Consider the following 111,514-nt stretch of genomic DNA (forward strand, 5'->3'; position numbering starts at 1 on the left):
GAAATAAATCCCCATTTGGGGTGATATGAATTCGGACTAATCGCCTATCTTTCTCTAAAGCCCGCTTCCGTCAGGATGATGGCGTCGACCACCACGGACGCCACCGGCACCAGCCGTCCGACCGTCCGACCGTCCGACCGGAATCATGATCTTCTTGTGCGACCCGAGCCGGGAGGCCGGGGCACGCCACCCGCCCGGATCGCCAGGGGAGAGCACCGCCACTATGACGATGTCGTCCATACCGGTCCCGGCGGAGACGGTGACAGCCGTACCGATCGATTCACCCCGGGCGCGCCACGGTGCCCGCCGTAAGGCCTGGTGAACGTTCGCGCCCCGGCACCTGTGCCGCCCCGGTGGCCCCTGTGAACGTTCCGGGCGGGGCGCTCGGCATGGCCAGCCGTGATCAGTGAGCGTTACCATCACGTCTGTCCGCTCTCGACAGCCCCCTGGAGGCCTCGCGTGGGCTATCCGCCGCAGTACGGCCGACCGCCGCGAGGCGAGACGGGCCGGGGGCTGGCGGTAATCGTGATCATGATTATCGGCGTGCTCATCGGAGCGGCGGTCGCCGTGGCGGCGGCGCTCACCCCGGTCGTCACATCCGGAAGCCCATCCGCGACCCGGGGCCCCGAGCGCTCGGAGGCCACGCTGCGGCAGACCGCCCAGGCGGGGCTCGACTCCTATTCCGGCGGCTCCTACGGCGACTTCTGGGATCTGTGGAGCACGCAGGCACAGACGGCGGTCGCGCGTGAGGAGTACGTCAGGCTGTTCCAGCTGTGTCCCCAGCCGGTGCCGGACGTCCGGTTCACCATCACCGCCGTCACGGTCGGCGGCGACACCGCGAAGGTCCAGGCGGGCCGGCTCAACGACACGACCGACTTCGACTTCCTCTTCGAGGGCGACGCGTGGCGGTACGTACCGCCGGCCGAGGAGCTGCAGGAATACCGGGCCAAGAGTGTCGACCAGCTGGCACAACAGCGCCAGACCGCGGGGACCTGTGGCGCCGCCTCCCCACCGTCCCCGTCCACTCCCGCCACACCGCCGGGGTGATCCATCCGCATGCCGTGAACCTCGGACACGGAAAGTGAAAAACATTCGACGATTCTCATACGATCTCTCGTTATCTTCCGCCGACATACTGATTGATCACCAAAGTCCCGGAAGGGTACTGCCGGCACCGTAATTCACAGCTACTGTCAGACGTATGGCCCATCCCCCGCCGGCCTGGCGAGACGGCGCAGGTTCGGACGCACCGAAGTCGACCGACCACGATGCCTCCACGCGAGAGAGGACCGATGTCCCCCTGTGGCTCGCGCATCTCCAGCCCCGAGGAGAAAAGGAGATGAACGACACGTCACCCCCCGACATCTCTGTAACCGTAGAGCTGGATAAGGCAGACTTCGAGGCGCTTTCTCGTAAGGCGCGATCAACGGGGAGTAAGATCGCGGATGTGATCCACGCCGCCGTCCAGCGAGAGATCGGCACCAAGCCGCACGTCATCACGTTGATCCACCGCTGGAACCTGCACCGCGAAGACCTCGACGTGGCGGCCGACGCTCTCGGGGTCGACCAGCTGTCCGAGGTGGAATGGGGCCAGATCGGCACCCGCCGGACCCGGAGGTCCTGACAGATGCTTCCCGGCCGAGTGCTCGACGTCAGCGCGCTGATCGACATCGCGGTGGCGAAGACCGATTACTCACGGAGCATCGCCGCCATGTGCCTCTACCGCGGCGGTGGAATATGCGTCCCGGCGACCTGCCTGGCAGCCGTCCTGTCCATCTCCCCGATATCCACACAGGTAGAGCTGTTCGAGCTCGTCACGACACCTGGCGTGACGATCGACGACTTCACCCACGGCAAGGTGGGAGACATCGCGGAGATTCTCGACGGGTCGCGCGACGTCACCGCGGGGCACGTCGTCTGGTGCGCGAGAAACACCAAATGGCCCATCTTGACGGATCGCGGTGGAGAGCTCTCCCAATACGACCAGCACATCGTGATCGACCCATTGCCCTGAGCCATTGTTTTCCACTGAAGGCGCAATAACAGAATGGTGACCGACAATATGCGTATTCGATGCGCCCGCCGGAGCTGAGCCGTTCAGACTGTGGACATGGCAGATCAGGCGAAACGCATCCGACTCGACATTCCCAGCGGGCCGGAGTACGACCAGGTGCGCGATATGCACGGGCATACGGTCACGGTGTTCGAGTCCACCGAGGTCAACGGCCGCCGCTCGCTGAAGATCGGCAGCCGGACGCTGGTGCTGCAGCGGGTGGGGGTCGACGAGAGCGGCAACGAGACGACGGAGATCTTCCGCGCCCAGTCGATCTCGGAACCGTCGTACTGAGAGGCCGCGACCGGCCGATGAAGGAGGTCGTGTCCCTCCCGGCTGGTCCAGTCGGTTTCCTCCGTGGCCAGGCTGCGTACCGCAGAATCCGAACGGATCGTCCGGCGTCAGAGGAAGGCAGCACAAGATCACAGGAGCGCCCGGCGGGACGGCGGCCGGGCCTGGTGACCCCGTCCTCCGTGGTCACACCCGGGGCGAGTGGAACCACGGAGGGCGGGATCGCTCGCGTGGCTTCTCCGCGGACACCCGAGGGGCATCCGCGGAGAGGTGCGCCAGGCCACCTCGGACATCAGGTGGTGTCCCCGGCTTTCCAGAGCCTGCTGCGCAGGTCGGCGCCCCGGATGACCTGGACACGCCAGGGCTCCAGGCGGAGCATGTGCAGCTCGGGATCGGCGGGACCCCCGTGCCAGAAGCTGCCCAGGTCGTATCCGGCCCCTGCCGGGCTGGTCGTGCGGTAGAGATCCCACACATGCTGCTTGATCTCCAGGTCGTCGATCCATTCGGCGACGGTGTCGATGCTGACGGCGTTCTGCCGTGGCGTCCAGTAGGAGAAGGTGGTGTGGGGATTACCAGCCAGGTGCGCCGCCTTGACAGGCGTCTTGTAGGTGGCCAGCCAGCCGACGGGGCGGCCTCCGGCGATCTCCCAGACCGGGATCAGCACCCGTGCCCGGGGGCGGCCTTTCCTGTCGACGGTGGTCATGGTGGCGTAGACGATGTCGCCGATGTAGGCGTTGAACTCGTCCTGGATCGCGGCGAACGACATCACTTCGGTGGCCATCGGTTCTCTCCGGTCGCAGTCAGGCCGAGGTATCGACGGGGACGGGTTCAGCGATCCCGGACGCCTTACGGGCGCGCAGGCCGAACGCGGTGATGACCGCGCCGAGGACTCCGGCGGCGACCGGGACGACGAGAGCGGTCCTGAGCGCGTCCAGCCCCGCTTCCGGTGAGACGCCGTCGCCGAGCGCCGCGACGTTGACGGCGGTCACCGCCGACAGGCCGAGGGCGGTGCCGAACTGCATCGCGGTGTACAACAGGCCGCCGGCCAGGCCGTGCTCGTGTTCGTCGACGCCATCGGTGGCGGCCATGGTCAGCGGGCCGTAGGCCAGGGAGAAGGCCAGCCCCAGCAGGAGCATGGTCGGCAGCATGGCGGTATAGGCCCAGTCCATCCCGACGGGCAGGAACAGAAGGTAGGACAGGGCCGCCAGGAGCATTCCGCCGAACAGCACCGGGACATTTCCGAACCGGTTCACCAGCCGCGGTGTCAGCGTCGGGGCGAGGACCGTGTCGATGCCGATCACCAGCATGGCCAGACCCGTCTGCAACGTGCTCCAGCCGCGTAGCTCCTGTAGGTACAAGGTGACCAGGAACTGAAAGCCGGCGAAGGAGGCGAGGAACAACAGCGCTCCCAGGTTGGCGCGCACAAGGGGTCCTGAGCGCAGGATGCCCAGCCGCACCAGTGGGTTGGCCGACCGCCGCTCGATCACGATGAAGGCGGCCAGCAGTGCCAGGCCCGCAGCGAACACACCGACCGTGCCGGCCCAGTCGTTGCCGGGGTGCTCCAGGCGGACCACTCCGTATACCAGCAGCAGCATCGCACCGGTGATGCTGAAGGCGCCGGCCAGGTCGAAGCCGCCCGCCGGGCGCTCCTGAGCGTCCGGATCCTTGAGGAGGGGGATGGCGGCCAGCAGGATCATCGCCGACAGGATGACCGGGGCGAAGAACACCCACCTCCAGCCGAACGAGGCCAGCAGGCCACCGGCGACCAGGCCGAGCGAGAAGCCGCCCGCCGCCGTTCCGGCGTAGACCCCCAGGACCTTGGTGCGCTGCGGGCCTTCGGGAAAGTTGCCGGTGACGAGCGCCAACCCGGCGGGGGCCATGAACGCGGCTGCGACTCCGGTGACGAACCGGGCGGCCAGCAGCATCCAGCCCTCGGTGGCGAACCCGCCCAGGCCGGAGAAGACCAGGAAGACGGTCAGCCAGAACAGGAACATCCGGCGGCGGCCCAGCAGGTCGGCGGTACGGCCGCCCAGCAACATGAACCCGCCGTAGCCGAGCACGTAGGCGCTGACCACACCACTGAGCATCCCGGTGGACAGGCCCAGGTCGGCCCGGATCGACGGCAATGCCACGTTCAGCATCGCCACGTCGATCCCCTCCAGGAAGATCGCTCCGCACAGTACGAACAACACCCCCCAAGCGCGTCCGTCCATGCGGCCGCTCGATGTGGACATGGGTCAACTCCCCTCTGGATAGGCGGGGCCGGCCATGGTTCCCCAAATGATGGCCGGTTCCCTCTTGTAACCAGCAGCATCTTCGGACACCATCAGTGACCATGGAAGACGGCACTTCAAAGTCCCCCGGTTACTGCGGGGATACCGGCGGCGACTACGACGTTCTCCAGTGGGACACACGGGAGGACTGCGAGGTCCGGCAGATCCTCGACCGGGTCGCCGACAAGTGGTCGCTGCTGGTCATCGCCCTGCTCGATCAGCGCAGCCTGCGCTTCACCGAGCTGCGCCGGACGATCGACGGGATCAGCCAGCGGATGCTCGCCCGGACCCTGCGCCATCTGGAGCGCGACGGCCTGGTGAGCCGCACCGTGCATCCGACCGTGCCACCGCGCGTGGACTACGAGCTCACGGCCCTGGGTGCGACCCTGCACCACACCATCCGTGCGCTGGTCACCTGGACCGAGGAGCACCAGAACGAGATCGCCGCCGCCCGTTCGGCGTACGACGTCCGCGTGGCGGTCGAGCAGGAGACCGTGGAGCGGGAGGCCGCTGAGCGGGAGGCCATCGCCCGGGACGCCCTCACGGGCAGGCGCTGACCGCATCACGCGAACATCGGTGGTGTCGCCCGGGCCAGGTTTACTCGACGGCAATGGCAGGAGCCACGCGCGCGGAGCCGATGCCGCGGTCGGGACCGCTGTTCACCGTATGGTCCAGGGCCGGGCCCCGGCGTTCCCGGGTTCTGATGCGGTATGGCGACGTTGAGCGTTTGGCCAGGTGGAAGACGAAAGAGCGCGACTTCTGCTGATCTTTCAGGTCTCAAATCCGAAGATCACCGCAGGAGTCGCGCTCGTGTCCCCATCTTCCCTGACCAGCTCTCCTCCCGCCGCTACTCTTGACCAGCTCACCGACCTGGCATTGTGGGAATCCGAACTGACGGCTGATCCGGTCGTGGTGGAATCAGCGTTGATGCGCCGGTTGGCGGCCGTACCTGAGCGGCGCTCAGCCTGCGGGCTGCGGCATCCGCTGGTGGTCATCTTGACGTTGACGGCGTGCGCAACGCTCGTGGTCGGCGGCGACAGCGTCGCGGCGATCCGGCAGTGGGCCGCCAGGACCTCGCAAGCAGTGCTGGAGCGGCTGGGCGCCTACCACGATCCGTTCACCGGCCTGTTCATCGTGCCCAGCGAGCGGACCTTCCGTCGGGTCCTCGCCGACCTGGACGCCGACGCGCTGGACACGGCGATCAGCGGTTATGTGGCCGAGGTGGTCCGTCAAGTGGCGCCGGTGCCGCCGATTCCCGACACCCCGGGCCGGTCGAGCGCGAGCAGCGGCGCGCAGCCCAGCGACAGGACACCCATCCCGCCCCGGCCGGGCTACTGCCCGGCGCCGCCCTCGATGGCAAGGCCTGTCGCGGCGCCCGGACCGAGCAGGGCGGGCGGGTCTTCCTGATCGGGGCGATCAGCCACGAGCACGGCGTAATCCTGGGCCAATGCCAGGTCGCCGACAAACGTGGGGAGGGACCCGCCGCCCGTGCCCTGCTGGCCCGGCTGGACGCGGCCGGGATGGTGCTGACCCTGGACGCGCTGCACACCACCAAGGCCACCGCCCGCCTGATCACCCAGCATCTGGACGCCCACTACATCCTCATTTTGAAGGGCAATCAGCCGCTGGCCCGCGCCGCCGCCCAAGCCCTGTTGACCGGCCCGGACACCGACTGGACCGCGACCACCGCCACTGACGACGACCACGGGCACAACCGCACCGAACGCCGCACCATCCGCACCGCCGAAGCAGACGACGCCCTGTTCCCCGGTGCCCGCCAAGCCTTCCGGCTCCGCCGCGACGTCGGCGATCTGGACGGCGTCTGGACCAGCAAGGAGATCGTGTACGGCATCACCAGCCTGCCCGCCGAAGCGGCCGGGCCCGCTCATCTCAACCACTATGAACGGGCGCACTGGGGTGTGGAAAACCGTCTCCATTGGGTCCGTGACGTGACCTTCCGGGAGGATCACTCGCAGGTCAGGTCGGGAACCGCGCCCAGAGCGCTCGCCAGCTTCAGAAACCTGGCGATCAGCACCGCCCGGCTGGCCGGCCGCGCCAACATCGCCCATGCCCGCCGTGACCTCCTCGACCACGGTGACGCCTTCGCCGTCTACACCATCTGATCAATCCGACGAACGGGATATAGCGAATTAACGCCGGGGCCCTGTGGTCCAGGGTGGCAACAGGGCTCCAAAGCCGAAGTGCCTCAGCTTGAGGGAAAGTTCCCAGGTCCAGCACCATCAGCCGAACGAGGCACCCGGAGTCCCCCTACGGTGCAGACAATTCTGGCTATCCCTCATACTCAAGGTCAGCGCGCCGGGATGATCTTCGAGAAGGGGCACCGTGAGACAGCCAGGTTGTGCGGAACCGATCGTCATACGACGCTTCATCAAAGATGACTCGGTGGAAGAGCTGACCATGCTTCTGCACCGCGCTTATGCGGATCATGCAGCCGCAGGGCTCGTCTTCTTCGCCTCCTACCAAACCCCTGAGGACACGCTGCGACGCCTGGGCAAAGGAGAATGCTGGGTTGCTCTGGAGCAGGGAACGATCGTTGGCAGTGTCACGGTGACGGGGACATACGACACCCCGCCTGGATATCCAGCGCCGGTCGATGCGGGATCGTTCTGGCAACTCGCGGTGGATCCGGCCCAGCGAGGAACCGGCCTGGGACATCGCCTCCTGACCTTGGCTGAAACTCGCATCACCGCCCTGGGCGCGTCGAAGGTAGTGATCGACACCTCCTCACAGGCCGCCGATCTCATCGCCTGGTACGGCCGTCACGGCTACGCATCGATCGGGACATGGAAGTGGGGAGTCACCAACTACGACAGCATCGTCTTGGCCAAGGACCTCTCCGCCTGAACGAGCCTTCGTGGCCGCTCCGCGTCTCAGGTCCAACAGCAAGATCCGTCAGGTCCCCGGTTCGATGGCAGTGCCCCAAGCCGCCTGACAGCGACAGCGACCCGGGGAAACGCGGCCAACATCATTCCGCGTATATTCCGCGAACAGCGGCTCAGGGCCGCTCACGGTGGCCTGTGGCTGCGCACTCTGGAAACGGTCAACGGCGCCTGGTCCAAGGGAGAACCCTGGTCAGACGCCGTTCTACGTGCTCAGCGGAGAGCGTGGGATTCGAACCCACGAGGAGCCGCAAAGCCCCTAGCGGTTTTCAAGAAAACTACGGTTACTCCACCCATGCCGACCGTGACCTGCGGATCAGCCTCAGGCAGGGGTCTGGCCAAGGAAGATCATCCCGCACATATCCCGCGCTCGGCTTCTATGGTCAACGGCTGGCAAGGGCGGACCGCAACTCCTTGTGCAGGCACGGCCCCGGCATGTTGAGGATTTGATCGGGTTTGATTCTTTGCGTGTGACCGGTGCCGACCTTCGCGGCCGGTAATCTCTGCCCCAATCCGGGCATGAGAGGGGGCACGACTCCCCAAGATCGGGGTTCTCACACCAACCGATCTCCAGGGGGAATCGTGCCCGCTGCCGCCCTATCATCGCCGACCAGCCCCGCCCGAGGTGCCGGCTTGGGTCATGACGTGCCATCCGGTCGTGGTGGTGAGGGCGGGCTGAGGGCGCGATTCCGGGTTATCTGTGACAAACGGGCCGTCTACAACACGCTGCATTCCCTGGAGTCGATTTTGGCGGTGGCCGCGTTCGGTACGGCGACGGTGGGAGGGGACACAGTGACCGCGATCAGCCACTGGGCCGATGATGCCCCGCAGGAGATCTTGGCCGGGCTGGGGTGCAGGCGCGATCCGTTCACCGGTCGGCACTATCCGCCCAGCGAACGCACCCTGCGCCGGGTCCTGGCCCAGACCGACGGGGACGAGCTGGACCGGCAGACCTGCTCCTACCTGGCCGGCGGCCACGACGTCCGCGATCTGTCGGCACCGGGCCACGGGGAACGGGCCGGAGAGCGGGACGGGGGCGATGGCCGGGAAATTCCCGCCGAGCTCCGCGTCGGTCAGGGCTGTGAGCGTGAGGGGCGCCGGGCCGCTCAGCGGACGCGGGAGCGTCCTCGGCCTGCGGGGATGCTGGAGGCAGGCGCGGCTGACGGCAAGACCGTGCGCGGCGCGGGCCATGGGCAGGCGAGCGCACCACAACTGCTGTCGTTGCTGCATCACCGCCGTGGCGTGGTGCTGGGTCAGCGGCAGATCGCCGACAAAACCAACGAGGTGCCCGAGCTCGCGCCCCTGCTGGCCGACGCCTTGTGCGGCAGCGACGTGGCCGTTATCACCGCGGATGCGTTGCACACCGCCCGCGAAAGCGCCCGGCAGATCAGCGAGGACTTCGGCTGCTACTACGTGCTTGTCCTCAAGGAGAACCAGCCCAGTCTCCTGGCCGCGGCCCAGGCCCGGCTCGCCCCTGGAACGGATGCAGACCACGAGCGGGCCGGCACCGGGCACACCGAGGCCGACCGAGGCCACGGCCGCATCGAAAGCCGCACCATCCGCACCGCGCTCGCCATCGGTCTGGACTTCCCGCACGCCGCACAGCTCTTCCGGATCGTGCGACACGTCGCCGACCTGGACGGCCACGGCACCAGCAAAGAGGTGGCCTACGGGATCACCAACGCGCCCCCGGACGTGGCCGGTCCCGCGCATCTGAGCACCTACGTTCGCCAGCACTGGAGCGTGGAAAATTCCGAGCACTACGTCCGAGATCGCACCTTCCACGAGGACGACTGCCAGGCCAGAACCGGACAGCTGCCTCACGTCCTGGCCACCCTACGCAACCTGGTCATCAGTACGTTTCGTCAACGCGGTCATGTCAACATCGCGCACGCCCGCAGGCATTACACCCACGTCCCACAACGACTCCTCACGCTGTTCACCCTGTGAACGCGGTATCAATCGGACCAGCCACACTCAAATCCTCAACATGCCGGGGCCGTGCTTGTGCAGGCGCTCGGTGACGTCCATGTCCAGTCCTCTCCGGGCCCCCTGCAGTTCTCGTGCGTGCCGTTCGATGACGTCCATTTAGCTGGGCGTTGCGGATAGACGATGAATCCCCGGCACGTCGAGCAGTCGCGCCGATCCCGCACTACTGCAGAAAATTCAGCAGTTGGCGTGTGGTCTCCTCGGGTGCCTCTTCTGGAATGAAGTGACCGACTGGTACCGGGACGCCGCGAACGTCATCGGCCCACTCCTGCCATATCGCGAGCGGATCATCGTAAAGTTTCGCGACCGAACCGCGCTGGCTCCAGAGGAAGAGCACGGGGCAGGAGATCTTCCGGTTCCCGCGATCCGCCTCGTCCTGCTGGTAGTCCAAGGTTGGGGATGCGCGGAACTCCTCGCAGATGGCGTGCACCGTATCGGGGTGGCTAAATTTCTCGATGTACTCGCCGCGTACCTCGGTTGGGAAAGCGTCCTTCACCTCGGACCACGTGTTGAGCATGAAGCCGACCAGGTTGGCCGGTGCCGCGTTGATGAACTGTTCCGGTGTCGGTTCTGGCGCGGCGAGGAAGGACCATTGCCAGTAGAGGAGGCTGAAGTTTTTGTCGGCACGATTGTACGCGTCGCCGACGGGAACGACGTCCATGACGGCGAGCCGGAGGACAGCATCCGGGTGATCCAGTGCGAGACGGTAGGCGCAGCGCGCCCCGCGATCGTGTCCCACGATGCTGAACTGGTCGTAGCCCAGATGTCGCATGACCCCGAGCTGGTCACGACCGATCGCGCGCATGCTGTAGGGCTCGTGATCGGCGGTACTGGGCGGCTTGCCGCTGTCGCCGTACCCACGCAAATCGGTGGCGACGACGGTGTAGCGCTCGGCGAGGTGGGGTGCTACCCGATGCCACATCAGATGCGTTTCCGGAATACCGTGCAGGAGCAGCAGGGGCGGTCCGTTGCCGCCTCGGCGTCCGTGGATCGACGCACCCGCGGTAGAGATGTCGAACTCTTCGAATCGATCGAACATAGCCACGAACCCCCTCGAGACTCGAGGACCGTCCTGTCCTGTCGCAACTGGCGGTCAGAGTTAACGATGAATCTCTCTTGCCGTTGACCAGCCAAGTAGCCGGCGGCGTCGGCCTGTCGGCGGCATGATCACGCCTTGGTCCTCGCCCCTCCGGTCGACGCCGGCGTTCCCGGTCCTCAGCTCCGGTCCGCAACAGACCCTGGACCGACGTGGGCCTGGTCTTCACTGGTGGCCACAACCCCAAGTTACCCCGGCACGGGCAGTGTCACCACGGTGGTTCGGTGACCAAGTTGGCGACAAGGCAGACTGGTTCGCTCGTCACCGTGTGGACGCTCGTGGCACGCAGCGCGGAATGGAGCGGCCGATCGCGCCGGTCAACACGGCGATGCCGCTGATCAGCACCCCGCTGGCAGTGATGACCTGATCCCGTGCGGCCTCCAGGGCGACGGTGAAGCTGATCCGATCCGGATCAAGCCGCGGTCGGCTCAAGATGGCGTCGCCGGCGATCCGCACCAGTGCCTGGTAGACGGTCAACAGCGCGTAGACCTCCTGGTCAATGTCAGGCAGGCGACGCGAGCGCAGGACACGGCCGTGCAGCATCGTGACCTTGATCGAAAAATAGGTCGTCTCCGCCTGCCACCTCTCGTGGTAGTGCGCGACCAGTTCACGGGCGGGATAGCGGATATGGTCGGTCAGGCTGGTGGCCAGGCGCCACTGCTCACGCCGCACGGTGCCATCGGCGTAGGTCACGGTGATCCACGCAAGCTGCAGGCCTATCTGCGCTGGCGCAACGTCAACGCCCGCCATCCCGACGTGTTGGCCGCCCAGCGCGCCGAACGCGCGCGCGTCCGCAGCGAGAAACGACGTCGCTGGGGCCGCCCCGCCAGCCGGATTGCCTGATCAACCAACCCGGTAAACGTTCGTGGTCACCGCACTAGACACGGGGCGGTCACATGATCGCTCGGACACGCTCTAGGCGTCGAGCGTCATGAAGAGGCTGCCAAGGCCCTCCGCCAGCAACGGGTGCGTGAAGATGGCGTTCGCCATGGCGGTGTACGGGAGCTTGCCCAGCATGGCGACCTGGATGATCGTCATGATCTCGCCGCCTTCTGCGCCGAGCACGGCGGCGCCGAGGATCTGCTGGGTGTGCGCGTCGATGACGGCCTTCATGAAGCCGCGCGTCTCCCCGGTCTCAAGGGCCCGGATGACGGCGCTCATCGGCAGCTTCGCGACGCGGACCGCGCGGTTTTGCTCCCTGGCCTGCCGCTCGGTCAGGCCGACGCGGCCGAGCTGCGGGTCGATGAACACGGTATAGGGGACGATCCTGTCCCGCGTGCTCGCCTTCTCGCGGCCGAGCAAGTTGGCGTGCAGGATCCGGTAATCGTCGTAGGAAAGGTGGGTGAAGGCCGGGCCGCCCTTGACGTCCCCCATGGCGTAGACGCCGGGGACGGAGGTTTCCAGGTACTCATCGACCTCGATGAAGCCGTTGTCGCGCAGCCGGATGCCGGCCGCCGCCAGCGTGAGCCCCTCCGTGTTGGGGACGCGGCCGATGGCCGACAGCAGGTGGGAGCCCTCGACCTGCCGCTCGCCGTCCGGCGTGCGAACGGTCAGCCGCACCCGCCCGCCGCCTGCCTCCTCGACCCGGTCCGTCGTCGCCGAAGTCAGGACCGTGATCCCGTCATCGCGCAAGATGGCGGCGACCTCGTCGGAGACGTCATCGTCCTCGATCATCATCAGGCGCGGGCCGGTCTGGACGATCGTGACCTCGCTGCCGAACCTGCGGAACATCTGCCCGAACTCCAGCCCGATGTAGCCCCCGCCGAGGATGATCAGGTGCTCAGGGAGCGCGCCCAGCTCCATGATCGACGTTGAGTCGAGGACAGGGACGTTCTGCGCGCCGCTGATCGCCAGCGGCTTGGGCCTATTGCCCGTGTCGATGACGATCACCGGTGCGCTGATCCCCCGCGTCCCGCCGTCCCTCAGGGCGATCTCGACCGTCTTGGGCCCCGTGAAATGGGCCTCGCCTTCGATCAGGTCGACCCCGTCCTGCGCCAGGCGGCTCGCGTAGTTCTCCCGCGCGCCCGCGACCATCCCCCGCTTGCGCTCCCGCACGGCGGCGAGGTCGACCGACACCGGACCGGTCCGCACGCCGTACTCCGCCCCGCGCCGCGCCTGATAGGCGACGCGCGCGCTGGCGACCATCGTCTTGGTCGGGGTGCACCCGGTGTTCACGCAGACGCCGCCTAGGTGGTCGCGCTCGACGAGCGCCACCTTCTTGCCTGCCTTCGCCAGATCGGGGGGGAGGAACCGGCCGCCCTGGCTGGTCCCGATCACAATCACGTCATAGCTCTCGTCTGCCACAGAGAGATCGTAACCCTGTGCTTTCCTGTATGTACTGAGGGTGGCCGATGAGTGTGGGTGGGATATTGACCGGTGGGGTGGTCGGGCTGTAATCAGGGGCCGCGAATAGGTTCGAGTCGGCGGTGTGGGGTGGTGAGGGCCTTGCTGACGACGTCGTCCCCGGGCCGGTCGTAGCCAAGGCCGGGAAGTACCAGCAGATCCGACGGTGGGACAGCGCTGCCGCGAACTGCAGCAATCCGCAGTGGAGATCGGCGACGACGTTTGCAGCGACGGGGCGAACGTTGCCTGTCGGGGCACTAGTAGGGCTTGGTTACCTCGGGTAGGGGACGGTATGTCACCTGTTTGGGGGTGAGGGAAGATGACCCCTCAAGAACTCGAGGCCGTGCGGGCGCGGCTGGAGACGTTTGCCGCTGAGATGTTCTCCGGTTTTGCCCGTGCTGATCAGCGGCGGTGGGGTGAGCGGTATGTGCGCGGCCTGCTGACCGACGGGGCGCGGAAATCGATGGAGCCGATGGCGGCCCGGCTGGGCGTGGATCGCCAAGGGCTGCAGCAGTTCTGCACCGATGCCCCCTGGTCGCATCAGCTGGTTTTGGCCGAGCTGGCCTGGCGGATGGATGCGGCGATCGGCCCGGTGGCATGGGTGGTCGATGATGTGTCCTTTGTCAAGGACGGCGATGAGTCGCCGGGGGTGGCCGCGCAGTATTGCGGGGCGCTGGGGGCTTGTTCGTGAATAACTGTCAGAGTTGATCTGCGGGGCAGTCATCGGCGGACGTAATACGATCTTGCAGTTGCTCGAGCGTACGTGCGGGCGATCCGGGGATCGGCGTGACGGAGATTTTGTGCAGGTCGAGGATCCGGTGGCCATCTTGGAACTGGTTGGACAGGTTGGTGCGGGTGACGCCCAGCAGGCGGGCTAGGAGGGTGCTGGTCGCGGCCTTGCGGCGACGGAGTAAAGCGGTCAGGAGCCGGTGGAAGTGATCTAGGCTGCTGGTCTGCGGATGGAGGTAGCGGCGCGGGCGGTGGAAACGGCGTTGAAAGGCCGCCTCTGCCAGCGCGTCCCAGTAGGGCTCCGAGATCTGCACCAGGCGAGCGAAGTCCGAGCGCGGCATGCCGGTCAGGGCCGGATCGGTGAGCATCCAGGTCACGTCCGGATCGATCGGTTGGTTGGTCTCGGCTTCTTCGGAAAGTCTGGGAGGGGTGGGGGCCAGGGTGTAGTTCCAGTCGCCGTGGAATGCATCGGGTGTGATCGGCAGGGCATGGAACTCGGCGGGCGTGACGGCGGTGCCCAGTGGGTAGTTGCCGGTGTCCAGTTCGGCGCTGACTCTCAGTCCGGCCTCTGTTGTCGTCGCGGCGATCGTCTCGATGACGACCTGGTAGCTGGTCAGCGGGCGGCCACGCCAGTTGGCGGTGATGTGGCAGAACATCCGGTGCTCGATCTTGTTCCACTTCGAAGTGCCGGGAGGAAAGTGGCAGACCGTGATCTCAAGGCCGCTCTCGCGGGCGAAGTCGTGTAGTTGCTTCTTCCATGTCCAGTAGCGGGGGTTGTTGGAGCCACCGGCGTCCGCGGTGATCAACAGCCGGGTGGCGTGCGGGTGGTCGAGACAACCGCGGCGTCGCCACCAGCGGCGGACGGACTCCACCGCGAACTCGGCGGTGTCGTGATCGGTTCCGACGTTGACCCAGCCGCTGTTGGTGGCGAGGTCGTAGATTCCGTAGGGGATGGCCACTGGCTGGTCGCTGGTGACGAGGGTGTGGCTGTCCACCTTGATCGGGTTCTTTCCCGGTTGCCAGGTACGTCCAGGCCGGTCGCGGTTGCCGAGCCACTCTTTGGCTTTGGTGTCGATGCTGATCACCGGCTGGTCGTCGTCGAGGAAGGCGGCGGCGGTGGCGTTGAGATGGGCAAACTGGGCGTCGCGATCCGGATGCCGGGTGCCTTCGGTGGTCTTGGCCGTGCCCTGCAGGCTGTAGCCCAGGCCGTGCAGCAGGTGGCCGACGGTTGTGGCACCGATCGGATGCTTCTGCGCGGAAAGGGCATGGGCCAGGCTGCGCAGCGACAGCGTGGTCCAGCGCAGTGGGGAGACGGGGTCGCCGCGAGTGTGCGGCTCGATCAGTGACTCAAGGGCCGGTAGCAGGCCGGGGTCGGTGACTGTCAGCGGTTTGCGCCCGGCGCCCGAGGCCCGGATGCGGCGGGTCGGCGCGGGGTGCGTCTCCAGCTCGATGATGCCACGCGCGATGGTGGCGGTACTGATGCCGGAGGCTGCGGCCACCAGGGCAATCCCGCCATGGCCGAGCACGGCGGCCTCGCTGGCCAGGTAGAGGCGACGGCACCGCTCGTCAAGGTGCGGCAGGATCTGCTCGAACTTGGCCCGCAGCTCGGCTGCGGGTACATCTTCCTTCGAAGAGGCGGTCATGCTCCAGCGTCTCACCGTCGACCCGGTCCCGCAGATCAACTCTGACAGTTATTCACGAACAAGCCCTGGGCAAGACCGCGAACTGCCAGGTCGCGCCGAGTTTGCATCTGGTCACCGACGCCGCGTCGTGTCCGGTGAACTGGCGGTTGTTCGTGCCCGAGCAGTGGGATGCGGCCTCGCCGCGCACGGAGGATCCGGCCGCGGTGGCGGCACGCCGGCAGCGCTGCCGGATCCCCGCCGACGTCGGTCATGTGCCCAAGTGGCAGCTGGCTCTGGACATGATCGACGAGCTGGAGAGTTGGGGGCTGGATCCGCCGTTGGTGGTCGCCGATGAGGGCTACGGTCAAGACGGGGCCTTTCGCCTGGGCCTGACCGAGCGCGATATTCCCTACGTGGTGGGGGTGCGTTCCGATACCGCGCTGCTGGAGGCCGAGGCCTGCCGCAGCGTCGCGCCGTATGCGGGGACCGGGCGGCGGCCGGTGCCCCGCTACCGGCAGCGGCGCATCAGCGCCCGGCAGTTGGTGCTGGAGGGCGGGCGGCGCGCGCTGCACACAGTGCGGTGGCGGATGGGGTCCAAGGGTCCGTTGCGCTCGCGCTTTGCCGCGCTGCGGGTACGGCCGGCGGGGGTGCGGATCCGCCGCGCGTATGCGGGCGGGGAGTTGCCGGTGTGCTGGCTGCTGGCCGAATGGCCGCCCGGTGAGCCGGAGCCGGTCAAGTACTGGTTGTCCACGCTGGAGGCCGATGTTCCATTGCGGCGTCTGGTGGGTCTGGCGAAGATCCGCTGGCGCATCGAGCACGACTACCGTGAGCTGAAGACCGGCCTGGGCCTGGACCACTTCGAGGGTCGCACGTGGAGCGGTTGGCATCATCACGTCACCCTGGTCTCGGTCGCTCACGCGTTCTGCACCCTTGAAAGGCTCAACCCAAAAGCGCCGGCTGCGGCTTGAGCACCTACCGGGTCATCGCCGAGTTGCAGCTGCTTCTGGCCTGCTGGGCCGGATCCTGCCCCACCTGCCGCCGAGCGTTACCCCGACATGCCCAGCCCGTCCCCACCTAACCAAGCCCTACTAGTAGTACTTCGTTAAGTTACGAAGTGTTATGGGGCGCGTACATTTGATGGCATACGTGGCAAGCGCCGGTCCAGGTGGCGAGTAAAGCCTGGAGTTCGCCGAGAACCTCATACAAGGTCAGGCCGGCGCAGGGACTTTTGGGTCTAGCCGTAGTTCGGTACAGAATGCCTGCGCTAATGCGGCCAGGGTGACGTGGCGGTGCCAGCCGAAGAAGCTCCGCCCCTCAAAATGCTTGAGGCCAAGACCGGTATTGAGCTCCCGGTAGTCATGCTCGATCCGCCAGCGGATCTTGGCGAGCCGGACGAGTTCGCGCAGCGGAGTCTCGGCGGGGAGATTGGTGATCCAGTAATCGGTGGGTTCGGATTCGCCTGCCGGCCATTCCACCAGCAGCAAACGCGCAGGCAGGCTGCCGTCGGGGTTGCGGGGGATGTCTTTGTTGGCCAAGAGAACCGGTAGAGCCATGAAGCGTGATCGCATTTTCGCGCCTGGATTACCGCTGGTCTTCCTTGTGCCTTGCCGCCAGGTCACCCGCCGCAGATTCGCCCGCCCTGCCGCCAATGCGAGATTGCGCAGATTCGATGGCTTGCCTGGATAGCGTGGTCTCGGCGGGCGCCCCTTGCCGCTGTATTCCGGCAGTTCAGGCACCGCATCTCCGGGGTAGGCCGACAGATCATCGGAGACGGCCGCCACGTAAGACAGGCCGCGGTCCTCCAGTCCCAGCCGGAAAGCGGTGCAATCGCCATAACCGGAGTCAAAGACCACCGGAAGATCGGTGCCGACTCCCCACTCGTCGTACATCTGGTCGATCATGTTTAACGCCAGTCGCCACTTCTCCTGGTGACCGACGTCCTGAGGGATCTTGCACCGGTCGCGGCGCTTGTGGACCGTTTCCGCCTGAACCGGATCCTCGATCTTGGCCGGGTCCCACGACTCGGGGATGAACAGCCGCCAATTGACCGCGGACGAGGCATGATCGGTGACCAGATGTGCGCTGACGCCGATCTGGCAGTTTCCGGTCTTGCCCAGCGTCCCGGAATACATCCGGGCCACTCCCGGAGAATTCGGGCCGTCCTTGGGGAAGCCGACATCGTCGATGACGACCGCCTGCGGACCGATCCGTTCCAGCGCCCAATGTGTGAGGTTTTCCCGGACCGGTTCGTAGTCCCAGGTCGAGTCGGCCATGAATTGCTGTAACCGCTGGGTGTCAACTCCCAGACGCTCCGCCATCGGATCCATCGACTTGCGCCGCCCGTCCAGCATCAGCCCCCGCAGATACAACTCGCCGGTGGCGAGTTGATCACGGCGACGAAGCACCCTCCGCAGCATCTGATCTGCAAACTTCTCAAGCCGCGGGCGCACCGGCGCCATCTCGTCAGGTGTCACGACAACATGATCCCGAAGTGACTTCTCAAAATGATCACGCTAGGTGATCGACAATCTAACGAAGTACTACTAGTGCTGGGTTCCTCAAAGGGTGTTGAGCTGAGCGGTGGCCAGCCATCCTGATCAGGGGCATCGTGGATGACAGGGAGGTGGTGTCATCATGCCGAAACTGCTGCACGCCCGAGCGCCGCGAGACGGCGAGGAGGAACGCCAGATCCGTAAACTCGCCGGTGCCCGGCACGCCCCGGCCGACTGGATCCAGCGCGCCCAGATCGTCGTGTTGAGCTGGGAGGAGATGCGCGGCCCGGCCATCGCCGCGATGCTGGGCTGTCATCCGGAGACCGTGCGCCGCCGGTTGCGCCGCTTCAACGCCGAAGGCATCGACGGGCTCGGTGACCGGCCCGGGCCCGGTCGCAGACCGCGGATCACCCAAGCCGAACGATCGCAGCTCATCGCGCTGGTCAAGACGACACCGCCCGGGCGGCTGCGCTGGGAGCCCTGGGGTGAGCTGGAGGCCGACGACGAGGATGGGCCGGCGGTGTGGACCCTGGATGCCCTCACCGCCGCCGCCCGTGAGCAGGGCATCGACATTCACCGTTCCCAGGTGCGCCGGATCCTTCTGAAAGAGGGGGTGAGATGGCGCCGCACCCGGTCCTGGACCACCAGCAAGGACCCGGACTTCGCCGCAAAAGAACGCAGGTCGTCGGCCTGTACACCGACCCGCCGGACGGCGCGGTCGTCGTCTGCGCCGACGAGCTGGGGCCGGTGACCCCGCGTACCTTCGGCCCCGCGCCCGCCTGGTCCGCCGACGGCCACCGGATCAAAGCGCCGCTGGAATACTTCCGCGGCCCCGACAAGACCTGGGTGTACGGTGCGCTGCGCGTCGCCGACGGCGCCGCGGTCACCATGACCGCCGCCTCCCGCAACAGCGACTGCTACCAGCGGTTCCTGCAACGACTCGAGGACGCCGACCCCGGCCACGGTGACATCTGGGTGATCGCCGACAACCTGTCCGGTCACAACAGCCTCGCCACCCGCACATGGCCGGCCGACCATCCCCGCATCCAGCACGCGTTCATCCCCGTCGGCGCCTGCCGGCTCAATCTGCAGGAGGCGTGGTGGCGGATCTTCCGCCACCACGCCCTGGCCGGAGTGTCCTTCGCTGATAGCAAGGACATCGACCACGCCACCCGCATCGCCACCGCCCAGCTCAACCAGCGGGCCAAACCCTGGGTCTGGGGACGGCCACCACCGGCCCCCAGACACCTACGCCGCCAGTTCGTCTACAGCCTTTGAGGAACGGAGCACTAGCTCGCTCTCGTACCACCAGCCGCCGTGCTGGTCCTGCCATCGACGCTGCAGCCGGGCGGTGATGATCTGGCCGTCGGGCAGTTCGACGGTCACCGGACAGCTGGGCGCTCCACCCTGGTCAGGTTGCGGGCCCACGGCTACTCCCCCGTCGGCCCGGTGTCGTCCAGGTGCTTGAGCCGGCGCGCGCCTTGAGGCTTGATCCCAAGCGGTGAAGTCCCGCTGGACCAGATCATCGGCAGGGGTCGCTGCGGGGTCCCAGCGGGTCAGCCCACGCCGGCGGCGCCGGTGCACCCCTTCAAGCCGGGCGGCGCGCATCAGCCGGGCCACCCGCTTGCGCCCGATGCGCACCCCGTACTCCTCCCGCAACTCGGCATGCACGCGCGGAGAACCATAGGTTCCGCGCGATCCCGCATGGATCTTGATGATCGTTTCCGTCAGAGCCTCATCCTGACGGGCCCGCCGGGAGGGTCCGCGGTTCTTCCAGGCGTAGTAGCCCTGGCGCGACACACCCAGCACCCGGGCCAGAAGGGAGACGCCGTAGCGTGTCTTCTCCGCGTCGATCAGCCGGTACTTCATCTCGGCCGATCCGTCTCCCGAGCGAAGAAACCGCGGCCTTCTTCAGGATCTCCCGCTCCTCACGCAGCTGACGGACCTCCCGCCGCAGCCGGGCCGGCTCCTCCTTCTCGGTGCTGGTCAGGCCGTCCTCGCGGCGGCCCTCATCGAGGTCGGCCTGGACCACCCAGTTACGGATCGACTGCGCGGTCGGCTCGAACTCCTTGGCCAGTTCCTCCGGCGTCCGGCCGGCGCGGACCAGCTCCACCATCTGCCGCCGGAACTCCGGCGGGTACGGCGGACGTGACATCGGCACTTGTGAACTCCTGCCGGGACACATCGTCCAAAGCGATCAGGTGTCCACAAGACCGAGACAACATCAGTGGCTTGTTGCACCGATCCCCAACTGTCGATCTAGGGCAAGAGGCCCAGTTCCATTCCGCAAATATCCCGCGAAGAGCGGCCGAGGGCTGCTCAGGGGGCGCATGGCTGCACAACCCGGAAACGATCAACGGCGTCTGACCGCGACGAAACCGCTGGTCAGACGCCGTTTTCACTGGTGGAAGCGGAGAGCGTGGGATTCGAACCCACGAGGAGCCGCAAAGCCCCTAGCGGTTTTCAAGACCGCCGCCATCGTCCACTAGGCGAGCTCTCCTGGCGACACGCTCCGGAGAACGTGTCAGATTGCACTTTAGTCTCTCCCCATCCCCGGTGCGTACCGGATACGGCGGGTGTCCCGGCTCTGCCCGATAACTCGGAGCCGAGGCGCCCGCCGTACCGGATTCAAGGTTGCATGCCGGCGAAGCCGTCACCCACCGAGGCCGCCAGGCGGAGGTAGGACTCGCGGGTGCCGGGCTGCAGCCTTTCCAGGTCGATCTCTGCGCCCTCTTCGAGGTGGGGGTCGTAGGGGACCCGGATCACGGCACGGCAGCGGGCCGCGAAGTGGGCCTCCAGACGGTCGAGGTCCACGGTGGACTTCGACCGCGGACGGACGCTGCACAGCACCACCGTGGCGGAGCGGACCAGCTCCTCGTAGTGGTGGGCCTCCAGCCAGTCCAGCGTCGCCGAGGCGGCGCGGGCGCCGTCCACGGACGGGGAGCTGACCAGGACGAGCTGGTCGGCCAGGCCGAGGACGCCCGACATGGCCGAATGGAGCAGGCCGGTACCGCAGTCGGTGATGCAGATCGAGTAGAAGTTCTCCAGAACCTGGGCCACCGACTGGTAGTCGGACGCGCTGAACGCCTCGGACACCGACGGATCCCGGTCGGAGGCGAGGATCTCCAGGCGGGACGGGGCCTGCGAGGTGAAAGCCCGGATGTCGACGTAGCGCTTGATCTGCTGACGCTCGTTGAGCAGGTCGCGGACGGTCGCGGAGGTTTCGAGCTCGACCTTGTCCGACAGGGTGCCGCGGTCGGGGTTGGCGTCGACCGCGATGACCCTGTCGCCGCGGACCTGGGCCAGGGTGGCGCCGAGGCCGACCGTGGTGGTGGTCTTTCCTACGCCGCCCTTCAGGCTGAGCACGGCGACCCGGTGGTGGCCCGTGGCGACGGGAGTGCGCGCACGGCCGACGAGTTCGCGGCGGCGGCGGACCTCAGGGGACTCGCCAGGCTTGATCAGGCCTGCCGACGCCTTGTAGATCAGCTTGCGCCAGCCGCCGGCGGGCCCGTTACGGCGCCCCCTGAGCAGCGACTCGGGATCCAGGCTGTCAGCCGACGGTCTGGGCACGCCTGGCACCTGCTGCCGGGAGGGGGCGCTGAAGGCGGGCGGCGGGGCCGACTGGCGACGGCGCGCCTGGTACGGCTCACGGACCGGCTCAGCCGTCTCCCTGCCGGACGCGGGAGACGCGGCCTGTTCCGCGGCGAAAGCCTCGTCCCGGTTGGGAACAGAAGACGCATCCCGGCCCGACACGGGGACCGTGTCCCGGCCGGAAGCCGGAAGTGTGTCCCGACCTGACGCGAAAGCCGTGTCCTGGCCGGAAGCCGGAGCCTCGTGCCGGTCCTGCGCGAAGGGCTTGCTCGGCTCGGGAGCGAAAGTCGTCTCCCGCTCCGAGGTGAACGGCCTGTCCCGATCGGACCCGAACGCCGTGTCCCGATCGGACCCGAACGCCGTGTCCCGGCCGGACCCGAATGAGCCGGACCCGAATGGAGTGTCCCGCTCGGGAGCGAACGACTTGTCCCGGCCGAACTCGAATGGCTCGTCCCGACCGGACCCGAACGGAATGTCCGGGCCGGAGCCGAACGCCTTGTCCCGATCGGAGCCGGAAGCCGCCTCCTGCTCCGGAGCGAACAGCCTGTCCCTGTCTCGGGCGGAGCCTGCGGAATCGGAGGAGGCCACGGAACCGGAGAGATCGGCGCCGAACGGGCCGGGGACGTGATCTGCCGGCACGACCGGGGCCGGACGCTCGGCCCCGAAGGACACCGGGACCCGGAACGGCTCGGCGACCTCGGGTGTGGAAGGCCCGGGGGTCTCAGGAGCCGTCCGGAGCGACTCGCTGACGATGAACGGCTCGGCGGTCGTGAGAACCGGCAGGTCGTGATCCTGTCCGGCGTCAGGGGAATCGGACCGGTCGTCCTCGTGATCAGCGGCATCGGAGGTGGAGTCGTCGCGGTCGGAGCCGGTGCTCACGAGCGCGGACCGGTCACGATCGGAGTCCGTGCCGTCGAAGGCGGAACGGTCACGGTCATGCTCGGTGCCGGAGGGCGTGAATTGGTCGGAGCCGGTGCCGGAGAACGTGAATCGCTCCCGATCGGAGTCCGCACCGCCGGACGCGGATCCCCCGGGCTCCGGAGCCGAAGGTTTGAAAGGTTCGAGGGTCGGGCCGGAGGACTCGCCCGGCTTCTCCGGGCGCTGGGGTTGCTCGAACAGCCCGCGAGACGGCTCCTGCTCGGGCTCGGAGCGCGGAGATCGGAGCTCGGGTTGCGAGACACGGAGCTCGGGCTCGGAGTGCGAGACACGGAGCTCGGGCTCGGGGAACTCGCCCGTTGTGTGACCGCCGGTGTCACCCTGCTCCTGGCGGGGCAGCGGCTTGAGCGGGGCCAGGAAGCCATCGTCGTCCTGGGCAGGGGGCACCGGTAGGGCGGGAAGGGTGAAGGCGCTCACCGTGTCGGCCGCCTCCATCCAGTCGGCCGCGTCGGCGTCCTCGGCCGGAGCGTCCTTCAGGGCCGCCGATGCGCCCGCAGGGTCGTAGGCCGAATCGACCGCCGTGCGGAACAGCGGTGACGAGGCCGCGTCGGGGTCGGACGGCACGGAACCCCACGGGTCCTTCGGGTATGGCGAAATGGCGGCTCCGTCCATCGTGGTGCTCGTCACCACGCCGGGAGGTGCCTCCTCCTGCTCCTTGATCGCGTCGAGCCAGGCGAGCTGTTCCTCGAGAGATTCCTCACGATCGTGTCTCGCCACCGTGTTCCCCCTCGGGATGGGCATAAAAGGGCAGCAAACACATAGCAGGTTAACGCCCTGTGTTCTTGTCAATGCAGGCAACCACCAAGTTGAGCCCACCGGATAGCTTGGTCATATGCACGCCATCGTGATCGATAAACCTGGTGGACCCGGAGTGCTGGCATGGCAGGAGGTCCCCGACCCCGTGCCCGGACCGGGTGATGTTCTCATCGATGTGGCCGCCTCGGCGGTCAACCGGGCCGATGTGATGCAGAGACAGGGTCTGTACGACCCGCCTCCGGGCGCCCCGCCGTACCCGGGGCTGGAATGCTCCGGCGTGGTCGCCGAGGTCGGCTCGGACGTCGAGGATTTCAAACCGGGCGACCGGGTGTGCGCGCTGCTGGCCGGAGGCGGCTACGCGGAGAAGGTCGCGGTGCCCTGGCAGCAGGTCATGCCCGTGCCCGACGGTGTGGACCTGGTCGAGGCCGCGGCTCTGCCCGAGGTGGCGTGCACGGTCTGGTCCAACGTATTCATGATCGGGCGTCTGAGGAAGGGCGAGACGCTTCTCGTCCACGGTGGCGCCAGTGGGATCGGCACGATGGCCATACAGCTGGCCAAGGCGTTCGGCTCTCGCGTGGTCGTCACCGCCGGATCGGCCGAGAAGATCGCCCGCTGCCTCGATCTTGGCGCGGACGAGGGGATCGACTACCACAAGGAGGACTTCGCGGAGAAGGTCCAGGCCGATGTGATCCTTGACATCATCGGCGGCAAATACCTGCAGGGGAACGTGAAAGCGCTCAAGACCGGCGGGCGGCTCGTCGTGATCGGACTGCAGGGCGGCTCCAAGGGGGAGCTGAACCTGGGTGCTCTCCTCGCCAAACGGGCCTCCGTGCACGGCACCACGCTACGCGGGCGTCCGGTCGACGAGAAGGGGGTCATCGTACGCGGTGTCGTGGAAAACGTCTGGCCCCTTGTCGCCGCGGGAGCGATCCGTCCGGTCATCTATGCCCGAGTGCCGATGAGCGACGCCGCGGAGGCTCACAAGATCATGGAGTCCGGCGACCACATCGGGAAAATCCTGCTAGTAGGTTGAGGACTATGAACGCTGAGGAGAGCACTCCGCACATAGTGGTCATGGGCCCTCAGGGCGTCCAGGCCGAGGAGGACGGCGAAGGACGGTCGATCACCGATTTGGTCGAGCAGCCCGCCAAGGTGATGCGGATCGGCAGCATGATCCGTCAGCTCCTCGAGGAGGTCCGTGCGGCTCCGCTGGACGAGGCCAGCCGCAAGCGCCTCAAGGAGATCCACCAGAGCTCCATCAAGGAGCTCGAAGACGGTCTGGCGCCCGAGCTGGTGGAGGAGCTGGAGCGCCTGTCGCTTCCGTTCACCGAGAACGACAACGGCGCCCCGCCCAGCGACGCCGAGCTCCGGGTCGCGCACGCGCAGTTGGTCGGCTGGCTGGAGGGCCTGTTCCACGGGATACAGACCACTCTTTTCGCCCAGCAGATGGCGGCCCGCGCCCAGTTGGAGAACATGCGGAAGGCGTTGCCCAGCGGCGTCTCCCTCCCGCAGGAGGGTCATCAGGCCAGCTCGGGCCCGTATCTGTAAAGCTGCTCAAGCACTTTGGCGACCCCATCCTCGTTGTTGGTCGCGGTCACATGATCGACCGCGGCCAGCACCGCGGCATGGGCGTTGGCTACGGCGTAGGAGGTGCCGACCCACCGCAGCATCGGCAGGTCGTTGGGCATGTCACCGAACGCGATCGCCTCGGCGGGCCCGATCTCCTGCCCCTCGGCCAGCGCAGCCAGTGCGGAGGCCTTCGTCACGCCGTGGGCGCTCATCTCGATCAGGGCGCGGCCGCTGGAGTGAGTGGGGGTGACAAGGTCACCGACCAGCTCGCGGACCTCTTCCTGGAGGACGTCCGGGTCCATCCGGGGATGCAGGGCCAGAAGCTTGGCACACGGCCGTGAGGTGAGAGCGGCCGTTCCGACGCGGAACCCGGCGGCCCCTTTGCCGTCCTCTCGACCGAGACGAAAGCCCGATTCGTGAGCGAATCCACCCTCGTATTCAACTGAGAACGCCAGCTCGGGAACCTTTTCACGGAGACGCGTCACCACCTCTTCGAGCACATCTGGAGCGATGAGGTGTGATTTGACGATCCGTTCGGTGTGCAGGTCGTAGACAAGGGCGCCGTTGGCGCATATGGCCAGCCCCCTGTGGCGCACCGCCGCCGCGACCGGGCGCATCCACCGGGGCGGCCGGCCGGTCACGAAGACCAGCGTGGCACCGGCGCTCTCCACACGGGCGAAAGCGGCCGTGGTACGGGGCGAGACGGTACCGTCCGAGCGCAGAGCGGTGCCGTCGAGGTCGGTGGCGACGAGCCGGGGGTTTCCCATAACAGGTTCCAGTCTGCACTGTGATCCGCGGAGGGCGAACCACGGATCCGTCTCGAGGAATCTTCCTCATGGCGGGAACACGGGTGCGCCGGATAGTGTTAGATGTGATGGCGTTGTATTAGCTGAATCCCGTTGTGAAAACCAGTTTGACTGAACCACCCCGGGGCTTGCTGTACGACACATGGGGTTCACGAGGTGTGAATCCCAAAGTTTCAAATCCTGAGGGAGAGCTTTAATGGCTCAGGGAACCGTCAAGTGGTTCAACGCTGAAAAGGGCTTCGGCTTCATCGCACCGGACGGCGGTGCACCGGATGTGTTCGTGCACTTCTCCGAGATCCAGGGCAACGGCTACCGTAGTCTCGAAGACGGCCAGCGGGTCGAGTTCGAGATCACGCAGGGCCAGAAGGGCCCGCAGGCCTCGCAGGTCCGCGCCGTCTGACGCATAGACCTCTGGTAGCGAGGGAGGCGGGGTCCGCTTGACGCGGGCCCCGCCTTCTCCGTTTCCCGGGCGGCTCCGGCACCCGGCCCGTTCCCGCCGCAGGCCGCCCCCCGAAAGCCCGCCTCACCACCCGGTCCGTTCCCGCCGCAGGCCGCCCCCCGGAGACCCCGTCTCACCACCCGGCCCGTTCCCGCCGTGCATCCGCGGTCCGGCTCACCGGTAGACCAGGCCCGAGAGCCGCCTGGCCAGCCCGTTGCGGAAGGCGGGGCTGTGCGCCAGGGTCCGCAGGACCAGGTTCCTGATCGGACGCAGGCGCCTGTTCATGGTGGCCGGCCGGGGCGGTAGGCGTCGGCCACCCGGTGGTGGCCCCGGAACCTCGATCCCCAGATGATTTCGTGCACCACGGCCCGATCCTTTTCGGGTCCCCGGCTGTCCGGCAGTGCCTGGACGAAAGCCACGTCGGGCTCGGCCGGCGCCTCGTCGACGGTGGCCACGATCCGGTGGGTGCCGTCGGGCAGCGGGGCGACCACGACCAGCCCGGCGGGTGAGAAGAAGAGGATGACCTCGTCGCCGGGCACGCCGCCGGTGAGCCGTACGTCGGCCAGGCTGAACGACTCGGCGTACTGTCCGCCGGTGAACGCGATGCCCGCCTGCTCGCGGACCGTGCTGTGCATGCCGTCCGCGCCGACCACGTACTTCGCCCTGACGGTGGCGCCGCCGGCGAAGACCGCGCTCACGCCTTCGCCGGCGGCGCCACCATCCGGGCCATCGCCTCGGACTCGGGCATCGACCCGTCCATGGTCATGCGCTATTTCGGCGACAAGGAGGGGTTGTTCGCCGCCGCGGCCGACTTCGATCTGAGATTTCCCGACCTGGCGGCGGTCCCGCCCGAAACCATCGGGACGACGCTCATCGCCCACTTCCTCGACCGCTGGGAACACGACGAGGGCATGCTGATCCTGCTGCGCACCGGCGTCACCGACGAGGCCGTCGCCGAGCGCATGCGCGACATCTTCGCCCTGCAGTTCGGCCCGTTGGCCGCACGTCTCTGCGACGACCCCTCCCAGGCTCCCGTCCGGGCGGGACTCGTCGCCACCCAGGTCCTCGGCATGGCCCTGTGCCGCTACGTGCTCCGTCTGCCGCCCGTCGCCGCCATGTCCCGGGACGAGATCGTCGGCTGGCTCGGGCCCACCCTCCAGCGCTACCTCGAGGAGTGAGCACCCGCGACACAGCCTGATCACAGAAGTCGCGCCGGCCGACCCGGGCCTGCCTGCCCGACGAGCCCGCGCACTGCTACCGCGTCGTCCCGCCGCGGCTGGCCGTGGACGAGTCCCGGGACGGCGGGACCAGCTGGAACACGGTGTGGGCGGTCTCCGCGGGACGCCAGGACGCACTCCGGCGGCACACGGAGGACCGCTCGATGAGGCCGTGGCAGGGCTCCACGGCCATCGCGGTACAGCGCGTACCGGACGGTCACGTGGTGGTGGCGGCCAACGGCGACGACGGCATCGCCGTATCGTCTATTTCGGCGCCCTGTTGTCCCTGTTCGGCGACGCCTGTGCCCTCACCGCGGCGGCCCTCGCGGCGGCGGCGATCCAGGCGCGCGTGCCCGCGCGGACCTGGCTCGCGCTGGTCACCATCGCCTCCTGCACGCCGTTCTCGATCTGGATGATCTTCTCCGGCTGGGAGTCGGGCACCGTCGACGCCTATTCGACGGCGGGGCTCCTCGCCTGGCTCGCCGGCGGTGTCGGGGTCGGGGCGTCCGTCCTGGTCGGCTGGGCGGGCGCGGGGGAAACGATGGAACGTCCGGCCTGAACGCGAGAAGGCCCCGCCTGGGTGGCGAGGCCTCCGCTGCGAGCGGGCTTACTTGACGGGTTCGAGGACGTCGAGTCCCACGTAGGGGCGCAGAGCCTTGGGGACCACGACGGAGCCGTCGGCCTGCTGGTGGTTCTCCAGGATGGCGACGATCCAGCGAGTGGTCGCCAGGGTGCCGTTCAGCGTGGCCGCCTGCTGGGGCCTGCCCCCGGAGTCGCGGTAGCGGACGCCGAGACGGCGGGCCTGGAAGTCGGTGCAGTTGGAGGTCGAGGTGAGCTCGCGGTAGCGGCCCTGGGTGGGGATCCACGCCTCGCAGTCGAACTTCCGCGCCGCGCTCGCGCCGAGGTCGCCCGCCGCGGTGTCGATGACCCGGTAGGGCACCTCGATCTTGGCGAGCATCTCCTTCTCCCAGGCGAGCAGGCGCTGGTGCTCCTCGTGCGCGTCCTCGGGACGGCAGTAGGAGAACATCTCGATCTTGTCGAACTGGTGGACGCGGATGATGCCCCGGGTGTCCTTGCCGTACGAGCCGGCCTCGCGGCGGAAGCACGTCGACCATCCGGCGTAGCGGTACGGGAGCGAGCCGCCGTCGAGGATCTCATCGGCGTGGTAGGCGGCCATGGGCACCTCGCTGGTGCCGACCAGGAACAGATCGTCTTCGGGCAGGTGGTAGACCTCGCTGGCGTGGGCGCCGAGGAAGCCGGTGCCCCGCATCGTCTCCGGTTTGACCAGCACCGGCGGGATCATCGGGACGAAGCCCGCCTCGATCGCCTGCTGCATGGCCATGTTGAGCAGGCCGAGCTGCAGCCGCGCGCCGACGCCCTTGAGGAAGAAGAACCGCGATCCGGAGACCTTCGCGCCGCGCTCCATGTCGATCGCGCCGAGCAGCTCGCCGAGCTCCAGGTGGTCTCTGGGTTCGAAGTCGAAGGACCGCTTCTCGCCGACCTCCTCCAGCACCACGTAGTCGTCCTCGCCGCCCTCCGGCACGCCCTCCTCCACGAGGTTGGGCACCGTGTAGAGCAGGTCGTCGAGCTCCTTGGCCAGCTTCTCAGCCTCGGTCTCGGCCGACTTGACCTGTGCCGCGAGGTCCTTGGCCCGGGCGAGGAGGGCGGTCTTCTCCTCCCCGGAGGCACGGGACACCGACTTGCCGATGCTCTTCTGCTCGGCGCGCAGCGTCTCGAAGCGGCTCAGCGCGCCGCGCCGGCGCTCATCGAGGTCGAGCAGCGTTTCGACGACGGAGTCGTCCTCGCCGCGGGCACGCTGCGACGCCCGTAGCCGGTCGGGATCCTCACGAAGGGTACGCAGGTCAATCACAGATCAAGGCTACCGACGCGGAGGGCGGGCTCGCACCCGTATAGGACCTCGGCGGGCGAGTTCGCCCGGATAACTCCGGCCGTGGAGGAATGCCGGGGTCGATGGTGAGGATCCACGCCGGGAGCCTGCCGGCGCCGCCGGCAGGCCTCGCGCGCGATCAGACCGGGCCGGTGCGGATTCTGGACAGCCAATCGGCGGCCTCGGTGAAGTCGCCGTCGGCCGTACCGCGCTTGATCTGCGGTGACAGGCCGTCGGCGCGCGGGTAGCTGCCGAGGAAGCGCACATCGGCGCAGATCCGGTGGAGTCCGGAGATCGCCTCACCGACCCTGGCGTCGGCCACGTGGCCCTCCAGGTCGAAGTGGAAGAAGTAGCGGCCGATGCCGTCGCCGGTGGGCCGCGACTCGATGCGGGTCAGGTTGACGCCGCGCACGGCGAACTCGGTGAGCATCTCCAGCAGCGCGCCCGGATGGTCGTCGGCGAGGAAGGCGACCAGAGAGGTGCGGTCGGAACCGGTTGGCTCGGTCGGCGGACCGGGGCGGGACACGCGGACGAACCGTGTCACGGTGTCGGAACGGTCGCCGACGTTGGCGGCGAGCTCGGCCAGGCCGTAGTTGTCCCCCGCGATGCGCGCGGCGATGGCCGCGTCGTACGGAGAGCCGGGCAGGGCGACCTCCTGGGCCGCCGCCGCGGTCGACGGGGCCGCGACCACCACGGCGCCGGGCAGTTCGCGGGCGGTGAAGTTGCGGCACTGGGTGATGGCGGCCGGGTGGGTGAAGATCCGCTTGATGTCGCCCAGGCGGGTGCCCGGCCGGACCAGGAGCGAGAACTCGACAGGGAGCAGCAGCTCGGCGGTGATGGACAGCGGCTCGCCCCAGGCGAGCTCGTCCAGGGTCGTGGTGATGGCGCCTTCGAGCGAATTCTCCAGCGGGACGACCGCGCCGTCGGCCTCACCGCGCCGCGCCGCGTCCAGCGCCGCACCGACGTTCGCACTCGGCAGACGCTCGGCCTCAGGTGCCAGGATCCGCAGGGCCTCCTCGGTGAAGGTGCCCTTCGGTCCCAGGTAGGCGAGTTTCGGCATGGCTTCAGGCTATCCGTTGTCTATCCGAAAGCATGCGGAAAACCTCGCGGCGCCTCGGCAGCCACGAGGCGAGCAGCCAGACCAGGACCAGCGCGCCCAGGCCGAACCCGTTCTGGACGATCTTTCCCAGCACCGGGCTGATCACCGGGATCTCCGCCGCCTTGATCGACACCCCCCACCAGGGGACCGGCACCACATAGAAGAGCCAGACCCCGACGGCCACCCGGACCCGCACCGGGTCGCTCCCGTCGCCGGCCAGCGCGCCGAGCACCACGACCACCCAGGCCAGGTGGTGGATCCAGGCCACCGGCGACAGCAGTACGGCCATCAGGCCGACCAGCGCGACCCCGGTCACCACGTGCCCGTCGAGCAGCGCCCGGCGCGCGTGCCGGAAGCCGTACCAGGCGACTGCCGCGACCAGTGCCAGCCAGAGCAGGCTGGTCAGCGAGTCGGGCAGGTAGAGCCGGATGAGCATGCCGCGCATCGACTGGTTGGTGGTCGCCGCGTTGGCGCCGAGCCGCTCGGGGTCGAGCAGCGCGTGGAACCAGAAGTCGGCGGCGTCGGCCGGGATCACCAGGAAGGGCAGCAGGGTGAGGAGCGCCGCGGTGAAGACCGCCATGAAGAAGGTCCTGCGCTGCTCGGGCCGCGCACCCGGACCGAAGCCGGTGACGAGCAGATAGATCAGGAAGACGCCGGGGGTGAGCTTGACCGCGGTGGCCAGGCCGATCAGCATGCCGCGCGGCCAGGCGGGGCGGCGGGCCACGCAGTCGGCCAGGCAGAGCGCGACGAGCAGGATGTCCACCTGGCCGAAGCGGACCTGGTCCCTGATCGGCATCAGGTAGGTGCAGGCGACCATCAGGAGGGCGAAGGCCATCGGGAGGCCGAGACCGCCCGTCCTGACCGGTGTCTCCGGGTCCGCCGGCCTCCGGCCCAGCACCGTGCGGCCCAGTATGTCCCGGTACGGCACACTGGGACCCAGCAGGGCGCGGAAGCCGTGTCCCACGCTGACCGCCAGGGTCACGAAGACGAGGGCCGTCCACACCCACTGTGCGGCGGGCCAGGACATCATCGCGAGGGGCGTGGCCAGCAGCGCCGCGATCGGCGGATAGGTGAAGGGCAGGAGCTGCGGGGCGGGTGTCACGAAGTCGTAGACCGGCCGCCCCGAAAGGATCGCCTCGCCACCGGTACGGTACACATCCAGGTCGACCAGGCGCTGGTCGTCGACGTTGCTCAGCCACTGGAGCACCAGCGGGGCCACCGCCACCGCGATGAGCAGCAGCGCGAGCGGCCACATCCAGGGGGGCCGCTTGGTCGTGGTCGCCTTGCCAGTCGTCACGACCAGGCAGGTTACCGTGGGCCTGGGGGGAAACGGCCGCCAACGGGTACGGATACGGGGGAAACCGGATGGGCTCAGCACGCGAGGACAGGCGACGGCGCGCCAGGCCGGGCACGTGCCGCCGCGCGGCCGGTGTGCTCCTGGCCGTCGTGCTCCTGGTCCTCTCCGGAGCCGGTACGGCCGGCGCCTCGGCCCGGTCCTTCCCGGCGAGAGTCGTGGTGGTCGGGGTGCCGGGGCTGCAGTGGAGCGACCTGGACCGGGCGCGGACGCCGAACCTGTGGAAGCTGGTGGACCAGGGCGGGGCCGCGTCGATGTCCACCCGGACGGCGAAATCGGGCATCGCCTGCCCGGCCGCGGGCTGGCTGACCGTCTCGGCGGGACAGCGGGCGGGCGCCCCCGGGACGGACTGCGTGGCGCCGGCGGCGCCGCGTCCGGCGGGGGACGGTGGGGCGAGTGTGCCCGGCTGGTCCGAACTGGTGAGGTACAACGCCGTCGAGACCTCCTTCAACCCGGTGCTCGGGCTGCTCGGGCAGCTCGTGGCGGATGCCGGGGGGAAGGTCGCAGCGGTCGGGCCGGGAGCCGCCCTCGGCGCTGCCGACAAGTCCGGAAAAGTCGGTAAATACGCGGCCACTGTCGACGAACTGGGCGACCTGGCACCGTACCGGCTGGTCATGGTGGAGGCCGACGGCCTCACCCGGGCCCAGGCCGGGGCGGGAGGCGATCCGGCCTCGCTGACCGAGCGGGCCAGGCAGGCGGCGGTGGCCGAGGCCGACCGCCAGGTGGGCGCGGTCCTCGACCGGCTCCCACCGGGGAGCACGGTGCTGCTCGGCGGCCTGTCCGACGTCTCGGCGGACGCCCACCTGCACGTGGCGATCGCCCGGGGGACGTCCCCCGGCGGTGAGCCGTACCCGCACGGCCGCCTGACCACCACCTCCACCCGCCAGGACGGCCTGGTCACCAACACCGACCTGACCTCCACCGCGATCGCCCTGCTCGGCCTGAAGGCTCCGAACGGCGTCGTGGGCCACGCCTGGCAGAGCGCCGGACCGGACGAGGCGCCGACGTCCGACCTGGTGCGGGATCTGGCGGGTGAGGATCTGGCCAGCCACGTGCTGAGCGAGGTGCGGGGGCCGTTCTTCGCGGTGTTCGTGGGCGTGCAGATCCTGTTCTACCTGCTGGCGGCGGTCGCGATCCGGCGGGGCCGGGGTGGCTCGAAGGCGCTGACGGCCACCAGGGTCGTCGCGGTGGTCAGCGGCTCGATCGCGGTCGCGACCTTCCTGGCCCAGCTCGTGCCCTGGTGGAGCCTGCCGGCCCCGATGGCCGCGGTGATCCTCACCATCACCGGCATCGCGTGCGCCATCGCCGCCCTCGCCTTCGCCGGGCCGTGGCGGGCGCACGTGCTCGGCCCGCTGACCGTGGTCGCCGGGATCACCTCGATGGCCCTGCTGATCGACGTGATGACCGGCTCCCGGCTCCAGGTGAACGCGGTCACCGGCTACGAGCCCGTCACCGGCGGCCGTTTCTACGGCTTCAGCAACATCGCCTTCGCCGTCTACTCCGCCGGGACGATCCTGGCCCTGGCCGGGATCGCCCAGTGGCTGATCTCCCGGGGACACCGCACGCTCGCGCTGGCGTTCTGCGCGGCCTACGGCCTGTTCGCGGTGTTCGCCGACGGCTGGCCTGCCTGGGGCGCCGACTTCGGCGGGGTCCCGGCGTTCCTGGTCGGGGTGGCCGTCTTCCTGATCCTGCTGGCCGGCAGCCGGGTCTCGCCGATCAGGCTCGGCGTGATCGGCCTGGCCGGTGTCCTGCTCATCGGGACGATCGCGGTGGCCGACTGGCTCAAGCCGCCCGACCGCCGCACCCACCTGGGCGCCTTCGTCCAGCAGGTGCTGGACGGCGAGGCGTGGACCGTGATCGGGCGCAAGTTCGGCGCGATGATCGGGATCACCGTCGGGAACTGGTCGCTGACCCTGCTCTCGCTGGTCGCGCTGGCGTTCCTCTTCCTGGTGCTGGACCGCCCCTCCAGGTGGGGCGCCTCCGCGCTGGGCCGGGCCTACCTGCTCGCGCCGACGCTGCGTGCCGGGCTGATCGGCGCGCTGACCTGTGCGCTGATCGGATTCCTGATGAACGACTCGGGCATCGCGATCCCGGCGATGGCCCTCACGGTCGCGGTGCCGCTGACGCTGACCGCCTGCGTGCGCGCGCTCCAGCTCTCGCCGCCCACCACAGCAGAGCGATCGTCAGCGCCAGCAGGGACCACGGCACCACCCGCTCCCTGACGACGGTCTTCAGCCAGAACAGGTCCGCCGGCTGCAGAGCCTCCCTGGCCGGGAGGTAGCCAAGGGAGAGGATGGTCACCCGGGCCACCACGAACCCCTCCAGCGCCGGCCAGGAGGCCATGGCCAGCAGCGCGAAGGCCAGCCCGTCGTACCAGGGCAGCGCGTACGGCGCGGCGAACAGCCAGGCGGCCACCATCACCGCGGCGACCGCCGGGGCCGTGTCCCGGGGCGCCGCGCGCAGCATCAGCCAGGCCAGGGCGGCCAGCAGGAGCAGGGAACCGATCTGGATCCAGGACGCGTAGGCGCCGGGTCCGAACAGCGTCTGGAGCCCGATCTTGACGAGCTGCCACGGCGTGCCGAGCGAGACCTTCTTGCTGGCCGCGCCGACCTGGTCGAGGACGTGCGGGCCGGCGACACCGTAGATCAACAGTACGGTGGCCGTCGCGGTGCCCGCCACGACGGCGAGCCTGCCGGGCGAGCGGCGCAGCTCCCAGGCCGGGCCGAGCGCGACCAGTCCGGCGTTGAGCTTGACCCCGATCCCCACCCCGAGCAGCAGACCGGACCCCGCCCCGCGGGCCATGAGCGCCGCGACCATGCAGGTGACGGCCAGGGTGTCCACATGCATCCCGGCGGCCAGGTGGTAGATCATCAACGGGTTGAGCACCCACAGGAGCGCCGCCCGCCGCTGCAGGTCCGCGTCGCCCCGGGTGAAGCGGTGCAGCAACAACGCCGTCGCGACGAACGCGGCCGCGTTGAACGCCGCCATCGCGAAGACCGTCAGCCGCACCGAGTCACCCCCGGCGAAGCTCGCCAGCGCCTGTACGGCGGTCGCCACCGGGCCGTAGACGCTCGTCACGCCGGCCCATTCCTCCACCGCACCGGCGACGGGGTCGCCGGGCAGCTCGGCGGGCGTGACGGCATAGGGGTCGTGGCCGAGCGTGACCAGGCGGCCGTAGGCGGCATAGTTCAGGTGGTCGGCCGAGCCCGACGGCGGCAGGAAGGCCGACAACGCCGCCGCCACGCACCCGGCCGCGAGCAGCCACCGCGGATCCGGCCTCCACCGGGACCGGAGGGCGGCGGCGAGCCCGAGCCCGCCCAGCACGATCGCCGCCGCGGCCATGGCGATCACCAGATGGCCGTCGGGGCGCAGGTCCAGCGAGTAAGGGGGCTGCCAGGACGGGCCGGGAAGACCGGGCACCATGGCAGAGGGGCCCAGCAGCCCGATCATGATCGTCAGTGCGACCGACAGTCCGACGGCCGCGAACGCGACGGCGTCGAGCCCCCGCGGCGGACCGGACGCGGGAACCCGCCTCTCATCGACAACCGACGGAACCCGAGTCACCCGCAAATTCCAGCACATCCGGGACAGTGCCCGGCGCGCGGCATCGCACGGACCGCCCGGCCCGGCCACTTCGGCCCGGTCCGGGTCCCTGGCCGATCTCTCCTCGGTCCGATCCCGGGACAGGGCGGCACGGCCGTGCGGGACTATCTGCGAGCCAGCAGTGCGCGGGCGACGTCACGGAACTGCCGGGCCCGGTGGAGCTGGGCCTTCCAGTCGGTGCCGGTGGCCCGGTGACTCATCTCCACCTCGACCTCTCGCACCCGGAACCCCCTGCGGAGCAGGTCGATGGTGAGAGCGGTCTCCACGCCGAAGCCGTGCGCCAGTGGCCGGGCGGCCTCGAACGCGGCCCTGGTCAGGCAGCGCTGGCCGTTGAGCGGCTGGGTAGGCGTCCATCCGGTGGCGCGGGCGATGCCCTCGCGTGCGAGCTTCACCACGAACCCGTGTCCTCCCAGCTTCACGCGGGTGACGAACACGGCGATGGTCATGTCCGCCTCACCCGCCAGGACCGGCTTGACCAGGGGCCCGGCCGTATGTGCGCTCTCTCCCAGATCGGCGTCGAGAAACAGCAGGTGCCGAGGCTCCTCCCCGTCGAGCAGGCGCACGGCCTCCGCACCGCTCTCCATGGCGGCGGCCTTGCCCCGGTTACGGCTGTGTCGTATGACACGGGCACCGGCGGCCTTGGCCGCCCGGCCCGTCTGATCCGTCGATCCGTCGTCCACGACCACGACGAGGTCGACATCGGAGAGCGCCAGGGCCGCGGTCACGGTGGCGCCGATCCGGTCGGCCTCGTCCTTGGCCGGGATGATCACTGCTGTTCCGGTCATCCTTTGGGGTCGGCCGTCAGTAGCTTCCCAGGCATCGCCTCGTGCACGGTGAACACCGAGTCGAGGCCGGTGACCTGGAGAATTTTACGGACGGCGGGTCGCGGTGCCACCAACTCCAGGGTGCCACCGCGTTCTTTCAGCCGCTTGAGCGCCGAGAGCAGGACGTTCATGCCGGTGGAGTCGCAGAACTCCACCTTGGACATGTCGATGACCACGTAGGTGGCCGGAGTCTCCAGGAGCAGCCGAGCGAACTCAGACTGCAGACCAGGCGCGGTATATAGGTCGATTTCGCCGACAATGGTCATGACGGTGTGCCCGGCATGAGATCGAGTTGAGACTTTTAGCTCCACAGCGGGCACACTAGCGGCGCGAAGGCCGCGGGTCACGTTCTCTCGGCCAACCCGAGTCGTCAGCCCTTTGTCCCCCGTTTCGACCTCACGGAAACCCTGAGTGCGCGAAGCTTGACACTGTGCAACACCGGCTTGGCCGGAAAGGGGGGAGACCCGGAATCTCCCGACCGCCGCTGCGCCACGTCCGTAGCGGCCGTTGATTAGAAACGGGCTCGAAGACATTGAACACCGACCTTCCTGAGGATCCCCAACGGCAGCTGCTCCGGGAGCACCTGGAGTCCATAATCATCCGCACCGAGAAGGCCACCTCGTGGCACGATGCGGCCAACTCCCTACGTGACCTGGTGAATCCCGGCGGATACGTGCCGATCAGGACCCGCCTGGCCAGTGAGGATCTCGACTTCCTCGAAGGCGCGCGCGAGGAGCTGATCGACTTCGCCGAGCTGGGGATCAGGCTCTTGGACCTGCACCAGCCCCGCGATGCGGGTGGCATCACCAGCGATGCGGCGCACCCGATCCTGCGCTGCCGTAGCTGCATGTGGCGGTGGCCGTGCCCGACCTTCCGGGCCATGGCCGAGTCTTTCGGCAGTCCCAGGACGCCGACCTCATGCCAGCATGTCGAGCCCGACGACGGCGAGGCCGGCGAGGACACCCAGGTGACCCTTGTCCTCCCTGCCCGGCCCGGAGACGAGACCTCGGTCCTGCCTGCTCCCCGCATGGTCGTGGGAGACACGCCCCTCTGACCCCGACTCCACCTTGTCCCGGCCCTCGTCTGGCCTCGACGATGCCCCGGGCGATCGCCAGGCCGAGTCCGGCGCCGGCGCCGTCCGCGTTGGGGGTCCGGGCCGCCTCGCCGCGGAAGGCGACGTCGAACACACGCGACAGATCGTCCGCCGGGATGCCGCCGCAGCAGTCGGCGACCTGCAGGCAGGCGATCCCGTCCTCCACCAGCGCGCGCACCCAGACCGTGCCGTCCCCCGGGGTGTTCCTGATCGCGTTGACCACCAGGTTGCGCAGGGCCCGGGACAGCTCACCGGCGTCGGCCTGGACCGGGACCACCTCGTCGACCTCGCCCGCCAGCCGTACCCCCTTGGCCCGGGCCAGCGGCTCCACTCCGGCCAGGGCGTCGGCGATCAGGTCGCCGAGACCGATCCTGCTGCGGGACAGGCGCAGCGTGCCCGCGTGGATCCTGGACAGCTCGAACAGGTCGCCCACCATGCCCGACAGCCGTTCCACCTCCAGGCGGATCTGCGTGTGATAGCGGCTGACGGTCTCGGGGTCGGCGGCCACGCCGTCCTCCAGGGCCTCGGCCATGGCCCGCATGCCTGCCAGCGGGGTACGCAGGTCGTGGCTGACCCAGGCGACGAGCTCACGGCGGGCGCTCTCCAGGGCGCGTTCGCGCTCATGCCCCAGACGGAGGCGCTCGTAGGCCTCCTCCAAGGTCCTGGCGATGGTGTCGAGCTCGGCGGGCAGGCCGCGGGGCGGGTCGAACGCGCCGGAGGGTGGGACCGCGTGCACGGCGGCGACGAGCTTACGGCTGGCCGCCACGACCCGGCGGGCGAGCACCGTCGCCACCCCCAGTCCGACCAGACCGCCGACCGCGACCACGCTGAGCACGATGTCCCTGGGCGTGCCCTCAATGATCATTTTCAGGGTGATGGCGACCACGCCGCCCACCGTGGCCAGGACGGTCACCACGGCGACCACCGCGAGCATCACGCCGATCGACCGTTCCCGCAGCAGCCGCATCGCGCCCAGACCTGCCAACGCGACCAGCAGGCCCAGCCCCGCCGTGACCGCGACGATCAGCAGGATCTCGGGGGTCATGGCAGCGTCAGGGGTTCGTAGCGGTAGCCGACACCCCACACCGTGACGATGCGCCGGGGCGCGGTGGGGTCCGGCTCGATCTTCTCCCGGAGGCGGCGGACGTGGACGGTCACCGTCGAGGAGTCGCCGAAGGACCAGCCCCAGACCTGGTTGAGCAGCGTGGAACGGCTGAAGGCCTGACGGGGATTGCGCATGAGATGGGCCAGGAGTTCGAACTCGCGGGCGGTCAGCATGATCTCCTCGTCGCCGAGCCGTACCTCGTGGGCGCCGACGTCGACCACCAGGGCGCCGTCCCGCAGCACTCCGGTCCCGGCCGGCACGGAGGCGCCGCGTGCCCGGCGCAGCACGGACTGGACGCGCAGGGCCAGCTCCCGGGGGCTGAACGGCTTGGTGATGTAGTCGTCGGCGCCGGTCTCCAGGCCGACGACCCGGTCGATCTCCTCACCCAGCGCGGTCAGCATGATCACCGGTACCGGCCAGCGTTCCCTGAGCTTCCTGCAGACCTGGAGCCCGTCCATCTTCGGCAGCATGAGGTCCAGCACCAGCAGGTCCGGTGGGTTGGACAGCGCGCGTCTGAGCGCTTCGGCGCCGTCTCCGACGCACTCGACCCGGTGGCCGTCGCGTTCCAGGTAGCGGGCCACGACCTCGGCCACCGTCGGATCGTCGTCGACCACCAGAATCCGCGTGCTCATGGTCCCACGGTAGGCCCGCGGGTGGCCGATCCCTCAGCCGTGTCACCACTCCGTAAGCACTGGATCGTTATGGTTCCGGTTCGCGCCGGGACGATCTCCGGACGTACGGTGTGTTCATGAGTCGTACCGTCATGGCAGTCCTGGGCGCCATCCTCGCGCTCTACGTCGTGTTCGGGCTCGTGCTGCCCGCGCTGTTCGGGCTGGTGAAGTTCCTGGTCGTGCTGGCGCTGGTGGCCTTCGTGGTCGTCGCCGCGGTCACGGTCGTGGGCAAGTTCACCAAGTGAACGTGCTGCTCGCCCTCCAGACGCTGTCCGTCTGGATGTTCGACGGCGGCGGGCCGCTGACGGCGGCCGCCGTGGTCGGGCTGGGCGTGTTCCTCCTCGTCTGGGCACTGCGCCGGCCGCCTCTCGTCACGGAGGCGGGGAAGCGGGCGCCGCTGTCCCGGCGGGACCGGGCCAGACGGGCCATGTTCGTCCGCCAACGCGACCCCGACGCGGCCGGGCGGCCACGGCCGAGAGCACCTTCACCGGGCCCGGCGCCCGCGTAGAGCCACACCTGAGTGCACCCGGGCAGTCCGGGTCGCGGGCGCCTTCTGTGCTGATTCCACCCCAGTCAGAAGGGCCCCCATGTTCGATTCCGTCATCGAGTTCACCGCCGGCCTCATCACCGCGCTGGCCCAGCCGCTGGGCTCGACCGCCCTGGCGATCGTCCTGTTCACCCTCGGCGTCCGGCTTCTGCTGCTCCCGCTCAGCGTCATGCAGGCCCGGGCTGAGCGGGTCAAGGCCCGGCTGGCACCGCAGGTCAAGGAGCTGAGGAAGCGGTACGGCCGCGACCCCGGACGGTTCCAGCGCGAACTGGCCGCGCTCTACGCCAGGGAGAAGGCCTCACCGTTGGCCGGCTGCCTGCCGGGCGTCGCCCAGATGCCGTTCCTCATGGTGATGTACCGGGTCTTCGCCTCCTCGGTGATCGCCGGGCATGCCAACGCGCTGCTCACCCACGGGCTTTTCGGAGTGCCGCTGGGACAGCAGTTCGCGAGCACGGTGGCGGGGTTCGGGCTGCTCAGTGGCCCCACCTTGGTCTTCGCCGGGCTCTTCCTGCTTCTGCTCGCCGTGGCTCTGGTCACATCACGGCGGGTGCGCCGCACGATGGGCGAGGACGTCCAGCCGGAGATGCTCCGCAGGCTCATGCCGCTGCTGCCGTTCGGGACGTTGCCGGCCGCGGCTGTGCTTCCCCTCGCCGCTGGGATCTATCTGCTGGTCGGCGCGGCGTGGATGGCCGGCGAGAGGGCGGTGTTGCACCGGGCGGCGCCCGCCTGAGTCCGCCGGGGACCGCGTCTCGCTTCACACCGGTGTGAAGCGGGACGCGGCCTATCCGCACTCCCGCAGAGCGGGTTCGTGGAGGGATACCTGACCGTTGCCGGCGCCATTGCTGTTGCCGTTGCCGTTACTCACAGTGCTGACAGTGGTGACCATCGCCCAGACCGTGGTCATCTCGCCGTCGTGCCTGACGCCCCACCTGGCTGCCAGATACTCGACGATACCGAGGCCCCTGCCTCCCAATGAGGAGAGGGTGGGGCGTCCGGCGCGCGGCTCCGTGGCGGCCCCTCCGTCACTCACCGCAACCTCAACGTGTTCGTTGGTCCAGCGCCACGCCACCCTGATCTGACCGGACGGTAAAGGATGGGCATGCCGGAGCGCGTTGCTCAGCAGCTCACTCACCACGAGGACCGCATCATCGATCGCGGGCTCGTAGACCCCCCATTCCTGCAGGTCAGAGCAGAGGCGTTGGCGTGCGACAGCGACGCTGGACGGCGCGTACGGTAGCAACACGACGTTCGACGCACTCACCTCCCCGTATCCCTGTTCCCCCTGAGGAACGCACCCCCAGTACGACCGAAATGCCCCGTTAGATGGTCTTAGAAACCGGGCGTCAATTACAGCTTGTGCACATTCGACAATAGATCAGCTCATCTGTTACCGGCTTGTTACCGCATCGGCGTGTCACTTAGGTAAGAGCGCCTGGCGTGTCGGCAATACGCAGGGCCAGTCGCATGCGGGTGCCGCCATCGGGACGGGGATGCGCCGACACCTCGGCGCCCTGGGCGTGGGCCAGACTGCGCACGATGTAGAGACCGAGACCGACCCCGCCGAACCGGCGGCGGTCGCCGCTGTCTCCCTGGACGAAGCGCCCGAACACGCCCTCCCTGCTCGCCGGAGGGATGCCCACGCCCTCGTCGTCCACGACCACCACCACCCGGTCGCCTGCCACCCACGCCTCGACCCTGATGAGCCCCCCGTCCGGCGAATACTTGAAGGCGTTCTCCAGGAGCTGGCCGAGCATGATGTCGGTGGCGAGCGCGTCACCGGAGACCGGGGGCAGGTCGTCGGGAACGTTCACCTCGACCCGGTGCAGGTCCGACAGGGCAGGGAGGCCCAGCGTGGCGGCTCGGAGCAGCTCCGCGAGGTCGAACCCTTCGATCCTGAGCATGAGCTCGCCCGCACCGGCGCGGGAGCCCAGCAGCAGGTGGTCCATGAGCTGGCCGAGGGAGCACGCCCGCTCGGCGATGGTGTGGACGGCGGCGCGGCGCTCGGCGTCGGTCATGCTGTCCCAGCGCGAGTCGAGCGTGCCGGCGAAGCCCCGGACCACCGTGATCGGGGTGCGCAGCTCATGACTGGTGGTGGCCAGGAAGAGATCCTTGGCCTCCTCCAGCTCCTTGGCCCGGGTGACGTCACGGAAGTCGATCACGATCTCCCCCGTCTCCACGATCTCCGCGCAGAGCACGTCCAACCACACACCCGAGGGAAGCTGGAGGGTGAGCTTGTCACCCGGTTCGGGCAGGTGGAACGGCGGCGGGCCGCCCGTCACCTCGGCTGCGTGGAAACCCGTCAGCTCGGCGGCGGCCGGATTCCACTGGATGACCCTGCCCAGGCTGTCGAGAACCGCGATGCCGTCGGCGCTGGCGTCGAACACCGCCCGCTCGTGGGCGCGCTGCCGTACGGCCTCCTGGTAGGCCATCGCGTTGCCGACGGCGATCCCGGCGTGCCCGGCGAGCAGTTCGAGCAGCTCCAGCTCCACATGGCCCGCCTTGCGCTCGGCGAACAGGGCGTACAGCGCGCCGTACGGCCGGCCGCCCACCGCCGCGACGCCGAGGGCGATGGTGTGCAGACCGGGGAGCTGCGACCAGATCAGCTCATCCAGCCGGGCCTGCTCTCCCGTCTCCAGCATCACGGTCCGGCCGGCCCGCAGAAGCTTTCCGACCAGGCTCTTGCGCAGGTCGGCGGTGGAGTCGCGCAGGGACTCGGGAAGGCGGTGGCTGGCCACGAGACGGAGCCGGTCTTCCTCGATGAGCACGAACCCGCCCGCGTCGGCCCCGGTCAGCTCGGTGAGGCTGGCCGCGATCCGGTCGAGCACCGCGGGCAGCTCCCGCTCGGCGTTGATGTCGGCGACCACGTCGGTGAGCCTGCGGACGAGCTGTGCCCGGTGGAGGGCACGGTCGTGGGCGGTCTCGTCGTCCTGGGCCGGGTGGTAGACGCTGACGTAGCCGAGCAGGACCCCCGCCTCGGACCGCAGGGCACCCGTGTCCACCCGCACGTCGATCAGGCTGCCGTCCTGGCGGAACCGCTTGGTCCGCAGCGAGACCTGGCCCCCGGTGCGGACCCGCTCCAGGACCGCGTTGTGCTCGGCGGTGAGCTCGTCGGGGATCACCGGGGCGCGGCGGCCGAGCATCTCCGCGGCGGACCAGCCGAACAGGTGCTCGGCGGCGGGGTTCCACGACAGGACCGTCTGATCCCGGTCCAGGGCGACGATGGCGTTGGGTGCGGCGGCGACGACCGCACGGCCGATGTCGTCGTCACTGGCGGCCCTGTTGTCACCCACACACCCATAGTGCCGTGTTAACCGGCCTGATCTTGGCACTTTCGTCCGCATGTGCTGCCACCCGCCAGGGTGATCCGTCCGATACGCTGCGGTCACCACACACCTGGATACGAAAGGGTGGGGCCGTGTCATCCGGTGACATCGACGCATTGCTACGGGTGACCTCGCCCGACTACATAGGGAAAACCCATCCCGACATCGCGTTCGGCACCCTGGACGGCCCGGTGGGGCGCCTCATCCTGGCGGTGACCAACCGGGGTGTGGTGGCTTGCAGTTACGAGGACGAGAACGTCGTCTTCGAGCGCGTCAGCAGGGAGATCGGCTCCTTCATCGGGCCGGACCCGCGGCGGCTCGACCCGGTACGCCGGGAGCTGGACGCCTACTTCTCCGGCCGGCTGCGCGCCTTCACCACCACGGCCGACCTGCGGCTGGCGACCTCGTTCGCCAGGACGGTGCTGCAGATGATGATGGCGGTGCCGTACGGAACGGCGACCACCTACCGGGAGATCGCCGAGCGGATCGGCAGACCGAGGGCCCTGCGCGCGGTCGGCAACGCGCTGGGAAGCAACCCGGTCTGCGTGATCGTGCCCTGCCATCGGGTGGTCGAGAGTGAGGCCGTCCTCGGCGGTTACGCAGGGGGCGCGATCGCCAAGGAGCGGCTGCTCCGTGTCGAGCAGGCCAACAGGAGCCACCCGACCACCGGCCCGTGAACCACGGCCGCAGGGCCCCTGCCCGCTTGGGGCGGCGGCCTGCGAGCGGCCGTGTTCACCGGTGACGTCTCCCGGCGGCTGTCTGCGGGTTACGGCTCACCGGCGCCGGCGGAGCGCGCCGAGGCCGAGGGTGAGCAGGCCGGCGACGAGGAACGCGCCGATGGCCGCGCTCATCCACGGCTGCCGGGTGAGGCCGATGGCCTGCCTGGCACCGTCCCAGATCTCCGCCCACCACGGCACCTCCGAGGGAGCGGCGAGCAGCCACCAGGTGACGAACCCGAGGACCCACGGGATCACCATGAGCCAGCGGGAGGGCGCGTTCTCGGAGGTGTCCCAGTCCCTGCCGTGACCGAGCAGGAAGTAGTCGACCGCCAGCACGCCGAGCATCGGCACGAACACCGCGCCGATGATGCCGAGGAACGCCCCGTAGGAGTTGACGTCGACGACGAGGGCGATGCCCGTGGTCAGCACGCCGATGGCCGCGGAGAAGATCCGGCGGTCCACCCGCGGCATGAGGTTCTGCAGCGACATCGCCGTGGAGTAGACGTTCGCGAACGACTGGTCGGTCTCGCGGAGCACGAGGATCCCGAAGAACAGCGCGCCGAGCGGCGCCGCCACGAACGGCGCGAACACGGCGGTCGGCTGGTCCAGCACCGCGCCGTGCCCGGCGAGCGCCACCGCGTAGACGCCGACGGCCAGGCACGCCACCTGGGCGACGGTGTAGCCGCCGACGACACCGGTGAAGGCCGCGCGGCTGGATCGCGAATGCCTGGCGTAGTCCGCCGCGACCGGCACCCACGAAACGGAGAGGGCGATCACGAAGTCCACGGCAGGGGCGAAGGCGTCCCAGGAACCGCCGGTCTGGGCGGGGGTCTCGCGGAGGAAGGTCACCGCGAACCAGACCATCGAGATGATCACGCCGGCCGTGACGAAACGCCGGATCAGCCGGATGGCGCCCAGCGGGTAGATCGTCAACGCCGTCGTCAGGGCACCGGCCGCGATCGCCCAGACCGCGTAGGGGACGGACGTCCCGAAGATGGCCTGCGCGCCCATGGCGACGACCCACAGCTCGAACGCGCCCCAGCCGATCATCTGGATGATGTTGAGCACGGTCGGGACGGAGGAGAGCCGCGCGCCGAACAGCCCGCGCAGCAGCACCATCGCGGGCTGGCCGGTCTGCGCCCCGGGCACCGCGGCGAGGCCGACCATCGCGGTGCCGATGAGGCTGCCGGCCAGGGAGGCGACCAGCGCCGCGGTGAAGGTGAGCGGGTTGTCGTCGAGCAGCGGGTTGATCAGGAAGAGCGCGAAGGAGAACCCGAGCAGGCTGACGCCCAGATTGGCCCAGAAGGCGCCCTGGTCGAGCGCACCGAGGATCTTCGGCGGAGCCTGGTCGAGAGTGAGGGGGGCCTCGGCATGCTTGGAAACAATGACGTCGGACGCCATGAAACGCTCCCTACGCCGGCATTACCCGGACAGGTTCATGCGGTCGGCGGCGCGTCGGAGGGGCCGTGTGCCCCTCTGCCTGGTTCCGCCCTCTCAGCCCGGTCCCGCCCGAGCTCCCGCGATAGACAATTCGCCCCGAATTATGTCATTCCACCCTTTCGGCGCAAGGCCAGACCCTTGTACGGCCGGAACCCCGTGAGAGCCGATCAGGCGACGAACGGGTCCTGCCCGCTCTCGCTGACCATGGGACGGCCCGCGGACTCCCAGGCCTGCATACCCCCGCCGACGTTGACCGCGTCCCAGCCGACGTGGCCGAGCCAGGCGGCGGCGTTCGCGGAACGGCCGCCGACCCGGCAGACCACGTAGACGGGCGCGTCCTTGGGCACCTCGTCGACCCGGGCCTGCAGCTCCCCGAGCGGAATGTGGACGGCCGTGGGCGCGTGACCGGCCCGCCACTCGTCGTTCTCTCTCACATCAAGCAGGAACGCGCCGTCCGGCACGTCCCGCACCTCGACCTCGGAAAAACTCATGGAACCCATTCTTTCAATTCCGTAACCGGATGGGCGCGAAGCGGCTCAACCGCCCGCGACCTCGTTAAACATATGCGCGTATATCAACACATCGGCACCGTGAGGCGCTCCCACACCGCCTCGTCTTCCCCGCCCGGTGGGGAACCCATGACGGACGGGACCGTGCGGGGCCGATCCCACCCGAGAGGCGGGGCCCGCACCCTTCAGGTTCCGGTCAGGGCACGTCCCAGAAGGCGAGCTCGTGGGCCATTCCCTCGGTGAACAGCGCCCTGGCCCTGTCCGGGTCGGGCGCGGCCTCGTCGATCATCACGGCGATGCGACCGGTCAGCTCGGCGAAACCGGGATGCGCGTAGGTGTCGATCCAGGCGCGGTAGCGCGGTTCGGCCGGAGGGTTCCCGGCGAGGACGCGGCCGAGGGTGGAGTAGCCCCACATGCACGGGTAGAGCGCGGCCAGGCCGCCGGCGTAGCTCGCCGCGGAGTCGAGCAGGAAGAGGTAGTCCTGCTCCAGCCATGATCGGAACACCGGCTCGGGGAGGTTCCCCTTGGCGATCCCCACCACCGTCGGGTGGGCGAGCTGCGCGTCGGCAAGCGGGCGGCCGATGGCGTGGAGCTCGGCAGAGATGCTCATAAACCGAGCATTGTCTCAGGCCGGAGCGGCGACCTCCAAAGAGCCGCCGAGCGCCCGCCTGCGCCCACGACGTAGGGTCGGGTGATGACGACCATCGCTGAGGAAGTCCTCCTGCTCGCCTACAGCGAGGATGAGGGCAGACAACTGACCGGCTCATCGGAGCTCGACGCCGCACTCGGCGGCGCCCTCCTGGCGGAGCTGGCCGTCAACGGCCGGATCGACCTGGCCGAAAAGGAGGTCACCGTCCTGGATCCCACGCCTCTCGGGGACGAGGAGCTGGACGCGACGCTGGCCCGGATCTCCGCGGAGTCCAAGGACCGCAAGCCCGACTGGTGGGTCTACAAGCTCCACTCGGCCAAGCTCCGCAAGCGCCTGCTCACCCGCCTGGCCGAGCAGGGCGTGCTGCGCGAGGAACAGCGGAAGATCCTGGGGATCTTCCCCAGCACCCGCTACCCGGAGAACGACCCCCGCGTGGAGCGGGACATCCGCGAACGCGTCCAGAACGTGCTGGCCGGCGCCGTCCCCGACGAGCGGGTGGCCGTTCTCGTCGCCATCCTGCACGCGGCCAAGATCGACCGTAAGGCGTTCCCCGGCGCGAGCAGGGAACGCATCAAGGAGATCACCGAAGGCGACTGGGCCGGCAAGGCGGTCGCCAAGACCATCTCCTCCATCAACGCCGCCGTCATGACCGCGGTGATCGCCGGCTCCGTCGCCGCGAGCAGCTCCGCCGCGAGCGGCTGAGCTCCACCGGCGGATCCGTCACCATCGGCGCCACCGGCCCGGGGCGCCACCGGCAGTCCCCCCGCCGGGCCTAGTTGCCCAGGGCGTCCTTGGGGACCGGCTTGTCCTGGGCCAGCGCCCTGAACATGCGCAGGGCCTTGGCACTGTCCCACTTGACGACGTCCTGGCCGTTGATCTTCGGCAGGGAGCCGACCGGGACGACCGTGGTAACCGGGTTGTCGCCCATGGCCAGGCCGAGGGAGAGCAGGTTGAAGGCCCCGGTCTCCTGACCGACCGCGACGGAGTCGGCGGCGCTCAGGGCGAGCGGGACGGACCGGAAGGGGTTGATCAGGACCCCGGGGCTGGCCGCCTTGTTCACCACCGCGGAGAAGAACTGGCGCTGGCGCTGGGTCCGGTCGAAGTCGGGGATGGCGCCGGTGGCGCGGGTGCGGACGTAGCCGAGGGCCGTGCCGCCGTCCATCGTCTGCAGGCCCTTCTTCAGGTCGATGCCCGCCTTGGGGTCCTTGATGGCCTGCTTGACGTTGATCTCGACCCCGCCGATGGAGTCCACGATGCCGACGAAACCGCCGAAACCGATCTCCATGTAGTGGTCGATCCGGAGGCCGGTCACCTGTTCGACGGTCTTGGCCAGGAGCTTGGGGCCACCGTTGGCGTAGGCGTAGGCGGCATTGAGCTTGTCACTGCCGTGGCCGTCGATCGGCACGTAGGAGTCACGGGGGAGGCTGACCAGGGTCGGACGGTCACCGCTGTCGGGGACGTGCAGCAGCATCATCGTGTCGGTCCGGCGGCCGACCGCGCGGCCGGTGGCGAGCTTCTTACGCTGGGCCTTGGTGAGACCGGCCCGGCTGTCGGAGCCGACCAGCAGCCAGTTCGTTCCCGGGGTGTCGGCGGGACGGCCGTCGTAGTCGGTGAGCGCGTCGATCCTGGTGAGCCGCGAATTGATCACGAAGTATCCGCCGACGGCGAGCACCAGAAGCACGACGAGCAGGCCGATGAGGATCCGCACGATCAGCTTGCCCGGCCGTTTCGGGCGCCAGGTCATGCTGGGCATCCGCATGCCTCCCTTCCCTCCGGAGGAACCACCGGAGGATCCGTCCGGAGATCCGGCGTCAGGACCGTCATGCCCCGGAAGAGGCCTGACCGGGCCGGAGCCGGCCCTGGCCTTGCCGTAGACCCGTGAGGTCGACCGGGGCCGCGTGTCGTCCGGCCGCGGCTCCCCCACGGGCTCCGCGGGCGGCTCCCCCATAGGCTGTGCGGGAGGACGGCGCTGCCCCTGCACCGGGTAGGCGGGCTGCCCTGCCGCTCGCGGCGGCGCGGGCTGGGGCGACCGCAGCGCGCGTGTGCGATCGTCGTCTTCCGGCCTGTCACCCACGTCGTATCCCCGCCATTTCTTGAACTCACGATGAGAACGTCATTATCGACGCTACGTCGCGCCCCCCGCCGCGCGTTGGTACCCGCCAATGTTTCCCCACGTAAAAGTACGCGGCAGGGCAATGAGGTACCAACCATGCAATCGTCCGCCGATCTGGAAACATCGATCACCCCATGGATCGTTACGGTAGAGGACGACTTCTGCTCGAAAGGATGATCGTGTCCACTCCGGACTCGTGGAGTACCAGCCCGTGCGGATGCACGGGGACAGCTGACCAGACCGGGAGAGCCACCCGGTGAACACGGCTCTCGGCCTGCTGGCCGTACTTCTTCTCACTCTCGCCACCGGCTATTTCGTTGCCCAGGAGTTCGCCTTCGTCGCCGCCGACCGCGGTGTGCTGCGCGAACAGGCCGACGCCGGCGACGCGGCGGCCAAGCGCGCGCTGGAGGTGACGGGGCGTCTGTCGTTCATGTTGTCGGGCGCGCAGCTCGGCATCACCGTCACCGCCCTGCTGGTCGGCTTCATCTCCGAACCCGCCATCGCCACCGTGATCCGCCCCTGGCTGGAGTCCGCCGGTGTGCCCCGGGCGGCGGTGGGGGGCCTCGCGGTGGCGCTGGCCGTCGCGGTCGCCACCGTCGTCCAGATGGTCCTCGGCGAGCTCGCCCCCAAGAACCTGGGCATCGCCCGTCCCGAGCCGGTGGCCAAGTTCCTCGCCGGCTCGACCATCGTCTACCTCCGGATCGCCGGGCCCGTGATCCGGCTGTTCGACTCCGCCGCCACCGGCCTGCTGCGCCGGGTGGGCGTGGAGCCCGTGGAGGAGGTGGAGCACGGCGCCAGCCCCGAGGAGCTGTCCCGGATCATCTCCGAGTCGGCCACGGCCGGTGACCTTCCCCCGCGGCTGTCGGAGCTGCTGGAGCGGGCGCTGGAGTTCGGCGACCGCACCGCCGAGGACGTCATGGTTCCGCGCCCCCGCGTGGTGCTGCTCCGGGCCGAGCGCCCGATATCCGACCTGCTCGACGTCGTCCGCGAGCATGGTCACTCCCGTTATCCGGTGCTCAGCAAGGAGAACGGCGAGGACGTGGTCGGCGTCACCGGCGTGCGGGAGTTCCTCACGTCCGGCCTGACCGACGGCCAGCTGGAGTCGATCACCCGCCCGGCGCTGCTGGTCCCGGACTCGCTGCCGCTGCCGGTCGTGCTGGAACGCATGCGGGCCGCACACGACGACATGGCCTGCGTCATCGACGAGTACGGCGGGCTCGCCGGTGTGGTCACCATCGAGGATCTCGCCGAAGAACTCGTCGGCGAGCTGATCGACGAGAACGACCCCGAGCCCGCGGGTGTCGTCGCGGGCGACGACGGCACCTGGGACCTGCCCGGCACGCTCCGGCTCGACGAGGTCGAGCGGGCGACCAGGCTGACGCTCCCCGAGAGCGACGACTACGACACCATCGCCGGCCTGGTGCTCGCCGTCCTCGGCCGGATGGCCGAGCCCGGTGACCGGGTCACCGTCACGCTGACCAAGGAGACCGACCTCTTCGATGACGACAGCGCGGACGAGCCGGAGGCGGAGCTCACCGTGCTGTCGGTGCACCGCAGGGTCCCCGAGTGGGTACGGCTGGCGCCCGCGCCGGCGGAGAGCCCCGAGGACGACGAGCCCACGGCCGAGCGCCGGGGCGACACACCCAGGATCGAGCGGAGCGCGGTGAACGGACGATGAGCACCACCGGAGCCCTGCTACTCGGCGTGGTCCTGCTGATCGGCAACGCCTTCTTCGTCGCCGCCGAGTTCGCGGTCATCTCGGCCCGCAGACACCGCCTGGAGGAGCTCGCGGGCAAGGGGGGGCGACTGACCCGGTTCGCCGCCCGCGCCGCCGTACGCGGCGGCAGGGAGCTCTCCCTGATGCTGGCCGGAGCCCAGCTCGGCATCACGCTGTGCTCGCTCGGCCTGGGCATGGTGACCGAGCCCGCCATCGAGCACCTGCTGGAGCCGGCCTTCGCGGCGATCGGCGCGCCCGAGGCGCTCCGGGTCCCCGTCTCGCTGGTGATCGCGCTGGCACTGATCACCTTCCTGCACATGGTGGTCGGGGAGATGGCCCCCAAGTCGTGGGCGCTGACCCACCCGGAGATCGCGGCGATGGGCCTGGCCCTGCCGTTCCGCGGCTTCACCTGGGTGGTCCGGCCGATGCTCGCCTCGCTCAACGGGCTGACCAACGCGATCCTCCGGCTGGTCGGCGTGCACGCCAGGGACGAACTGGCCACCACCAGGACCCCGGTCCAGCTCGCCATGCTGGTCGGCGAGTCAGGCCGGATGGGACTGCTCGACCGGGACGAGCACGACCTGCTCACGCGTGCCCTGCGGGTCCACCAGCAGCCGGTCGAGCGCCTGATGCTGCCCATCGCGGAGGCCACCTGCGTGACCGGGGACGCCACGGACGCCCAGGTGCGCCGGACGGCCGCCGAGAGCGGGCATCTACGCCTCCTGGTCAACTCGGGCAGGCCGGGGGACGTTCTGGGCGTGCTGCACGTCAGGGACGTCCTGGTCCGGCCCGGGGTGAGTCCCGCGGAGCTCGCCCGCCCGGTGCCGCGCCTGGAGCGGAGCACGACGATCCCCGAGGCGGTCTCCGTCCTGCAGGACGCCCACGCCCATGTGGGCCTCGTCACGGACGACGGGGAGGTGGCCGGCATGGTGAGCCTCACCGACCTGCTCGGCGAACTACTGGACGTCCGGGTCCTCGCCCCGCGATAGCGCGAGAGCGCGGACGGGCCGGGGAAGGGATCTTCCCCGGCCCGATTCCTCTGTCAGCGTAATCACATCCTCGACCGCCGACCTCCGTGCAAGTAACTCGAAAGTGATCGGCAAGTGCGGCCGGTTAGAACAGACGGCATGCCGTATCGGCCCAAAACCCCGAAGAACCCTAGAGAACGGCTGGGTCTTCTCTGTAGCGGGGCGAACGGCTACTTTGATCGATGATCGCCCCGACCGGCACGAGATTCCACGGACGGCCCCGATGAACACGCGTATCCACCGGAAAACAAGAATGCCCCGGTGCGCTGATTGCGCTTCCGAGGCTCTGTGTGAGTGGGCGAGGAGGGATTTGAACCCTCACGTCCTTTCGGACACACGGACCTGAACCGTGCGCGTCTGCCGTTCCGCCACCCGCCCTTTTGGGTGCGGTGGAAACATTAGCACGGATCAGCCGGTACCCACGAACCCGGATACGATCCTCCTAGACACGGAGCGGAACAGCTGGGTGCGAGAGAGCGAGGAACAAGCCCCCAAGCGGCCGTGACCTAGCTAGACGGAGGAAGGGAGGTACCCGGTGGGAGTCCTTCAGCGCTTCGAGCGGAGGCTCGAAGGTTTGGTTGAGGGAGCCTTTGCGCGGGCGTTCAAATCTGACCTTCAGCCGGTCGAGGTTGCCAGCGCGGTTCAGCGTGAGATGGACGAGCGTGCGGCGATAGTCGCGCAAGGACGCACGCTCGTGCCCAACGACTTCGTGGTCGAGCTGTCCACGACGGACAGCGAACGACTGGAGGTCTATGCGGACAGCATCAGCCATGAACTGGCCAACCTCGCCCGGGAGTACGCCAAGGAACAGGGCTACTCCTTCGTGGGGCCCGTCCGAGTGCGTTTCGAGACGGCCGACGATCTGGCGGTCGGCCTGTTCCGGATCCGTTCCGGAGTGATCCGCGGGGCGACGGTCGAGCAGGACGAGATCCGCCATTCGGTGAGCGACGTGCCGGCGGCCAAGCCGCGTGCCTTCGGCGGCCGTCCCCGCCTGCTCGTCTCGACCCAGGACGACCCGCAGGGACAGCGCTCCTATGACCTGACCACCCCGGTGACCCTGCTCGGCAGGGGCACCGACTGTGATCTCCGGCTGGTCGATCCGGGTGTGTCCCGGCACCACGCCGAGCTGCGCGTGGAGGGTCCCCAGGTCGCGCTCGTCGACCTCGGCTCCACGAACGGCACCTTCGTCAACGGCCAGCCGGTCCGCCGGGTCGAGCTCCAGAACGGCACTCGTGTGACGCTGGGGCGGACGACTCTGGTCTTCCGGCGCGATTAAAGGTAAACAGACGGTCCATGTCCGAGCTCACGCTGCTGCTGATCCGGCTCGCGTTCCTCGCGGTGCTGTGGTTCTTCGTGATTGCCGCGGTCGGTGTGATCCGGACAGACTTGTTCGGATCCCGCACGACCACCGCCGCCCCCGCGCGCAAGGCTGCAAAGCCGATCAAGCCCGCGGCCAAACCCAAGAAGGGGGAGCCGCGGCAGATGGTCGTCATCGGTGGTCCCCTGCAAGGCACCACCATTACCCTCTCGGAGACGCCAATCACCATCGGCCGGGCGAATGACGCCACGCTCGTAGTCAGCGACGACTACGCTTCCAGCCGGCATGCCCGGCTCTTCCCCCAGGACGGTCAGTGGATCGTGGAAGATCTCGGTTCGACCAACGGCACATACCTCGACCGCTCCAAAGTCACCCGTCCGACTCCGATACCGCTCGGTGTTCCGATCCGCATCGGTAAGACCGTCATCGAATTGCGCAAATGACCATCGCACTCCGTTACGCCGCCCGCTCTGACGTCGGCCTCCTCCGCGAAGGTAACGAGGACTCCGCGTACGCCAGCGCTCGCCTGCTCGCCGTCGCGGACGGTATGGGCGGCCACGCACACGGTGAGGTGGCCAGCTCGGTCGCCATCGCCGCGATGTCCTCCCTCGACGAGGACCCGCAGGGGGGTGACCTGCTCAGCGCCATCGAGGCGGCGGTCCGAGACGCCAACCGCAGGCTGCACGAGATGGTGGGGCGAGACTCGAGCCTCAAGGGCATGGGCACCACCCTCACCGCCATGCTCTGGTCCGGCACGAGGGTCGCCCTGGCCCACGTCGGCGACTCCCGCGCCTACCTGCTACGTGCCGGGGAGCTCTACCAGATCACGCACGACCACACCCTGGTGCAGTCCCTCGTGGACGACGGCCGGATCACCCTGGAGGAGGCCGCAACCCACCCCCAGCGGTCGATACTGCTGCGCGCACTCGACGGCAGCGGCGAGGTCGACCCCGACCTGTCGCTGCGCGAGGCCCAGGTCGGCGACCGTTACCTCCTCTGCTCCGACGGGCTGTCCGGGGTGGTGACCGCGGAGACGATGCACCACACGCTCTCCACGATCGAGGACCCCGAGACGGTGATCCGCACGCTCATCGACCTGGCCAACCGGGGCGGCGGTCCCGACAACATCACCTGCGTGCTCGCCGACGTCCTGGAGGTGGACGAGGGGGTCTCCCTCCCCGCCGAGGCCGCCGTGGTGGGTGCCGCCGGGTCCCTCCGGCCCCGGGCGGAGCGGCCGGACACCCCGGCCGGCCGGGCCGCCATGACCATGCCCCAGCCCGCCATCACCGACGACGAGCACGACGAGCCGATCATCAGGGCCGCGCGACGGCCGGCCCGACGCCGCCGGCTGTGGCCGCTGCTGGCCTCGGTGGGCGGCGTCGTTCTCGTCGGCGGCGGCCTAGGGTGGTATTTCGGGAGCCAATGGCTCGATGACCAATACTTCGTAGGGGCGAAAGGGGATGAGATAGTGGTCTTCCAAGGCGTGAAGACCAATCTCGGCCCCATCGAGCTCTTCAACGTCGCCCGGAGGACGACCGAGCCGATCACGGCTCTCGGTGCGTTCCAGCAGGGCCAGGTCCGTGACGGGATCCCCGTCCCCAGCATCGACGCGGGCCTGAAGAAGATCGCCGAGCTCAAGTCGACCGGGGCGAAGCCCCAGACGGAGACCAAGCCGGACGGGAAGGGAAAGCAGACCTCCCAGCCGAGCGGCACCGCAACCCCGGAACCCACAAGGTCACAGTAGACACATGAGCACCCCAAGCGTCGAGCCCGTCCTCCTGCCCGCCAAGCGGCGGCTGGCCCAGTTGGCGATGCTCGCCTTCGCGGTCGCGATCGTGATGTTCGCGTACGCCAACGTGGGGCTGGCGATCGACAAGCAGATCCCCGCCGGCATGCTCACCTACGGACTCGGGCTGGGCGGCCTCATGCTGGCCGCCTATCTGGTGCTGGCCAAGTTCGCCCCCTGGGCCGATCCGCTGATCCTTCCCCTGGTGACGCTGATCAACGGCCTCGGCCTGGTGATGATCTACCGCCTCGAGCAGGCCAAGGCGTACGGCGCGTCGGCCAGCACCCAGCTGCTGTGGACGGCCGTCGGGGTCGTCATGTTCAGTGTGACCCTGATCGTGCTGCGCGACCACCGTGCGCTGCAGCGGCTCACCTACACCGCGGGAGCCGCCGGTCTCTTCCTGCTGATCTCGCCGCTGCTGCCGTTCCTCGGCAAGGAGGAGAACGGCGCGCGCATCTGGATCAAAATCCCCGGCCTCGGACAGCTCCAGCCCGCCGAGTTCGCCAAGCTCGCCCTGATCGTCTTCTTCGCCGGCTACCTGGTCGCCAAACGCGACGTGCTGGCGCTGGCCGGGCGGCGGCTGCTCTTCATCGACCTGCCCCGGGCCCGCGACCTCGGCCCGATCCTCATCGTCTGGGGTCTCAGCCTCAGCGTGCTGGTCATGCAGAAGGACCTCGGCTCGTCGCTGCTGATCTTCGGCACCTTCATCGCGATGCTCTACATCGCCACCCAGCGCACCTCCTGGGTGCTCATCGGCATCCTGCTCTTCATCGGCGGCGCCGTCCTGGCGGGGCTGCTCTTCGACCACGTCGCGGCCCGGTTCGAGGTCTTCCTCAACCCGGAGAGCCAGGAGCTCTTCGAGCGCACGCTTGGCGGCAGCGCCCAGCTCATGGAGGGCCTGTTCGCCATGGCCAACGGCGGGATCCTCGGCACCGGGCTCGGCCAGGGTTACCCCGATAAGATCCCGCTGGCCATCTCCGACTTCATCTTCCCCGCCACCGGCGAGGAACTGGGCCTGACCGGGCTGATGGCCCTGCTGATGGTCTACGCCCTGCTGGTGGAGCGCGGCCTGCGCACCTCCATCGCGGCCCGCGACCCGTTCTCCAAGCTGCTGGCGGGCGGCCTGTCGTTCATCCTGGCCTGGCAGGTCTTCATCATCGTCGGCGGCGTCACCAACCTGATCCCGTTGACCGGCCTGGTCACCCCGTTCATGTCCCAGGGCGGCTCGGCGCTGCTGGCTAACTGGATTCTTATCGCGCTGCTGGTACGCATGTCGGATGCGGCCAGGAAGCCGCCGCCCCAAGCCATCCAGGACGAAGGAATGACGCAGGTGTTCCAGCGATGAACGGCCCCCTCAAGCGCGCCGCCCTGGCCTGTCTGCTCATGTTCGGCCTGCTCATGCTCAACGTGAACTACCTGCAGGCCGTACGGGCGGAGGACCTGAGCGCGGACCCGCGCAACACCCGCAACTTCTACGCCCGTTATGAGGTCGAGCGAGGCCGGATCACCGCGGGGAACAAGGTGCTCGCCGAGTCGGTCGACACCGGCAGCAACAAATTCCGGTTCGAGCGGCGCTATCCCGAAGGCAAGGTCTACGCCCCCATCACCGGCTTCTTCGCGCCGGAGAGCGAGCGCGACATGGAGCGGGCCGAGAACAGCCTGCTCAACGGCACCAGCGCCGACCTGCTGATCCGGCGCAGCATCGACCTGTTCACCGCCAAGAGGACCAAGGGCGCCAACGTCGACCTGACGATCGACCCCAGGGCGCAGGAGGCTGCCTACAAGATGCTGGGCGCCAGCGGCAAGAAGGGCGCGCTGGTCGCGATCGAGCCGAAGACCGGGGCGATCCTCGCCATGGTCTCGATCCCCACCTACGACCCCAACCTGCTGTCCAAGGCCAACAAGTTGGAGGTCAACAAGGCCTCCAAGAAGCTGGAGACCGACAAGGACCAGCCGATGCTGAACCGGGCGATCGAGCAGACCTACGCGCCGGGCTCGACCTTCAAGGTGGTGACCCTGTCGGCCTACCTGGAGAGCGACGACACCCTCGGCCCGCAGAGCCAGGTGGACGCCCCGCAGGTGCTCGACCTGCCCAACACCACGGTCGGCCTGCCCAACCACGGCGGCTCGGCGTGCGGCTCCGGCCGTGTGACGCTGTCGTTCGCGCTGGAGCAGTCCTGCAACACGCCGTTCGGCAAGATCGGCATGGAGCTGGGCTACGACGCCCTCAAGGACCAGGCCGCGAAGTTCGGCATCGGCGGTGACCCGCTGGCGATCCCCATGTCCGTCGCGGCCAGCGGGATCGGCCGCGAGGAGGACAAGGCCGCGCTCGCCCAGGCCTCGATCGGCCAGCGCAGCAACCAGATGACCCCGCTGCAGATGGCCATGGTCGCCGCGGGCGTCGCCAACAACGGCGTGGTCATGAAGCCCTACCTGGTGAACAAGATCGCGGACGCTGAGGGCGGCGAGGTCCAGAGCGCCAGCCCCGAGAAGCTCTCCACCGCGATGAGCGAGGACAGCGCGCGCAAGCTGCAGGAGATGATGGTCAACGTCGTCAAGCAGGGCACCGCCAGGGCCGCGCAGATCCCCGGGGTGACCGTGGGCGGCAAGACCGGCACCGCCGAGACCGCTCCGGGCAAGGCCCCCCACGCGTGGTTCATCTCGTTCGCCCCCGTCGAGGACCCCAAGGTCGCCGTCGCCCTCATCGTCGAGTCCGGCAGCGCCGGTGGCGAGGCCTCGGGCGGTCTCACCGCAGCGCCCATCGCCAAGAGCGTGATGGAAGCGGTGCTGGGCAGATGACCGCGTTGCTCGGGGGCCGGTACCGCCCGTTGGGGCGGATCGCGACGGGCGGCATGGGCGAGGTCTGGCGGGCCAGGGACGAGCTGCTCGGCCGCGAGGTGGCGGTGAAGCTGCTCCGCCGGCACACGGCCGCCGATCCGGCCTTCCGCGAGCGGTTCCGCCGGGAGGCGAGGATCGCGGCGGGCCTGGCCGACCCCGGGATCGCCCAGGTCTTCGACTACGGCGAGGCCGACGACGTCGCCTACCTGGTGATGGAGCTGGTCCCCGGCGAGTCTCTGGCGAGCATCCTGGCGCGTGACGGCAGGCTGAGTGTCGAGATCACCCTGGACGTGATCTACCAGACCGCCAAGGCTCTGCAGGCCGCCCACGGCGCGGGGATCATCCACCGGGATATCAAACCGGGCAATCTCCTGGTAACGGGGGACGGTGTGGTGAAGGTCACAGATTTCGGCATCGCCAGGGCGCTGGAGGCCTCGTCGATGACCCAGACCGGCACCGTGCTCGGCACCGCGCAGTACGTCAGCCCCGAGCAGGCGTCGGGCGAGCCGCTGACCTTGGCGACCGACGTCTACTCGCTCGGCGTGGTCGCCTACGAGTGCCTGGCGGGCCGTCCGCCGTTCGTCGCCAGCACCCAGGTGGCGATCGCGCTCATGCACCTGAACGAGACGCCTCCGCCGCTGCCCGGAAGCGTGCCCGAGGCGGTGCGCGACCTGGTCACGGCCTGCCTGTCGAAGTCCCCCGCCCTGCGCCCGGCCGGCGTCGGGGAACTGGCCGGACGGGCATATGCGCTGCGCGAGTCGCTCACCACCCCGGGCGCCGCCGGCCTCGCCATGCTCACGGATCCGGCGGGATGGCGGATGGAACCCGCGGGCGAGTGGCCCCAGGAGATCGCCCCCGCCCTGGCCACCGGCACGGGACCGGCCCCGGTGGCGGGACCGGACAGGGGTACGGCCCCGCAGCCGACTCCGGCGGGCACCGCGCCGACCGCCCCGGGCCGTCGTGGCCTGCGCCGGAGGACGGTGATCGTCGCGGCGGCGGGGTGCGCCGCCGCCGTCGGGCTGGGCACGCTGGTGGCCTACGAACTGGCGGATCGCGGCGGCGACAGCCGGCCGGCGGAGCCGTTCACCTCGCCGAGTCCGGTCGTCACTCCGTCCAAGGTACGGCCCAGCAGAACGAAGCCGGCGATGAGCAGAGCGCCGGTCTCACCGAGCAAGCCGCTCCGCCCTTCACCCACGCCTTCGGCTACGGTAAGCACATCGGTCACACCCAGCCCCCGGCCGACCACGTCGCCACCGCCCAGCCCCAGCCCGACTACTTCGACTCCGACGCCCACCACCCCGACGGCGACACCGAGCCTTACACCGACGAACACCATTCCCGGAAACGGCGACACAGAGCCGCCGAATGGGGAGACGTGATGCGGCAACGGGTCGATGATGGACACCGGTGGCCCAAGAGCTCACCGGCACCCAAGATGAACGGTAAGGGACAGTGCAGGAAATGACTCAGCCCCGACGCCTCGGCGATCGCTACGAGCTTGACGGCGTCGTCGGGCGTGGCGGCATGGCCGAGGTCTATCGCGCCCGAGACATCCGGCTGGATCGGATCGTCGCCATCAAGACACTCCGCGCGGACCTGGCAAGGGACCACATCTTCCAGGCCCGTTTCCGGCGGGAGGCGCAGTCCGCCGCGTCGCTGAACCACCCGTCCATCGTCGCGGTCTACGACACCGGCGAGGACGTGGCGGGCAGCGCGCCGGTGCCGTACATCGTGATGGAGTACGTCGACGGCCGCACGCTGCGCGACCTGCTCCGGGCCGATCGGCGGCTGATGCCCGAGCGGGCCGCCGAGCTGGTCGACGGGATCCTGCGGGCGCTGGACTACAGCCACCGCGGCGGCATCGTCCACCGGGACATCAAGCCGGCGAACATCATGATCACCAACAACGGTGACGTCAAGGTGATGGACTTCGGCATCGCCCGCGCGATGGCCGACTCGGCCGCGACCATGACACAGACCGCCCAGGTCATCGGCACCGCGCAGTATCTGTCGCCGGAGCAGGCCAGGGGCGAGCGGGTCGACGCCCGCAGTGACATCTACTCCACCGGCTGCGTGCTGTACGAGCTGCTGACCGGGCAGCCGCCGTTCACCGGCGACTCCCCCGTCGCGATCGCCTACCAGCACGTGCGCGAGGACCCGATCCCGCCGTCGCAGATCGACCCGGAGATCCCCAAATGGGCCGATGCCATCGTGCTCAAGGCGATGGCCAAGGACCCGGCGCACCGCTACCAGAGCGCCGGGGAGATGCGGGCCGACATCCAGCGGGCGATGTCCGGCATCCCGATGGACGCCCAGACGATGGCGCTGGCCAACAACCACGGCTCGGCCACCCGGACGATGCAGGCTCCCGGTGCCCCCGGCGGACCGGCGACCCAGCGCACCACCGCCGTCCCGGCCTACGAATACGGCACGGAGGAGGGCGGCCGCGGCGAGCGCGGCCGGCGCCGGCAGCAGAACAGCGGCAACACCGCCGTCAAGACCGCCGCGTGGATCCTGGTCCCGCTCCTGGTCATCGGTGCCTTCATCGGGGTGGGCTACATGTTCCTGAGCTCCCCCGGCGACACCACCGCGTCGGACAAGATCAAGCTTCCGTCCCTGACCTCGCAGACCGTGATCGCGGCGACCAAGACGCTTGAGGACCTCAAGCTGAAGGTCAAGACCGTCGAGACGTACGACGACGAGGTGCGCAAGGACACCGTGATCAAGACCGATCCGGTGGCCGGCACCGAGGTCGACGAGGGCGCTGAGATCACCCTTACGGTCTCCAAGGGCGCGGAGAAGATCGAGGTGCCCTCCGTGGTCGGCATGACCACGGAGGAGGCCAAGGCGGCTCTGGAGGAGGCGGGCTTCAAGGCGACTGTGCAGCCCATCAGCTCCGGCGGCCCGCAGGACAAGGTGATCAAGAGTGACCCCGAGGCGGGGAAAAAGGCCAACAAGGGCACCTCTGTCCGGATCTACATCCCCAAGGAGGCCATCGAGGTCCCGAGCGTGGTCGGGATCTCGGTCAACGACGCGAAGACCATGCTCAAGGACTCGGGCTTCCTCAAGGTCAAGGTCGTCGAGCAGGCGAGTGACCAGGTGAAGGGCACCGTCCTCAGCCAGGCTCCCGAGGCCGGGGCCAAGATCCAGCCGAGTATCACGATCACGCTGGTCGTCTCCAGCGGGCAGGCCCCGACGCCGACCGAGCAGCCGCTCCCCACCGATGAGCCGACGGTCACCGACCAACCGGAGCAGCCGGTCCCGACGGATACCGAGGACCCGTTCTTCGAGGACCCGCCCAGCGACCTGAACGGCTGATCCCCACTTCACGTGGACGGCTCCCGCCACCCAGGCGGGGGCCGTCCCCTTTTTGGGGGGCGGCGAGCCCGTGGCCGGAAAAACATAAGAGCCCTTCCGTCACTCGGGGGCGATGACGGAAGGGCTCACTGGTTAGTCGTTCAAGACGGTTCCGGCGTTACACGATTCCCGCGAGCCAGTTTCCGAGCAGCCGGTGGCCGTGTTCGGAGATCACCGATTCGGGATGGAACTGCACGCCCTCGATGGGGGCGGTCCGGTGACGCAACCCCATCACCAGGCCGTCATCGGTGACCGCGGTCACCTGGAGGACCGCGGGGACCGTCTCCGGCACGACCGCCAGCGAGTGGTAGCGCGTCATGGTCACCGGAGACGGCAGTCCGGCGAAGACACCGCGGCCGTCGTGCGCGATCGCGCTGGTACGGCCGTGCATCAGCTCCGGAGCCCGCGCCACGGTGGCCCCGTAGGCGACCGCGATGGCCTGGTGGCCGAGGCAGACGCCGAGCAGGGGAAGATCGTGGGCCTCGCAGTAGCCGACGAGGGGGACGCTCACCCCGGCGTCCTCGGGGGCACCGGGCCCCGGGCTGACCAGGACCCCGTCGAAGCTGGCCGCGTCCCCGACCGTCACGTGGTCGCGCGGGCGCACGTCACAGGTGGCGCCGAGCTCGCGGAGATACTGGACGATGGTGTGGACGAAGCTGTCGTGGTTGTCCACCACGAGGACGCGGGTCATCAGCCCACCAGGGCGTGGTCGAAGGGGACGCGGGGTTCGAGCCAGGGGAACACGAGATACCAGAGTACGGCTGCCGCCAGCCCCGCCAGCACCACCGCGAGGAACACCCTGGTCGCGACGCCTCCTGGGAGCAGCCGCCAGATCCAGCCGTACACGGGGCTCCTCATCGGCGACGCTCCTGACTGCTGTCGAGTTTGCCGAAGACGATGAGCCGCTGGGCGGCGGAGTACTCCGGATTACAGGTGGACAGGGTGATGAGGGCCCTGGTGGGCTTGCGGCCCGGCCGGTCGGGGACCGGGGCGATGACCCCGAGCTCGGTGGGTTCGACGATCCGTGTGCCGGTGACCTGGTAGGTATAGCGGGCTTCGCGGGCGTCGACCACGATGGCGTCGCCGCGGCGGAGTTCGTCGATCCGGTTGAAGGGCGCGGCGTAGGTGGTCCGGTGTCCAGAAAGCACGAAATTTCCAACCTTTCCCGGCATGGCCGAGCCGGGGTAGTGCCCCGGCCCCATCCGCAGTTGCTCCGGGCCGACACCCTCCACAATGGCGTACCGGTAGTCGTGCCCGAACCGTGGGATCCTCAGCAGCGCCATCGCCCCGCCCAACCGGATGCCACCGAGCTGCGGGGGCTTCTTCTGCTTGAACTCCTGCAGGAGCTGCCTGCGCAGCACCGTCTGCTGCTGCACGGTATAGGAACCGGTCCCCCAGAGGAGGTAGGCGCAGAAGAGAAGAACGACCACTCCGGCGGTGATGCCCAGCTCCCCGAAAGCTCTCAGAGCGACCCTCATGGGGCTCAGGCTAATGACGGTGGATCATCGTGAGCGGGCATGCGGCACGTGGTTGATCCAAGGTTTGCGCTGCGATGATCGCTTCTGGGATCGCCATGTCCCGTGTGCGCCGACTATTCTTACTCGGGTCTTCGCCCACCAGCGATTACGCTAGCTGACATAGCCTGCGCACGGTTCGGATCGCGCAGGGTCGACGCAGGAGAAAACCCGTGCCCAAGCCCAAGACTCGTAAGAAGGCGGTCTACACCCCGCCGCAGACGACCCAGCAGGTCAAGATGAGCCCGCGCTGGCTGGCGCCGGTCATGGTGGCCTCCTGGATCATCGGGATCCTCTGGATCGCCGTCTACTATGTGGCGCCCACCGCCCCGCTCATCGGCGCCCTCACCAACTGGAACCTGCTGATCGGGTTCGTTTTCATCATCTTCGGTGTGGTGTTGTCCACCCGCTGGCGTTAGTTTTTCCACAGAATTTATCCACACCCTGGGGACTCAGCCGATCAACGGCAGTAGGACGGCGGTCCTGGTGATGACCAACCCCACCAGGATCGCCAGAGCGCCGACCAGCAGCATGCTCTGAAAAAGGGTGCGGCCGGCCTTCGGGCCGTAGGCCAGGATGGCAGAGACCGCCATGCCGGTGACGAGGCCGCCCACATGCGCCGTCCAGCTGATGTGCAGACCTGGCATGAATGTGATCACAAGGTTGATCACGAGAAGCACGATGATCGGGCGGAGGTTCAGTCCCAGCCTCCTGCCGACCACGAACATCGCACCGAAGAGGCCGAATATGGCTCCTGACGCACCCAGACTCGCGCCGTTCGCCGGGTCGATCCAGTAGCCGAGCACCGACCCGCCGAGCGCGCTGAGCAGATACAGGGCCAGGAAACGGGCGTGACCGAACGCCTGCTCCAGATAGGGGCCGACCATGAAGAGCGCCCACATGTTCAGCCCGATGTGCAGGTAGTCGCGGTGCAGGAAGGCACTGGTGACCAACCGGTAGTACTCCGAGTTGGCGGCGACCCCGAGAGGCCACATCACCAGCTCCTCGGTGAGGCGGCCGTCGGTGGCGAGCTGGGCGAGAAACATCACGACGTTGACGCCCAGGAGCGTCCAGGTCACATAGGGTTTGGCGATCACGCTGCCGCCGAAGACCGACCGCGCCTGCCGTACCGTCTTGTTGCCCTGGGCGACGCACTCGGGGCACTGGAAGCCGACCGAGGCGTCGCGCATGCAGTCGGGGCAGATGGGCCGGTCACAGCGCTGGCAGCGCACGTAGGTCTCACGGCCCGGGTGCCGGTAACACGTGGGAGCGGCCGCGGTGTCGGACTCGCCGGGCGGCTGGGTGGGTGGCTGGGTGGTCATGGCGTGTCGCTGGCCCCTTCGACCGTGCTGTTATCCACAGACTGCCAGCCTATTCACGATCCCGCGCACCCGTACCCGTGAGAAGGCGGCCTCCCCCGGGGAGGCCGCCTTCTCACGGGTATCAGCCCTGGACGCGGTCGATGGTGACCGACTGCAGGACGACCGGGTCCTTGGGCCGGTCCCGGGCGTCGGTGTCGGTCTTGGCGATGGCGTCGACGACGTCCTGGCCCTCGATGACCTCACCGAAGATGGAGTGCTTGCCGTTCAGGTGCGGCGTGGGCACCACCGTGATGAAGAACTGCGAGCCGTTGGTGCCGCGGCCGCCCTGGATGCCGGCGTTGGCCATGGCGAGCAGGTAGGGACGGTTGAAGTAGAGGTCCGGGTGGATCTCGTCGTCGAACTTGTAACCCGGACCGCCGATGCCCTGGCCGAGCGGGTCGCCGCCCTGGAGCATGAAGCCGTCGATGACCCGGTGGAAGATCGTCCCGTCATAGAGCTTGTCGTTGGTCTTCTCGCCGGTCTGCGGGTTCACCCACTCCCGGGTGCCCTCGGCCAGCTCGACGAAGTTGCGCACGGTCTTGGGCGCGTGGTCCGGGAAGAGCTGGATCTTCACGGTGCCGCGGTTAGTGGTCAGGTTCGCGATCAACTTCTCAGCCACGATCGGATTGCCCCCTTCTGGTCTTGGCTAAAGCCTGTGCAACATGCTGTTCTTGTGGTGTTTTCGTGATTACGGCCGTAGCCGGTCCATCTAGCATCCTCCCACGACCGGTCATGATTGAGCCGCCTTCGAGCGGGCAGGGGTGGCAACGGGGCCCCGACGACTGGGGAGGTTGACGTGCCTCTTGCACAATTTGGAAAGCGCCACATCGAGATAGTGGTACCGGAAACGCGGCTGGGCCAGGTGAAGGCTCAGGCCGCGCGCGCCGCCGATCGGGTGGGTCCAATGGCCGCGCACGCCCGTGACGCGGCCACGCAGGCCCGCGGCGTGGCCAACGACAAGGTCTTCGTGGCCAGGGAGTGGGCGGCACCGAGGCTGGACGCCGCCGCGCACTCCTTCGAGGAACAGCTGGCGCCGAAGATCAGCGCGATGCTGTCACAGGCGGCTGCCAAGATCGATCCCGCACCGGCGGCGAAGTCACGCAGGTGGCCGATGGTCCTGCTGTTCACCGGTCTCGCGGTCGGAGCCATCGGCTTCGCGATGTACCGCAAGAGCACCGAACAGTGGACCGAGGCGATGAAGGACAGCAGCGCCGACGCGTCCCGCTGGATGGGAGAGAAGGCGCAGTCCACGACGGACAAGGCCGCCGAGGTGGCGCATGACGTCGCGTCGAAGACCGACTCCACGGCGGGCGGGCTCGGCGACAAGGCCGACGCCCGGGCGGATCAGGCGTCCAAGAAGTCGTCCTGATTCACCGGAGTACGGCCCGCACCCCCGGGGGTGCGGGCCGTACTCCGGTGTGGTGACGCGCTCGCCGGGCGCTTGTCAGAGGGTGCTGCTCTGACCGCGCCGCACTCCGGCCCCCGTCCGGTACGGCTCGCGCGTGTGGCTACTTGCCGGCGGGCGCGGCTTCCCGGCTGCAGCTGATGACCGCGTCCCCGGGGAGCGGAGTGGCAGGAGTGGCAGGAGTGGCAGGAGTGGCAGGAGTGGCCCGAGCGGCCAGAGTTCCCAGAGGGGCCACGAGGCGCGTGTCGGACTTGCCGTCCGGAGCGTCCTCGGCCGGCCGGACATCGTCAGACAGCTCACCCTGAGGTACCCCGCCCTCCTCGGCGGCGCGGGCTCGGAGCGAGAAGACCGTGCCCTCCTTGATGCGCACCGACTTCGACGGGTCCAGCCGGGTGCCCGGGACGGCGAGCACCGCGTCGGCCTCCTCGGTGACCTTCGCCCACGCCCCGCCCTTGGCCCGGAGATCCCGCACCTCGGCCTCGGTGAGCATGTGCTTCATGCCGACGCCCTTGTCGACGTCGCACGTGATGGCGGTGGTGACCTCTGGCGGTGCGGGGGCGGGGTCGTCGGAGGCGTTCGCCGCACCTGTCAGGGTCGCCATCAGTGCACCGGCGGTGACCACGGCCGCCGCGAGAAAACGGATGCGCATTCTTGTTCTCCTCAATTGATCGAATCCGGCGGTCACACCGTCTCCCGCGCTACCTGAACCCAGCCTGAAGGGAGCCGAAACCGCCTTCAGGTTGGCTTTAGGTAGGTTGCGGCACGCTGGTGGCATGCGCCTGCTGCTGGTTGAGGACGAGAAGCGCCTGGCCGACCTGTTGAAGGGCGGACTGGCCGGCGAGGGGTTCGCCGTGGACATCGCCCATGATGGGCGCGACGGACTGTGGATGGCGGGCGAGAACGCCTACGACGTGATCGTGCTCGACGTCATGCTGCCCCGGATGAACGGCTACACCGTCTGCGCCAGACTCCGCGACGCGGAGAACTGGACGCCGATCCTGATGCTCACCGCCAAGGACGGGGTGCACGACGAGGCCGAGGCCCTGGACACCGGCGCGGACGACTTCCTGTCCAAGCCGTTCTCCTACGTGGTGCTGCTGGCCCGGCTGCGCGCGCTGATCCGCCGGGGCGGGCAGGCCAGGCCGGTCTCCATCACGGTCGGCGACCTGACCATCGACCCGGCCGGGCTCCGCTGCCGCCGCGGTGAGGTGGAGATCCCCCTCACCCCGAAGGAGTTCGCCGTCTTGCACGGCCTGGCCCGCAGACCGGGCGAGGTGGTCTCCAAGAGCGAGTTGCTCGCCCAGGCATGGGACTTCTCCTACGACGGCGACCCGAACATCGTCGAGGTCTACATCAGCGCGCTGCGCCGCAAGATCGACTCCCCGTTCGGCCGGTCGTCCCTGGTGACCGTGCGCGGGGCCGGATACCGGTTGGAGGCCTGAAGATGTCACGTCTGTCGGTCCGGATCCGGGCGACTCTCGCGGCCACCGCCATCGTCGCGGTGGCGCTGGGCATCGCCACGGCGGTGCTCGTCGGTGTGCTCAGAGGCAGCCTGGTGGAGAGCACCTCGGCCGAGGCGGCTCGCCGCGCCGACGTGACCGCCGGCCTGATCGCCGCCGGCACCACCGCCGTCACCGCCAGCCGGATCGCCGAGCCTCTGGACTCCGACGTCCAGATCATCGAGGGGACCGACCTTCCCGGCGGAAAGTGGGGGACGGCCATGGTCCAGCCCGCCCAGCCCGTCCAGCCCGTCCACCCGGCCGTCCTCGGGCAGGGCGCCCCCCGGTTGGCCCCCGGCCAGGAAGCCAGCGTGTTCGCCAAGCGATGGGCGCCCGCCGACTCCTTCGCGGTGGCCACCACGCCTGTCAACACCGCAGCAGGCACGATGCTCGTGCAGGCCAGGGCCTCCCTGGAGCCCACCAGAGCGGCCTTGCAGAGCCTGCAGGCACTGCTGCTCCCCGGCATCCCGGCCCTGCTCCTGCTGGTCGCGGCCCTGACCTGGCTGGCGGTCGGCCGGGCGCTCGCACCGGTCTCTGCCATCCGCGCCGAGATGGCCGACATCACCGCCAGCGACCTGCATCGCCGGGTCCCGGTGCCACGGTCCGGCGACGAGATCGCCCGTCTCGCCGAGACCATGAACCGCACGCTCGACCGCCTGGAGCTCGCGGTCGACCGGCACAAGCGCTTCGTCGCCGACGCCGCCCACGAGCTGCGCAGCCCGCTGGCCATTCTGCGGACGCGCCTGGAGCTCGCGCCGTCCGTGCCGCTGGCGGCCGATGCCCTGACGGACGTGGAGCGGATCCAGGCGCTCACCTCCGACCTGCTGCTCCTGGCCCGCCTGGACGCCGGCGAGCCGGCCTGTCACGGAGAGGTGGACCTGGGTCAGGTCGCCGCCGAGGAGGCGACCCGGTCCCGGCCCAGGCCGGAGGTCCGCGTCGAACTGGATGTGGCCGCCGACGTGGTGGTCCGGGGTTCGGCGGAGGAGCTGCGCCGCATGGTCGCCAACCTGACGGACAACGCGGTACGGCATGCGGGCTCCATGGTCACCGTCCGGCTGGCCATGGACGGGGCGGGGGCCGTCCTGGACGTGTGCGACGACGGGCCGGGGATCGCGGCCGAGCAGCGTGAGGTGGTCTTCGACCGGTTCGTCCGGCTGGACGAGGCACGGAACCGGGACTCGGGCGGATCAGGGCTCGGGCTCGCCATCGCCCGGGACATCGCGGTACGGCACGGCGGCAGCCTCAAGGTCGTGGAGAAAGGCTCGGGAGCACGGTTACGCGCCTGTTTTCCCGCGATATGAGGCACACGTCATTCACCGAGGCCCCGGGAGGCGGGTCACACCCTCCGTGACCCGCCGGAGAACGACCCCTCGAAGCCCCGCAGGGGGAGCTCCCCGCCCCGGAGAAGGATCAGGATCTCCGGAGCGTCACCCGCCTGGGCTGATCGGGAGCGCGTAGGTGGTCGTGCGGTGCTCGACCTCGAATCCGGCGCGGGTGTAGACCCCCAGGGCGCCGGTCGGGTTGTCGGCGTCCACCCCCAGCCCGGCCTTCCGGTAGCCCTGGGCACGGAACTCGGTGAGGGCGTGGGCGAGCAGCGCGCCGGCCACGCCCCTGCCCCGCCATTCCCGCAGGGTTCCGATGATCTGGATCCAGGCCTCGCGGACGCCGGTGGCCTCGGTGTCCGCCTCGAAGTAGTGGGTGAGCAGCACCGCCACGCTCTCACCCGCCCCGTCCTGGACGACGAAGGACCCCTCGGGACGGAACGCCTGCACGCCGGTGATGGAGCTCTTCCAGCTCTCCGGGGTGTGCGGGACGCTGCCCCAGTGGTCGGCGAAGGAGGCGTTGCGCACCCGCCGGGCGGCATCGTCGAGGTCCGCGCGATAGGTGACGATCTCCAGGCCATCGGGCAGGTCACCCGCGGGCAGCTCGGTCCCCAGGTCACGGCTCATCCCGTGGAACCAGCGGGCCGGGGTCATACCCGCCCTGGTCACCATGACCTTCGCGCCCTCGTTGCCGTCGTCCAGGTGGACGTGGAGCTCGAGGGGACTGCCGGGGAAGCGGCGCCCGTGCAGCACCGGGGTGGTGCGGATCGCCCAGTCGAGCAGGTGCCCGCCGAGACCGCGACGGCGGTGGTCCGGGTGGACCGCCCCCCACAGGGTCATCTGGTGGACCGGGTCGGCGGCGGGCCGGCTGGCGGTGAGGCCGGCGGCCACCATCCTGTCCCCGTCCCAGGCGGCCAGGGTGCCCTCGGCCACGTCGAGCAGGGGGTTGGCGAGATGCTCGGCGAGGTCGTCCGCGCTGTAGTTCTCCCCGATACGGTCCGCGGCCTCCACCGCGGCCAGCAGTTCGGCCCACGCGCCCACGTCGTTCTTGGTCAGCGGAACCCAGTCGAACGTCATGATCAGGAGCATATGAGGTCGCAGAGCCGTACGGCGAGAGATTTTCGCCTCCCGGGCAGACACACGGCCAGGCCCGGCCGGCGGTCGTTCAGCGACGGGAGAAGACCGGCTCCCACGAGCCAGGCTTCTGGTTGTTCTCGCGGTAGCCGGTGAGCGGCTCGGCCTTCCCTCCGTCCACGTCGACCAGGACCAGCCGGTTGCGGAACTCGCTGCCGACGCAGTTGTCAGGCGCCTTGAACTCGCACGCCCAGGCGATCAGACGGTCGTCGTCCGCCCAGGCCGCGAGCTGCTCGATCCAGTAACCGTCCACCGGCGTGAGCGGCGTCACCTTGCCGGTGCCCACGTCCTTGACCCCGGTGACCGCGCTCCGGTCCGGGCTGTCGGTCGCGACCAACCGTCCACTGGGCGACATCCCGGCCCGCTGGTAGGTGTCGGCCACCTCCGGCGGCGCCGACCGCGGGTTGCCGTCCAGGTCGTAGAACTTCTTGGTGCCGGGCGGGGTGCTGTTGTGCTCCCACACCAGCGTGCCGTCCGTGCTCCAGGAGAAGTCCAGCCGGGTGGCGAACCGGTTGTTCTCATCCTGCCGCACCGGGTGGAACCCGATCTGGCCGCTGTCCAGGTCGACGACGCTGTAACCGGTCCTGGTCGGGGGCATCGCCTTCTGGCTGTTGTTCACCATGGGGTAGGACTCGTCAGGGTTGCCGCCGTAGTTGGTGAGCAGCAGCTTCCGGCCGTCGGGCGACCACTGCACCGATCCTGCCGGGTGCTTCAGGTCGATCCACCGCACCTCGGCCCCACGGCCGGCGATCACTCCGACCCGGCGCGCGGGGAGCTGTTCCAGCACCGCGACCGACTCCCCGCCCGGCGCGACGTCGAGCCACGCCCAGGGTGTCTCCTCGTAGGCCTGACTGCCCTTGTCGTAGAGGCGCCAGGTCAGCTTCCGCACCTCCCGACCGTTGGGGGTCTTCACGTTCTCCCAGGTGAAGTAGGAGTAGACGGCCGTGTCACCCGCCGCCACCAGGGTCCCGGGCAGCGCGGAGTCCGGGTCTCCCACCGTCTCCCTGGACGGGCTCGGATCGGTCACGACGGCGATGGCCGACCGCTCGTCTCTCTGCTCCCCCTGGACCAGGGCCGGGACCGTGAACACGGCGGCCACGACGGTCGCGGTCGCCCCCGCGACTACCGCGAACGTCTTGCCCCTGGAACGCCTGCGCCTGCCGAGCGCCCTCGACGCCAGGTCGGAGGGGACCCGCGCCTCGTCGGACCAGTCATGAAGGGTCCGCCTGACAAGCTCGTCGATGGTCATGCCGATGCCTCCCCGAAGATCGTGTATGGCTCCCGCAGTTCGGGCGCGAGGTCGCGCAGCCGGGCCAGGGAACGGTGGGCGGTGCTGCGGACGGTGCCCACCGAGCAGCCGAGGATCTCCGCGACCTCGGCCTCCGGCAGGTCCTCGTAGTAGCGCAGGACCAGCACGGCCCGTTGCCTGGCCGTCAGCCGGGCCAGCGCCCGGCGCATGACGATCTGCAGCTCGACCCCGTGCGTGCCGTCGGCGACGGCCCGGTCGGGCGGCTCGGAGACGGTGGTCTCCCTGCGCCGGCGCCACCAGGAGACCTGCTGGCGGTACATCGCCTGCCGGACGTACGCCTCCGGCGCGTCCACGCCGCGCCACCTGGTGACCGTTCTGGCCAGCGCGGTCTGCAGCAGATCTTCCGCCGCGTGCTGGTCGCCCCCCGTCAGCAGGTACGCCAGCCGCATCAGCGCGGGGGACCGCGCCGAGACGAACTCGCGGAACCGTCTCTCCTCTTCGGCGTCCACGATCACCTCCCCTGTGTGGTTACGTCCTACAGACGCATCCGGGGGACGTCACTATGCTCCGCGCGCCGTACCGGTCATCCGGTGCAGTAGAAGGCGCCCGCGAGGGCGAACATCTCCTCCTGCGAGGGCTTACGGGTGTGGGGGTTGACCGACAGGGCGAGCCTGCGTCCGTCGTCGGAGCGGAACGCGAAGGTCATGTAGCCGATCAGCTCGCCGCTGTGACCCCACAGGCTCCTGCCACACGGCAACGTGTACTCCTGCAGGCCGAGACCGTACCGGAACCCCACACCGGTCGCCACCGCGGTCCGCATCGCGTCGAGCGCCCGCGCGCTGGTCAGTTTTCCGGTGAGAAGGGCGTCGAAGAAGCGGTTGAGGTCGCGCGTGGTCGAGATCATCTCGCCTGCGGCCCAGTCCAGGGAGGGGTCCATCCGGGTGACGTCCACGACCTGGCCGGTGGGCAGGGTGGCGTAGCCGTGGGCGTGCGGGCCGGGCAGGCCGGGCCGGGTGCCGGGGACGATCGTCTGGGTGAGGCGCAGCGGGCGCAGGATCCGGCGCCTGATCTCCTCCCCGTACGGCCTGCCGGTCAGCTTCTCGATGAGCAGCCCGGCGACGATGTAGTTGGTGTTGGAATAGCGCCAGCTCTCACCGGGCCTGAAGTCCGGCTGCTCGCCGAACGCCACCTTGAGCAGGTGTGCCGGGGTGTAGCTGCGGAAACGGTCGGCTCCCCGCCAGCGGTTGGTCGAATAGCCCGGTTCGCTCATGTAGTCGTGCAGGCCGCTCGTGTGGTTGAGGAGCTGTCTGACGGTGATGTGGCCCCCGTTGGGGACCACGCCGGGCAGGTGCCGTTCGATCGGGTCGTCAAGACGGAGGCGCCGCTCGTCGGAGAGCTGGAGGAGCACGGTCGCCACGAACGTCTTGGTGACGCTGCCGATCCGGAAGTAGCCGTCGGCGTCGGCGGCCCGGCGCGACTCCAGGTCCCGCACTCCGGCGGCGGCCGCCCAGTCCTGTCCCGGCTCCTGCAGCCGCACCGAGGCCGCCGTCGCCGCCCCGGCCGTCACCAGCCCGTCCAGCGACACCTTGACCTTCGCCCGGGGCGGCTCCGCCCCGGTGCCCGCGTCCGCCGTGGCGGCCGGTCCGGCGATGAGGGATGTCACGGCCAGCAGAACGGCCAATGTCCTGGAAAACGTTTTGATCATGCCGGAACGCTATGAAGCGGGGATGTCCTCCGGCCATGGGGCCGACCGCCGGCTTCCCGGGAATAGACCCCCGTGGGGAGGCTGGGGAAAACCGCACGGTGGTCGCGACGCCGTACGAGCTCCCGCACCCCGCGTGGTCGCCGATACGGGGGAGACGCACTCCCTCGTGGGAGGGAGCGCCGGGATCGCTCTTCCCGGCGATTACTTCCCGGCCGCGGAAAACCAGGATTGAGGCACAAGCACGCCACCGAGGAGCCTCCCTGATGAACCCCCGCATCGCATTCGTCGCAGCCCCCCTGCTCGTCCTGGCCTACGGGGTGATCCGGATCCTCGACGGGCTCGACGGCAGCCGAGGGCCCGGCCTTGCCTGGACCTCCGGCCATCTCGCCTTCATCGCGGCTCTCGCCTTCTTCGTCTCCACTTTCCTGCAGATGCGCCGGCTGGCGGGACGTGACACCCTCTCCACCGTGAGCGCGTCGGCCGGGATCATCGGCATCCTGGCGGTCGGCACGCAGTTCGCCATCGACATCGTGGTCGGTTTCCTGTCCGCCGACCGCGCCGGGATGAGCGTCTACTTCGACCGGATCCAGGCCGTCCCCGGGGTCTCCTTCCTGGTCTACGACGGCGGCCCGCTCCTCTTCTTCCTCGGCCAGCTCGCGCTCGTCGTCCAGCTCGCCGTCGCCCGCCGCGTCAAGATCTGGACGCCGTTCCTGGTCCTGCTCGACCTTCTCCTCCCGTTCGTCGACAAGGACCTCATCCCGCTCGGCGCCGTCTGCCTGCTCCTGTCCTTCGTCCCCCTCGCCGGCCAGGTCGCCCGTACCGCCCGGCCCGCGCACGCCCCCGCGTAACCGGACACCCGTGTCCTCCGTACCCGCTGTGTCCGAAGACCGGAACGAGGAGGCAAAATTGGACCTCGTGTCCGCCCTGCCGTTCCTGACCCCCGTCCGTGACCGGTTGCGGTCCCTTCCGCCCCTGTGGCTGGACACGGCGCTCGCCATGCTCGTGATGGTCGTGCAGCTGTGGCCGTTCTTCTCCCGGGAGAACCCCTACGGCGGACCGTGGCACTGGTGGGGATACGTGGTCGTGATCGCCTCCTCCGTGCCCCTGGCGTGGCGACGGCGGGCGCCGGTGGCCGTGCTGACGGCCACCCTCGTCGCGACCTCCCTCTACGACCTCGTGGACGAGGTGGCCGCACAGCCGATCTGGTACGGCGGGCTCATCGCGACCTACACGGTCGCCGCCCACTCCGCCCACCTGCCCCGCCTGGTCATGCTCACCTTTACGGTCATCGGCGGACTGCTCCTGGTCGGCTCCTCGGAGACCGCGCTGCGCGGCGTCGTGCTGTTCGTCGCCGCGTACGCGATCGGCCGCGCCTCCGCCGCCTCCCGCGCGTACGCCACCGCTCTGGAGGAGCGGGCCGCCCGGTTGGAGCACGAGCGCCAGGCCGAGGCCGAACGGGCCGCCGAGCGCGAGCGGGCCCGGATCGCCCGCGACATGCACGACATCCTCGCCCACGCGGTCAGCCTCATGGTCGTGCAGGCCGAGGCCGGCCCCGTCGTGGTCAGGAGCGACCCGGCCCGCGCCGAGGCGGCCTTCGACGCGATCGCCTCGGCGGGACGTGACGCCATGGTCCAGCTCCGCCGTACGCTGAACGTGCTCAAGGAGGAGTCGGGCCCGCGCGCTCCGCAGCCGACCGTCGGCGACCTGGCCGGGCTGGCCGAGCAGGTCTCCGGCACCGGGCTGGGCGTGGTTTACTCCGTCTCGGGCGAGCCGCGGCAGTTGCTCCCCGACACCGAGGTCGCCGCCTACCGGGTGACCCAGGAGGCCCTCACCAACATCGTCAAGCACGCGGGCGCCACCCACGCCGACGTCCGACTCCTCTGGCAGGACGACACGCTCATGATCAGCATCACCGACGACGGACGCGGCTCCGTGTCGTCCCTCCCCTCCGGCGGAAACGGCCTGGTCGGCATCCGCAAGCGCGCCGCCGCCTGCGGCGGCTCCGCCACCGCGGGACCTCGCCCGGACGGGCCGGGCTTCCAGGTGGTCGTACGGCTGCCGCTGGCGGTGACGGCATGACCACGAGAGGCATGGGCGGCGGCGACAGGGCCGCGAGAGGCGGGGAGTGACGGCATGACCGTGAGAGTCGTGGTGGCCGACGACCAGGAGCTGGTGCGCGCCGGATTCGGCATGATCCTCGATGCCCAGCCCGACATCGAGGTCGTCGCCGAGGCGGACAACGGTGCCGAAGCCGTCGCGGCGGTCCGCGAGCACCGGCCGGACGTGCTGCTTCTCGACATCCGGATGCCGGTGATGGACGGCATCGAGGCGGCCGCGATCGTGTGCGCCGAGACCGACTGCCGGGTGCTCATGCTGACCACGTTCGACCTGGACGACTACGTCTACGACGCGCTGCGGGCGGGCGCCAGCGGGTTCCTGCTCAAGGACGTCCGCCGCGCCGACCTCGTGCACGGGGTGCGGGTGGTCGCGGCCGGGGAGTCGCTGCTCGCGCCCTCCGTCACGAGAAAGCTGATCGCCGAGTTCACCTCCAGATCCGTGAACCGCCCTGTCACGCTCTCCGCCACGCGGCTCTCCGTGCTCACGGGCCGTGAGCAGGAGACCCTCCAGATGATCGCGCGGGGGCTGTCCAACGCGGAGATCGCGCAGGCCATGGTGGTCAGCGAGCACACCGTCAAGACGCACGTCAGCAACGTGCTCACCAAACTGGGCCTGCGCGACCGGGTCCAGGCGGTGATCGCCGCCTACGAGACCGGTCTCGCGGTCCCCGGCGGGACGGTGTAGGTCGCCCGGGGGTGTTGATCCGGTGCAGAATGGACATGGTTCCCCCTGAAGAAGGAGCCGTCCCATGAGCATCCGCCGTGTCGTCCCCGACATCCGATCAGATGCCTTTGAGGAGAGCCGCGACTTCTACGGCCTGCTCGGCTTCGTGGAGGTCATGAACCAGGGCTGGGTCATGACGCTGGCATCGCCGTCCAACCCCACCGCACAGGTCACCCTGATGGGCGCGGACGCCACCTCGGACGTCCACCCCGACCTGAGCATCGAGGTGGACGACGTGGACGCGGCGTACGAGGCGGTGGTCGCCCAGGGTGCGAAGATCGTGCACCCCCTGCAGGACGAGTCCTGGGGGGTGCGCCGGTTCTTCGTCCTCGACCCCAACGGCCAGGTGGTCAACGTCGTGGGACACCGGTGACCAGGTGACCTGCGGCCGGTGCTCCTGGGGCTCGGCCAGGTGAAGGTCAGGGTCGGGCCGTAGGCCGGAGGAGCGCCGTAGGCCGGAGCGGCGCCGTAGACCGGAGCGGCGCCGTAGGCCGGAGCACCGTAGGCCGGAGCGGCGCCGTCGCCACGCCGGCCGATCCGCTCGCCCGGGAAGGGGGACCACCCAGCGTCCGCCCTCACGGCACGACCACCACAATGGTCCCGTCATAGTGGAACAAGCTCCCCGCGGCGAGACTGAGGAAAGCGGACGTCGTCGCCGTGGAAAGGAACACCAGCAGTGACCACCGAACGAGTCGGCCCGTCCCCTGTCGCGGATGAGCGAGAGATGCTGCGCGCCTATCTCGACTACCACCGCGCGACGCTCGCCATGAAGTGCGACGACCTCTCCGACGAGGACCTGCGCCGTCAGTCGATGCCGCCCTCGACGCTCTCACTGCTCGGCCTGGTGCGGCACATGGCCGAAGTGGAGCGCGCGTGGTTCCGCCGGGTGATCAACGGGGAGGACATCCCTCTCGTGTGGTCGGACGAGGGCGACTACCAGGTCGCGTACGACGCGAGTACGGCCACGCGGTCGGAGGCGTTCGACGCCTGGCAGACGGAAGGCGGGCAGCAGCGCCGCGGTGCCGAGCGTGACGCGTTCGGTCACCGGTGCGAGGGCGGCGAGCATGGCCAGCGGTTCGATGCGTGCGCCGAGCAGGGTGTCGTTGGCCCAGACCGAGTCGTAACCGAGCCGCTCGGCGTGGACGCCGAAGTCGGCAAGCCGCCGGGCGTCGTTCCACTGGCTCTGGTTGGTGGGGAGCAGGACCCCAGTCGCGTGTTCATGTGCTCACCAGCCGGGGAAAGATTCAGGTGCCCGCCTGGCACTTCACCGTGCAGGGCGTCAAGGACGCGTTCACCTACGTGGCGGTGCCCCCGTCGGCGACCACCCCGCTTCCCGCCCCGAGAGAAGGCGAGCACGAGGAGGTGACGGCCTTCGAGCCCGTCCCTCGGCATACAGCGGATGCCCTCCTGTCCCCCATGCGGACGCACGCCTTCCCCGCCCACCACTCCGCGGTCTCGGTCCGGCGATAAACCAGGAGACGGAACACCCGCCCGAGGCTAGGGTCGCGTGCATGTCTGAACGTGGACGGCTCCGCTGGCAGCTGGATGTGTCCTGGTCACTGCTGACCTTGCATCTGGAACAGGTGACCGATGAGGAGGCCCTGTGGGAGCCCGCGTCGAACTGCTGGAGCGTCCGTCAGAAGCCGGACGGGACGTGGGCCGCCGACTGGGCCATGCCGGAGCCCGAGCCGATCCCCGCGCTCTCCGTCGGGTGGGTGATGTGGCATATCGGCTTCTGGTGGAGTCAGACCTACACGCGGTGCTTCGGGGAGTCCGACGGGGTGGCCGAACAGCTTGACTGGTCGGCGGCCGCGGCGGGGACACCGTGGCCGGGGGATGTGTCATCGGCGGTCAAATGGTTGAACGAGTGTCGTGATCGTTGGATCGGCGCGCTGGAGTCGCTGAGCGAGACGGAGCTGGATTCCACCGAGCGGAGCGGCTGGTTCGCCGACGGAACGCTCCCTCTGGGGCATGTGCTCGCGTGGGTGAACATCGAGCTGATGAAGAACGCAGCGGAGATCGGATCGATGCGTCATCTGCGTAACGCGGATCGGAACTGACCGACGGCGGGGTGCCGGTGGTCGGCGCGGTGGCCTGGTACGGCGCGGCAGCCGGACTGGTGGGGGTCGTCGCCGGCTCGCACCGTCGGTGCCGCAGGTGGCAGACCGGACGCCTTCCGTTCAGTTACCCCACGGCACCATCTTCAGCACCTTGCCCCTGATGTCCGCCGCCAGATAGCCGGCGGCGTGGTAGTCGTCGATGACATAGACGAGCAGAACCGGTTGATTGTTCGCGAAAACCCAGGAGCCCTCCAATATCACGTAACGCATGGTCGGATCGGTGATGCCAAGTTTCCGATCCGCCGTGCGCTGCAGTCCAGGAAGCGCGCTCCAGTTGAACGATCTCAACGTCACCGCCCGCTGGCCCGGCATCAGGAAGCTTCCACGGCGGTGGCTGACCTGCCCGTCCCGGTAGGTGAAGGTGTCGTAGACACCCTTCCTGCCGCGGACGAAGGCATCCGCGGTCGCATACTCGTCATACACGACGAAACGGGTGAACTTGGTGCCGCCCGCCGCCTCCTCCATCGCTTTGATCACTTCCATGATCCGGCTTGGAGTCAGCAGCGTTCCGGACTTGGTGTTCTCCGTGGTCGGCTCCGCGCTGGAGGTGACAGAGCTGGTCGCGAGGCCGCCGGAGGAGTGCGAAACCTCGGGGGTCGCCTTGTCTCCAGGGTCGTTCTGCACGTTGGGGAGGAGGACCAGGGTGGTGAGGACCACACTGAGCGTGACAGCCCCGGCGATCGTCACCGCGCGGAGCCGACGCGATCTGCGGCGCGGCACCGGAAACGGGGGTTGCGTGTCCGGGGACTGGTCGGCCGCTTGGCCCAGCATCCGGTCAAGCTCCGCCGCCGCCGGACGGGCGGCGGGGTCCTGCGTCAGCAGGGCCATCAGGACGTTCACCAGCGGACCGGCCTGGCGGGGTGGCGGGACCCGGCCGTTCAACACGGCCGCGAGTGTGGCCATGGTGGTGTCGCGGCGCATGGGATTGTAACCCTCCACCGCCACGTAGAGCAGCATGCCCAGCGACCACAGGTCCGAGGCGGGGTTGCCCTCCTGGCCGCGCAGTCGCTCCGGCGCGATGTACTCAGGCGAGCCGACCAGATCGCCACTGGCAGTGAGGCCGGGCGCATCGCGCAACGCCGCGATGCCGAAGTCGGTGAGCACCGGGCTGCCGTCGGCGCGCAGCAGGACGTTCGCGGGCTTCACGTCGCGATGACAGATGCCCGCCGCATGAGCGGTCCACAGAGCGGCCAGGATCCCGCGCCCCAGGCGCGCCGCCTCCGCCGGCGCCAGCGGCCCCTGAGCGAGACGGTCCCGCAGGGAGCGACCCCTCACCAGCTCCATGACGATCCACGGGTGCGCCATCTCCGGCGTGTCCACGATGTGGTGGATGGTTACCACGTTGGGGTGATCGATCCGGGCCAGCGCGCGCGCCTCGCGCAGCACCCGTTCGCGGAGCATCCGTGCCCTGACCGGATCCTCCTCCGTCGGACCGGACGGGCGGACCTCCTTCAGGGCCACCTCACGATGGAGGGCGAGATCGTAGGCGCGCCACACCGTGCCCATGCCGCCGCTTCCCAGCTGCTCTACCAGCTCGAAACGGTCGTCGATCACCATCCGCCCAAGAGTCACAGCGCACAGCCTAAAGCCATCAAAGCGGGCGGATATGTCAGATGAGCGGTTATGTCCGCTGAGGCCGGGCAAGCCAGAATGAAGATCAGAACATAGGGGAGGCGGCAGTGCCCGACCTGCGCTTCTTCGTTAGCGAGGACGCGAGGTTCTCACCATGCGACGCGGCTGACCGCCCCTGATCAGGCGCTCAGCCTCCTCCCTGATCTCGTGTCCATGGGACGAGGACGTCGAGATCACCTGCATCCCACCATGATCAACGATCAGCTCGCTGTACCGGTGACAGGGCACGAGGCGTCACCTGGCCTTGGTGGCCATGTCCAATGCATCCTTCCTCTCCGCGACCCGGGACTCCTACGACGCCCTGGCCCGCCGTACCTATCCCGACCTGCGGTTCGAGGTGGGATCGATGCTGACCCTGGATCTCGCGGACGCCGCTCTCAGCGGACTGCTCGCAAGTTACTCGATCATCCACATCCCGTGGGAGCGACGGCCCGAGCTGTTCGCCGAGTTCCGTCGGGTCCTCGCGCCAAGCGGGCAGCTGATGCTCGGCTTCCAGATCGGCGACGAGCGGCTCCACCACACCGAGGCGTGGGGCACACCCGTCTGCCTCGATTGGTACCGGCAGCAACCGGACGAGGTCGCCGGGTTGCTGTCCGACGCAGGCTTCGACGTGACGGCCACGATCGTGCGGCAACCCGTCTCCACAGAGAAGACCCCGCATGGCTACGTCCTGGCACGCAAGCCCGCGGCCGCGCCATGAACCCCAGCAGCGAGGCCGACGACACGCCCAGCCTCTGAGGGCGACAGCGCTCGCGTTACGCGACATCCTTTAGCCCACCTGGACCAAAATCATTACGTACCGGATGACTGACATGTGCTCGCACTGATCTCATCCGGCGCGGCCATTACTGTATTTCGCTGCTGCCTACGGCACTCCGACCGGCGGCCCGCCCTGTCATCCGATGGCAAGAGGACCCGTGCCGCGGGGCCGCTGGGCCCGAGAAGCGGCAGCCTCGCGACAGCGTGATTTCCCGCTTTCAGGCGGAGCGATCACCTGTTCAGTCGCCTTGCCGCCGCCGACCCGACGACTGCCTCCGGTCGCTCCCACGCACCTATGGTCATCCCTTGCGGCGCGTGGCGACTGTCCCGAAAGCCGGCTCGGCGGGCCTGTCCCTGTTTCAGCAGCGGCCGGTACTCGCCTTCGGAAAGCGGCACCGTAGCCGCCGCGGCGTCGAGGAGCGGGGAGAAATCCTTGGGCAGCTCGGACGCAGGCCGTCGAACTCGTCCGGACCCACTGCCCTCCACAGCACGGAAAGTGACCGGCGTACAGGCGCTGAGACACGCGTGGAGATCCTCCGCGTCGCGCTGAGGCTTTTCACCGAGAAGGGGTTCGAAGGCACGTCGATCAGAGACATCTCAAGTGCGCTCGGGATGACGAAGTCCTCGCTCTACTACCACTTCCGGAACAAAGAGGAGATCGTGGCGAGCCTCGTGGAAGAGCGCCGTCACGAGTTTGACGACCTTGTCGAGTGGATCGTCGCGCAGCCGCCCGCGCCCGATCTGGCGCGCAAGGCGGCATTGCGGTGGGTGGAGAGCACTACTCCGGAACGCCTTCAAACGATGCGTCTCGCGCACGCCAACCAGCCGATCATGCGACGCCTGATGGACAGCGGCAAGGACGTGCGCTCGGCCTTCGACCGCGTCGTCGATCTCCTCGTCGGCGACGACGCGAGCGCGCAGGACCGTCTTCTCGTACGCATGACCTTCGACACCGCCAGTGCCGCGCTCCTCGCCGCACAGGGAACCGCCGTCGGCCCGAGCGATGTCATCGCGGTCGCCCTGCGCGCCAGCCTCGCGCTCGCCGACGCGACCACGGAGCCGGCCCAACGGGCGCCGGACGACCCCGCGTAGCCGTTCGGACCGCCTCGAACCGCCGTATCCACTTCTGTGCGGACCGTCAGCCCGGAGCTGACGGACCACTTCCTGAACGTACCGGCCTGCGTCGGACGCCGGGGATGCCGGATAGCACCGGAGGCCGTCCTCACCCTGCATAACAGGGAAGCAAGTCCATCCGGGAACCCGCGGATTAAGCCGTCACGCCGCGGGGCGGTAGTCCAGGACGATGGCGCCGGAACTGAAGGCGGCGGTGCCGGCCAGTTTCCAGGTGGAGGTGTCGACGCCGTCGGGGAACAGGCGCTTGCCGGTGCCGACGACGACGGGGTGCAGGAAGAGCTTGAGTTCGTCGATCAGCGTGTGCTTGATCAGGTAGTTGACCAGGTCGGGGCTGCCGTAGATCAGCAGGTCCCCTCCTTCCTCGGCCTTGAGCCTCGCCACCTCCTCGGCGACGTCTCCCTTGATCACGGTGGCGTTCCACTGGGGGTCCTGCAGGGTGGTCGAGGCGACGTACTTGGGAATGCTGTTCATCTGCTCCGCCCCAGGCTCGTCCTCCGCCTCCGCCTTCGGCCAGGCCACCGACATGCCGTCGTAGGTCTTGCGTCCCAGCAGCAGCGCCCGGCTGGCGAACAGCTGGCCGCTCTGGAACTTGGCATGCTCGTCGTTCCAGAACGGTGCGGTCCAGGCGGGGGCCTCGACCACGCCGTCCATCGAGATGTACATGACCGCGACAACCTTGCTCATCGTTTGCTCCTGACTCTGGTCGGGCGTGGCCCGTCTTCGATGTGTTCACCATGCCGGAGACGGCTTAAGGTTTTCTTACGATCTTTTCTCCCGCTGCGGTCGCGGGGCTGAAGACGCTATCCGCCAAGGCGACTGAGGCCGTCGAGACACTGGTGGCGGCCGACAGGCTGACGGTACGGCAGGCGTCGAAGAGGACGGCAACGTCCACCCCCACCGCCACATGCAGGGAACGGCCGGGTGCCGTGCGCGAGACGCCCCGCCCTCCCAAAACCGAAAAGAGGACGGGGCCCGGCATTCATGGCGTCAGCAACAGCCGATGTCTCTGGTCGCGCTGGCGGGCGCGGCTGATGCAGCTGCGATGGCGGCTACGAAGCCGATCGACATGAGGGCCGCGAGGGCGGGCGCGTCGATCCGAGAGTTGATGGACCGCATGGGCCACTCCAGCACGCGCGCCGCGATGATCTATCAGCACGGTTCACACGAACGGCAACGCGAGGTGGCCGACCGGCTCGACTCCCTCGCGCGAGGACAACTCACGAGCGGATCGGGCACGCAGCGGGCACGGAAGCCGAAGAAGGCCAAATAAAGATCAAAGCCCAGGTCGGGGAAACCATCCCTCACCCGGGCTAACGCATGAGTGGAGCCTAGGAGATTCGAACTCCTGACATCCTGCTTGCAGATCGGCCTGATCTTCAGGAGAAACGGCCACGACCTGGGCGAGGGGTGGACCGTGCGTGACCGTGACTGCCCCCTGTTGACCGCCCTTAATGGCCCGCTAATGGCCCGGCGATCACGCTCACGACCACCCTGTCCCGGGTCCGCTCGCGGACGGCGGGATCAAGCCGGCCAGGCCGCTCATATGTTGGCAGCCGGCCAGCGGTGCCGAAGGTGGATCCCGCGCAGATCTCAGGGCGTGCCGACGTCGCGAGTAGTTCTGTCGGCGATAGTCTGAAACTGTCCTGTGTCACCGAACCTTGAGTGAGTGTCATCGAAGCTTGAGCGGTGAAACCGCTGGTCACGGCGGCGTGGAGTAGTCCGCCGTGAGCTCGGTGCCGCCGATTCGGGCTGGTGCCCCTCGCGCCTGGCGTGCTGACAGCGCGCGGCCCAACCCTCTGACCAGCCGCTTCTCCAACCGCTCAAACTTCGCTGACACGGACTCACGTCCATCAAGGTCTAATGACACGCGCTCAAGATCCACTGACACAGGACAGCGTTTTCCCTGTCAGCGGGTTGTGGTCATGGAAGCAGAACGGTTTGAAATGGGATCTGGCCCACATTTCGTGACGGGCACGGCTGCTAGCGGGCATACGCGTCGTGTTCTCAGCCGAGTGCGAGAGGGCCGTTGATTTCGAAGTTCTCGTCCAGAACGGTGACGAGGCGGTCGGCGGCCCGCGGGGTGGCCTCACTGGCCCATTTGTGGACGAGGCTCAGGAAGCCCTGCAGTCGCAGGTGCGCCGTGGCTAGGAGGGCGGGCAAGTCGTCGAGCTGGATCTCCACCTGCGTGGGAGAGGTCAGCGAGTGGGCATACGACTCCTGTCGGAGCCGAACGGCTCCGACAATGTATTCGAGATCAGTGCCGGGATCGTGCCCGAGCCAGATGTCCTTCTTGTAAAGGACATTGCGCCACTCCCGCCAGTTTTCCAGGCCGCAACAGCAGCCTGGCAAGATCTCGGCATTGGTGGTCGTGTCCCTGACACGCAACCCGCCCGGGGCAACTAGCGCTTCGGCTTCGACCAAGTGTCGGTCCAGCAGATGGTGGAGATCGCTGATCGGTTCCGTCGGGATGTCGCCGTAGCGGAAGATGACCGCCATCGCGGCGCCGACCTCGGCCGGGGTCATCTGGCCAGAAAGGGCAAGGATTCGGTCACTGGCCGGTTCGGCGACAGGCCAGCCGGTGAAGTCCGCCGTTCCGGAGGCCTCCAGGACGGCATCGATGAGGATCACGTCCACAATCATCCCGCCGCGGATCGGTCCGCTGCTCACTACCTGGCGGCGGTAAGCAAGACCCGCTTACGGAGGAGCGGTAGACCGGCACGGCCGAACATCTGCCGTTTGATCATTTTGATGTGGTTGACGCGGCCCTCGACGGGCCCGGAGTTCCAGCGCGTGGTCAGGCCGTTGGTGACGGCGTCCAGGTCGGCCTCGAGGCCGCCTGCGAAGGACGTGAGACCGGGCAGGTCATCGGCGCGGACGGCGGCGATCCAGGTCTGGAGATTGTGGCCGCGCAGTTCGGTGAGCATCTCGCCGAAGAGCCGGATGTGGCCGGCGGCGGCCCGCAGTTCGGGACAGTGTTCCAGGATCGGCTTGAGCCCTGTTTTGTCGTCCTCGGTCAGGCTCTCGGGGTGTCGGGTCAGCCAGCCGGTGACCTGCCGGACGGTGGGTGAAGGCGCGGCGATCAGGGCAGATTCGACACGGGCATGATGCTCGTCGAGGTAGTCACGCACGGTGGAGTAGCTGCCGTGGAAGCCGAGCGCGGTGATCTCGCGGTGGAGCTGTTTGGCGTTGGTGCAGCCGGCGTCCCAGCGCTGGTGGAGGTGGGGTTTGAACGGGTCGAGCTTGCTGGGACGAACGCCCTTCCATTTTCCGTCGACCAACTCCTGCCAGGTCACGGCGCGGGCATATCGCTGGACAGTGTGACGGCTCCACCCGAGCCGGCGAGCGATGCCACGCATGCCGTGGCCTTGTTCGATCAGGTCGTGGACCAGGGCGTGATGGCGGCGGGCCCGTTCGGCGAACCTCCCGGTGAGCTCCGCCTCCGGCGGATCCGAAGGAGGGGAGATCGGGATCTGCTCTGGGGGCTCGGGTTCGGGGGTGCGCAGGCAGTCTCGGTGCCGGGCCACGCAACGTTCGACGGCTTTGCCGAGGTTCTGCCAAAGGTGGAACCTGTCCGCGACCTGCGCCGCGTCCGGCGCCCCGGTGCGGGCGCCGTCGGCATAGGAGCCGGATCGGTCCCGGCAGATGATCTCGACACCGGGATGTTCGGCCAGCCAGTCCGCGAGAGGCTGGGCGTCCCTGCCCGGCAGCAGGTCCAGCGGTGCCCCGGTCTCGCAGTCGATCAACACGGTTCCGTAGATGTGGCCGCGCCGCAACGCGAAGTCGTCGACCCCGAGCACCCGTGGCGTCGTCACGACCGGGTCGGGCAATGCCATGACCAGCCGCAACATCGTCGACCGGCTCACGATCGCCCGCAGCCCGCATGCGAGGCGGGCACCAGCCCGTCCGGCCAGCGCGACCGCGATCTTCTCCAGCATCGACCTCAGCAGCGGCGTCCGCCGCCCGTATCGGATGGTGAGGCCCGCGACCTGCTCGGCGAATGTCCGCCGTTGGCAGGCCGTGTTGCCGCAGATCAGACGCCGCACCGACAGCACGATCTCCATCCGGCGATCGCCCATGGCCATGTCAGCCAGATGACGCTGGTATCGGCTGTGCACCTTCTCTGACAGGAACCCGCAGTCCGGGCACGGCATCGCCCCGGCCCTGGTCCGAGCCAGGATCTGTACGAGGGCGGTGGACTCAACGAGGCGTTCGAGCTCCACTCCGGCGAGGTGAGGGAGGAGGACGCCCAAATAATGATCTTCGCACCCGGAGCATCCTCGTCCATCGGGGCCAGGCTACGGATCAGTATCCATCACGAAATGTGGGCCAGATCCTTGAAATGGCCCCACCCGGACTGTCCCACCTATACCCGTCCGTGGGATCGCCTGTATGAAATGATGGTGGTGAGATGGGACGGAGGTACGAATGGCTGTCCGGTTCACCCCGCTCGAGGACGACGACCCGAAGAAGGTTGCCGGGTACAAGTTACAGGCCCGCCTCGGCTCGGGTGGCATGGGGCGCGTGTATCTCGCCTTCAGTCCCGGCGGGCGGGCGCTCGCCATCAAGGTCGTACGACCCGACTATGCCCAGGACCCTGAGTTCCGGCGCCGCTTCAAAAAAGAGATCAGGGCCGCCCAGAGCGTGCAGGGCCTGTACACCGCGCCCGTCGTGGACGCCGATAGCGAGGCGAAGCTGCCTTGGCTGGCCACCGCGTATGTGCCGGGTCCCTCTCTGCAGCAGGCCGTCTCCGAGCACGGGCCGCTCCCGCTGCCCACCGTATTCCGGCTCCTCGCGGGCGTCGCCGAGGGTCTCACCGCAGTCCACACCTGCGAGTTGATCCACCGCGACCTGAAGCCGGCGAACATCCTTCTGGCGGACGACGGCCCTCGCGTCATCGACTTCGGTATCGCGCACGCCGCCGGCGCGACGACCGCCACGAGCACCGAAGTCCGCATCGGCACGCCCGCGTACATGGCTCCCGAGCAGGTCCGCGGACGCTCGGCCACCCCGGCGACCGATGTGTTCGCGCTGGGCAACCTTGCCGTTTACGCCGCCACCGGGCACGCCGCGTTCGGCGAGGGTAACTCGGACGCCCTGTTCTTCCGGATCCTCAACGAGGAACCGGACCTTGACGACTGCCTGCCCAAGCTGCGCACAATCGTGCAGCGGTGCCTTGCCAAGGATCCGGGGGAGCGGCCCGCCGTCAGTGAGATCATGGAATACGCGCGTCGACAGACCGAGGGCGAGACGCTGGGCCTTGCCGGGTCCTGGCTGCCCGAGGCCCTGGTAACGTCGTTGGCCGGATATGACACGGCGAAGTACAGGAAGACCGCGACGCCCGTCCCGCCGCCCAAACCCAAGGCGCCTGCAGGGCAGGGGAGTTCCGGTGGTTCGGTGCTCGGCTGGCTCGTCGGTATCGCGGTCGTCGTAGTGCTGGTCATCGGACCCGGCAAAGTGCTCGCCTGGGTCAAGTCCGATGGCACGCCGCCCGTCACGTCGACGGATGCGGGGTCGAGGTACACGCCGCCGGCGTCCGATACGGATACGGACACCGGCAGTGATACGGGCTCGGATACCGTCGCGGAGCCGACGGAGAAAAAGACTCCGGACGGCTGTGAGCGAGGGTTTAGGGTCATCGGCAACAACTCCGATACGTACGACAAGGCCAGCAGCGCCTCGTTGAGCGCGTTGGCCTCCAACCTTGACGCGGCAGCGGACGCCGCGGGTGACTCTGAGGTGGAGGCGGCGATTCGTGACCTCGCAGACGACTCCCGGGCCATGAGCGACGCCAATTCGAAGTTCCAGGCCGCGATCGACGCTCATGATCTCACTGCCTCCGAGGGGTACAGCGACGCCTTCAGCTCGGCGTTTGGCGAGTGGAAGGACGACGCCGAAACCCTCAAGTCGCTGTGCAGTTAGGGCCGTTCAGCGGCGGGCGTACGTGAGGGCGGGGTCTTGGGACTATCCGGCCGGAATTGAACGTTAAGGGCTTGCCGCTGCTGGGGGTCCCGGTAGTTTCGGCGAAATTTTCAACGGATTTGTAGGTCAGAGCCTCCGTGAGGACCTTTGGGCACAGCTTGGAAGAAGATCTCTGACCTGCATTGACGTTGTTTTCTGTGTCGTTACTACCGGCACCCCTAGACCTTGATGGACGTGAGTCCGTGTCAGCGAAGTTTGAGCGGTTGGAGAAGCGGCTGGTCAGAGGGTTGGGCCGCGCGCTGTCAGCACGCCAGGCGCGAGGGGTACCAGCCCGAATCGGCGGCACCGAGCTCACGGCGGACTACTCCACGCCGCCGTGACCAGCGGTTTCACCGCTCAAACTTCGATGACACTCACTCAAGGTTCGGTGACACAGGACATGAAACGACAAGATCCCGCCCGATCGCGATGATCAGACGGGATCCCGTCAACTTCAGTCCAGCCGTTTCAAGAACGGCCCAATCAGCCGTTGGGCGTTCTCATCCCGCTGATCGGCCAACTCGGCTATGTAGGAGTCGGCTTCGGCCTCCGGTGCGGCGGCCAGCATCCGCCTCGCACCTTCGCGGACAACCTCGTCGATCAAGGAGTCGTTCGGCGTGGAAACCTCAGGAGTAATTACTGTGAGCACAGGCGTGCCCTGCCGACGCTGCGAGCGTCGGCCTACCCGATTACCATCTATCGATCACTCGGGGAGGTACGCCGCCTGAGGCCGATCCACAGACAGGTCTTGAGCATTGCTCTGGACGGATGCCGATCCCCCTGAGCCAGAGGCGGAACCGGACGCAGACCCCGCGCTCGCACCGCCCCTATCGCTGATCCGGCAGTAGCCGGAGTACAGGAAGCCTCGCTTGAACGGCTTGCCGAGGTCCAGTTCGATGTTCACGTAGCTTGGGAGGTCGTTAAACGCCATGTTCGGGAGGATGAACTCCCTGCCGGTGTATTTCTGCAGGACTGTCTGCTTGGCGGCGGGCTTGCAGATGAACGGGTTCGCGTAGGTGTTGTATCCGAGCCCGACGCCGGTGTTGAGGTATCCGACGTCCTGACACTGGTACAGCACTCCGCGCATCGCGGCCGCGTTCTTGGCTCCCCGGTATCTCAAGGCGAAGTTCTGGAAGCACGACTTCGACTCGCCGGTGGTGTAGGGGGAGGGGCCAGCGGCTGCGACCGCGCCGAGGAAGTCCCTGTTGCAGCCGATCTTCGGTGACAGGTCCTGCCCTCTGAGCAGCGCGGCACGCTTGCAGCCGGTCACCGTCTGGAACGCGCCGACGACGTCTTCGTTCGGGCGGAGCCGGGAGTACGCGAGGACGAGGTCGATCTGAGCCGCGAGCGGGTACGCCCCGGTGTTGCCGAACTCCTGGTCGAGGAGGCGGAACCACGTCTCGAAGCTTGGCACCTGGACCTGGGTGTCCTGGGGCAGGGTGTAGACGGCGAGGTCCGTCGGGGTGTCGTAGCTTTCCAGGCCCGGAAACCCGACGTACGACAGGATTCCGATGCCGGCCTTCGGAGGATTGTCACCATAGAGCCTGCGCAACACGAGGTAGCGCTCGAGATTGGTGTTGGATACCCCCCAGGCGTACCAGAAGCCGCTGGGGTAGAGCGTCGTGCTGCCGCGCGGGTATGTCGTGGCGAAAAGAAAGGGCGAGGTCGGGTGGCCGGAGGGAATCTCACCCTCCGGCTCCCACAGATCCGGACGTAAGCCTCTCGACTTATCCGGCTCCTGTCATCCAGCTCGCGCCGCTGCTGATCTCCTGAGCGCATTCCGCTTCCAGTGCGCGAAGAGCCCCGGATAAGATCTCATGATCTTCTTCAGGGTCTCCCACGCCCGACGTGGAGAGCGCCGCAGGTGCTTGTACTTCCGTCGGGCCCACCGAACGAGATACTGATCGACGTGAGACAGCACATGAGCCGCCTCCGACGGGCGAAAGCGCCCGAAGTAGACGGCCCACGGCCCGACCTTGACATTGATCAACTTGGCGATGTCCTTGAAGCTCAGGTCGCTGCGCAGGTGAAATCGCATCCGGCGTAGTTCCTGCCGGATCGCTTTGGCGCTGCTACCGCTGATGGCCGGAGAGAAGGTCGTGAACAGCGCTCCGCCCTTCTGGATGGCCATCCGCGGTTTGAAGGTGTACCCCAGGAAGTCGAACGTCACGGTGTCGTGCCTGCCGTAGCGTCCAGTCTGCTTGCAGTACACAATGCGGGTTTTGTCCGGATGCAGCTGCAACCCGCCACACTCCGCCAGTCGCCGGGCGATCGCCTCTTTCACCCTGCAGGCCTGCTGCTCGCTCACACAATGCACGATCACGTCATCGACGAACCGCTCGAACGGCACAGACGGAAATTCTCTGGCCATCCAGGCATCGAAGGCGTAACGCATGAACAGGTTGGCGATCAGCGGGGAGATCGACGCGCCCTGGGGGCTGCCCCGATCCCGCGCGGCAAGCGTTCGGTCCGGCATCGACAGCGGGGCCTTCAGCCACCGCTCGACATACAGCAGGATCCACGCCTCGGCGGTGTGGGCAGCGATCGCCTTGAGGATCAGATCGTGATCGAGATTGTCGAAGAAACCCGCGATGTCCAGATCGATCGCCCAGGCATACCGGAAGCAGCGCTCCCGGCAGGTGGCCACCGCATCCAGCGGCGACCTGCCTGGCCGATACCCGTAGGAGTCTTGGTGGAATATCGGTTCCACCAACGGCTCCAGATAGGCGACCGCCACCGTCTGCGCGATGCGATCTGCAACGCACGGCACTCCAAGAATCCTCGATCCCGAGCCGCTCTTCTTGGGGATCTCCACCATCCGCACCGGGGCCGGGAAGTAACTCCCCGACGACATCCGGTTCCACAGTTTGTACAGGTTGTCCTTGCGGTCCTGTTCGAACTGCTCGACCGTCACGCCATCGACCCCGGCCGCCCCCTTCTTACTCCTGACCTTCTCAAACGCCGTCACGAACACCTGCCTGGAGATGTCGTACGGCTTCGAGCCTGGCTCGTTCATCCGGCTCCTCCCGAGAACTTCGGTTGACCATCAGACAAACCTGAATGACCCGTCCCCTTCGCTCCACGCCCATTACGGCGCTTCACCGCTACTACGAGACGGTCCGCCCCTGTGCCCGGCCACCGGTACTCAGCCCCTTGCAAGCTCATCGCTCCTTGGGGTTCTCCCTCTCGCCCCGACTGGCCGCCGGGGACACTTTCACGGGCGACAGGTTCCCGCGTTCCATGCCAGAGCCCAGATCAAGCTCGCGCCATCTCCATGCCGGACGCCGCCCGAGCGGTAGACAGGTATCCCCCGGGCTTGTCCCGAAGGCAAGAGCAGCCCCCGGTTTCGACGTCGTCTGTTTCTTTCGACACTTCAGCGATGGTTCGCTCGCGCTCGCCTTCTTGATCCCTACCTGACGCGGTCCCGCCGCGCCGTTTCCGCATCGCTCACCACCCCGGCTCTTAACCGACGCAGCATGCGGTGGTTTGGGGCCTCCTCCTGCAAGGCGGCTCCGGAGGGCCTACCTCCATCTCCAGCACAGTTACACACAGCCACGAACGTCCGACTACATCGGACCCTCCTCACTGCGCTCGCGGCGCACACTCATCGAATCTGCCGGTTGTTCCATGCGGTCAGGTACTCGTCCGGTGTGGAGATGCAGCCGACCCTGGTCTGGGCCGCCGCTCGCGTCGAGTCTGAGGGCGCCGCCCAGGTCATGGTGAGCGCGAGGACGCAGGCCGCGACGGCGAGAGACAACTTCCGGGCGGCCGGCGGATGCTTGAGGTTCATGCGTGCTCCTTGAGGCTCGATCGGCCGGTTCCGGTCGGATCGGAACGGGTCGAGCTACCGTGACCAATGTCAAGGACAGGGGCGATGCCGAGCCGCTGATGTGGCCGTTGATTGCTTCACTCGGACGGAACTGAGGGCAGGACCGCACCTGGAGGAAGGTTCACGGCCCGTACTCCGCACAGGGCACGGCCCCCTTCTTCCGAACGTGACCCTCGTCGGCATGGGCTACACGCCCAACGACATCCACGTGACCCGTAGTACTTATCGCTGCCTCCGGCGGGCGCTCCGGGTCAGGGGATGGCCAACCCGCACGCATCGCATTGCCTCCCGCGCGGCGAGGGCCGGGCAACACCCGCCACGCCCGAACACCGCCGGACGAACGCGCGCTCATCGGCATGAGCGGACGTTCCACAGAGACTTGAGTGCCCACCAGCGCGAGCTGCGGAAGCACACGTGCGTAGGTGTTGGTCTCTGGTCTTGGCGTGTCGGCTTACTTGGTGCAGAGAAGCCGACAGGCGGCGCAGCGAGTCCTCATCGCCCTACGGGGTCGTAATGTCTTGCGGCGGTGCGGCCCTGGTTCGGCGAGTTGGTTGGGTACGGCGCGGCGCGCGTGCGGCGACGGCCCGGAGTCCTGCGCGCCGCCGGGACCGGCCCCCAGGCCGCATGCCCGGACGACTGGCGGGAGGCAAAGGGCCGGGTACAGGTAGAAGTCCACGATCTGGCCGTCGCGGTCGGTGCAGCGGCGGACCCTCCCGTACCCGTTCATCCAGGAGTTCGTTCGCTCGACCACCCAGCGCTTACCGACCTGGATCGGCGCGGGCACGCCCTTGCGGGAGATCTCGCCGGTAAACCCCGGCTCTTCCAGTACGGCACGGCTCGGCGCGTTGTCATAGGCCGCGTCCAGATGCGCGATCACGCCGTCCGGCATGGCTTTGACCTGTGTCAACGCCGCGTCCAGGGTGGGGCCCAGGAGCGGGGGGTCATGCCGGTTGGCCGGGGCGGAGACGATTCCCAGTGGGATGCCGCCGCCCTCGGTGGCGGTGGAGCGCTTCAGTCCGCCCTTGGCCCGATCGACCGGGGACGGTCCCGCCGCATCACCGCCACACGGGGCCTTGGTGATGCAGCCATCGACCGATACATCATTCAGGTCCAGGCCGATGACCAGGTCGAACGCGCGGAGCGCAGCGGCGTGCACTCGCTCGGCCACCCCCGCGTGCGCCATTGTCTGAGACGGCGTCTGATCGTCCGATCCGAGCAGGCTACCGTCGCGATCCGTTCGTATCCCGATCCATGGACCAGGGCATCGATGACGTGCTCGAACACCACGCGGTCGGGGATCCGGCGTCGATGGCAGCCCAGCGGGTGATCTGGGTGGAATTCGGGGCGATCCCCGCCGATCACGGCGTGGAATTCGACCCAGATGGGTTCCAGTAGGGATGATGGCACGGCAGGCACGGGCACCTCGGTGATCACTGAGCGTAGAGAACTCCATGATCACCCCGTCCGTGCCTGTTCGCATCTCACCTCGACCCGCAGGCGAACCGCCATCCCTATTGCCGGGCGCTCTTATATAGGCGAGTTCTATTCAGAAGGTCAGCAGAAGGCTTCCTGGACCGAGTTCGGCGGCTCGGCCACGATGGGGGCATGACGGAGAACGGATCAGCACAGCCGCCGACGGCGGGTGCAAGAGCAGGCTTGCACCCGAACTGGGCGGCAGTGAGCGCTCTGGCCGGTGCGATAGCCGCCGTGGTCGCGATGATCGCCTACCTGGTGCCGCCGGCCCCGCCTCCGCAGCCGTCGTCCGACGCGGTAGTCACCACCCCGGCCCCGCAGTCATCGTCACCGGATCCGGTCACCACCCGGCCCGCACCGCCGACCCCGAGTCCGTCGCCTGAGTCCAGCGCGCCCCAGCCGCCGGTGCCAAGCCCCACACGAGCGGTCCCGACTTCCTCCCCACTGCTGTCAGCGGTCCGGCCCGGGGGCTGCGACGAGACGGTGACGGCGCTGACCGCATACCGCCGGAACGCCGGAACTACCCGCAGCAGCCAGGCAGCCGCGGCTCACCAGACCTACCTCGACCTGATGGGCGCGGTCCTCGACGCGCAAGGAGCGGTGGGGGAGACGATCAGTCGACTGGCCGCCAAATTCCAGGAATTGAACTTCCGGCTGACCGGCATGACCGGCGGCGATCCCAACCAGGTGATCGCGGATATCAACACGGACTTCGCCGAGATCAAGAGGCTGTGCGGATCCGGCTGACCTGACGACACGTCACAGCCGGACTGGCGCGCGGCGGCTGCGGAGCAGCGGGGGCCAGTGGGTCCGCGCTTGAGCGCCGTTCCTGCGTGCTCATCGCCTCCGCCAGCGCACACCCGACATCGCAGCCGCGGCAGGCGGCGCACTTCGCGGCCTTCCCGATCGACATCCCGCTACGGGCGATGGCCGCCGACTGCCGCCACGGCGGCACCGTCCTCGACCCCATTCAGCGCAGTAGGGCGCCTGATGGCAGCCACGGCCGGTGGCGTTGCTGTATTTCGTTGCTGTACGGCGCGGAAAAGGCCACTTCCTGATCACGGGAGTGGCCTTTGACGTGCGGTGGGGTGTTCACGAGTACGGCTGAGCAGCGGCGACAACAGGTGCCGAAAGATCGCTTCCCGGAATCCGGCTGATCGTTTCCCGGGGGTTCGTTCAGTCAGAGATCCGCTGTGGAAGCAGAGCCTCCGCGGCGGCCCAGGCTCGGGCGAGCCCGAATTCGGCGAGGCCGCGGATCAGGTCGCGAAAGGTCTCCTCGGTGGCCCCGGCTGATCTGGCCAGCTCCGCGTGCAGGCGCATCGATTGGCCCAGCGTCTGGTAGAAGACGTCCACGGTCAGGCAGGCGATCGCCCGCTCGCGGGCGCTGAGGTGCGGGCGGGCCCAGCGCTGGGCCAGTTGATCCTCGGTGAAGGCGGCTAGTCCCGGGTCAACGTCCTGCAGGTCGTGTACGGCGCGGGCCAGCGCCCCGGTGAGCGGCTCCGGCTTGACCGGGTTGGTGTCCTGCGCCTCGGGCAGGCCGATCTCGGTCAGGCGCTGGAAGGCGGACACCAGGATGGGGTAGCCCACGTAGGGGGCTAGGTGGCGGTAGAGCTCCCTGATCGATTCGGGTTCGACCCCGTTGGCCAGAGCCATCTGCACGTGCATGGCCAGGGGCAGATCAAGGTGGGGGTGGCACAGGTCGGCGGTCAGGCACACGAACGCCTTCTCGCGCATCGTCAGGTGGGTCAGGCCCCACAGGTTGTGGCCGACGCCGACGGCGAGCTGGGCGAAGACGGGGTCGAGCGCGGTCAGGGCTGCGGCCCCGGCGAGCTGCGTCATGGTCTGCTCCGTTCAGGACAGGCCCAGCGCGCGCATGCGCAGAGCGTCGAGGGTGTACTGGGGGAGGATGCGGCCGAGCGTGCTCATCAGTCGTGACTTCTTGCCGGCCGGATAGCGCGAGCGCGGCTTGCTCGCGGTCAGGGCGTGCAGGACGGCGCGGGCTACCACGTCGGGGCTGGAGCCCGAGCGCTCCTCTTTGAGCCCGGCGGTGGTCATGGCCCGGTAGGCGGTGCCGTACAGCCGCCTGCCCTCGGGGCCGAGGGAGGCCAGGCGGGGTTCGACCTCGTCCTCCAGCTTGTCCACCGCGTCGGTGTGGATCGAGCCGGGCTCGATGAGGACCGCCGCCACGCCGTACGGCTTGAGCTCCATGCGCAGCGCATCGTTGAGCGAGCGGATGGCGTGCTTGGAGGAGCACAGCGGGCCACCGAAGGGCAAGGTGATCCAGCTGCCCACCGAGCCGACGGTGACCAGGCGGCCGCGCGAGGCGCGCAGCTTGGGCAGCATGGCCTGGGTGACGGCCACCTGGCCGAAGACGTTGACCTCGTACTGCCGGCGCAGCGCGTCCAAGGGGACGAACTCGACCGGCCCGGTGACACCGATTCCGGCGTTGTTGACCAGGGCGTCGAGGCGGCCGAGGCGCTCAGCGGCATCAGCGATCTGGCCGGCATCGGTGACATCGAGCTTGATCGGGGTGACGGTGGGGCCGAGCGCTTCGCCGTCGGCTTCCTTACGCACCCCGGCGTAGACGGTGAACCCCTCGCGGGCCAGGAGCAGTGCGGTAGCCCGTCCGATGCCGGTGGAGGCACCGGTGACCAGCACAGTTTTCGACATTTGGGGGATCCTTCCAGGCTTGCCAACAACCGTTGACTTTGACGTTATCCGACCTGGAGACACAATGCCAACGGACGTTGGCCTACACTTGTTGACATGAGACGATCGGCAGCAGAGACCAAGGCGGCCATCCTGACCGCGGCCCGCGAGCGCTTCGCCTCCGACGGGTATGAGAAAGCGACGATCAGGGCGATCGCAGGGGATGCGGGCATCGACCCCGCGATGGTGATGCGGTATTTCGGCAGCAAGGAGAAGCTGTTCGCCACCGCGACCGACTTCGACCTGCGCCTGCCCGACCTCAATGGGGCGCCGCGCGAGGAGATCGGCCAGGCCGTGGTCCGACACTTCCTGCAGCGCTGGCGGGCCGACGACGCGCTCCAGGTTCTCCTGCGTACGGGTGTCACCAATGAGGCCGCCGCCGAGCGCCTCCGGGAGGTCTTCGGGGCTCAGCTGGCGCCGATGATCGCCTCCTTCGCCGGGGATCGGGCCTCGGCCAGAGCGGCGCTCGTGGCCTCGCAGGTGCTAGGGATAGCGCTGTGCCGCTACATCCTGAAATTCCCCCCGGCGGTGGCCATGTCGGATGATGAGGTGATCGAGTGGCTGGCCCCGACCATCCAGCGCTATCTGACCAGCGGTTAAGCCTCCCGCTCCGCAGCTTTGAGCGTGCGGTTCTCCCTGATGAGGATGTAGTTCAGCAGCCCGCTCAGAATGAAATGGCCGTCGGCGATGTACGGGCCGGGGAAGTAGCCGCCCTTGATGATCGGGAAGACGAAGTGGGCGATGCCGTTGAGCAGACCTGCACCCAGGGCGTACCACCACAGGAAGAAGTTGGCCATGCGGGTTCCGCTCGATCGGCGCGAAGGCCACTGACGGCCTGGCGGTGTGACTGGCGCTACCGGTCAGTCACACCGTGTTCGTGGGCCTTGCCGGCTATCACTGGAGATCTTGTGGACTTTCGGGCCTGCAGTGATCCCACCCCCTACAGTTTGGAGTTGCACACATACGTGGAGTGAATGCAGCAGTGCTGGGGTGCCGCTGCACGCCGGGAGACGATGATGTCGCCACTGTTAGAACGCCTGGAGCAGGCGGAAACAGCTGCACGGCAGCGGCTGGAGCAGCTGCTGGAACAGGTGGATGAGACCAAACGGGACGTCGAGCGCTACTGCATCACCCGGGAGACCCTGGCCGCGCTGACGGCCGAGGACGAAGGCGCCGGCGAGGCCGATCAGGGCCAGCCGAAGGACCTCGACGAGCAGGCCGACCGCGCTTCCGCTGCCGCTGATGACGACGCGGCTGATGATCACGGTGGTGCGGAGCGGCCGCAGCTACGAGGACTGCGGGAGCAGGCGGTGGTGCTGCTGGCCAGCGCCGAGGAGCCGATGCGGGCGCGCGATGTGGTGCGGGCCATGGGCAAGCCGGATACCCGCTCGCAGGTGGAGGGGATGCGCTCGCGGCTCAAGCGGCTGGTGGAAGACGGCTGGCTGGCCGAACGTGCCCAGGGTCTGTACACGATCGCGTCCGGGGTGAACGGCTCTGCCAGGAAGGGAGCCGCGCCCGGGAAATAGAGCACGTGCGCCGGTAAGGCTGCAGAGGAGAGGTGCCGCCGAGGGTTCAGCTCGGCGGCACCGGGTTGCGTGAGCCCCAGTAGGCCTTAACTAACCGTTGCTCGCGCGCTTCTGAGCGTAACGCGCCATGCGGTCGTTTGGGGGCCGTCGAGCCTATTTCGCCTGCCCCGGGACGGATATCCGACCCGGGGCAGGAGGCAAGGACGACGATGTCCCGCACACGTTCATCCCGCTCTTTCCGAGCTGCGTTTGTCACCGGGCGCAGTGGGCCACAGCCGAACTCCGAGGGCGGCTTCCAGCAGGGCGATGGTGGCCACGTCGGGCCAGGATCGACCGGCGAGCAGGTCGGCGATGGCTTGGCGGTTTACCCCGGAGAGGGCGGCCAGGCCGCGCAGGCTCAGCTTTCTTTCGGTCAGGACGCTCGCCAACGTGGCGGCGATCTCCTGAACGATGGCCGCGGCGGGGTATCCGACGAGGTTCGCGTGGGGCCAGGCATCCGGGTTGTCGGTCAGCTCCCGGGGGGCGGCCGAACGCGCGCGTCCTCCCACCATGACGAAGTTCTCCTATCGGTGGATGTCGTCCAGCCCCGTAACGGCTGCTTGTCCAGCCGCTATGTGTGGGGTGTGACCCTCGACGACGACACCTCGGCGAAGATCACCAGCTACCGGCCACGCAACGACCCACCCGGCTGGCAGCAGGTCGCCGAGCAGGTCCAAGCGACGGTCGCGGCCGCCGCGCCGATGACCGGTTACCGGGTGGAACGACTGCTGCACGTGGTCGGCAGTCTGGCCCTGTGGTGCCAGGCCCGCGGGCTGCCCGCCGACCCGGAACTGTGGCTGCGGCACGAGAGCATCGACACGTTCGTCCTGCGGGATGTGCCGACCTGTCCCCGCGCACCGCGCAGACCTACCGCTCCTGGCTGCGCCAGGTACGCGCCGCGCTCGCGTGGGCTGAGCGCGGCGAGGCGACACCGCCCGCACTCAGCGCCCCCACCGAGCGGACCGCCCCCTACACCGCATCCGAACTGGCCAGACTGCGAGACTGGGCCGACCATCAGCCCGGCCAGGTCCGCGCCGATGCGCTGGCGCTGCTGGCCCTGGCCGCCGGATGCGGCCGAGGCGGCGAGCGTGCGCGGCAGCCACCTGCGCATCCTGCCCGAAGGCGCGGTCGTCCTCGACGTCCCCGGCACCCACCGGCTTATCGTCGCCCGCGCCCGCTGGGAAGCTCACCTCGCCCAAGCCGCCGAATCCGCACTCGCCGACAGCGACCGCTATCTGTTCCGGCCCCGCCGCAGCACCACCTACGCCAAGAACCTGGTCGCCTCCTGGGCCTGGGCGCGCCGGCCGGCCGGCGCGCTGCCCGCGTTGTCGGCCCGGCGCCTGCGCGCCAGCTGGATCGTCGAACTCTTGACGGCCCGCATCGACCCAGGGGTGGTCGCCGCGGCCGCCGGGCTCGCCCCCGCCGCGCTGGCCCGCTACCAGCATTTCGTCCCCCCGCTGGACGAACCCGCCGCCACCGCGCTGCTGCGCGGTGGCCGATGAACAGCTCCGGCTTTCGCCCCCGCACCGCCAAAGCAGCAGCCTGCCGCCCTCGCCCGATGACCGAGACACCGCTGCAGGTGCCCGACGCGATCGTGGCGCACTTTGACGCTCTGCTGACCGAAACCGGCGTGATCGAGCTGATCGCGGATGAGGTCGGCGACCGCCCGGGGCCTGATGGGCTGCCGATCCGCACCGTGCTGCTCGGACTGCTGATCTCCATCCACTACACCGGCAAGGCCACCCTCGCCGAAGCCTGGCGGTTGATGACCTTCAGCCTCACCCCCACGATGCGGGAGCAACATCACCTGCCCGACGTCGATCCCGCCGATCCACACGCCCAACTGGCCAGCTCCCGACGCTTCTACCGCACCTTCGACACCGCCACCACCGCACTCGACCTCGACCGCGTCGACCGCAGAACACGGCTCCCACCCAAGGACGCCGACGCCTACGCCGCTGCCTGGGACGACGACGACCCTGAACACCAGCGCAAGCGCGCCCTGCTGCAAGACATCGTCACCCGCCTGGTGCTCACCCCAGTGCACCGCGCTCGCGGCCGTGGCTACCTGGCCCACTACGGCAGCGACGTCGGCATCGACGCCACCGCCATCCCCACCTGGGCCACCCCGCCCCGCACCCGCAAATCCACCGGAGAACACCTCGCCTCGATCGAGATCACCGCAGGCTGGCACTACTCCGGCGGCGACGGACCACCCACCTTCGGCTACAGCGCCACCCTGGCCACCGCCGCCCGCACCCACGACCACGTCGGACACCACCCGCAACTGGCGCTCGGCCTGGTCATCGACACCCCGCACCGGCGCATCGGCCCCGCCGCGATCACCACCCTGACCGGGATCGCCCCACTCGGCCTGCCCACCGGCACCATCGCCGTCGACCGCGCCTACACCGACCAGAAAACCGAACACTTCGCCCAGCCGGCCCGCGCGCTCGGCTACAAGCTCGCCCTGGACTACAAGGTCGACCAGCGAGGCCTGTAAGGCTCCCTCCACGGCGCGCTCCTGGTGGACGGCACCCTGACCTGCCCGCTCATGCCGCAGCGGCTCATCCACGCCACCACCGGCGCCGACGACGCGACCATCCGCAACCCCGACGCCCAGCTCACCAAACTGATCACCGCGCGGGAGCCGTACTTCCTCAAGCTCAAACAAGCCGCCGACAACGACGGCAAGGTCCGCTTCCAGTGCCCCGCCGCAGGCACCTCTCCCGCGGTGAACTGCCCGCGCTTCACCCAAGCACACAGCACCCCCACCACCCAGCCGACCCGAGTGGACCTGACCGACGCTCGGCGCCGGGCCGCACACAGCGCCGCCAAGCCCACCGTCATACCTCCCCCACGCGCCGAAACCAGTGATCTGCCAAAGATCTGCACCCAGCAGACGATCACCCTGCGCCCCAGCGACCTCGACACCAAAGACAAGTTCCGGCAGGACCTGCCCTACCTGAGCCCTGCCTGGCAGGGCGCCTACAAGAGCATCCGGGCCAGCACCGAAGGCATCAACGGCCGAATGAAAGGCCAGGTCATCGACCTGGCCGACCCGAGAAACAGGCTCGCCCACGGCCGCGTCGCGCAAACCCTCCTCGTCGCGCTCATGGTCTGCATCGCCAACCAGCAGATCCTGCTCAGCTGGCGGCAGATCAACGAGCTCCCGCTTCTGCCCGACACCAAACAGACAACCGACCCCGTCGATCCGGACGAGGCTGACGCATCCATCAACGGCGGCAGGCCACCACCAGGCCCCAACTGAGCACCGCGATACTCCCGCCCAACCCCGCACGCCATCACTGGTCGGCGCGAGCGCGCCCACCAGCCTGTCCCTCCCGTGCTCGACGCCGCCTGACATCACCAGAGCCCTCCGCCACGCAGGCCACTCAGGTCACTCAGGTCACAAACCACCCATCATGACCCTGTGATACCTCGGAAACGACAAGTGCCCGCCCGATCCAGAAGATCAGACGGGCACTCGTCACACTCGATCAGGCCGTCTCATGAACGGCCCTGCGGTGGAGCCTAGGAGATTCGAACTCCTGACATCCTGCTTGCAAAGCAACCCAGGAGGGGGCGGGACCATGGCATATACCCGCTCCCAGCTGCGGATACGGTCCACGGTGATCCACCGTCGTCCAGCCCCGTCCGTGGTCGTTGTCACTCGGGTTAGTCACCCAGAGGTCCGGCCTTCGGCAGGGCTCAGACGCTGAAACCGTTGGTACCCATCGAACGTCGCCGTACCGCCGTCGTATTAGGCGGGATCATGGCCACTCAACACGGATGAGGTACACCTCACGTTGCTCGTCCAGGACTACGTACGTCGCGAGCCCTCGCTCGCCGAACGCGTGAGTAAGCATGTTGGCCTTGGGGTTGGCCGGGTTGTACGGCCGGCCGCTCCACGGCGCAACTTCCAGCAGGGTGAGCAGTTCAGCGAGTGGACGTAGCGCTTCCACGGGGATCGCCGCGATCTGCTCTTCGGCGAGAGGGTCGAGTGTGATCTGGTGCACCTACAGGTCGACCCCACGAGCGCCGAGAACCTCACGCCACGGCCTTCCCGGGGAGACCGGTTCACCGGCAAGGACCTGCTCGGCTTTGGCATGCATTCGGCGACGTCCCTCTGGATCCCGCACCGAGTCACACGCGGAGATCCACCAGCGGTGAACGAAGGCGTTCAGCGCACCGAGGTCCAAACTCACTCGAACCTCATCGAGCACTGCCTTAAGTCCCGCGTCGAACGCTTCGCGGTCCTGCGGCACGACCAGGACGGAGCGGATAGCCCGCAGGCTCTTCTCAGGCATCGGTGAGCTAGGGGGCACGAAGTCCTGCGGCTGTGCGGTCATGCTGGAATCTCCTCTCCCTGCTCATAGAGCCTACAGACTTCCGATGGGATGGCTCAGAAATCCAGTCACCCGAGCACGCGAAAATGAGGCGATGTGCTGCGGCGTAGCACCTGGCCGCACAGTCGGGGGCGAGCCCGGCTTCAAGGCGCAGATGGAGCACGACAGCGACCGGGCCGCGTGATCTACCAGCACGCCGCCCGGAACGCCGAACAGAAGATCACCGACGCGCTGAGCTCATGCATGTGAACCGAGCAGAAGAACGATGACGGCGGGACGGCCATACCGGTCTGAGTCGGTCAATGGCCCGAGAGCCGCACACCATGATCTGTTGAGAGGTGCTCTGGCTGGTGGGGCCTAGGAGATTCGAACTCCTGACATCCTGCTTGCAAAGACGGGTTCCGATCTTCCTCAACCTGCGAAGACACAGCTCAGCGCACTGATCGCGTTCCCCGCGACTCCCCGCTGTTCTCCCTAGTTCCCCGTCCCGTCGGGCACACGACGGGCACGGCGTTGAACTGCCGACGGTTTTACAGCGGGCCGACGTTCCTGACTTCATCAGGCCTCTGACCTTGGGGTACGACTCTCGCTTTTCTGATACCAGGGAAGATCATCCCGCGTATATCCCGCGAGGCTGAGCCGGCCAGGATCACCCCTGAACCTGCGGATTAAAAGATCACCCTCGGGCTGTTCCGGACGGTTCATTACAGGTCAGAGGGCGTACGCGGTCCATCTTGAACGGCTCTGAACGCCCCTGTATCGCAACCCGAAGTGCAACCCGCCCACACCGTCATTAGGAACGAAGTCCCGGCCCGTCGATCGCCCCCGGCCCTGAGCGGAGATCAGCCACCATCAGGCGATCGGGAGGGCAGCACCGATCCAGAACCGCGTCCTCGTCGAGAACTCGCTCCGCGCCCTTCGCCCTTTAAAAATCGTTTCAGGCTGAGGCCCGCAAGTGGCGGAGGTGGATGATGCAGGCCAGGGCATGCAGCCCTTGATGCAGATCAGTTCGGCCATGCTGGCATAGATCGACGCCGTGTCCGCGTCCTTGCTTGGTGACATTGCGAGGAGGACGGGTGGATCCAGGGTTTGAGGCGGACTTCCGGGAGTTCGTCATCGATCGATCAGGGGCGCTGTTCCGTACCGCGTACTTGCTGACAGGTGATCGGCACGCCGCTGAGGACTTGGTGCAGTCGGCGTTGGCGAAGACAGCGGTGAAGTGGCGCGGCCTGCGCGACCCGGCGGCCATCGAGGGTTACGTCCGCCGTGTCATGTACCACGAGCAGGTGAGCTGGTGGCGGCGCCGTTCCCGCGTTGCGGAAGTGCCCACCGGATGGCTGCCCGACCAGGTTGGCGGGGAGCACGCCGAGATGGTGGACCTTCGCGTGGTGATGCGTACGGCTCTCGCCCGGTTGACACCCCGGCAGCGGACCGTGCTCGTGCTCCGCTACTTCGAAGACCTGTCCGAGACCGAGATCGCCCGGCTGCTCGGCCTCAGGGTGGGATCGGTCCGTAGCCAGATTTACCGGTCGTTGAAGCGTCTGAAGAAGGCGGCGCCTGAACTGAGCACCGTGAGGGAGTTCGGATGAACATCGAGGATCTGCTGCGCGAGACTCTTTCCGACATGGCCCATGAGGAGCAGCCGCCCCCGCCTGGCCGGTTCCTCCACGTCAACGGGAGCCGATCCCGTCGCCGCGGCCTCGCGTTGGCGGCGGCGGCAGCCGTCACCGTGCTGGCGGCCGGATCCACGCTCGCGGTCCAGGGCCTGTCCTCGCGGACGGCGGCCCCCGAGGTTCTCACCGGTCAGGGCTCCGGCGAGACGCGTGCGGAGACCCGGATCACCGTGACGGTGAACGAAGGGCTGCGGCTCGCCCAGGTCTTGAAGGATCTGTCGACCGCCACCGGCAAGCCGCTGGAGGAGTTCGAGCGGGCCGCCAAGGACGGTGGGGCGCTCGGCCTTCCCGCCTACGCCAAGGGCGCGCTGGAAGGATTCGCCTTCCCCGCGACGTATGAGGTCTCGCCCACGTCGAGCCCGGAAGAGATCCTCGCCGCGATGGTGACACGCTTCAGGCGCGTCGCCGAGGACAGCAACCTGGTCGACGGCGCCAGGCGTGTCGGCCGTACGCCACTGGAGATCATGACCATCGCCAGCATCGTCCAGGCCGAGTCGCACGACAAGCGCGACATGCCCAAGATCGCGCGGGTCATCTACAACCGGCTGAACCACACGCCCGAGATGAAGCTGAAGTTGGACAGCACGGTCCTGTACGGCCTGAACAAGTTCGCTATCAAGGCCTCGAACGAGGATCTCAAGAGCCGGTCGCGGTACAACACCTACGCGCGCCTCGGCCTGCCGCCCGGCCCCATCGGCAACCCGGGTGACGACGCCATCGAAGCTGCCCTGAAGCCGGCCGCCGGCTCCTGGTTGTTCTTCGTGACGACCGATCCGGAGAAGGGCATCACGAAGTTCGCCGACTCAGAATCCGAGTTCTTCAAGCTGGTCGAGGAATACAACAAGAACTTCAGGACCGGGTGATGGAGCGGCGCGCCGCAGTCCTCGGTTCACCGATCGGGCACGCTCCCTCTCCTCGTACCTCCATCGGGTCGCGACGACGCTCGGTCTGCGCGGCGGGTGCTGCATCCGTCGCGTCGCCAACGTCGTTCAGGGCGGCGTGGCTCGGTGCGGCGGGTTGCATGGGGGCGGCGGGTGCTGGGTGCGGCGCGCGGCCCTGAGTCCCGCCGCCGTTCGGGACCGGCCCCCAGGCCGCATGCCCGGACGGCGTTCGGGCGGCGGGCCGTGCGGCGGCGCGCCGCGCCGCCGCTTGATACCTACAAGAACAATTCGGCAATGTCACTCGTGGAGCTATGACGCTCCGAGTAGGCGGGTGCCGTCGTGGTGGCGGATGGCCGGCGCCTGGTCGTGGCGCATGGCGTCGAGAACGCGGATGGCGAATGCCTCGGATGCGAGTTCTTGGACTTCGTCCGCGGTGACCCAGCGGAAGGCGCGGGTCTCGTCGGTTTCGGTGAGCCGGCCGCCGATGACCTTACAGCGGAAGACCAGGGCGACGATGCCGCGGGTCATGTTCTTGTAGACGCCGGTCAACGTGACGGGCTCGACGTGCAGGCCGGTCTCTTCGTGGATCTCGCGGAGCAGGCCGCTGGTGATGTCCTCGTCGCGTTCCAGGACTCCGCCGGGGGCTTCCCAGTGGCCGTTGTCTCGGCGCTGGGTGAGGAGCGCGCGGCCCTGGTCGTCGATGATCACGCCTGCCACGCTGACGGAGTGCGTGTTGTGGTGATCCATCGGATTACCTCCGGGGCTGCTGATCGCTATTGTCGAACTGCGGTACATGTATGTACGAGTTGAGGAGTGGTCGTGGCCGAGCTGCCGTTGCCGGATCTGGACCCGACCAGTGACCGGGCCGTCTTCCGGCAGATCGCCGATCACATCAGGCATGCGATCGAGCAGGGCATTCTTGCCGAGGGTGACAAGGTGCCCTCAGAAGCTCAGCTCATGCAACATTACGGCGTCGCGCGGATGACCGTTCGCAACGCGCTCCAGGTCCTCCAGGGCGAGGGCTTGACGGTCGCCGAACATGGGCGCGGTGTCTTCGTCCGCTCTCATCCTCCGGTCCGCCGGCTGGCCTCCGATCGGTTCGCCCGTCGCCATCGTGAGCAGGGCAAGGCCGCGTTCATCGCGGAGACCGAGGGTGCGGGCGGGAAGCCGGCTGTCGACTCCATCACGATCACCGAAGAGCGGGCGTCGGCGGATGTGGCCGAGCGGCTCGGGATCACCTCGGAAGATCATGTGATCGCCAGGTCGCGTCGATACATGATCGACGGTCAGCCGGTGGAGACGGCTGTGTCGTATATCCCGGCGGAGATCGCCCGGGACACGCGGATCGCGCAGCCGGACAGTGGTCCGGGCGGGATCTATGCCCGGCTGGAGGAGCTGGGCTACCGGCTGGATCACTTCGTGGAGGAGATCCGTTCCCGGATACCGCTCCGTGATGAGGTGCGGGCGCTCAAGCTCGCTCCGGGCGTTCCGGTGTTTCACCTGGTCCGGACGGCTTACGCCACCGGTGGTCGTGCCGTGGAGGTGTGCGACACGGTGATGTCCAGCGATGCCTACGTACTTTCGTATGAGCTTCCCGCCCGATAACGCTTGACGAACTCCTCTAGAGGAGTCATAAAGGAGTCGCACCCAAATTCCTATAGACGAGCAGACGTCTGGAGTGGCTGTCTCCGGTGCTGTAGGAATCGGCGGATTCGAAGGGGCGAAGCCTTATGGCGGACCTGTGTGTCCTGTGGGGGACGGGGGTGGAAGTACGTCAGCCCTCGGCGCGGACTGATCGCCGGACCCGGCGAAGCCGCCCCTGCTCTCCGTGTGCGCGATGACTGCTCCACCTGCCAGGGATCTCGCACCCAGGAGACCCCGCAGGGACGGCCGTCATGAATGCGGCCTTCGTAGCGGGGAGCATCTCGCCGCTGGACACGGCCAAGTCGCTGCAAGCCGAACTTGAGCGACAAGAGATCCGCAACGCGCCTCCGCCGTCTGAGTCGACCGCCGAGAGCGCACCGTGTTCCCGCTCGACGAGTGCCTGAGCCCGCACGTGGCCATGGCCCAGCGTGATCATGTACGACTGGACTGGCGGGAACCGCATCAGGCGCTTGAGCGGGTGTGGTCGAGGGGGTGGACCTGCGCGTGCCGGGCCACGGTATATGAGCTGTGTGAAGGCGGGGGACAGGCGTTCATCCGGCGGACCCTCCAGCTCGAAACCGGCCATCAGATCCACGAAACTCCCCGCTGGTCGATCACTGAAGCTCGGGTGACCTGGACGGGACTGCTGTCCGGACGAGTCCGGTAAAACGAGTGTGGCGGTGCGGTCGACGAGGCCGAACCGCTGCACGTTCTCCGCTTCGGTGATCAGGTCGATGTTCAGGGCATCGTCGCCGGATCGCCGGATGCGCACAAGTGCATCGGCTACCTGACGAAGTACCTCACCAAGAGTCTGGGCGACCCCCTCGACCCCGACGACGCCGAAACCCATGCCTGTCGTGACCACGCTGCCCGGATGGTCGAGGCGCTGCGCTACGAGCCGTGTTCGCCGACGTGTGCGAACTGGCTGCGGTACGGCGTGCAGCCCAAGGGCGCGAAGGCGGGCATGCTGCCGGGCCGGTGCAAAGGCAAGGCGCACAAGGCCGAACACCTCGGCTACGCGGGCCGTCGCGTCCTGGTCTCCCGCAAGTGGTCCAACAAGACCCTGCGCGAACACAAGCAGGACCGCCGCGCCTGGGTCCTCGACATGCTCGGCCTGTCCGACGACACCACCACCGATCGGCACCGCTACCTCTGGCGGCCGGTCTCGACCAAGGATCCGGACCGTGCTCCGCCGGCCAAACGTCTGCTGCGTGGCGTCGCCAATCGACATCGCACCAAGGCGCGGCTGCTTGAACTCCAGGCCAGAGCGGACGGACGACCTGTCCCAGATCTTTCGGCGACTCCGGCCCTGGGGGTGGCGGCGTGACCAGGAAGACCACGCACGAACCTGTCTCGCTCCTCCCCGAGTCGGCACGGGGCCGGCTGCTCACCGTCGAAGAAGCCGCCGAACGGCTCAACACCTCGGTCCGCTTCCCTCGCCGCCTGATCGAGGAACGCCGGATCACCTTCATCCACGTCGGACGCAACGTCCGCATCCCCGAAGCGGCACTTGAGGCGTTCATCGCGGCGGGGCTGGTCGAGCCGATCACCACCACACGACGTAGGAGGGCCACGTAATGGCCAAGCCCGCACTGGCGACGCCCGAGGAAGAGCCCCGGCGTTCACGCAACAAGAGGAAGCCCGCAAAGAGGCGCTTCGGTCGCGTTCGGCAACTGCCCTCCGGCCGGTTCCAGGCTCGTTACACCGGTCCGGATGGGGTGGACCGTCCAGCCCCGGAGACCTTCGCGACCAAGACGGACGCTGAAATCTGGCTGATCAGGAAAGAGGCGGAGATTCTCGATGACGAGTGGATCGATCCGGATGCAGGAAAGATCACGTTGGGGGAGTACGGGCGGGACTGGATCGACGAGCGGCCGAACCTCCGCCTGCGCACGGTCGAGCTGTACGGCTACCTCCTCCGCGCCCACCTCGTCCCCACCTTCGGCGAGAAGGCGCTGAACGAGATCAAGGACCCGCATGTCCGGCGCTGGCGGAAGAAGCTGCTGGACGCGGGGGTCGGTGAGGTCACCGTGGCCAAGGCGTACCGGCTCCTCAAGGCGATCCTCACCACGGCCGTGGATGACCAGCTCATCAAGCGGAACCCCTGCCGGATCAAGGGCGCCGGTCAGGAGAAGTCACCGGAACGGCCGGTGCTGACGGTGGCCCAGCTCTACAAGCTCGCCGACACGATCGAGCCGCGTTATCGGGCGCTGGTGCTGCTGGGGACTTTCGGCAGTCTGCGGTGGGGCGAGCCGGCCGGCCTTCAGCACCGAGACCTCGACCTGGACGCCGGGACCGTGCGGGTGGAACGTCAGTTGATGCAGCTCACCGGCAAGGGGCTCGTCTTCACCGAACCCAAGTCGGCGGTGGGCAAGCGGACGGTGGTGATCCCTGATTTGATCATCGAGGACCTGCGGGCGCATGTGAAGGACTTCACCCAGGACGGCGACGAGGGGTTGATCTTCGCGGGACCGGATGACGGGCCGCTCCGCAACACCGACTTCAACCGGCGTGTCTGGGCTCAGGCGCTTGTAGACGCGGGCCTTCCGGAGATCCACTTTCACGATCTGCGGCACACCGGAAACACCCTCGCCGCGAACGCCGGGGCGTCGATCCGGGAGCTGATGGAGCGCATGGGCCACTCCAGCACGCGCGCAGCGATGATCTATCAGCACTCGACCGACGAGCGGCAGCGGGAGGTGGCCCGGAAGCTCGACGACCTCGCCCGTGGGGCACTTAAGAAGGGATCGGGCACGCAACGGGCACGGGAACGGAAGAAGGCCGAATGAAGATCAAAGCCCAGGTTACGGCAGCATGTCTGACCTGGGTTTTTGTGTGTCCGAGAGGGAGTGGAGCCTAGGAGACTCGAACTCCTGACATCCTGCTTGCAAACGGGAGCCAGTCACGATGCAGAGAGCTCCTCGCCCTGGTCACGTGGCAGATGTGGTCCGGTGGCGTGTGATCGTGTATGGCGGTGCTGCTGTATCCGGCTGCTGTACACCGCCCCCGGCCAGCGGCCCGCCCTGTCATTCGATGGCAACGAGATCCATACCGCAGGACCTCCAGGCCCGAGGAACGGAAGCCCCGCGGCAGCATGACCGTCCGCCTTTCGAGCCAGGCGGAGTAGCCGCCCTCGTCGGGTGCCAGATGCCGAGGTCAGAGGGTGGTGAACGGTGGCCAAGGTAGGCCCGTGTATGGGGATGTTGCTTTCAGCGCTGCTGTCACTTCAGCCCTGGTCGCCCTGCGGCAAGGCCCGACGGAGGAAGGCCGTGGCAGCGATCACCCCAACGCTGGACGTCGAGCACCGAAGCCGGCTGACCGAGCAGTCCCTGTCGGCCGCCGGGGGCCCGGAGGCGACGGAGCCGGACGAGGACTTCCTGCACGCGCTGGAGTACGCCATGCCGCTCACCGGCGGCCTCGGCCTCGGCCTCGGCGTGGACCGGCTCATCATGATGCTGACCTTCCCGCTGGTTCGCTCCCGAGACTGATGCGCTGATCGTTTACCCTCACAATGGACCGGAAAAGTCCTTAAAGGGAGGATGTGACCATGCCGGACCTCGCGTCCTTGCGGCCTGGGGACCCCGAGCGGGTACGGGAGTACCGGCTTACCGGGCGGCTCGGCGAAGGCGGCCAGGGAACGGTATTCCTCGGCGTGTCGCCCACGGGCGCCCGCGCCGCGGTCAAGTTGCTCCGTGCCGACCTCGCGCAGGACGAGGAGGCGCTGGAGCGCTTCGTCCGCGAGGTCAGCACAACCCAGCGGGTCGCGCCGTTCTGTACCGCCGCGGTGATCGACACCGGTGTCAATCAGCATCGGCCATACATCATCAGCGAATACATCGACGGCCCGACGCTGGACGCCGTCGTGGCCACCGAGGGACCTCGCGAGGGCTCGGCCCTGCACCGCCTGGCGATCGGCACCGTCACCGCGCTGGTCGCGATCCACCAGGCCGGGATCGTGCATCGCGACTTCAAGCCGTCCAACGTGCTCCTCGCCCCCGACGGCCCCCGGGTGATCGACTTCGGCATCGCCAAAGCACTCGACCGGACCTCCACGCTGACCGCGACCGCGATCGGCACCCCCTCGTACATGACCCCCGAGCAGTTGGCGGGGGAGAACTCCGGATCATCGGCCGACATGTTCGCCTGGGGCTGCACCATGGTCTTCGCGGCCACCGGCCGGCCGCCGTTCGGCACTGACAGCCTGCCCGCCATCTTCAACCGGATCATCAACCTGGAGCCCGACCTGCGGGCGATCACCGATCCAGCGCTGCGTGAGCTGGTGGGGCAGTGCCTGGCAAAGGACGCCGCCCTGCGTCCCGCGGCGGGGGAGGCGCTGCTGCGACTGCTCGGCCACGCCAGCGGCGCGCCGTCGCCCACCGCGCCTCGTGGCATCCTCGCCGAGGGCTCGGCCGCTGCCGCGCAGCCGGCGGGTTCCGACGTTCACTCCCCTTCCCGGCAGGCCGGGCCGGGCCATCCGCAGCAGGGGCCGGGCTATCGGCAGGCGGTTTCGCAGCTCCACGGCGGCCCTCTGGCCCATCCCTCCCCGCTCCCCTCGCCGTACCCGGCGGAGGGAGCGGCCAAGCGCGGACGCGGGGTCCAGCTCTCGATCGGGGCGGGGCTCGCGGTCACGCTCGTCACGGCCGCTGGGATCGCGCTGGCGTCACGCGGCACCAAGCCCGACCGGGTCGTGTCCGCCCAGGCGACCGGCACCCAGCAGGCCGCCACCTCCCAGCCGGGTGGCCCCACCCCCACGCCCACGGTCTCCGCCCTGCCCCAGGCAACCAGGACGATCAAGCTCCCCGGCAGCTCGATCACGCTCCACGAGAGTGACGACGACCCGATCAAGCTGAGCTCCTACGACACGGCCCGGGGCGAGAACCTCTACGTCCGCACCCCCGGCACCGGAGACTTCATCAAGAACAACGAGTACATCCATTACACGGTGAACGCCTCTGGTACCCAGGCGCTGGCCACCGACAGGTTCTACGACGGCGACCACTACTCCGTCGTCTCCGTCGTCGACCGGCGGCCGGGCTCGGCGAAAAAGATCAAGATTAAGATCGCCAAGACGCCGGTCTACTCGTTCGAGCCCCAGTGGTCCCCGGACGGCACGCGCGGCCTGACGACGCTGTACGAGGTGGGCGGGGGCACCAGTAAGAAACAGGCCTACACGTTCAAGAAGTACGGCTACGCGGTCATCGACATCGCCGGGAAGAAGGCCGACATCGTCCGGGTGAAGAAGAGGGACGATAGCGTAGGGGGTTACTTCTGGAGAAGGGACGGCCAGGCGGTCGGCGCCTGGGTGCTGACCGACAAGACCCCGCACATCCGTTTCTACGACCTGCGGGGCACCGTGCTGCAGACCCTGCCGGACATCGGCATCCCGCTCAGTGGGGGTGGCGAGAGCATCTCCCCGTCGGGCACGTTGCTCGTGACGTACTGCAGGGGAACCACGGAGGAGGCCTGCGTCTGGTCAACCGACGCCGACGCGGAGGCCCAGATCAGGGTCCCGTTCGAGACCGGTCGGTTCATCGGCTGGTACGACGATCGGCACATCGCCGGTTGGCGGCGCAAGGGCGGCGGGTACGAGGCGGTAGTGATCGACTTTCAGGGGCAGGTGAAACGAGTGCTCGCCGTCGTCGCCGACGCCAAGGAGTACGAAAAACAGCCCATGCGCTTCTCAAGAGGGCGCTGACGTGTGGGACTGGACCCACGCCGAGGTCGTGGGATCCGGACGCGCCGATGTGGCCCTGGGCCGACCGGCACGTGCGGTTCTGGTCGTGACGTGCATGGCCACATGGGGTTCTGGAACACACTGCTGTCTCGACGTGGATCAACGCGGGGGTTCCCTACCCAGGTCGCGACCGAGAGAATCGAGCGGATGCGCAAGGCGACTCCTGTTGCGACAGATGGGGCACAGGAGAGACGGGGCGTGGGGGCATCCGGTTGACACCACTAAGCCCTTTTCGTCCCCTTGGCATCGACTGAAGCGTTCCGGAATTCATGGAGATCCGGGGTACACCATTCCGACGTGGGGTGGAGCCTAGGAGATTCGAACTCCTGACATCCTGCTTGCAAAGCAAGACGGGCGGGGGCGAGACTATGGGCTATACCCGCTCCCACCTGCCCATACGGTCCACAGTGATCTCTCGTCGTCCGGCCTCGTCCAGGGTCGTTGTCACCCAGATAGTCACTCAGCGAGGCGGTGGCGGCAGCCTGGAGACGCGTCTGGGGTCGGAAACGTGCAGGATCTCAGCTGTCTAGCGTTGCTTGAGGCGGAGTGCTTCTTTGCGGGCCTCGACCTGGTTGGACCGCTCGCGCTCCAGCCACGCCGGGTTCTCCGCTTTCAGCGCATCGATCTCAGCGGTGGTGAGCGGTCCGGTGATCCCACCTCTGATCAGGCCGGCAATGGAGACCCTGAGCTTCGCAGCGATGACCTGCTTGGTGTGCGGGCCGTTGCGGCGCAGGTCAGCAAGCCAGGCGGGTGGCGTCGACTGCAACTCGTTCAGCTCGTCCCTGGAGACGACACTCGCCTGGAACTCGGCGGGAGTGGCCAAGAGGGGGACACCCAGCTTCTTGGCCACGGTCGCGGGCTTCATTGTCTGGATGGTCTTCGGTTTGGGCGAGGTCATGGCCTCAAGAGTAGTCAGCCGGAACAGGTTCCCTTGACATCGGTACTCTGAGGAAGTGACTGATGGAGAGACCGGCAGGATGTTTCGACTGGCGTACGTGCCCGGGGTGACATCCGCGAAATGGGTCAACGTCTGGACCGAGAGAATGCCCGGCGTGCCGGTTACCCTGGTCGCGGTTCCCGCCGCCGAGGTGGTGGGACTCCTGCGGAATGGCGGCGCCGACGCCGGATTCGTCAGGCTGCCGGTCGACCGGGACGGGCTCAGCGTGATTCCTCTCTACGTGGAGACCACGGTGGTCATGGTGCCTAAGGACCACGCGATGGCCGCCGCCGACGAGGTGGCCATCGCCGACCTTATCGACGACGAGGTGTTCCATCCTCTGGACGACGCTATCGAGTGGACGGTCCGGCCCGGGCTGCCCGCGTTCACCCGCCCGGCCACAACGGCGGACGCGATCGAGCTGGTAGTGGCCGGCACTGGGATTCTCCTAGTTCCGCTGTCGCTGGCACGCCTCCACCACCGCAGGGATCTCACTTACCGGCCGGTGCCGGACGCGCCGCAGTCTCAGGTTGCGCTGGCCTGGCCCACGGACGCGACCACTGACCTGGTGGAAGATTTCATCGGCATCGTCCGCGGCCGGACGGTGAACAGCTCGCGGGGCCGTACCCCCGCCTCCCCTGCGGAGAAACCGGCACAGCGGCAGGCACAAAAACCCGCACAGAATGGCTCCGGTCGCCGGGCCGTGCTAGCCAGCCGTAAAAAGAAGGGCTACCGGCCTCGGTGACCTGCAGACAGATGCGCCGATCATCTCTGGTATAGAAGAAGTGTTTTTGCTGGTGGAGCCTAGGAGATTCGAACTCCTGACTTCCTGCTTGCAAAGCCGGATGCCGATCTTGGTGGTATCGCTCCATTCAGTGTCCGGCCCGGACAGCAGGGCGTGCGCGGCGGCGCGCATCAGCGGTTGATTACCCTTCACGATGAGGACGTAGTGGCCGCCCAGCTCGGTGATCAGGCGGGCGGTGGTCTTGGTGGTATGCAGCGCG

General features: G+C 68.3%; 112 protein-coding genes, 3 tRNA genes and 7 pseudogenes (1 of these 122 only partly in view). 63 read left to right on the forward strand and 59 right to left on the reverse strand.

The window, feature by feature from the left end:
• Window positions 1–525 precede the first annotated feature (525 nt).
• The 4 genes from FHR32_RS12955 (at window position 526) to FHR32_RS12970 (ending at window position 2,347) form a co-directional block, all read left to right on the forward strand.
• On the forward strand, window positions 526–1,047 hold the full coding sequence (locus FHR32_RS12955) for a hypothetical protein (protein ID WP_184754531.1): 522 nt from the start codon (window positions 526–528) through the stop codon (window positions 1,045–1,047).
• Between the two features lie 400 nt (window positions 1,048–1,447).
• The gene (locus FHR32_RS12960) at window positions 1,448–1,624 is read left to right on the forward strand and encodes a hypothetical protein (RefSeq protein ID WP_184754532.1); all 177 of its coding nucleotides are present in this window, start codon (window positions 1,448–1,450) and stop codon (window positions 1,622–1,624) included.
• Window positions 1,625–1,627: 3 nt separating this feature from the next.
• Window positions 1,628–2,014, forward strand: coding sequence for a hypothetical protein (locus FHR32_RS12965; protein ID WP_184754533.1), 387 nt, complete (start codon window positions 1,628–1,630; stop codon window positions 2,012–2,014).
• Window positions 2,015–2,110: 96 nt separating this feature from the next.
• Window positions 2,111–2,347: a hypothetical protein gene (locus tag FHR32_RS12970; protein ID WP_184754534.1), complete on the forward strand. Its 237-nt coding sequence runs from the start codon at window positions 2,111–2,113 to the stop codon at window positions 2,345–2,347.
• Window positions 2,348–2,636: 289 nt separating this feature from the next.
• Here FHR32_RS12970 and FHR32_RS12975 read toward each other — a convergent pair whose 3' ends face one another.
• Both FHR32_RS12975 and FHR32_RS12980 read right to left on the reverse strand, forming a co-directional pair.
• Entirely contained in the window at window positions 2,637–3,125 is a 489-nt protein-coding gene (locus tag FHR32_RS12975; RefSeq protein WP_184754535.1) for a pyridoxamine 5'-phosphate oxidase family protein, read from the reverse strand.
• A gap of 19 nt (window positions 3,126–3,144) precedes the next feature.
• Window positions 3,145–4,578, reverse strand: a complete 1,434-nt coding sequence (locus FHR32_RS12980; RefSeq protein WP_184754536.1) for an MFS transporter — start codon at window positions 4,576–4,578, stop codon at window positions 3,145–3,147.
• A gap of 101 nt (window positions 4,579–4,679) precedes the next feature.
• On the opposite strand from FHR32_RS12980, the gene FHR32_RS12985 reads away from it, so the two are divergent.
• The 5 genes from FHR32_RS12985 (at window position 4,680) to FHR32_RS13005 (ending at window position 9,467) form a co-directional block, all read left to right on the forward strand.
• Window positions 4,680–5,174, forward strand: coding sequence for a winged helix-turn-helix transcriptional regulator (locus tag FHR32_RS12985; RefSeq protein ID WP_184754537.1), 495 nt, complete (start codon window positions 4,680–4,682; stop codon window positions 5,172–5,174).
• Window positions 5,175–5,427: 253 nt separating this feature from the next.
• A complete protein-coding gene (locus FHR32_RS12990) occupies window positions 5,428–6,024 on the forward strand; it encodes a transposase family protein (protein ID WP_184754538.1) in 597 nt (198 codons plus the stop codon).
• On the forward strand, window positions 6,021–6,740 hold the full coding sequence (locus FHR32_RS12995; protein ID WP_246466871.1) for an ISAs1 family transposase: 720 nt from the start codon (window positions 6,021–6,023) through the stop codon (window positions 6,738–6,740). Before FHR32_RS12990 ends, FHR32_RS12995 begins: the two co-directional genes overlap by 4 nt.
• 280 nt (window positions 6,741–7,020) lie before the next feature.
• Entirely contained in the window at window positions 7,021–7,482 is a 462-nt protein-coding gene (locus tag FHR32_RS13000; protein WP_184754539.1) for a GNAT family N-acetyltransferase, read from the forward strand.
• Window positions 7,483–8,162: 680 nt separating this feature from the next.
• Window positions 8,163–9,467, forward strand: a complete 1,305-nt coding sequence (locus FHR32_RS13005) for an ISAs1 family transposase (RefSeq protein ID WP_184752030.1) — start codon at window positions 8,163–8,165, stop codon at window positions 9,465–9,467.
• 202 nt (window positions 9,468–9,669) lie between these two features.
• Here FHR32_RS13005 and FHR32_RS13010 read toward each other — a convergent pair whose 3' ends face one another.
• Window positions 9,670–10,545: an alpha/beta fold hydrolase gene (locus FHR32_RS13010; protein WP_184754540.1), complete on the reverse strand. Its 876-nt coding sequence runs from the start codon at window positions 10,543–10,545 to the stop codon at window positions 9,670–9,672.
• A gap of 318 nt (window positions 10,546–10,863) precedes the next feature.
• On the reverse strand, window positions 10,864–11,352 hold the full coding sequence (locus FHR32_RS13015) for a transposase (RefSeq protein WP_184754541.1): 489 nt from the start codon (window positions 11,350–11,352) through the stop codon (window positions 10,864–10,866).
• Between FHR32_RS13015 and FHR32_RS46665 the strand changes: the two are divergent.
• Window positions 11,305–11,445: pseudogene (locus FHR32_RS46665) on the forward strand (IS630 family transposase); the annotation flags it as partial. The gene FHR32_RS13015 and the pseudogene FHR32_RS46665 overlap by 48 nt on opposite strands.
• Before the next feature lie 72 nt (window positions 11,446–11,517).
• On the opposite strand, the gene FHR32_RS13020 reads toward FHR32_RS46665, so the two are convergent.
• The gene (locus tag FHR32_RS13020) at window positions 11,518–12,906 is read right to left on the reverse strand and encodes a mercuric reductase (RefSeq protein WP_184754542.1); all 1,389 of its coding nucleotides are present in this window, start codon (window positions 12,904–12,906) and stop codon (window positions 11,518–11,520) included.
• 358 nt (window positions 12,907–13,264) lie between these two features.
• On the opposite strand from FHR32_RS13020, the pseudogene FHR32_RS13025 reads away from it, so the two are divergent.
• Window positions 13,265–13,624: pseudogene (locus FHR32_RS13025) on the forward strand (transposase); the annotation flags it as partial.
• Window positions 13,625–13,665: 41 nt separating this feature from the next.
• Here the strand turns inward: FHR32_RS13025 and FHR32_RS13030 are convergent.
• A pseudogene (locus tag FHR32_RS13030) lies at window positions 13,666–15,317 on the reverse strand (ISAzo13 family transposase).
• A gap of 62 nt (window positions 15,318–15,379) precedes the next feature.
• Here FHR32_RS13030 and FHR32_RS13035 point away from each other — a divergent pair.
• Window positions 15,380–16,264, forward strand: a pseudogene (locus FHR32_RS13035) (IS701 family transposase); the annotation flags it as partial.
• 240 nt (window positions 16,265–16,504) lie between these two features.
• On the opposite strand, the gene FHR32_RS13040 reads toward FHR32_RS13035, so the two are convergent.
• Window positions 16,505–17,770, reverse strand: a complete 1,266-nt coding sequence (locus tag FHR32_RS13040) for an IS701 family transposase (protein ID WP_221465336.1) — start codon at window positions 17,768–17,770, stop codon at window positions 16,505–16,507.
• A 160-nt stretch (window positions 17,771–17,930) separates the two neighbouring features.
• Here FHR32_RS13040 and FHR32_RS13045 point away from each other — a divergent pair, with 160 nt between their 5' ends.
• Both FHR32_RS13045 and FHR32_RS13050 read left to right on the forward strand, forming a co-directional pair.
• Window positions 17,931–18,539: a helix-turn-helix domain-containing protein gene (locus FHR32_RS13045; RefSeq protein WP_184754543.1), complete on the forward strand. Its 609-nt coding sequence runs from the start codon at window positions 17,931–17,933 to the stop codon at window positions 18,537–18,539.
• On the forward strand, window positions 18,536–19,066 hold the full coding sequence (locus tag FHR32_RS13050) for a transposase (RefSeq protein ID WP_312882654.1): 531 nt from the start codon (window positions 18,536–18,538) through the stop codon (window positions 19,064–19,066). Before FHR32_RS13045 ends, FHR32_RS13050 begins: the two co-directional genes overlap by 4 nt.
• Here FHR32_RS13050 and FHR32_RS13055 read toward each other — a convergent pair.
• From FHR32_RS13055 to FHR32_RS13065, 4 genes and pseudogenes are all read right to left on the reverse strand, one after another.
• Window positions 19,037–19,657 carry an IS3 family transposase gene (locus FHR32_RS13055; RefSeq protein WP_184754544.1) on the reverse strand — a complete coding sequence of 207 codons (621 nt, stop codon included), beginning with the start codon at window positions 19,655–19,657 and terminating at the stop codon, window positions 19,037–19,039. The two genes, FHR32_RS13050 and FHR32_RS13055, sit on opposite strands and share 30 nt — an antisense overlap.
• A gap of 85 nt (window positions 19,658–19,742) precedes the next feature.
• Window positions 19,743–19,973, reverse strand: a pseudogene (locus tag FHR32_RS47235) (transposase); the annotation flags it as partial.
• 226 nt (window positions 19,974–20,199) lie between these two features.
• Window positions 20,200–20,288: transfer RNA gene (locus FHR32_RS13060), tRNA-Ser, on the reverse strand.
• Window positions 20,289–20,416: 128 nt separating this feature from the next.
• Window positions 20,417–23,032: a nucleotide-binding protein gene (locus tag FHR32_RS13065; protein ID WP_312882303.1), complete on the reverse strand. Its 2,616-nt coding sequence runs from the start codon at window positions 23,030–23,032 to the stop codon at window positions 20,417–20,419.
• A gap of 115 nt (window positions 23,033–23,147) precedes the next feature.
• Between FHR32_RS13065 and FHR32_RS13070 the strand changes: the two genes are divergently transcribed.
• Together FHR32_RS13070 and FHR32_RS13075 are read left to right on the forward strand one after the other, a co-directional pair.
• Entirely contained in the window at window positions 23,148–24,104 is a 957-nt protein-coding gene (locus FHR32_RS13070; RefSeq protein WP_184754545.1) for an NAD(P)H-quinone oxidoreductase, read from the forward strand.
• Window positions 24,105–24,109: 5 nt separating this feature from the next.
• Entirely contained in the window at window positions 24,110–24,619 is a 510-nt protein-coding gene (locus tag FHR32_RS13075; RefSeq protein ID WP_184754546.1) for a bacterial proteasome activator family protein, read from the forward strand.
• Here the strand turns inward: FHR32_RS13075 and FHR32_RS13080 are convergent.
• Window positions 24,592–25,407: an HAD family hydrolase gene (locus tag FHR32_RS13080; RefSeq protein ID WP_184754547.1), complete on the reverse strand. Its 816-nt coding sequence runs from the start codon at window positions 25,405–25,407 to the stop codon at window positions 24,592–24,594. The two genes, FHR32_RS13075 and FHR32_RS13080, sit on opposite strands and share 28 nt — an antisense overlap.
• Window positions 25,408–25,642: 235 nt before the next feature.
• Between FHR32_RS13080 and FHR32_RS13085 the strand changes: the two genes are divergently transcribed.
• Window positions 25,643–25,846 carry a cold-shock protein gene (locus FHR32_RS13085; RefSeq protein ID WP_012886943.1) on the forward strand — a complete coding sequence of 68 codons (204 nt, stop codon included), beginning with the start codon at window positions 25,643–25,645 and terminating at the stop codon, window positions 25,844–25,846.
• 320 nt (window positions 25,847–26,166) lie between these two features.
• Here the strand turns inward: FHR32_RS13085 and FHR32_RS13090 are convergent, their stop codons facing one another.
• The gene (locus tag FHR32_RS13090; RefSeq protein ID WP_345004957.1) at window positions 26,167–26,583 is read right to left on the reverse strand and encodes an FAD-dependent monooxygenase; all 417 of its coding nucleotides are present in this window, start codon (window positions 26,581–26,583) and stop codon (window positions 26,167–26,169) included.
• Between FHR32_RS13090 and FHR32_RS13095 the strand changes: the two genes are divergently transcribed.
• Both FHR32_RS13095 and FHR32_RS13100 read left to right on the forward strand, forming a co-directional pair.
• The gene (locus tag FHR32_RS13095; RefSeq protein WP_345004955.1) at window positions 26,515–27,063 is read left to right on the forward strand and encodes a TetR/AcrR family transcriptional regulator; all 549 of its coding nucleotides are present in this window, start codon (window positions 26,515–26,517) and stop codon (window positions 27,061–27,063) included. The two genes, FHR32_RS13090 and FHR32_RS13095, sit on opposite strands and share 69 nt — an antisense overlap.
• Before the next feature lie 319 nt (window positions 27,064–27,382).
• Window positions 27,383–27,661, forward strand: a complete 279-nt coding sequence (locus FHR32_RS13100; RefSeq protein ID WP_184754548.1) for a hypothetical protein — start codon at window positions 27,383–27,385, stop codon at window positions 27,659–27,661.
• 48 nt (window positions 27,662–27,709) lie between these two features.
• Here the strand turns inward: FHR32_RS13100 and serS are convergent, their stop codons facing one another.
• The 3 genes from serS to FHR32_RS13115 form a co-directional block, all read right to left on the reverse strand.
• Entirely contained in the window at window positions 27,710–28,972 is a 1,263-nt protein-coding gene (gene serS, locus FHR32_RS13105) for a serine--tRNA ligase (protein WP_184754549.1), read from the reverse strand.
• Window positions 28,973–29,129: 157 nt separating this feature from the next.
• Window positions 29,130–30,050 (reverse strand): prephenate dehydratase, encoded by a 921-nt coding sequence (gene pheA, locus FHR32_RS13110; protein ID WP_184754550.1) that lies wholly within the window; start codon window positions 30,048–30,050, stop codon window positions 29,130–29,132.
• 4 nt (window positions 30,051–30,054) lie between these two features.
• Complete coding sequence (locus FHR32_RS13115) at window positions 30,055–31,386, reverse strand: glycosyltransferase 87 family protein (RefSeq protein WP_184754551.1); 1,332 nt, start codon at window positions 31,384–31,386, stop codon at window positions 30,055–30,057.
• A gap of 68 nt (window positions 31,387–31,454) precedes the next feature.
• Here FHR32_RS13115 and FHR32_RS13120 point away from each other — a divergent pair, with 68 nt between their 5' ends.
• The gene (locus FHR32_RS13120; RefSeq protein ID WP_184754552.1) at window positions 31,455–33,665 is read left to right on the forward strand and encodes a hypothetical protein; all 2,211 of its coding nucleotides are present in this window, start codon (window positions 31,455–31,457) and stop codon (window positions 33,663–33,665) included.
• On the opposite strand, the gene mptB is transcribed toward FHR32_RS13120, so the two are convergent.
• The 6 genes from mptB to FHR32_RS13150 all read right to left on the reverse strand — a co-directional run bounded on the left by mptB (window position 33,547) and on the right by FHR32_RS13150 (window position 38,700).
• Window positions 33,547–35,007, reverse strand: coding sequence for a polyprenol phosphomannose-dependent alpha 1,6 mannosyltransferase MptB (mptB, locus tag FHR32_RS13125; protein ID WP_312882306.1), 1,461 nt, complete (start codon window positions 35,005–35,007; stop codon window positions 33,547–33,549). The two genes, FHR32_RS13120 and mptB, sit on opposite strands and share 119 nt — an antisense overlap.
• A 143-nt stretch (window positions 35,008–35,150) precedes the next feature.
• Window positions 35,151–35,831, reverse strand: coding sequence for a glycosyltransferase family 2 protein (locus FHR32_RS13130; protein WP_184754554.1), 681 nt, complete (start codon window positions 35,829–35,831; stop codon window positions 35,151–35,153).
• Window positions 35,828–36,181: an STAS domain-containing protein gene (locus tag FHR32_RS13135; RefSeq protein WP_184754555.1), complete on the reverse strand. Its 354-nt coding sequence runs from the start codon at window positions 36,179–36,181 to the stop codon at window positions 35,828–35,830. The genes FHR32_RS13130 and FHR32_RS13135 overlap by 4 nt, the downstream gene beginning before the upstream one ends.
• Before the next feature lie 332 nt (window positions 36,182–36,513).
• The gene (locus tag FHR32_RS13140) at window positions 36,514–36,693 is read right to left on the reverse strand and encodes a hypothetical protein (RefSeq protein ID WP_184754556.1); all 180 of its coding nucleotides are present in this window, start codon (window positions 36,691–36,693) and stop codon (window positions 36,514–36,516) included.
• The gene (locus FHR32_RS13145) at window positions 36,674–38,008 is read right to left on the reverse strand and encodes a sensor histidine kinase (RefSeq protein WP_246466135.1); all 1,335 of its coding nucleotides are present in this window, start codon (window positions 38,006–38,008) and stop codon (window positions 36,674–36,676) included. Before FHR32_RS13145 ends, FHR32_RS13140 begins: the two co-directional genes overlap by 20 nt.
• A complete protein-coding gene (locus tag FHR32_RS13150) occupies window positions 38,005–38,700 on the reverse strand; it encodes a response regulator transcription factor (RefSeq protein WP_184754557.1) in 696 nt (231 codons plus the stop codon). Before FHR32_RS13150 ends, FHR32_RS13145 begins: the two co-directional genes overlap by 4 nt.
• A 116-nt stretch (window positions 38,701–38,816) precedes the next feature.
• Between FHR32_RS13150 and FHR32_RS13155 the strand changes: the two genes are divergently transcribed.
• The 3 genes from FHR32_RS13155 to FHR32_RS13165 all read left to right on the forward strand — a co-directional run bounded on the left by FHR32_RS13155 (window position 38,817) and on the right by FHR32_RS13165 (window position 40,016).
• Window positions 38,817–38,984, forward strand: coding sequence for a hypothetical protein (locus FHR32_RS13155; protein WP_184756681.1), 168 nt, complete (start codon window positions 38,817–38,819; stop codon window positions 38,982–38,984).
• Window positions 38,981–39,247: a DUF6412 domain-containing protein gene (locus tag FHR32_RS13160; RefSeq protein ID WP_184756682.1), complete on the forward strand. Its 267-nt coding sequence runs from the start codon at window positions 38,981–38,983 to the stop codon at window positions 39,245–39,247. Before FHR32_RS13155 ends, FHR32_RS13160 begins: the two co-directional genes overlap by 4 nt.
• Before the next feature lie 79 nt (window positions 39,248–39,326).
• Window positions 39,327–40,016 (forward strand): YidC/Oxa1 family membrane protein insertase, encoded by a 690-nt coding sequence (locus tag FHR32_RS13165; RefSeq protein ID WP_184754558.1) that lies wholly within the window; start codon window positions 39,327–39,329, stop codon window positions 40,014–40,016.
• Between the two features lie 51 nt (window positions 40,017–40,067).
• Here the strand turns inward: FHR32_RS13165 and FHR32_RS13170 are convergent, their stop codons facing one another.
• Together FHR32_RS13170 and FHR32_RS13175 are read right to left on the reverse strand one after the other, a co-directional pair.
• A complete protein-coding gene (locus tag FHR32_RS13170) occupies window positions 40,068–40,547 on the reverse strand; it encodes an ATP-binding protein (protein WP_312882308.1) in 480 nt (159 codons plus the stop codon).
• Between the two features lie 157 nt (window positions 40,548–40,704).
• Window positions 40,705–42,627, reverse strand: a complete 1,923-nt coding sequence (locus FHR32_RS13175; protein ID WP_184754559.1) for a PAS domain-containing sensor histidine kinase — start codon at window positions 42,625–42,627, stop codon at window positions 40,705–40,707.
• A 74-nt stretch (window positions 42,628–42,701) separates the two neighbouring features.
• On the opposite strand from FHR32_RS13175, the gene FHR32_RS13180 reads away from it, so the two are divergent.
• Complete coding sequence (locus FHR32_RS13180; RefSeq protein ID WP_184754560.1) at window positions 42,702–43,286, forward strand: methylated-DNA--[protein]-cysteine S-methyltransferase; 585 nt, start codon at window positions 42,702–42,704, stop codon at window positions 43,284–43,286.
• A gap of 96 nt (window positions 43,287–43,382) precedes the next feature.
• Here FHR32_RS13180 and FHR32_RS13185 read toward each other — a convergent pair whose 3' ends face one another.
• The 3 genes from FHR32_RS13185 to FHR32_RS13195 all read right to left on the reverse strand — a co-directional run bounded on the left by FHR32_RS13185 (window position 43,383) and on the right by FHR32_RS13195 (window position 45,887).
• A complete protein-coding gene (locus tag FHR32_RS13185) occupies window positions 43,383–44,729 on the reverse strand; it encodes a purine-cytosine permease family protein (protein ID WP_184754561.1) in 1,347 nt (448 codons plus the stop codon).
• Window positions 44,730–44,935: 206 nt separating this feature from the next.
• The gene (locus FHR32_RS13190; RefSeq protein WP_184754562.1) at window positions 44,936–45,268 is read right to left on the reverse strand and encodes a rhodanese-like domain-containing protein; all 333 of its coding nucleotides are present in this window, start codon (window positions 45,266–45,268) and stop codon (window positions 44,936–44,938) included.
• Between the two features lie 205 nt (window positions 45,269–45,473).
• The gene (locus FHR32_RS13195; RefSeq protein ID WP_184754563.1) at window positions 45,474–45,887 is read right to left on the reverse strand and encodes a TenA family protein; all 414 of its coding nucleotides are present in this window, start codon (window positions 45,885–45,887) and stop codon (window positions 45,474–45,476) included.
• Between the two features lie 84 nt (window positions 45,888–45,971).
• Here FHR32_RS13195 and FHR32_RS13200 point away from each other — a divergent pair, with 84 nt between their 5' ends.
• Window positions 45,972–46,628, forward strand: coding sequence for a GOLPH3/VPS74 family protein (locus FHR32_RS13200; RefSeq protein ID WP_221465385.1), 657 nt, complete (start codon window positions 45,972–45,974; stop codon window positions 46,626–46,628).
• Window positions 46,629–46,698: 70 nt separating this feature from the next.
• On the opposite strand, the gene FHR32_RS13205 is transcribed toward FHR32_RS13200, so the two are convergent.
• The gene (locus tag FHR32_RS13205) at window positions 46,699–47,679 is read right to left on the reverse strand and encodes an LCP family protein (RefSeq protein WP_184754565.1); all 981 of its coding nucleotides are present in this window, start codon (window positions 47,677–47,679) and stop codon (window positions 46,699–46,701) included.
• A 616-nt stretch (window positions 47,680–48,295) separates the two neighbouring features.
• On the opposite strand from FHR32_RS13205, the gene FHR32_RS13210 reads away from it, so the two are divergent.
• Window positions 48,296–49,717 carry a hemolysin family protein gene (locus tag FHR32_RS13210; protein ID WP_184754566.1) on the forward strand — a complete coding sequence of 474 codons (1,422 nt, stop codon included), beginning with the start codon at window positions 48,296–48,298 and terminating at the stop codon, window positions 49,715–49,717.
• Window positions 49,714–50,745, forward strand: a complete 1,032-nt coding sequence (locus FHR32_RS13215; protein WP_184754567.1) for a hemolysin family protein — start codon at window positions 49,714–49,716, stop codon at window positions 50,743–50,745. Before FHR32_RS13210 ends, FHR32_RS13215 begins: the two co-directional genes overlap by 4 nt.
• Before the next feature lie 334 nt (window positions 50,746–51,079).
• Here FHR32_RS13215 and FHR32_RS13220 read toward each other — a convergent pair.
• Window positions 51,080–51,162: transfer RNA gene (locus FHR32_RS13220), tRNA-Leu, on the reverse strand.
• A 157-nt stretch (window positions 51,163–51,319) separates the two neighbouring features.
• Here FHR32_RS13220 and FHR32_RS13225 point away from each other — a divergent pair.
• The 7 genes from FHR32_RS13225 (at window position 51,320) to pknB (ending at window position 60,044) form a co-directional block, all read left to right on the forward strand.
• Window positions 51,320–52,060, forward strand: a complete 741-nt coding sequence (locus FHR32_RS13225) for an FHA domain-containing protein (RefSeq protein WP_184754568.1) — start codon at window positions 51,320–51,322, stop codon at window positions 52,058–52,060.
• Between the two features lie 17 nt (window positions 52,061–52,077).
• Window positions 52,078–52,545 carry an FHA domain-containing protein FhaB/FipA gene (locus FHR32_RS13230; RefSeq protein WP_184754569.1) on the forward strand — a complete coding sequence of 156 codons (468 nt, stop codon included), beginning with the start codon at window positions 52,078–52,080 and terminating at the stop codon, window positions 52,543–52,545.
• The gene (locus FHR32_RS13235) at window positions 52,542–53,846 is read left to right on the forward strand and encodes a Stp1/IreP family PP2C-type Ser/Thr phosphatase (RefSeq protein WP_184754570.1); all 1,305 of its coding nucleotides are present in this window, start codon (window positions 52,542–52,544) and stop codon (window positions 53,844–53,846) included. Before FHR32_RS13230 ends, FHR32_RS13235 begins: the two co-directional genes overlap by 4 nt.
• A gap of 4 nt (window positions 53,847–53,850) precedes the next feature.
• A complete protein-coding gene (locus FHR32_RS13240) occupies window positions 53,851–55,233 on the forward strand; it encodes an FtsW/RodA/SpoVE family cell cycle protein (protein ID WP_184754571.1) in 1,383 nt (460 codons plus the stop codon).
• Complete coding sequence (locus tag FHR32_RS13245) at window positions 55,230–56,687, forward strand: peptidoglycan D,D-transpeptidase FtsI family protein (protein ID WP_184754572.1); 1,458 nt, start codon at window positions 55,230–55,232, stop codon at window positions 56,685–56,687. The genes FHR32_RS13240 and FHR32_RS13245 overlap by 4 nt, the downstream gene beginning before the upstream one ends.
• Window positions 56,684–58,105, forward strand: a complete 1,422-nt coding sequence (locus FHR32_RS13250) for a serine/threonine-protein kinase (protein ID WP_184754573.1) — start codon at window positions 56,684–56,686, stop codon at window positions 58,103–58,105. Before FHR32_RS13245 ends, FHR32_RS13250 begins: the two co-directional genes overlap by 4 nt.
• An 82-nt stretch (window positions 58,106–58,187) precedes the next feature.
• Window positions 58,188–60,044, forward strand: coding sequence for a Stk1 family PASTA domain-containing Ser/Thr kinase (gene pknB / locus FHR32_RS13255; protein WP_184754574.1), 1,857 nt, complete (start codon window positions 58,188–58,190; stop codon window positions 60,042–60,044).
• A 157-nt stretch (window positions 60,045–60,201) separates the two neighbouring features.
• Here the strand turns inward: pknB and FHR32_RS13260 are convergent, their stop codons facing one another.
• From FHR32_RS13260 to FHR32_RS13270, 3 genes are read right to left on the reverse strand one after another with little or no spacing between them, the layout of a single operon-like run.
• On the reverse strand, window positions 60,202–60,774 hold the full coding sequence (locus FHR32_RS13260) for an anthranilate synthase component II (RefSeq protein ID WP_184754575.1): 573 nt from the start codon (window positions 60,772–60,774) through the stop codon (window positions 60,202–60,204).
• Window positions 60,774–60,941, reverse strand: a complete 168-nt coding sequence (locus FHR32_RS13265) for a hypothetical protein (protein ID WP_184756683.1) — start codon at window positions 60,939–60,941, stop codon at window positions 60,774–60,776. Before FHR32_RS13265 ends, FHR32_RS13260 begins: the two co-directional genes overlap by 1 nt.
• Window positions 60,938–61,561 carry a class E sortase gene (locus tag FHR32_RS13270; RefSeq protein ID WP_184754576.1) on the reverse strand — a complete coding sequence of 208 codons (624 nt, stop codon included), beginning with the start codon at window positions 61,559–61,561 and terminating at the stop codon, window positions 60,938–60,940. Before FHR32_RS13270 ends, FHR32_RS13265 begins: the two co-directional genes overlap by 4 nt.
• 209 nt (window positions 61,562–61,770) lie before the next feature.
• On the opposite strand from FHR32_RS13270, the gene FHR32_RS13275 reads away from it, so the two are divergent.
• On the forward strand, window positions 61,771–62,016 hold the full coding sequence (locus FHR32_RS13275; protein WP_184754577.1) for a cell division protein CrgA: 246 nt from the start codon (window positions 61,771–61,773) through the stop codon (window positions 62,014–62,016).
• A gap of 33 nt (window positions 62,017–62,049) precedes the next feature.
• Here FHR32_RS13275 and FHR32_RS13280 read toward each other — a convergent pair whose 3' ends face one another.
• The gene (locus tag FHR32_RS13280; RefSeq protein ID WP_184754578.1) at window positions 62,050–62,919 is read right to left on the reverse strand and encodes a rhomboid family intramembrane serine protease; all 870 of its coding nucleotides are present in this window, start codon (window positions 62,917–62,919) and stop codon (window positions 62,050–62,052) included.
• A gap of 121 nt (window positions 62,920–63,040) precedes the next feature.
• Window positions 63,041–63,577, reverse strand: coding sequence for a peptidylprolyl isomerase (locus FHR32_RS13285; protein WP_184754579.1), 537 nt, complete (start codon window positions 63,575–63,577; stop codon window positions 63,041–63,043).
• 285 nt (window positions 63,578–63,862) lie between these two features.
• Here FHR32_RS13285 and FHR32_RS13290 point away from each other — a divergent pair, with 285 nt between their 5' ends.
• On the forward strand, window positions 63,863–64,327 hold the full coding sequence (locus FHR32_RS13290; RefSeq protein ID WP_184754580.1) for a hypothetical protein: 465 nt from the start codon (window positions 63,863–63,865) through the stop codon (window positions 64,325–64,327).
• A gap of 139 nt (window positions 64,328–64,466) precedes the next feature.
• On the opposite strand, the gene FHR32_RS13295 is transcribed toward FHR32_RS13290, so the two are convergent.
• A complete protein-coding gene (locus tag FHR32_RS13295) occupies window positions 64,467–65,012 on the reverse strand; it encodes a hypothetical protein (protein WP_184754581.1) in 546 nt (181 codons plus the stop codon).
• A 124-nt stretch (window positions 65,013–65,136) separates the two neighbouring features.
• On the opposite strand from FHR32_RS13295, the gene FHR32_RS13300 reads away from it, so the two are divergent.
• A complete protein-coding gene (locus FHR32_RS13300; RefSeq protein WP_184754582.1) occupies window positions 65,137–65,805 on the forward strand; it encodes a response regulator transcription factor in 669 nt (222 codons plus the stop codon).
• A gap of 2 nt (window positions 65,806–65,807) precedes the next feature.
• Window positions 65,808–67,163, forward strand: coding sequence for a sensor histidine kinase (locus FHR32_RS13305; protein WP_184754583.1), 1,356 nt, complete (start codon window positions 65,808–65,810; stop codon window positions 67,161–67,163).
• Window positions 67,164–67,289: 126 nt separating this feature from the next.
• Here FHR32_RS13305 and FHR32_RS13310 read toward each other — a convergent pair whose 3' ends face one another.
• The 4 genes from FHR32_RS13310 to FHR32_RS13325 form a co-directional block, all read right to left on the reverse strand.
• Window positions 67,290–68,261, reverse strand: a complete 972-nt coding sequence (locus FHR32_RS13310) for a GNAT family N-acetyltransferase (RefSeq protein WP_184754584.1) — start codon at window positions 68,259–68,261, stop codon at window positions 67,290–67,292.
• Window positions 68,262–68,349: 88 nt separating this feature from the next.
• A complete protein-coding gene (locus FHR32_RS13315) occupies window positions 68,350–69,567 on the reverse strand; it encodes a TolB-like translocation protein (RefSeq protein WP_184754585.1) in 1,218 nt (405 codons plus the stop codon).
• Complete coding sequence (locus tag FHR32_RS13320; protein WP_184754586.1) at window positions 69,564–70,076, reverse strand: SigE family RNA polymerase sigma factor; 513 nt, start codon at window positions 70,074–70,076, stop codon at window positions 69,564–69,566. The genes FHR32_RS13315 and FHR32_RS13320 overlap by 4 nt, the downstream gene beginning before the upstream one ends.
• 74 nt (window positions 70,077–70,150) lie before the next feature.
• On the reverse strand, window positions 70,151–71,272 hold the full coding sequence (locus FHR32_RS13325) for a serine hydrolase domain-containing protein (protein ID WP_184754587.1): 1,122 nt from the start codon (window positions 71,270–71,272) through the stop codon (window positions 70,151–70,153).
• A gap of 263 nt (window positions 71,273–71,535) precedes the next feature.
• Between FHR32_RS13325 and FHR32_RS13330 the strand changes: the two genes are divergently transcribed.
• The 6 genes from FHR32_RS13330 (at window position 71,536) to FHR32_RS13360 (ending at window position 76,173) form a co-directional block, all read left to right on the forward strand.
• Window positions 71,536–72,120, forward strand: a complete 585-nt coding sequence (locus FHR32_RS13330) for a hypothetical protein (protein ID WP_184754588.1) — start codon at window positions 71,536–71,538, stop codon at window positions 72,118–72,120.
• A 67-nt stretch (window positions 72,121–72,187) separates the two neighbouring features.
• Window positions 72,188–73,351 (forward strand): sensor histidine kinase, encoded by a 1,164-nt coding sequence (locus tag FHR32_RS13335; RefSeq protein ID WP_312882656.1) that lies wholly within the window; start codon window positions 72,188–72,190, stop codon window positions 73,349–73,351.
• A gap of 54 nt (window positions 73,352–73,405) precedes the next feature.
• Window positions 73,406–74,074 (forward strand): response regulator, encoded by a 669-nt coding sequence (locus FHR32_RS13340; protein ID WP_184754589.1) that lies wholly within the window; start codon window positions 73,406–73,408, stop codon window positions 74,072–74,074.
• Between the two features lie 64 nt (window positions 74,075–74,138).
• Window positions 74,139–74,486 (forward strand): VOC family protein, encoded by a 348-nt coding sequence (locus FHR32_RS13345; protein WP_184754590.1) that lies wholly within the window; start codon window positions 74,139–74,141, stop codon window positions 74,484–74,486.
• A gap of 303 nt (window positions 74,487–74,789) precedes the next feature.
• Window positions 74,790–75,479, forward strand: a complete 690-nt coding sequence (locus FHR32_RS47660; RefSeq protein WP_425584225.1) for a mycothiol transferase — start codon at window positions 74,790–74,792, stop codon at window positions 75,477–75,479.
• Between the two features lie 145 nt (window positions 75,480–75,624).
• Window positions 75,625–76,173 carry a DinB family protein gene (locus FHR32_RS13360; protein WP_184754591.1) on the forward strand — a complete coding sequence of 183 codons (549 nt, stop codon included), beginning with the start codon at window positions 75,625–75,627 and terminating at the stop codon, window positions 76,171–76,173.
• 120 nt (window positions 76,174–76,293) lie between these two features.
• On the opposite strand, the gene FHR32_RS13365 is transcribed toward FHR32_RS13360, so the two are convergent.
• Entirely contained in the window at window positions 76,294–77,805 is a 1,512-nt protein-coding gene (locus FHR32_RS13365) for a serine/threonine-protein kinase (RefSeq protein ID WP_312882314.1), read from the reverse strand.
• A 313-nt stretch (window positions 77,806–78,118) separates the two neighbouring features.
• On the opposite strand from FHR32_RS13365, the gene FHR32_RS13370 reads away from it, so the two are divergent.
• Window positions 78,119–78,565 (forward strand): class I SAM-dependent methyltransferase, encoded by a 447-nt coding sequence (locus FHR32_RS13370; protein WP_184754592.1) that lies wholly within the window; start codon window positions 78,119–78,121, stop codon window positions 78,563–78,565.
• Between the two features lie 584 nt (window positions 78,566–79,149).
• Complete coding sequence (locus FHR32_RS13375) at window positions 79,150–79,716, forward strand: TetR/AcrR family transcriptional regulator (protein WP_221465386.1); 567 nt, start codon at window positions 79,150–79,152, stop codon at window positions 79,714–79,716.
• Window positions 79,717–79,899: 183 nt separating this feature from the next.
• Here FHR32_RS13375 and FHR32_RS13380 read toward each other — a convergent pair whose 3' ends face one another.
• A complete protein-coding gene (locus FHR32_RS13380) occupies window positions 79,900–80,442 on the reverse strand; it encodes a dihydrofolate reductase family protein (RefSeq protein ID WP_184754593.1) in 543 nt (180 codons plus the stop codon).
• A 316-nt stretch (window positions 80,443–80,758) separates the two neighbouring features.
• Between FHR32_RS13380 and FHR32_RS44345 the strand changes: the two genes are divergently transcribed.
• Window positions 80,759–81,028: a hypothetical protein gene (locus FHR32_RS44345; RefSeq protein WP_246466140.1), complete on the forward strand. Its 270-nt coding sequence runs from the start codon at window positions 80,759–80,761 to the stop codon at window positions 81,026–81,028.
• A 734-nt stretch (window positions 81,029–81,762) separates the two neighbouring features.
• On the opposite strand, the gene FHR32_RS13390 is transcribed toward FHR32_RS44345, so the two are convergent.
• Together FHR32_RS13390 and FHR32_RS13395 are read right to left on the reverse strand one after the other, a co-directional pair.
• Complete coding sequence (locus FHR32_RS13390) at window positions 81,763–82,392, reverse strand: hypothetical protein (protein ID WP_376773312.1); 630 nt, start codon at window positions 82,390–82,392, stop codon at window positions 81,763–81,765.
• 32 nt (window positions 82,393–82,424) lie between these two features.
• Window positions 82,425–83,978, reverse strand: coding sequence for an ISL3 family transposase (locus tag FHR32_RS13395; RefSeq protein ID WP_221465387.1), 1,554 nt, complete (start codon window positions 83,976–83,978; stop codon window positions 82,425–82,427).
• 205 nt (window positions 83,979–84,183) lie between these two features.
• Here FHR32_RS13395 and FHR32_RS42940 point away from each other — a divergent pair, with 205 nt between their 5' ends.
• Window positions 84,184–85,677: a serine/threonine-protein kinase gene (locus tag FHR32_RS42940; protein ID WP_221465388.1), complete on the forward strand. Its 1,494-nt coding sequence runs from the start codon at window positions 84,184–84,186 to the stop codon at window positions 85,675–85,677.
• A gap of 520 nt (window positions 85,678–86,197) precedes the next feature.
• Here FHR32_RS42940 and FHR32_RS47665 read toward each other — a convergent pair.
• The 6 genes and pseudogenes from FHR32_RS47665 to FHR32_RS13435 all read right to left on the reverse strand — a co-directional run.
• Window positions 86,198–86,365 (reverse strand): annotated as a pseudogene (locus FHR32_RS47665) (IS256 family transposase); the annotation flags it as partial.
• A 54-nt stretch (window positions 86,366–86,419) separates the two neighbouring features.
• Window positions 86,420–87,271 (reverse strand): hypothetical protein, encoded by an 852-nt coding sequence (locus FHR32_RS13410; protein ID WP_184754596.1) that lies wholly within the window; start codon window positions 87,269–87,271, stop codon window positions 86,420–86,422.
• Between the two features lie 186 nt (window positions 87,272–87,457).
• Entirely contained in the window at window positions 87,458–88,690 is a 1,233-nt protein-coding gene (gene ltrA / locus FHR32_RS13415; protein ID WP_221465389.1) for a group II intron reverse transcriptase/maturase, read from the reverse strand.
• 630 nt (window positions 88,691–89,320) lie between these two features.
• Window positions 89,321–89,506, reverse strand: coding sequence for a hypothetical protein (locus FHR32_RS13420; protein ID WP_184754598.1), 186 nt, complete (start codon window positions 89,504–89,506; stop codon window positions 89,321–89,323).
• Window positions 89,507–90,197: 691 nt separating this feature from the next.
• Window positions 90,198–90,961 (reverse strand): annotated as a pseudogene (locus FHR32_RS13425) (IS5 family transposase); the annotation flags it as partial.
• Between the two features lie 308 nt (window positions 90,962–91,269).
• On the reverse strand, window positions 91,270–91,437 hold the full coding sequence (locus FHR32_RS13435; protein WP_184754601.1) for a hypothetical protein: 168 nt from the start codon (window positions 91,435–91,437) through the stop codon (window positions 91,270–91,272).
• 64 nt (window positions 91,438–91,501) lie between these two features.
• On the opposite strand from FHR32_RS13435, the gene FHR32_RS13440 reads away from it, so the two are divergent.
• Window positions 91,502–91,765 carry a hypothetical protein gene (locus tag FHR32_RS13440; protein ID WP_184754602.1) on the forward strand — a complete coding sequence of 88 codons (264 nt, stop codon included), beginning with the start codon at window positions 91,502–91,504 and terminating at the stop codon, window positions 91,763–91,765.
• A 429-nt stretch (window positions 91,766–92,194) separates the two neighbouring features.
• Here the strand turns inward: FHR32_RS13440 and FHR32_RS13445 are convergent, their stop codons facing one another.
• Both FHR32_RS13445 and FHR32_RS13450 read right to left on the reverse strand, forming a co-directional pair.
• Entirely contained in the window at window positions 92,195–92,857 is a 663-nt protein-coding gene (locus FHR32_RS13445; RefSeq protein ID WP_184754603.1) for a carboxymuconolactone decarboxylase family protein, read from the reverse strand.
• A gap of 12 nt (window positions 92,858–92,869) precedes the next feature.
• On the reverse strand, window positions 92,870–93,688 hold the full coding sequence (locus tag FHR32_RS13450; protein ID WP_184754604.1) for an SDR family oxidoreductase: 819 nt from the start codon (window positions 93,686–93,688) through the stop codon (window positions 92,870–92,872).
• A gap of 96 nt (window positions 93,689–93,784) precedes the next feature.
• Here FHR32_RS13450 and FHR32_RS13455 point away from each other — a divergent pair, with 96 nt between their 5' ends.
• Window positions 93,785–94,327, forward strand: coding sequence for a TetR/AcrR family transcriptional regulator (locus tag FHR32_RS13455; protein ID WP_184754605.1), 543 nt, complete (start codon window positions 93,785–93,787; stop codon window positions 94,325–94,327).
• Here the strand turns inward: FHR32_RS13455 and FHR32_RS13460 are convergent.
• A complete protein-coding gene (locus FHR32_RS13460; RefSeq protein WP_184754606.1) occupies window positions 94,324–94,524 on the reverse strand; it encodes a hypothetical protein in 201 nt (66 codons plus the stop codon). The two genes, FHR32_RS13455 and FHR32_RS13460, sit on opposite strands and share 4 nt — an antisense overlap.
• 216 nt (window positions 94,525–94,740) lie before the next feature.
• Here FHR32_RS13460 and FHR32_RS13465 point away from each other — a divergent pair, with 216 nt between their 5' ends.
• Entirely contained in the window at window positions 94,741–95,253 is a 513-nt protein-coding gene (locus tag FHR32_RS13465; RefSeq protein ID WP_184754607.1) for a hypothetical protein, read from the forward strand.
• A 224-nt stretch (window positions 95,254–95,477) separates the two neighbouring features.
• On the opposite strand, the gene FHR32_RS13470 is transcribed toward FHR32_RS13465, so the two are convergent.
• Window positions 95,478–95,804: a helix-turn-helix domain-containing protein gene (locus tag FHR32_RS13470; protein WP_184754608.1), complete on the reverse strand. Its 327-nt coding sequence runs from the start codon at window positions 95,802–95,804 to the stop codon at window positions 95,478–95,480.
• An 18-nt stretch (window positions 95,805–95,822) separates the two neighbouring features.
• On the opposite strand from FHR32_RS13470, the gene FHR32_RS13475 reads away from it, so the two are divergent.
• From FHR32_RS13475 to FHR32_RS13485, 3 genes are read left to right on the forward strand one after another with little or no spacing between them, the layout of a single operon-like run.
• Window positions 95,823–96,794 (forward strand): hypothetical protein, encoded by a 972-nt coding sequence (locus FHR32_RS13475; protein ID WP_221465390.1) that lies wholly within the window; start codon window positions 95,823–95,825, stop codon window positions 96,792–96,794.
• Between the two features lie 56 nt (window positions 96,795–96,850).
• Window positions 96,851–97,795, forward strand: a complete 945-nt coding sequence (locus FHR32_RS13480) for a hypothetical protein (protein ID WP_184754609.1) — start codon at window positions 96,851–96,853, stop codon at window positions 97,793–97,795.
• Between the two features lie 24 nt (window positions 97,796–97,819).
• Window positions 97,820–98,563 carry a hypothetical protein gene (locus FHR32_RS13485; RefSeq protein WP_184754610.1) on the forward strand — a complete coding sequence of 248 codons (744 nt, stop codon included), beginning with the start codon at window positions 97,820–97,822 and terminating at the stop codon, window positions 98,561–98,563.
• A gap of 502 nt (window positions 98,564–99,065) precedes the next feature.
• On the opposite strand, the gene FHR32_RS13490 is transcribed toward FHR32_RS13485, so the two are convergent.
• Window positions 99,066–99,311, reverse strand: coding sequence for a hypothetical protein (locus FHR32_RS13490; protein ID WP_184754611.1), 246 nt, complete (start codon window positions 99,309–99,311; stop codon window positions 99,066–99,068).
• Window positions 99,312–99,644 (reverse strand): DUF6247 family protein, encoded by a 333-nt coding sequence (locus FHR32_RS13495; RefSeq protein ID WP_184754612.1) that lies wholly within the window; start codon window positions 99,642–99,644, stop codon window positions 99,312–99,314.
• A 1,073-nt stretch (window positions 99,645–100,717) separates the two neighbouring features.
• Between FHR32_RS13495 and FHR32_RS13500 the strand changes: the two genes are divergently transcribed.
• Window positions 100,718–101,230 carry a SigE family RNA polymerase sigma factor gene (locus tag FHR32_RS13500; protein WP_184754613.1) on the forward strand — a complete coding sequence of 171 codons (513 nt, stop codon included), beginning with the start codon at window positions 100,718–100,720 and terminating at the stop codon, window positions 101,228–101,230.
• Window positions 101,227–102,177: an endolytic transglycosylase MltG gene (gene mltG / locus FHR32_RS13505; RefSeq protein ID WP_184754614.1), complete on the forward strand. Its 951-nt coding sequence runs from the start codon at window positions 101,227–101,229 to the stop codon at window positions 102,175–102,177. The genes FHR32_RS13500 and mltG overlap by 4 nt, the downstream gene beginning before the upstream one ends.
• A gap of 327 nt (window positions 102,178–102,504) precedes the next feature.
• On the opposite strand, the gene FHR32_RS13510 is transcribed toward mltG, so the two are convergent.
• On the reverse strand, window positions 102,505–102,942 hold the full coding sequence (locus FHR32_RS13510; RefSeq protein WP_184754615.1) for an NUDIX hydrolase: 438 nt from the start codon (window positions 102,940–102,942) through the stop codon (window positions 102,505–102,507).
• A 72-nt stretch (window positions 102,943–103,014) separates the two neighbouring features.
• Between FHR32_RS13510 and FHR32_RS13515 the strand changes: the two genes are divergently transcribed.
• From FHR32_RS13515 to FHR32_RS13540, 6 genes are all read left to right on the forward strand, one after another.
• Window positions 103,015–103,800, forward strand: coding sequence for a GntR family transcriptional regulator (locus FHR32_RS13515; protein WP_184754616.1), 786 nt, complete (start codon window positions 103,015–103,017; stop codon window positions 103,798–103,800).
• Window positions 103,801–104,542: 742 nt separating this feature from the next.
• Window positions 104,543–105,166, forward strand: a complete 624-nt coding sequence (locus tag FHR32_RS13520; protein ID WP_312882657.1) for a replication initiator — start codon at window positions 104,543–104,545, stop codon at window positions 105,164–105,166.
• A complete protein-coding gene (locus FHR32_RS13525; RefSeq protein WP_184754617.1) occupies window positions 105,163–105,417 on the forward strand; it encodes an excisionase family DNA-binding protein in 255 nt (84 codons plus the stop codon). Before FHR32_RS13520 ends, FHR32_RS13525 begins: the two co-directional genes overlap by 4 nt.
• 14 nt (window positions 105,418–105,431) lie before the next feature.
• Window positions 105,432–106,628: a tyrosine-type recombinase/integrase gene (locus FHR32_RS13530; RefSeq protein ID WP_486389399.1), complete on the forward strand. Its 1,197-nt coding sequence runs from the start codon at window positions 105,432–105,434 to the stop codon at window positions 106,626–106,628.
• A 480-nt stretch (window positions 106,629–107,108) separates the two neighbouring features.
• Window positions 107,109–107,327 (forward strand): amino acid--tRNA ligase-related protein, encoded by a 219-nt coding sequence (locus FHR32_RS13535; protein WP_312882317.1) that lies wholly within the window; start codon window positions 107,109–107,111, stop codon window positions 107,325–107,327.
• Between the two features lie 59 nt (window positions 107,328–107,386).
• Window positions 107,387–109,534: a serine/threonine protein kinase gene (locus FHR32_RS13540; RefSeq protein ID WP_184754619.1), complete on the forward strand. Its 2,148-nt coding sequence runs from the start codon at window positions 107,387–107,389 to the stop codon at window positions 109,532–109,534.
• Window positions 109,535–109,876: 342 nt separating this feature from the next.
• On the opposite strand, the gene FHR32_RS13545 is transcribed toward FHR32_RS13540, so the two are convergent.
• Together FHR32_RS13545 and FHR32_RS13550 are read right to left on the reverse strand one after the other, a co-directional pair.
• A tRNA-Ala gene (locus FHR32_RS13545) sits at window positions 109,877–109,969 on the reverse strand.
• Between the two features lie 130 nt (window positions 109,970–110,099).
• The gene (locus FHR32_RS13550; protein WP_184754620.1) at window positions 110,100–110,471 is read right to left on the reverse strand and encodes a DUF5997 family protein; all 372 of its coding nucleotides are present in this window, start codon (window positions 110,469–110,471) and stop codon (window positions 110,100–110,102) included.
• A gap of 79 nt (window positions 110,472–110,550) precedes the next feature.
• Here FHR32_RS13550 and FHR32_RS13555 point away from each other — a divergent pair, with 79 nt between their 5' ends.
• Window positions 110,551–111,255 carry a LysR family substrate-binding domain-containing protein gene (locus tag FHR32_RS13555; RefSeq protein ID WP_184756512.1) on the forward strand — a complete coding sequence of 235 codons (705 nt, stop codon included), beginning with the start codon at window positions 110,551–110,553 and terminating at the stop codon, window positions 111,253–111,255.
• Here FHR32_RS13555 and FHR32_RS13560 read toward each other — a convergent pair.
• On the reverse strand, window positions 111,217–111,514 hold the 3' portion of the coding sequence (locus FHR32_RS13560) for an ISAs1 family transposase (protein ID WP_376773365.1). The gene runs 188 nt beyond the window's last position; 298 of the gene's 486 nt are visible here — the last part of the coding sequence; the start codon falls outside the window, past its right edge; its stop codon occupies window positions 111,217–111,219. The two genes, FHR32_RS13555 and FHR32_RS13560, sit on opposite strands and share 39 nt — an antisense overlap.

The sequence above is a fragment of the Streptosporangium album genome, assembly GCF_014203795.1.
Lineage (GTDB): Bacteria > Actinomycetota > Actinomycetes > Streptosporangiales > Streptosporangiaceae > Streptosporangium > Streptosporangium album.

What these genes read in the sequence shown, in the direction of transcription:
- FHR32_RS12965 (WP_184754533.1), top strand. Translation starts at nt 1,628, where the DNA reads ATGCTTCCCGGCCGAGTGCTCGACGTCAGCGCGCTGATCGACATCGCG.
- FHR32_RS12970 (WP_184754534.1), top strand. Translation starts at nt 2,111, where the DNA reads ATGGCAGATCAGGCGAAACGCATCCGACTCGACATTCCCAGCGGGCCG.
- FHR32_RS12975 (WP_184754535.1), bottom strand. Translation starts at nt 3,125, where the DNA reads ATGGCCACCGAAGTGATGTCGTTCGCCGCGATCCAGGACGAGTTCAAC.
- FHR32_RS12980 (WP_184754536.1), bottom strand. Translation starts at nt 4,578, where the DNA reads ATGTCCACATCGAGCGGCCGCATGGACGGACGCGCTTGGGGGGTGTTG.
- FHR32_RS12985 (WP_184754537.1), top strand. Translation starts at nt 4,680, where the DNA reads ATGGAAGACGGCACTTCAAAGTCCCCCGGTTACTGCGGGGATACCGGC.
- FHR32_RS13010 (WP_184754540.1), bottom strand. Translation starts at nt 10,545, where the DNA reads ATGTTCGATCGATTCGAAGAGTTCGACATCTCTACCGCGGGTGCGTCG.
- FHR32_RS13015 (WP_184754541.1), bottom strand. Translation starts at nt 11,352, where the DNA reads ATGGCGGGCGTTGACGTTGCGCCAGCGCAGATAGGCCTGCAGCTTGCG.
- FHR32_RS13045 (WP_184754543.1), top strand. Translation starts at nt 17,931, where the DNA reads ATGCCGAAACTGCTGCACGCCCGAGCGCCGCGAGACGGCGAGGAGGAA.
- FHR32_RS13055 (WP_184754544.1), bottom strand. Translation starts at nt 19,657, where the DNA reads ATGAAGTACCGGCTGATCGACGCGGAGAAGACACGCTACGGCGTCTCC.
- FHR32_RS13070 (WP_184754545.1), top strand. Translation starts at nt 23,148, where the DNA reads ATGCACGCCATCGTGATCGATAAACCTGGTGGACCCGGAGTGCTGGCA.
- FHR32_RS13075 (WP_184754546.1), top strand. Translation starts at nt 24,110, where the DNA reads ATGAACGCTGAGGAGAGCACTCCGCACATAGTGGTCATGGGCCCTCAG.
- FHR32_RS13080 (WP_184754547.1), bottom strand. Translation starts at nt 25,407, where the DNA reads ATGGGAAACCCCCGGCTCGTCGCCACCGACCTCGACGGCACCGCTCTG.
- FHR32_RS13085 (WP_012886943.1), top strand. Translation starts at nt 25,643, where the DNA reads ATGGCTCAGGGAACCGTCAAGTGGTTCAACGCTGAAAAGGGCTTCGGC.
- pheA (WP_184754550.1), bottom strand. Translation starts at nt 30,050, where the DNA reads ATGCCGAAACTCGCCTACCTGGGACCGAAGGGCACCTTCACCGAGGAG.
- FHR32_RS13120 (WP_184754552.1), top strand. Translation starts at nt 31,455, where the DNA reads ATGGGCTCAGCACGCGAGGACAGGCGACGGCGCGCCAGGCCGGGCACG.
- FHR32_RS13130 (WP_184754554.1), bottom strand. Translation starts at nt 35,831, where the DNA reads ATGACCGGAACAGCAGTGATCATCCCGGCCAAGGACGAGGCCGACCGG.
- FHR32_RS13145 (WP_246466135.1), bottom strand. Translation starts at nt 38,008, where the DNA reads ATGACCCCCGAGATCCTGCTGATCGTCGCGGTCACGGCGGGGCTGGGC.
- FHR32_RS13150 (WP_184754557.1), bottom strand. Translation starts at nt 38,700, where the DNA reads ATGAGCACGCGGATTCTGGTGGTCGACGACGATCCGACGGTGGCCGAG.
- FHR32_RS13155 (WP_184756681.1), top strand. Translation starts at nt 38,817, where the DNA reads ATGAGTCGTACCGTCATGGCAGTCCTGGGCGCCATCCTCGCGCTCTAC.
- FHR32_RS13165 (WP_184754558.1), top strand. Translation starts at nt 39,327, where the DNA reads ATGTTCGATTCCGTCATCGAGTTCACCGCCGGCCTCATCACCGCGCTG.
- FHR32_RS13175 (WP_184754559.1), bottom strand. Translation starts at nt 42,627, where the DNA reads ATGCGGACGAAAGTGCCAAGATCAGGCCGGTTAACACGGCACTATGGG.
- FHR32_RS13185 (WP_184754561.1), bottom strand. Translation starts at nt 44,729, where the DNA reads ATGGCGTCCGACGTCATTGTTTCCAAGCATGCCGAGGCCCCCCTCACT.
- FHR32_RS13190 (WP_184754562.1), bottom strand. Translation starts at nt 45,268, where the DNA reads ATGGGTTCCATGAGTTTTTCCGAGGTCGAGGTGCGGGACGTGCCGGAC.
- FHR32_RS13195 (WP_184754563.1), bottom strand. Translation starts at nt 45,887, where the DNA reads ATGAGCATCTCTGCCGAGCTCCACGCCATCGGCCGCCCGCTTGCCGAC.
- FHR32_RS13200 (WP_221465385.1), top strand. Translation starts at nt 45,972, where the DNA reads ATGACGACCATCGCTGAGGAAGTCCTCCTGCTCGCCTACAGCGAGGAT.
- FHR32_RS13205 (WP_184754565.1), bottom strand. Translation starts at nt 47,679, where the DNA reads ATGCCCAGCATGACCTGGCGCCCGAAACGGCCGGGCAAGCTGATCGTG.
- FHR32_RS13215 (WP_184754567.1), top strand. Translation starts at nt 49,714, where the DNA reads ATGAGCACCACCGGAGCCCTGCTACTCGGCGTGGTCCTGCTGATCGGC.
- FHR32_RS13230 (WP_184754569.1), top strand. Translation starts at nt 52,078, where the DNA reads ATGTCCGAGCTCACGCTGCTGCTGATCCGGCTCGCGTTCCTCGCGGTG.
- FHR32_RS13235 (WP_184754570.1), top strand. Translation starts at nt 52,542, where the DNA reads ATGACCATCGCACTCCGTTACGCCGCCCGCTCTGACGTCGGCCTCCTC.
- FHR32_RS13240 (WP_184754571.1), top strand. Translation starts at nt 53,851, where the DNA reads ATGAGCACCCCAAGCGTCGAGCCCGTCCTCCTGCCCGCCAAGCGGCGG.
- FHR32_RS13245 (WP_184754572.1), top strand. Translation starts at nt 55,230, where the DNA reads ATGAACGGCCCCCTCAAGCGCGCCGCCCTGGCCTGTCTGCTCATGTTC.
- FHR32_RS13250 (WP_184754573.1), top strand. Translation starts at nt 56,684, where the DNA reads ATGACCGCGTTGCTCGGGGGCCGGTACCGCCCGTTGGGGCGGATCGCG.
- pknB (WP_184754574.1), top strand. Translation starts at nt 58,188, where the DNA reads ATGACTCAGCCCCGACGCCTCGGCGATCGCTACGAGCTTGACGGCGTC.
- FHR32_RS13260 (WP_184754575.1), bottom strand. Translation starts at nt 60,774, where the DNA reads ATGACCCGCGTCCTCGTGGTGGACAACCACGACAGCTTCGTCCACACC.
- FHR32_RS13265 (WP_184756683.1), bottom strand. Translation starts at nt 60,941, where the DNA reads ATGAGGAGCCCCGTGTACGGCTGGATCTGGCGGCTGCTCCCAGGAGGC.
- FHR32_RS13270 (WP_184754576.1), bottom strand. Translation starts at nt 61,561, where the DNA reads ATGAGGGTCGCTCTGAGAGCTTTCGGGGAGCTGGGCATCACCGCCGGA.
- FHR32_RS13280 (WP_184754578.1), bottom strand. Translation starts at nt 62,919, where the DNA reads ATGACCACCCAGCCACCCACCCAGCCGCCCGGCGAGTCCGACACCGCG.
- FHR32_RS13290 (WP_184754580.1), top strand. Translation starts at nt 63,863, where the DNA reads ATGGCCGCGCACGCCCGTGACGCGGCCACGCAGGCCCGCGGCGTGGCC.
- FHR32_RS13295 (WP_184754581.1), bottom strand. Translation starts at nt 65,012, where the DNA reads ATGCGCATCCGTTTTCTCGCGGCGGCCGTGGTCACCGCCGGTGCACTG.
- FHR32_RS13300 (WP_184754582.1), top strand. Translation starts at nt 65,137, where the DNA reads ATGCGCCTGCTGCTGGTTGAGGACGAGAAGCGCCTGGCCGACCTGTTG.
- FHR32_RS13305 (WP_184754583.1), top strand. Translation starts at nt 65,808, where the DNA reads ATGTCACGTCTGTCGGTCCGGATCCGGGCGACTCTCGCGGCCACCGCC.
- FHR32_RS13310 (WP_184754584.1), bottom strand. Translation starts at nt 68,261, where the DNA reads ATGACGTTCGACTGGGTTCCGCTGACCAAGAACGACGTGGGCGCGTGG.
- FHR32_RS13315 (WP_184754585.1), bottom strand. Translation starts at nt 69,567, where the DNA reads ATGACCATCGACGAGCTTGTCAGGCGGACCCTTCATGACTGGTCCGAC.
- FHR32_RS13325 (WP_184754587.1), bottom strand. Translation starts at nt 71,272, where the DNA reads ATGATCAAAACGTTTTCCAGGACATTGGCCGTTCTGCTGGCCGTGACA.
- FHR32_RS13330 (WP_184754588.1), top strand. Translation starts at nt 71,536, where the DNA reads ATGAACCCCCGCATCGCATTCGTCGCAGCCCCCCTGCTCGTCCTGGCC.
- FHR32_RS13340 (WP_184754589.1), top strand. Translation starts at nt 73,406, where the DNA reads ATGACCGTGAGAGTCGTGGTGGCCGACGACCAGGAGCTGGTGCGCGCC.
- FHR32_RS13345 (WP_184754590.1), top strand. Translation starts at nt 74,139, where the DNA reads ATGAGCATCCGCCGTGTCGTCCCCGACATCCGATCAGATGCCTTTGAG.
- FHR32_RS13360 (WP_184754591.1), top strand. Translation starts at nt 75,625, where the DNA reads ATGTCTGAACGTGGACGGCTCCGCTGGCAGCTGGATGTGTCCTGGTCA.
- FHR32_RS13370 (WP_184754592.1), top strand. Translation starts at nt 78,119, where the DNA reads ATGTCCAATGCATCCTTCCTCTCCGCGACCCGGGACTCCTACGACGCC.
- FHR32_RS13380 (WP_184754593.1), bottom strand. Translation starts at nt 80,442, where the DNA reads ATGAGCAAGGTTGTCGCGGTCATGTACATCTCGATGGACGGCGTGGTC.
- FHR32_RS44345 (WP_246466140.1), top strand. Translation starts at nt 80,759, where the DNA reads ATGTCTCTGGTCGCGCTGGCGGGCGCGGCTGATGCAGCTGCGATGGCG.
- FHR32_RS42940 (WP_221465388.1), top strand. Translation starts at nt 84,184, where the DNA reads ATGGCTGTCCGGTTCACCCCGCTCGAGGACGACGACCCGAAGAAGGTT.
- FHR32_RS13420 (WP_184754598.1), bottom strand. Translation starts at nt 89,506, where the DNA reads ATGAACCTCAAGCATCCGCCGGCCGCCCGGAAGTTGTCTCTCGCCGTC.
- FHR32_RS13445 (WP_184754603.1), bottom strand. Translation starts at nt 92,857, where the DNA reads ATGACGCAGCTCGCCGGGGCCGCAGCCCTGACCGCGCTCGACCCCGTC.
- FHR32_RS13450 (WP_184754604.1), bottom strand. Translation starts at nt 93,688, where the DNA reads ATGTCGAAAACTGTGCTGGTCACCGGTGCCTCCACCGGCATCGGACGG.
- FHR32_RS13455 (WP_184754605.1), top strand. Translation starts at nt 93,785, where the DNA reads ATGAGACGATCGGCAGCAGAGACCAAGGCGGCCATCCTGACCGCGGCC.
- FHR32_RS13460 (WP_184754606.1), bottom strand. Translation starts at nt 94,524, where the DNA reads ATGGCCAACTTCTTCCTGTGGTGGTACGCCCTGGGTGCAGGTCTGCTC.
- FHR32_RS13465 (WP_184754607.1), top strand. Translation starts at nt 94,741, where the DNA reads ATGATGTCGCCACTGTTAGAACGCCTGGAGCAGGCGGAAACAGCTGCA.
- FHR32_RS13470 (WP_184754608.1), bottom strand. Translation starts at nt 95,804, where the DNA reads ATGGTGGGAGGACGCGCGCGTTCGGCCGCCCCCCGGGAGCTGACCGAC.
- FHR32_RS13480 (WP_184754609.1), top strand. Translation starts at nt 96,851, where the DNA reads ATGACCGAGACACCGCTGCAGGTGCCCGACGCGATCGTGGCGCACTTT.
- FHR32_RS13495 (WP_184754612.1), bottom strand. Translation starts at nt 99,644, where the DNA reads ATGACCGCACAGCCGCAGGACTTCGTGCCCCCTAGCTCACCGATGCCT.
- mltG (WP_184754614.1), top strand. Translation starts at nt 101,227, where the DNA reads ATGAACATCGAGGATCTGCTGCGCGAGACTCTTTCCGACATGGCCCAT.
- FHR32_RS13510 (WP_184754615.1), bottom strand. Translation starts at nt 102,942, where the DNA reads ATGGATCACCACAACACGCACTCCGTCAGCGTGGCAGGCGTGATCATC.
- FHR32_RS13540 (WP_184754619.1), top strand. Translation starts at nt 107,387, where the DNA reads ATGCCGGACCTCGCGTCCTTGCGGCCTGGGGACCCCGAGCGGGTACGG.
- FHR32_RS13550 (WP_184754620.1), bottom strand. Translation starts at nt 110,471, where the DNA reads ATGACCTCGCCCAAACCGAAGACCATCCAGACAATGAAGCCCGCGACC.
- FHR32_RS13555 (WP_184756512.1), top strand. Translation starts at nt 110,551, where the DNA reads ATGTTTCGACTGGCGTACGTGCCCGGGGTGACATCCGCGAAATGGGTC.